Genomic DNA, 87,212 nt, shown 5'->3' with positions numbered 1-87,212 from the left:
CTTCTACAATCCGCGCCGAAGACACTCGGCCTTAGGCTGGAAAAGCCCCGTCGCTTTCGAAAGGAAAGTGGCTTAAACGAGCACTTGGAGCAGCACGAATACGTGACAGGTCCAAATTACCTCTTGCGGTTTGGGCGTCTACACATGTTGCAAACTTAAATGAGATTAGCATAGTCAGTGCTGACGAGCCGATTATCCAGCCAATCTGGCAAACTGTTGAAATGGAGAGAGTCCAGGCGTGAACTGACCTTTGCGGATCATGTTGACCAGTTCGATACCAGCCAAGGCAGATGCTGCTGAAGCGAACGACTTGAATCCCAGCATGGGCCTGATCCGACGTTTGATGAAACGGGAAGTTTTAGCGCAGTTCATACGAAAAAGTTGGCGGCACACCTGGCAAATTCTTTGTAGCCTTATCGCGATTCGATGTGGATTATGTTAAAGTAACTGCGGCTTTCGTGGACGAAGTTATTATGCTAGTACACCTTGTTTTTCTAGGTTTCTTGCGGCTTAGGTCTAGCCTCATCGCTATTGTGATGTTCGGACCTGCTATTGTACTGGCGGACGTATCTGATGTCAGACGTATGGCGCTTGTCATAGGAAATTCGCAGTATGAGTACGTTTCGAATATTCCGAACTCGGCAAATGACGCCCGGGATATAGCAGCAGCGCTTGGTCGGATAAGTTTTAATGTGACCGAATTATACGATCTCGACTATCGCCAAATGCGGCTGGCCCTTCGGGATTTTTCCGACAAGGCTGCGACGGCCGACGTGGTATTGGTCTATTTTGCGGGTCATGGCATCGAAATAGACAACACCAATTACCTGATTCCCACCAACGCGGAACTCAAAAGCGACAAGGATGTGGAATTCGAGGCTATTCGGCTGGACTCGGTACTAAATTCGGTATCGACGGCGAAAGGTCTCAAACTTGTTCTTATTGACGCCTGCCGAAACAATCCGTTCCTTTCTGATATGGAGCGCACAACCGCGACGCGGTCGATCGGGCGCGGATTGAGCAGTATTGACCCCGGAGGTGTTCTGGTCGGCTATTCTGCGCGCGGTGGAACTTTGGCTTTGGATGGAAAAGGTCGCAACAGCCCATATGCCGAAGCCCTGCTTGAACATATTGAGGTTCCCGGGCTGGAACTTGGGAAATTGTTTCGCAAAGTCCGGGATTCAGTCTTTAAACTTACCGATGGGTACCAAGAGCCCTTCACTTATGGCTCATTGCCAGGGCGGGATATATTCCTTGTCCCTGCAGCGGCCAAGGTGCCTTCCATTTTAAAAGAAACGCCTGCGCCTGTTGCCGAGTCCTCGCCTGAAGATGAGCGTGAAAAATCTGCCCAACGCGTTCTGCGCGAAGCGTTAAAGTTGGATGATCAAACGGTCAAGTTGGGCGCTTTGAAGATGATCGCGCAGCTCTATCCAAATACACGCGCTGGTCAATATGCGGCTGACGTAGCCGATGTGCTCAGCCGTTCACAACCGATTAAGAACAACGCCAGCGTGCCTACAGAGTCTGCTGCCGCGTCCCAAAGCCCGATCAACACGACGAACCAGGAGAACGTCGCGGGGCAACAACCAGATCCAGCCCTTGTGGCAGAAAAGGATCTTAATCTCAGCCAAAACGACTATCGCAACATTCAACGTGGTCTGAATTTCCTAGGGTATTCAGCCGGGCCTGTTGATGGGATATTCGGTACGCGCTCTCGTGCGGCACTAAAGCAATTTCAGAGCAAAAGCGGTTCGACCAGAACGGGGTATCTGACAGCGCAAAGCCTTGCTGTGTTAAAGAACGTCGCAAAGCCGCCACCCTCGGCGCACAGCGAGGAACAAACGAGCGGCGAAACGCTTGCTGCCTTGCCGAAGACGACCCAAACCGGCGCAGTAGCGAACAGCTACCATGGGGATTACTCAATCGTGGTCAGAAGACGACCCAATCCAAACTACAATGACCCTGAGCTTGCTAAGGATCGGCCCAAAATAGTGTTGCAGATGGTGTACCGGAAGTCGTCCGCCGGGTTTCAGATGATCAGCGCTCAGGATCTGACGGAAGGTGGTGAAAATCGACCAAAACGATTTCGCGCATCGTTATCAGAAAAGGGGCGGTTGCGTATTTCGGGAAATACAGGGTACCTGTTTGGTAAAGTAAGAATTGTCCCCTTCTCGATTACTCAGAGAATTCCTGCAGACTTTTCCAAGGGGCAAACCCTCCACTCCAACCAAGGCCAGTTCGACAAAGCCTTTTTCATGGATGTGACGATAACAAAACGTTGAAACTCACAACACGAAGTATTCGCAGCTACTCGGGTACGCGCCTGTTGAGTTCAACTACTTGAATTTCTGTCTCGCCATCATCGTGAATGAAACTCGCAGCCACTGGCCATCGTCGTTCAGCGTCCACAGTTTTTGCCGTCGCCATGGTCATATAAATGGGACGAAACCCATCGGCATCCGGTGCTAGGGTCTTGATCCAGCTTTCCAGGCGTGCAGCGACATTTATCGTATCACCGATGACGTTATAATGCATGGATCCGCTGACACCCAGTGTGCCACCGATTGCTTCTCCGCTGTTCAGCGCAATCCGTAGCTTGTATGCACGTTGATTTCGAAAAGTGTTATTAAGTGATGCCACGGCTTCGCGCATGGCGTTGGCACAACGTAGTCCGGCCTGCGCGTCCGATTGCCTTTGCTCGCGTGTTTCGCTTGGAATTGGCGCGCCAAACACAACCAGTATGCCGTCTCCTGTATATTTCTCGACAAACCCACCATGCGCGCGAGCGATTTCACCCAGCCGATCAAGAATTCGCGCGATCCACGTCATAAACTCGTCTGCATCCATCGCATTCCCGGCGAGGGTCGACCCTTCAATATCCGCAAGCAGCGCCGTTACATACAGCTGTCGAGATCGGGGCTTTCCACCCGACATTAGATTTTTGCGCTGCTTCCAGATCTCAGCTGACAACTCTTCGGACAGATGAGATGAAAAAACCTGTGCGATCGCGCGTCTTTGGTTGCGCGAAAAGCCTGAGATGATCCCAAAGCCGAAAAGAAACCCGAAAGTCCAGCCCAGCAGAGAAGGCGCGACAGGCATTAACAACGCGAACTGTTGAAACATGGACAACGTAATCGTTAGCAGGACGCCACCTATCCCGGCCAGCAACACCGCATTGCCGGTGACCCTGACGAAAACAGACACGCAGGCACCTAAGAAGACCGAAGCGAGGATGATGAACGCAGGGAACTGACCGTCCAAAGCGCGCAGCGGAGAGGCTTGGCCGTTGAAGTAGTCAATCAACTGTTGAACGATGGCGGCATGAATTTCGGCACCAAAGGTAAAATCTGACCCGGTTGATCGGTTGAGTGGTGTTGAAAAGTAATCTTTTACGGAATGACTGGTAACGCCGATTATCACGGCATTTCCCTCAAAGCGATCCAGCCCAGTTTGAGTCAGAATCTCTGCGGCGGGAACACTGCGCGTGATCGGCAATGCATTTTTGTAATCAATTACGATTTGATAGCCTGACGTATCCACGTTGCGGAACAGGTTTGCACCCGGGGCCAAGGATTTTACAACTGTATCGCCAAACATCAAATAGCGTGGATTGTCGGGAGCGCTTTTCAATGCGGGTTGCCCGGTATGGGTCGCGGCCAGATGCATAGGCAGTGACAGGGAAATACCATCGTGCGTGTTTACTAACAACAAGGCGCGTCGGGCAACGCCATCAGGGTCAATTGGAATATCAGCGAACCCAGTGTGCGTGCCCGGCGGCGCTGAAATGCCAGCAGTCTCGCTATCCTGCAATTTCGAGATCACGAAAACTCTGGGATCGCTCAGCACCTCAAGTAAGAGGTCCCGACCTTCACCTGCCGGAACGTCCCTATAAATGTCGACGCCCACCGTAGTTGCACCAGAGGCGAGCAAGGTGTTTACAATCTGTGCCAATTGCCGATCGGGGACCGGCCAACCCCATTCGCTCAAATCTCGGTCGGTGATGGCAACCAGATAAACGTCTGCTATAGGTTCATCCGCCGCAAAGGCCGATATTGTCCAATCGTATTGGAGAAGCTCAAGTGACTCGAGCATGCCTTTTTTCCGGAGTTCGACCAGAGGCATGCCGACAATCAGTGTAATGACACAGACCAGAACCCAGCGTTGCCAAACCGGCATGAGCGATGACGTTCTCTGCCATGCATGCTTTTGACGCTTCGATGTCACTGACCTACGCCAGCTGAGTTCAGCAATTGTTCGAGTTCGGCTGGGTTCGTCGCCTGCACACGGCCGCTGAGGCCTATATCCACAAGTTCAGAGAGCGCATCGAACCACAGACCAGCTGCGGCCGGGGTGTCGGATCTAAATTCTTCCGGCAAACGCTCGATCAATCCTGATGTTCGTTCGACCACCGCGTCGGTGTTTGGATCGAGCAACTCGAGTTGCAAAAGATAAACTCGGTCGGTGTCCAGCAGAATATTTGACCTACTGAGGTCCAGACCATAATCGCCGGGTGGGAAAGGGCCACTGATGTGTAACTCTATTGCAGTCATCCCGGATGGGCCCAGTTTGACGATTACATTTCCTCGATGGCCCCGAGTTAGCCGCCAGATCAACGGCGGAAAGGCTTGAGTTGTTAGCCCACCGTCTGCTGGAACCAGTAGCAATAGGTCAGAAGCGGCATCCGAAGGTATATTCCGGGTGCCTGCGCCCATTCGATCCTTTGGCGTACCTATTTTGGGAGGAACAAACACAATTTCTGCGGACGTGTCAGTGTTTTTCTCATCGCCGGAAGCCAGCGCAAAACCGCTGAGAAACAGGCCTGCAGCCAGTACGAAGACAAAAACAGCTATTGATACCCAATTCCACGACACAAGACGCCTCTCGAAGAAAACTGCAAGTGTATCCGCTTTTTGAAGGTTTAGCGTAGGCTTGAAACTACGTTGAGTCCAGTTCCTGCTCTGTCTCGCTTCAGCTGATCCTAAGCTCGGTGGTCAGGCAATTTTATGCTAAAATAAGGATCTGTTCGGTTCAGAGTCGAGTCTGTGCTCATGGTTCCTGAAAGCAAATGGCGAAGCGGCGCCTCGTGTTTGTTGGTGGTTTGTTTGCTCTTGATCTTGCCGCTTGCGGCAGAGGCTAAGGGCAAGCGCGTCGCTCTTGTAATAGGTAACTCCGCCTATCAATACGTCCCGGACCTGCGCAATCCGGCCAATGATGCTGAGGACATATCTAAGGCGTTACAGCGCATTGGGTTTGAGGTTACACAGCATCAAAACCTGAGTTACACCGATATGCGCATTGCATTGCGCGACTTTGCCGAGGCCGCAGCCGATGCGGAAGTGGCGCTTGCGTATTTCGCGGGCCACGGAATCGAAATTGAGAACACAAACTATCTGATACCCGTGAATGCCGCGCTAAAAAGTGATCGGGATGTAGAATTTGAAGCCATTCGTCTGGACGCTATCGTGAATGCCATTGCTGGCTCGTCCGCTTTAAGTATCGTGATTGTTGACGCATGCCGAAACAACCCGTTTTTGGCCCAGATGAAAAAGGCCTCGAGCACTCGTTCAATCGGGCGCGGTCTGGCCGCGGTTGAACCAAGAGGAGTCGTGGTCGGATACGCGGCCCGAGGTGGGACTCTGGCGCAGGACGGCGACGGCCGGAACAGCCCTTACGCGCAGGCGTTTCTGGAACATGTTGAAGAACCGGGAGTGGAACTTGGTAAACTGTTCCGCAAGGTCCGCGACCGCGTGGTCGCACTGACCGACGGGTATCAGGAGCCTTTTGTCTATGGCTCACTACCGGGCGAGGACATATTTTTGGTCCCCAAGGTAGAACAGGCTGCATTACCCGTCCCTGTCCTTCAGGAGTCTGACGAACCAGTCTTGCAGCCGCAGGTAACTCAGAAAAACGCGCTGGCCGCAGCTATGAAGGTGAACACAGTCAGGGGGTGGGATTTGGTCGCCAGATCCTATCGCGCTGCAACGTTATCCGAGCCCGAAATACTGAAGCGGATGGCCCAGATCACACCTGCCTGGACCAGAAAAAGCGGGCGGCTCGATGAGATAGAAGCCGCGCTCTTGCCGGGCTCTGCTCAGAAGAAGGAAGTACAACAAAGTCTTAACAACTCAGGCTTCGACGTCGGTACACCTGACGGAGTTTTCGGACCGCGGACCCGATCAGGCATCAAGGCGCTTCAGGCCAACATCGGGTTAGAACCAACCGGATATGCCGATCTTGCTGTCCTGTCCGGCTTGGGGATCAGACCGCTGGCGGATGATGGCGCGAGTTTTATCAGCAATCCCTTTGCTGTCCGACAGAATATATCCGAGCTGGAAGTGTTAGGTGAATCCGAAGAGGTCACGCAAATTCTTGGCTGTTTGGGCCTGCGTAAAAGCGTCTATGGTACGTTTCGCGGAAACCTATATATTGCGATGGTTTATTCAGGCAGTGTGCAGAGTGCGCGCAGCGAGGCGCAAAAATGTGGCTTGGATTTGGCCGCAATAACATCGGCTGCAGAGAATGCGTTCATCGTCCGGATGATTTCAAGTGACCCGGCTTTCTTTGAATTGGGATACGACAGCAAAACGAAAATCAGCTACAAGGCCGGACCCTATTTCGGGTTCAGAAAGGACCCCAAAGAAGACGGTGCCATCATCGGATGGCGATGGTTCAGCGGAGAACCCGTGAGCTACACCAACTGGTTGCCATCCAAGCCAAACAAAACCCACGGCAAAGGCAGAAAATCACTTGCCCAATTTCAGTACGAAGCGCGAGGACGGCGCGACCTTGACGATGTGACCCCAACAAAATGGTTCGATGGCTCTGGATGGAATGCGCGTTCCGTGGTCTTGGAAGCTTCTCTGAAATAACGCGCTCTGCCCAAAGGGTTTCAGCGAAGCTATGTTTTTTATGAGGATACGCTGGCAATCGGATCGGCATATTCGATTCAATCAGGTTATGTGGTAATGTTCAGGCGTCTCAACTTGTTCCGATCGGGGGCAGTTTGTTTAACAGTTCATTTCAATATCCTTTCAGGACATTCTTATGGCTGATAGGCTTTGCGATTTGGTTCTCGGTTTCGCATGTTGCGCACGCGGACACCAAACGGGTCGCATTGGTGATTGGAAATGCCGAGTATCAACATGTCGCCAATCTTCCAAATGCAGGCAATGATGCCTCGGATCTGGCCAAAGCCTTGCAACGGATCGGTTTCACGGTTTGGCACAATCAGAATCTAGATTACCGTGGTCTCCGCATTGCGTTGCGCGACTTTGGTCGAGCGGCGAAAGATGCGGATATGGCCATCATCTATTTTGCGGGTCACGGGATTGAGATCGAAAACACAAACTACCTTATTCCTGTAAACTCAGAACTGCGCAGCGATCAAGATATCGAATTTGAAGCGATACGGTTGGACTCCGTCGTTAGTTCCTTGTCGGGTGCCGATGGGTTAAAGGTCGTTTTGATCGATGCGTGCCGGAACAACCCATTCCTGAGCACGATGGAAAGAAATGGCGGCACACGCTCCATCGGTCGCGGATTGGGTCGTATTGACCCCAGCGGAGTATTAGTAAGCTACGCAGCCAAGGGTGGAACGTTGGCTCTTGATGGAGAGGGGCGTAACAGCCCGTATGCCACAGCGCTGCTAAAGCACATCGAAGAGCCTGGGCTGGAACTAGGTAAAATGTTCCGCAAGGTCCGCGACACCGTATTTAAGTTGACAGATGGGTTTCAGGAACCTTTCACCTACGGTTCTTTACCAAGCCAAGATATCTACCTAGTTCCGGTGGCAGCGCCCATGCCGCCGGAAGCCAAGCGTGTCGGGTCTGACAACCGTGAAATCTACGCTGACTTTGAGTTGGCTCGTTCACTCGGAACGCTGGATGCAATTGAGTCCTTTCTAAACCGTTATCAGGAACAGAATGATCACTTTGCGGTAACGCTCGCCCTTTCGCTTCGGGATGATCTGCGTGAGAAGGCAAGGCAACAAGCTGCTCCTGACGACAACCCCAGAACGAACGACACGGAAGTCGCCGTTGTGGCTCCGCCGGACAATCCGGCTGAGGAAGCACAGACACGCAGCCTAGTCCGTGACATTCAGAGCGAATTGAACCGCGTCGGATGCAGCGCGGGCGCGGCGGACGGCGTTGCAGGTCCTCGCACTAGAGCGGCATATACCAGATACCGGAACGCCCGAAAAAACCTAGGGCTTCCGGCGGAAGGTCTGAACCAACAACAGACCCTCATTGCGCTTAAGAAAGAACCGGGTCGCGTTTGCAAGGAAGTTGCGGTTGCTGTAGGTTTAGACGGTGATTACGTCATCTCCATTCGGCGTAGATGGGATGATGACTATTGGCAGACTGCAACGCGCGGCGACGAATCCTACTACCCCGGAAAAATCGAACCACTCGCGTCATTGCGGATCAATCGGAAAGGCAGCAAACTGACTCTGGTGTCCGCCCAAGCGTTTACCGGAGGCGGTCCGTGGTTCAAGGATTTCCAGGGGTCATTGGATGACAACGGTCAACTGAAACTCCGTTTCACCCTAAGCTCACATTTTGGTCCACCGGTGACGCCCTACAAGGTTCGAATTGATGTAAAATTGCCTCAAGGACTGCAACCCGACCGACGCCTCGTGTATGAGCCACGACGTATCGACGGTCAGTTTTTCCTGAATTTCCTGGTTAGGCGTGCGAACTAGCTTCCAACGGAATTCCCAAGATGACGGGGGTCGACAAGAGCGGCATGATTACCAAGCTGCGTGCCGTTTGCGCCAAAGTTGCAGAGACCGATTTCCTCTACTTCGAAGTCGGCCATCGGCTTGAGAGCCGTTGAAAATAGGATTTCCACTAAATCAACTGAAGTAGCTGCATGTTGTTGTAGAATTCCGTACCCTGCCATGAGGTCGGTGATATCGGAAGGTGGTGGGCGGGATCACAGCGAACGGCAGCTATGCGGGCTGCACCACCAGCATTCGGCTTCGACGCAAAAGGTCCGGTATGGGCCGCTCACAAACTTCTCGATCTAGATGTGGAATATTGAGATATTCCCTGCCAAATCGACCTGAAGACGTCGAGTCACACAATCAGCATGCCGCCTTACATAGCCTCCAACGTATGGGCGAGGCCATTTCTGATGTGATCTTCCAACAGTTTCTTGGCTGTATCAGCGTCTTTGGCCAGCGCGGCATCGAACATGCGTTTGTGTTCTTGGGCTGCAACCTCACCTCGGTAGGTCAGTACGAGCATCTGATAACGAAGGTACTTGTCATAAATGATTGAGTGAAGGGATAAGAGGTTCTTGGAATTACAGGCTGCAATCATCGCTTGATGAAACTCTGAATCGTACCTCTTCCAGGTTTCCTTTTCAGAGTCATCTCCCTTGAGAAGCCGTTGCTCCATCAAATGCAGCTTATGATGCGCAGCGACCAGGTTGCCTTCCCAGTCCGTGTCGCCATTCGCAATGGACAACTCCAACGCGTGGCATTCCAGCAGAACGCGCAGTTCTGAAATCTCGGTCAGGTCTTCTCGTGAAACTGGCGTGACCAGGAAACCCCGTTGCTCAGGAGCTTCGACAAATCCGTCGCTGGCGAGCCTGTTCAGCGTTTCACGAAGTGTCGAAAGGCTTGCCGAATAGCGTTCCTTCAAGGCGTCCAGCTTCAGTTTGGAGCCGGGCTGCAGCTCCCCGAAGATGATGTCCCGCTTGATGCGCTGATAGGTGCTTGCACCTATCGTAGACGGCTGTTTCGCCATGCGTTTCACCCGATATTTTTAGTTTCCTCGTTCAATTAGCATTTTTTTGAGACATCAGCAATCCAAACTGATGTATGGTATAAATAATAATATCATACATTATTGCGGAATCGCGAAAACCCCAATACGGTCGTGGCCAAATTGGGCAAGGCAGCCTGATCGCAATCAACGGTTTCGGGATTTTCCGGACCCTCCGGAAGGAAGCAAAGTGTCTAAGAACTTTCGCATTGCCATTGTCGGCATTGGTCTTGTTGGACGCCGCCACGCAGACGCTATCCGAGCGTTGCGCCATGTTGATCTCGTTGCGGTAGTCGACCCCAGTGATGAAGGTCGTGCTTACGCCGTTGAGCACGGGGTCGCATGTTACGAGACCCTCGAGAAAATGTTTGCAAATCAGACGCCAGACGGAGCTGTTCTTGCGACCCCGACCACGCTTCATGTTGAACAAGGCCTCACGTGTGTTCGACACGGTTGTCCTGTTCTTGTCGAAAAACCGATCGCCGTAGAAGCCACCGCTGCACTTGAGCTTGTTCAAGCTGCGGAGAAGGCCAATGTGCCACTGATGGTCGGTCATCATCGCAGACACAATCCTCTGATCAGGTCGGCTAAGGAAGCAATTGTCGATGGAAAGATTGGAAATGTGCGCGCTGTCCATGCGAATTGCTGGTTCTATAAGCCAGACGAGTATTTTGATACTGCGCCCTGGAGAAAGAAACCCGGTGCAGGGCCCATCTCGGTCAATCTTGTCCACGATGTGGATCTGCTGAGGTACCTGGCCGGAGAAGTTGTGACCGTACAGGCTCAGTCGGCTGCATCGCAGCGGGGCTACGACAACGAAGATGTTGCTGGTGCGCTGTTGACATTTGAAAGCGGGGCGATAGGGACCATAAGTGTGTCCGACAGCATCGTTGCTCCATGGAGCTGGGAGATGACGTCTCAGGAATATCCAATCTATCCTTCGACCACAGAGAGTAGCTATATGATCGGTGGCTCTCATGGTTCGTTGTCCGTTCCCGATCTTCGCCTGTGGAGTTACCAGAGTGAGCAACGGGACTGGTGGACGCCTATCTCATCGACCGCGCTGAAGAAGGGTGCGTCTGACCCTTTGGTCAATCAGCTCAGGCACTTTATTGAAGTAGCTCGGCACGAAGCAGTGCCGATTGTGTCTGGATGGGAAGGTTTCAGAACGCTTCAAGTTATTGAAGCCATTCAGAATTCTTGCAGAACAGGTGAAACGGTCAGAATCAAAAACTTACAAAAAACACCAATGGTAGATATGACAGCAGTATAAAATATCTGATATTTTGCAAAAAATCTTGCAAAATTTCCAAAATAGGTCAAAACTCTGAATCGCAAAAAAGAAGCATCATGATGTCTCAGGGAGGAGCAAAGTGATTACCAAACTTACCCGCCGGGCTGCTGTATCAGCCCTTGTTGCAACCGGTGTTCTGTTTGGCGCGACAAGCGGTGCGCTGGCGGAAGACAAAGTGCAACTTCGCCTCGCAACATCAGGATCGGAGACCGACCAGCGCTCGGTCGCTATGGCCGAGGTTTTCGCGCCCATGGTCGCTGATTTCGCAAGCTACGAGCCCAGCTATAATGGAACCATCTTTGCCCAAGGCACCGAGTTGGACGCCATCAGCCGGGGTAACCTGGAAATGTCGATCACCTCGGCGCAGGAACTGGCACAGTTCTTCCCCGAGTTTTCGATCTTTACCGCAGGTTATGTCCACCAGGACGCCGCGCATCAGGTGGCTGTCTTCAATGATCCCTTGATGGATGCCTTTAAGCAGAAGGCCGAAGAAGAACTAGGCGTCAAACTGCTGTCGGTCATGTATCTGGGCCGTCGTCAGGTGAACCTGCGCCAACCCAAGGATGAGTTGACAGTCACGACGCCCGCGGACTTGGAAGGCGTGAATCTGCGGATGCCGGGCACCGACGCATGGCAGTTCCTTGGCAAGGCGCTGGGTGCCGCGCCGACACCGATGGCCTTCTCCGAAGTCTATACCGCGCTGTCGACCGGTGCCGTTGATGGGCAGGATAACCCGTTGCCAACCGTCGTCGACGCCAAGTTCTATGAAGTGACCAATCAGATCGTCCTGACATCGCATCTGGTCGACCTGAACTATATCGCCATCGGCAAAGAGGTTTGGGACGGGCTGACACCGGAACAGCAAGCCAAGGTTCAGGAAGCTGCGGACGCAGCAGCTGAATCAGGTCGCCAGAAGCAGCTTCAGAAAGAAGAGGATCTTGTCAGCTTCCTGAAAGAGCAGGGCATGGAGATTTACGAACCCGATCTCGCTGCGTTCCGCGATCAGGTACAGTCTATGTATCTGGACAGCGAATTCGCAGGCTCATGGCCCGAGGGTGTTCTGGATCAGATCAACGCACTGGGCAACTGAGCCCAGTAAGACAGGGGAGGGAGAACCATAATGAAGGCCTTTATGAAGGGGTTCTCCCGACTAACCGAAGCGATTGCCGGCGGGATGCTGGCGGCAATCTTCCTTATCTTCCTTCTCCAAATTCTACTACGGTACTTCTTCACCCCAGCAGGCTGGACGCTGGAATTGATCGGCATTCTTTGGGTCTGGGTGATTTTCTTCAGTTGCGCTTTCATCGTGCGCGAACGGGATCACGTGAAGTTCGACATCATCTATCTTTCGGTGCCGATGCGCGTACGGCAGGTCTTTGCGATGCTGGCGGCCGCAGCGATCGTAGTCGGTATGCTCTACAGCTTCCTTCCGACGTGGGACTACATCGACTGGATGAAAATCCGCAAGACATCGACTGTCCGCAATCCGTTCTCCGGTGAGAAGATACCGCTGCGAACAGTATTCTCGATTTACGCGGTATTCATGCTGGTCGTCGCAGCGCGCTACGCGTGGCTATTCTTCGACGTCATGCGCAATGGCCCACCAAAGACAGAGTTGGAACTGGTCGTTGGGTACAACGTGGTTGACGATCATCCCCGTGTCGACGTCGAAAAGGATGAGGAAGTTAAGAAATGAGTTTTGAACTTCTTTCCTGCCTGCTCGCTCTCTTTCTTCTGGCAGGCATCGGGACACCTATCGGCTATTCCATCCTCCTGGCCTCATTAGTGTACCTGGGTACGGCCGGGCTGGACGTCGCCCTCGCGGGCGAGAAGATCCTGCAAGGTTTTTACAAAAGCACGATCCTGCTTGCCGTGCCTTTGTTCATCGTCGCCGCGAATATCATGAACGCTGGATCGATCACGGACCGTCTTTTGAACTTCTGCGTCGCTGCTGTCGGTCGTTTCAAGGGCGGCCTCGGGCATGTAAACGTTGTGGCGTCGTTGATCTTTTCGGGTATGTCCGGCTCTGCCGTGGCTGACGCTGCGGGGATTGGCAAGATCATCATTGAGATGATGACCAAGGATGGCCGCTACAGCCGGGGGTATGCAGCCGCAATCACAGCGGCGTCGGCAACAATCGGGCCGATCATTCCGCCTTCAATCCCAATGGTTCTTTATGCCTTGGTCTCCAAAGCCTCTATCGGGTCGCTGTTCCTGGCCGGTATTCTGCCGGGTCTGATTATGGGCGTCGTCCTCATGGCGATGAACTATTATCTGGCCGGTAAGCGGAACTTTGCATTGGAGAAACCTGTTCCGCTGCGCGAGTTGCCGGCTAAAACCGCCAACGCGTTCCCGGCACTGCTGATGCCCGCAATTCTGCTGTACGGTATATATGGCGGCGTCACTACTCCGACAGAGGCCGCCGCAGTTGCTGCATTCTACGCCCTGCTGCTGGCAGCGTTGTTCTACCGAGCGCTGACCTTTCGCGGCCTTTATCAGGTGTTCGTCGATAGCGCGCGCTCTTCCGCAGCCGTCGGGGTTGTCATTGGTGGCGCGTTCATTCTGAACTTCATCGTCATTCAGGAGCAAATTCCTCAGTCTATCTCGGCGCTGCTGGAGGGTTCCGATGTTAGCCCGATTGTTTTCCTGATCCTCGTAAACCTGCTGATCCTCGCGCTGGGATGCGTGTTGGACGCAACAACGATCATTCTTGTGATCGTGCCCCTGTTCATTCCAACCTGCGAAGCGCTTGGGATTGATCTGGTGCATTTCGGGGTGCTGGTCGTCGTGAACTCGATGATCGGTCTGATCACGCCGCCCTATGGCATTCTGCTCTTTGTGATCAACGCCGTGACGGACATTCCGCTACGCGAAATCATCTCGGAAATCTGGGCCTTCCTCGCGGTTCTCATCTTCGCCCTGGTGATCATGATACTGATGCCGGATCTGGTCCTGTGGTTGCCGCGTATGTTTGGATATCAGGGATAATGTGCCTCTCGGTTTCGACAACTTCGATCCCCGGTGATCTGGCCGAAAAACTAAGCACTATCGCTGACGCGGGATTCGGGGGTGTCGAATTACACGAACCGGACTTGACCGCTTTTGACGGGCCGCCATCGCAAATTCGGAACATTGCATCAGATCTCGGCCTGAAGATTTGCCTGCTGCAACCTTTCCATAACCTTGAAGGTCAGTCTGGCGGCGGACGGGAGCGCGCCTTTGATCGACTGAAGCGCAAACTCGACCTGATGAGCGAGTTGGGTACGGATCTGCTGCTAATTGGGTCCGCATTCGAGGTCGATGCCGCTGCGACCGAAGAACAGGTAATCGCAGATCTTGGCGAGGCGGCCGAAATAGCAAAGGCAATGGGGTTGCGTCTGGCTTATATGGGCTTGCCATGGTCGGATATTATTCACTCGGATGAACAGGCGTTAGGCGTCGTTGAAGCTATCGACAGCCCTTATTTGGGGTTGGCCTTGAATTCCTTCTTCTCGCTTGCCGGCGGGTCCAAACCAGCCCGCCTTCGGGACATTCCCGGAGAGCGGCTGTTCCATGTGCAACTGTCCGATGCACCCCGGCTTGAGATGGATATACGTCGGCTCAAACGGCACTTTGGGCTTTTGCCGGGGCTTGGGTCGCTGAACCTTGCGGGCTTTGTGCGGGTGTTGTCCCGCGCTGGGTACAAGGGGCCTTGGTCTATTGCGCGTGTCAATGAAGCAGCTCCTCAACCCGGTGGCCTGACACTGGCCCGAGACAGCTACAGGTCGCTGGTGAACCTGTTAGATGAGGTTTCCCGGACCGAACCGGGAACAGATTTCGGCATCCCGGACCTTCCGGAACGCGTCTATGCGTCAGGCTTCGAATTCGTCGAATTTACAGCCGACGAAACAAGCGGCGCGCAGCTGGCAGATATGCTGTCAACAATGTGTTTTCGAATGGAGCGAAAACACGTAACCAAGTCCGTCGAGCTGTGGCGGCAGGGCGCGATAAACATCGTTGTAAATACCGAAAAGGAAGGTTTCGCCCATTCGGCGTTCCTGGGTCACGGCCCCTCCGTGTGTGACATGGGGTTGCGTGTCAAAGATGCGGATCAGACGGTTCAGCGAGCGACCGCGTTGGGCGCGCCGAATTTCTCACAGCCGGTAGGGACTGGGGAACTGGACATCCCGGCCATCCGAGGTGTTGGTGGCAATGTTGTCCATTTCATAGATGAGAAATCCGATCTGCATCGGGTTTGGGACATCGAGTTCGAGCCAGTCGCCAAGACCAAAGCGATCCAGCCTGCCGGTCTGCGCCGCATCGACCATCTGGCGCAGACGATGCGTAACGATGAGATGCAAAGCTGGCTGCTCTATTACATTTCGACTTTTGAGATGGCAAAATCCCCGATCGTGAACGTTGCCGACCCTTCAGGTGTTGTGCAAAGCCAAGCCATCGAAAGCCCCGAGGGCGAAGTGCGTTTAAACCTGAATGGTGCAGTTGGGCGTCGAACACTGGCGGCTTCATTCCTTGAAGACGGTTTTGGCGCCGGTGTTCAGCACATAGCCTTCCAGTCGGACGACATATTTGAAACCTCAGCCCAATTGCGGAAGTCCGGCTTTCCCAACCTGTCCATCCCAGAAAACTACTACGCTGATCTGCAAGCGACATTCGGGTTAAGTGAAGACCTGATCGCCCAAATGCGTAGGGATAACATTCTCTACGACCGCGCAGCGGGTTCCGAGTATTTTCAGATCTACAGCCGACCTATCTTTAACGGCTTCTTCTTTGAAATTGTTGAGCGCCGATCTGGCTACTCCGGCTATGGCGCGCGCAATGCTGCGTTCCGATTGGCGGCCCAAGCGCGACACCACATGGCGGAAGGAACAACCTGAAATGAAGGCGGCACTAATCGGCCAAGGTATTGCTGGCTCCATGACGCCTGAGATGCACGAGGCAGAAGGTCGGGCGCAGGGTATCGATCTGAGCTACGGTAGGATCGACACTGCAAAAGAGCCATTTCGTGGAATGTCGGTCGCTGATTTACTGCATTATTCCGTTGAATTAGGCTGCGCGGCGGTCAACGTGACGCATCCCTACAAAGCATCAGTCATTGATTATCTTGATGAGCTTTCCAAGACTGCTGAGGAGCTTCAAGCTGTCAACGCGGTGGTTTTTTGTGACGACCGAATGGTTGGCCACAACACCGACTACATAGGTTTCCACAGTGCCTTCGGAGATTTTTTGGGATCATCGAAGACTGAAACGGTTCTCATGTTTGGTGCTGGTGGCGCGGGCAGTGCAGTCTCTTTGGCTTTGCTTGATTCAGGTGTTCGAGACCTGGAGATCATTGATCCTGACTTCCGCCGAGCGCAGGCGCTGGTCAGTCGATTAGAGGTCTTGCGCCCTTATGCAAAGATTCAGGGTTCCCCTTCGATTTCGTTGGATCGGATCGAACTTGTGGGCGGAGTGGTCAACGCAACACCACTTGGAATGGACAAGTACCCCGGAACAGTCATTGAACCATCCCTGTTGCAGCCCGATGCATGGGTGGCAGATATCGTGTATTTCCCGCTTGAGACTCACCTACTGAGCAGAGCCCGCGCAACTGGGTTGAAAGTGATGAATGGTGCTGGAATGGCGGTTCATCAGGCTGCAGCGTCTTTTGAAATCTTCACCGGCTGTACCGCCTCAATCAGTCGCCTTCAAAACGTTTTCGATTCACTTCGTCAGCAGCGCATGCGCGAGTTTAGAGGTGCAACGGTATGACAAACGACGAACAAGCAATCCGCCAATGGTGGCGCACATCCATCATTGACATGAAACCTGGCAAGATCGCGTTTCGTGGCAACGCCATAGAGGATCTGATCGGGAACGTATCTTTTCCGCAGATGATCTGGCTGATGGTGCGGGGTGATCTGCCCAGCGACAGACAAGCGCGTCTGTTCGAAGCCGCTTTGGTCGCAGGCGTGGATCACGGCCCACAGGCCCCCTCAATCGCGGCGGCGCGCATGGCTGCCACCTGCGGGGTAGGTCTCAATAATGCGATGGCGACTGCGGTGAACATGCTGGGCGATGTGCATGGCGGAGCAGGCGAACAATGCGCCGAGCTGTACTATGATATCTCGGAACGCGTGAATGCTGGGGCATCGCTGATTAATGCTGTTCAGGACGGTCTGGACAGCTGGCGCGAGACGTACGGCAAGATCGTCTCGGGCTTTGGCCACCGTTTTCACAAGCCCGTCGACCCGCGCGCGCCCCGGCTGATGCAACTTGTTCGTGATGCGGCAGATGAAGGCACTGTTTCGGGTCGCTTTGCTGATATCGGAGAAGAGGTTCAGGCTGAACTCGGCCGTCAACGCGGCGGTCGGCCAATTGCCATGAATATTGACGGCGCGACAGCTGTGATCTTCTGCGAACTTGGCTTTCCCGCGCCCTTGTCGCGGGGGTTGTTCTGCCTATCCCGCTCGGTCGGAATACTCGCCCACGCTTGGGAGCAGATGAACCAGGGTGGCCGCAACAAAGGGCCCATGCCCCCGAATTACTTACCTCTCTACGAAGACAGGAATGATGACACGTGAGACATCGAAATCCTTCCGGGTCGGCCTTATCGGTTGTGGTCGTATCAGCGATATCTATCTAAAAACGCTATCCAAATTCTCAAACGTCGAGGTCGTGGCTTGTGCAAGCCTTGATCCTTCGGAAAGCCGCGCCAAAGCAGATCAATACGGTGTCGCCCAGGCCTGCACACCAGATGAAGTGTTTGACGATCCGACGATTGACTGCGTTCTGAATCTGACAATTCCGGCGGCGCATGCGGAAATCAGTTTGCGCGCGTTGGAGGCCGGCAAGCACGTCTATTCCGAGAAGCCGCTGGTTATGAATCGAACGGACGGAAAGGCGATCCTGCACACTGCCACTGAAAAGGGGCTACTGGTCGGTTGCGCACCCGACACGTTTCTGGGCGGTCGTTGGCAGACCGTTCGGCGCTTGATCGATGAAGGCGCTATCGGGAAACCAACAGGGATTTTTGCCCATGTCGGGACCCACGGGACGGAGCGCCACCATCCCAACCCGGATTTCTACTATAAGGCGGGTGGTGGGCCAATGCTGGACCTTGGGCCGTACTACCTGACCGCCATGATCTACTGCCTTGGACCCGTTGACCGGGTTGCCGGAATGGCTCGGCGCACGTTTGACAAAAGGATGATCGAAAACGGCCCTCGCAACGGCGAATGGATTAATGTCGAGGTGGACACGCACTCCCTAAGCCTGCTGCAGTTCTCTTCCGGAGCAATAGGGTCGATGACCATGAGCTTCGACGTCTGGGACAGCGAAACTCCGCGGTTCGAGATCTATGGTGAAAACGGCACCATCAGTATCCCTGACCCTGACCCGGTTCATGGCGCCAACATGTTTCAGGGGGATGTCTGGCTGAAAACGCGGGAGACCTCACGCTGGTCTCATCAGCCCCGTCCAACCGGTCGTGAAGACTGGCAGGTTGTTGAAAACAGACATGGGTTTAACGAAGATAGCCGCGGGCTCGGTCTTTTGGACCTCGCCCTGGCGGCACAAGAAGGACGCCAACCCCGTGCAAGTGGAGCGCTTGCTTACCACGTTTTCGAGGTCATGGACGCAATTGAGCGGGCACCGAAATTCGGTGCCTATCAGACGATAGAAAGCCGTTGCGCGGCTCCGGAGCCTTTGCCGGTCGATTTTCTGAACGGTGAGAGGAAGGAGTCGGCCCATGCCGATTGAGACACTCGACTTTGCCCAGCCATTCTTTCGCGTCCAGCACATAACTGACGAGCGCAGAATTTCTATCGAGGGTCGCGCCATCCTCCTTAACCTTGGGGGGCGAAATCTCTCTGTCGAGGATCAGACCATTGCACCGCTTTCCTCTGTGATCGTGCAAGACAGCACGCTTAGCGGCGTGGAACGTGCAGTCATTGTCCACGGTTTCGACGCCCATTCCAATGACAACGAGTTGTTCGCATGGGTGAAAGATACATGGCCATCTGCATTCGACGTCCGGCAAGAGGAACGCTTGCGTGGCGTCAGCCACTACATGTCGCCGAAGGTCTTCGTGGGTAACGTTGGACTGACCATGTACCATTCCGGCTCGGTCCCTTTGAATGTCGGATTGCATAAGGATCATCCGTTCTGCCCGGTACCTGGGTTTCGCGAAGTGCATACGCAGATCGTTGGCTTCGGCAAAATGCAGCAATGTCGCGAACGGGATGTCGAGACCCTGTATCTCGAAGAATTCATGGCCCCGGGCACGACCCACAAACCTATGTATGACGCCGAAGGCAATTATCCCTGGCATCAATACGAGACGATCACCCCCGGTATCTTCATGGCGGTGGAAATACTGCCCGAGGGCGTACGGGTCCCGGAAGCGGAGGTTGAGAATGGCTGAGAGACTTTTACCCGAAGACCTGAAGTTCGACGGCCCTTTCCCCCGGTTGTCTCGCCGTTTGCGGCTGGGCGTTGTTGGTGGAGGACGGATCTCGGTCACGCAAGCAACGGCTGCGCGCATGACCGACCGGTGGGAGGTCGTCGCAGGAGCACTCAGTTCTGACACAGCGCGCAGTAAGGCGCGTGGGGCCGAGTGGTTCCTGCCGGCCGACCGGTGCTACGCGTCTTTCGAAGAGATGGCACAGGCCGAGGCGGCACGCACGGATGGCATAGATGCCGTCATGATCACGACCCCGAACCACGTTCATTTTGAAGCGGCCAAAGCGTTTCTGGAAGCGGGCATTGACGTGTTGTGCGACAAGCCCCTGACCAACGAAGTGGCCGAGGCCGAGGGGCTTGAGGAGATTACCGCGCGCACGGGACACATCTTTGCTGTCGGTTATGCGATGTCATGTTTTCCGGTGATACGGCAGGCCAAGCAGATCGTGGCCGACGGGGGCATCGGCAAAATCAACCAGATCCATGTCGAGTTCATGCAAGACTGGATGACGCCCGATGACGTGGCTGACGCGCCCCATGTCAAATGGCGGCTGGACCCCAATATTTCTGGTCCAACCAGCTGTGTCGGCGATATCGGCACCCATGCCGCGCATCTCGCCAGTTTTGTTTCCGGCCTGCCGATGACTGATCTACGGGCAGAGTTCCATGTCTGCGGCGCGCCAAAGCCTTTGGAAGACACGGTGTTCATGTTCACCCGTTACCAAAATGAAGTCCCCGGAACCTTGATGGCAACACGCCTTGCCCCCGGAAACCGGGGTGGGTTGCGCCTGCGCATATTCGGGAACGAAGGAGGCCTCGAGTGGGACCTAGAGAACTCAGAGCGGCTGAAATTCAATCGGTTTGGTGAACCGGATCATATCATCAGCCGAGGTCTCGGGCATGGTATCGGACCCGGCGCAGAACGTTTGATCCGTACCGCGCGCGGCTTCCCTGAAGGGATTATCGAAGCCTGGGCCAACCTCTATACGGAACTTGCGATGGCCGTAGCCGCGCGTCGGGATGGCGTAAGCGTTCCGGCCGATTGGCTTGCTTATCCCAGTGTCGAACAAGGCGCAGACGGTGTTCGATTCATTGACGCCTCTGTGCGCTCTCACCAGTCCGGAGGGGACTGGGTCACTCTTTAAGGGTCTGCCTACACGAATGTAATACACGCCCGGGCCGTTGCCCGGGCGTTTTCATTTCCTGTTCAGTATTAAAGTTGATATTTTAAAAAATATCAGATATTTTTGACTACGTGTGATGAATTTTAGATTCGCAGACACGTGGAGCTGTCGTTCATGGTGAAACCCGAAGAGGCTGGCGCAAGCCCCTCTCTCTATTCCTTGGCGCATCTGACGCTGATTGGCTGTACGCCGCCCGAGTTGGTCTATATCGCCGCACGGGCCGGTTACGATGCCGTCAGCCCCCGATTCATTCCGATGCATGTGCCCGGCGAATTCACTCAATCCCCAATCGACAAGGCACAGGTGCAGGCCACCAAAACGGCTCTCTCTACTACCGGATTGAAGGTCCTTGATGTCGAGCTTGCACGCATCACCGAAGATGTCGATCCACGCAGTTTTGAGCCTTCTCTTGAGATTGGCGGGGAGTTGGGCGCCAAACGCATGATTATGAGCGCGTGGACAAACACCCGCGATGATCGTGACTTTCTGATCGACGTCTATTCCGAAACCTGCGAACTGGCAGCGCCCTACGGATTAACGGTGGACTTGGAGTTCCCGAGCTTCTCCCGCTTGCGCACGCTGGATGAAGCACTGGACATTGTCCGCGCCTCTGATCAGCCCAACGGCGGTATTCTGGTCGATACGCTCTACCTGCACCTCAGCCGCGTAGATCTTGGTGAGCTGTTGCACGTTCCCTCGGACCTGTTTCACTTCCTGCATATCTCTGATTGCCTGCCCGGCATCGCCGATACGCGTGAGGGCATGATCCAACTGGCCCGCGATGCGCGGCTATATCCCGGTGAGGGATGGATCGATTTCACAGGCATCATCGAACGGATGCCACCCGTCGACTATTCCATCGAACTGCCCAACCAAAGCCGCGTGGCCGAGTTGGGATATGAAGAACACGCGCGTCGCTGTCTCAGCCACGCCAAGCGAACATTCGGCGAGGCGCGGTCACAGCGTCGTATGCCCGATGCTGCAATTCCAAAACACCAAGAGGATCATCATGGGCAAAGAGCTCACTGAAAACGACCGCAACATGGCGGCCGATATGCTGGCACGCGCCCGCGCTGCCATGGCCGAGATCGAGGATTGGGATCAGGGCAGATTGGACCGCCTGTCTCAGGCCATTGCATGGTATGCGGGGAACGAGAAAACCTTCACGCGTCTGGCCCAGCAAGGCGTGGACGAAAGCGGTATCGGAGATCGCGAAGGGCGTCCTGCCAAGCGATTTAAGATTCACATGGTGTTGCGTGACGTCTTGCGGACACCATCGACCGGGATCGTCGAAGTAGACGAAGAAAAGGGTCTGGTAAAATATGCCAAGCCTGCCGGTGTGATCGCATCTCTGATTCCGATGACCAATCCAGCGATGACACCACCGGTGACCGGTGTTTCCGCCGCCAACGCCCGGAATGCTGTTATCTTCAGTCCGCATCCGCGAACCGCTCATACCACCTTCGAGATGGTCGAGGTCATGCGAGCGGCCTGCCGTGCCGCTGATGCCCCCGAGGATCTGTTTCAATCCATTCGCAAACCGTCGATCCCATTGACGCAACATTTGATGGAGATCTGTGATCTGACGCTGGCAACGGGCGGCAAGCCCATGGTCAAAGCGGCGTACAGTTCAGGGCGCCCGGCCTTTGGCGTCGGCGCGGGCAATTCATCCATCGTCATCGATGAGACTGCCGACCTGGACATCGCCGCTCAGAACACACGAATTTCCAAGACGTCTGACTTTGGTTCGGGTTGTTCGGCCGACGGTAACATCATCATCCAGCGCTCGGTTTACGACGATATGGTCAAGGCGCTTGAGGCCGAAGGTGGATACCTGTGTTCGACCAAAGAGAAGGCCATGCTCGAAGCTGCCATGTGGGATGAGAAAGGAAACCGTACCTTCCCGACTATCGCCTGTCCGCCTCAGCAAACGGCCAAGGTCGCCGGTTTCTCGATCCCCGAAGATCGCAAGTTCCTGATGGTTGAAAATCAGGGGCAAATCGGGCCGCAGCACAAGTTCTCGAAGGAAAAACTGACCACGCTGATGGCGCTATATCACTTTGACACTTTCGATGACGCGCTGGAAACGGTCAGCCAGATTTACAACACCGGAGGCAAGGGCCATTCCTGCGGCATCTACAGCCACAATGACGATCACATCGACCGGTTGGCGCGCCTGGCTCCGGTCAGCCGCATGATGGTGCGACAGCCTCAGTCCAAGGCCAATGCGGGTGCCTGGACCAATGGCATGCCTATGACCAGCAGCCTAGGTTGCGGCATCTGGGGCGGCAACATTACCAATGAAAATGTCACCATGAAACACATGATGAACTACACCTGGGTCAGCCGTCCCATCCCCGAGGATCGCCCCTCGGAGCCGGACCTGTTCGGTGAGTTCTACGGACAGGAGGTCGCGTGATGGACGGAGCGAAACTGGAAGGCAAAACCGTTGCCGAACACATCGTCGACTTTCTCGAACGTCGCGAGGTCAAGCATGTATTTGGCCTGTGCGGGCACACGAATATCGCGGTTCTGGCCGCGTTGGCGGAAAGCCCCATCGATTTCGTCACCGTACGGCACGAACAAATCGCCAGCCACGCAGCGGACGCATATGCCCGCGTGACGGGCAAGGCCTCGGTGGTGCTGTCCCATCTCTCCCCGGGGCTGACCAATTGTGCAACCGGGGTCGCCAACGCCGCACTGGACTGTATCCCGATGGTCGTGATCGCGGGCGACATTCCAACGCACTACTACGGTAAACATCCACATCAGGAAGTGAACCTCCATGCAGACGCCGCCCAGTGGGAGATCTATCGTCCCTTTGTCAAACGCGCCTGGCGGGTCGATCGGGCAGACCTGATGGCCGAAATTCTGGAAAAGGCGTTTCATCTGGCCGAAAGCGGCCAGCCCGGGCCAGTGCTGGTCAACGTGCCGATGGACATCTTCTCCGAGGTGATCCCCTCGGACAGTTTCGACCGTATCCGCGACAACACGCGCGCGCTCAAAAAACCGTCGATTGACGATGAAACAGCGCGAGAGATTGTCGAAGCGTTGGCGCAGGCTCAAAGTCCGGTCGCTTATGTCGGTGGTGGTATTCTACTGGCACAGGCCAGCGAGGAATTACGCGCCTTTGTGGAGCACATGGGCCTACCAGTCGCGCATTCTTTGATGGGTAAAGGCGCACTGCGCGACGACCATCCGCTTGTGCTGGGAATGACCGGGTTTTGGGGCACCGAGCTGGTCAACCAGTCTTGCCTGAATGCGGATTACATCTTTGCTGTCGGAACCCGGTTCAAAGAGGCCGATTGCTCCAGCTGGTATCCTGGTTACACGTTCAACATTCCTGGCTCAAAGGTCATCCATATCGACATTGAACCGCAAGAGATTGGACGGAATTATCCCACCGAGATCGGAGTCGTTGCTGACGCCAAGGCCGCTTTGCGCGTCGTCAACCGAGTTGCCCGCGAGATGTATCCTGAGGGCTTCAAACGCCCCGCGCTGGAACAGAAGATCACCGACTTCCGAACGAACTTCAAAGCGCGCAACGTGGACATGGCGACCTCGTCGTCCTTTCCGATGATGCCCGAACGTATTTTGGCAGATACCCGCAAGGCACTGCCCGAGGATGCCATTATCACTACGGACGTGGGATGGAACAAGAACGGCGTCGGACAACAATTTGATATCCTGGCACCCGGTTCAATCCTGACCCCGGGTGGATTCGCGACGATGGGCTTTGGCCCTCCGGGAGCGATCGGCGCAAAACTGGCAGCCCCTGACCGTGTGGTGATAAGTCTTGTTGGCGATGGGGGGTTCGGTCAGAACCCGTCGATGCTGGCAACCGCGGTCGAGCTTGATCTGGGCATCATCTGGCTGGTTATGAACAACAACGCCTTCGGCACTATCGCGGGCCTTCAAAAGGCGCATTACGGTCTGACATACGGGACCACGTTCCCTGGATCAGCCGCAGCTCCTGCAAACGGACCGGGTTATGCGGATATTGCAAGAGCTTATGGTGCAGAAGGGCACAGGCTCTGTGCTGCTGATGAATTGTTGCCCGCATTGGAAGCGGCAATCGCCAGCGGCAAACCAACCGTTCTTGATGTCCCAATGATCAACAACCCAACACCAACGACCGGACATTGGAACATCTTGGACATATACTCACCGGACAAAGAGGTATCTCACGTCGCGACTTGACGAAACTGGGCGCGTCTGAACGCGCCCAGTTTCTTGTGTCAATGCTCATCCGTGTTCGAGCAAATATCAACAGCTCCGTCGCGGCGCGGTCATCGTTGTTGTGTGTCTGAACTTTTTTGTTGGTTAGTTATTCTCAACGAAGCACGTGAGATAATGTCAAATTGCAATAACGCTGAAGTATGTGCGTTCTTAGCGTCCAAGTTTTCTCTCTCGCAGCGAATGGCAGATACGACGGGATGCGTCGCAGCATCACCAACAGGCAGCCAACGGCAGCCTAGGGCCGGGCGCGTCGTTTAGGCCAAGGCGCTTATTAGCTACCCGGTACGTGACTGTTTTTTGATGGCGGCGAGCAGTAAATGCCTAAGAAAGAAGGCCCGCAATGACGCGAGCCTTCTTTTGGCGGATGGGTCATCGACTATGCGTCGAGAAACCTTTTCGCGCTCGGCAGGTGGTGCATCAGCACGTAGTAGGTCAGACCCGCCGGGATCAGACTTGCGTACCAGGAGATCCCCGAAAAGATCAGGGCCGCGACAACTCCGACACCCATGGCGATCACGGCAGCCCAGTTCACGCCGTTATAGGGGCCTTCCGGATCATAGAGCTTGTCAAGATCAAGCGTCTGTTTGCGCAGCACGAAGTAATCGACGACAAGGATCGCGAAGATGGGACCTAGGAAAGCCGAGTAGGTCTGAATGAAAATGCTCAGGCCTGCCGCGGACTCATCTTTTACAAGTTCCCACGGGAAAGTGCAGAAGGCGAGCAAGCCGACGATCACTGCAGAGGTTTTGAATTTGATCTTGAAGACATCCATCAGCGCATAGGCGGGAGGGACGACGTTGTTCAGGATGTTCGTTGTGACCTGAGCAAAAGCAATGAACAGGAGCGTTACGACCAGCAGCAGCTTGTTGTCGACAGCGCTCGAAAACACCTTGATTGGATCAACTTCACCGGTAGCACCGGACACCATCAGCCCAATGAGGCCCATAAAAAGTGTCGCCGGCAGGATCGAATTGGCATAGATCGCGACCTGCCTTAGCGGCCCAACGCTCCGACGCAATTCGCGCGAATAGTCCGATACGTTCAGCATCATCGTACTGTAGATCCCAAGGAAGAGCATGGTTGCCCCCCAGAACGGTGCACCCCAGGTGCCCTCGACATTTACCAGATTGGTCGAGATTTCTTCGCCGTATTTGTTGATGACGCTAAAGAACATGTAGATCAGCGACGCGATGATGAAGATCGATCCGATATTCTCGAGCCACTTGATCCCGTGAAACCCAAGCACCGAAAGACCGATCTGAAGGAACTGGAAGCCGATAAAGAACGCCCACATGTTCGAATAACCGAGGAGCGTTTCCGACACGAGGTTGAGTGCGCCCGCGCCGATCCAACTCTGGAACCCGAACCAGACGATAGCGGGAACCGAACGCACCAGCGCCGGAATCCGAGTGCCCGCAAAGCCAAAGGCGGACCGGGCCTGTACCATGAACGGAATGCCATATTTGTGACCGGCCTGACCGTTGATCATTAGCGCGAGCCCGATCACCGTGCAGCCGATGGCGATAGCGACAAAGGTCTGCAGGAGGTTCAGCGTACCGACCAAGCCCGACCCGATAGTAAATGTTCCGATGGAAACACATCCGCCAAGCCACGCGAAAAGATAGGACCACGGGTCCATGATCCGCGTCTCTTGCGGTGCCAGGCTCTCTTCCCCGATCGCCTTGTGTTCGATATGGGTTACGTGATCGTCGTGCGACATAGCGACCGTGTCGGCCGTGTCTGATTTGATTGTCATTTTCTCCTCCGATGACAGGTTATTTTAGTTTTGGCCGGGCGTAGGCATTGATTTTGCTGGTCTTTAGGCCGCAACCGACCAGCGCTTCGATCATGCGGGTTGCCACGCTCACGCCATCGATCACAGGAATGCCGGTCTCTTCGCTGAGCCACGCGGTCAAATCGGCCATCCCCGCACATCCCAGAACAATTGCTTCGCAACGATCTTCCTCAATCGCGCGCAGGATTTCCTCGCGGATCTTTTCGCGCGCGTTCGAGCCGGGCTCTTCCAAGGCCAAAACAGGGATCTCTGCTGACCGAACCCGCCGGCATTGATGCGACAGGCCATAGCCATGGATCATGTGTTCGATGATGGGCACTGACCGCGGCAAAGTGGTGACGACCGAGAACGAGGTGGCAAGCATGCTCGCCGCCTTCACCGCAGCTTCGCAGATTCCGATGACAGGGCCCGTCGCGATCTCGCGGCAAGCGCCGATACCGGGATCATCGAAACAAGCAACGACAATGCCATCGACCTGCTGGTCTTCTGCGGCTTGCACGCAGGACAGAAGGCCGGGAACTGACATCGCTTCGTCGAAATGCCCTTCGATACTCGCCGGTGCGCCTTGCGCGGTAGCGCCTCTGATCACGACACCGGCACTCGCGGCCGCCTGGGCGGACGTGATGATCTTGCGTGTCATCGATTCAGTAGAGTTGGGGTTTACAACTAGAATTTCCATGTGATCTCCCTTGACGATATAAATTGTTAACAAACATTGTTAACGATTCCAAAAAAAATGTTAACTTAAATTGTCAAGGCGTTACCGATGCCTAGATGGCGTCTGTTCCGACTGGGGGCAGAATGACAGGGGTGTTGTCAGGTTAACCCGAGATCGGTTGCTCGTGTCTGGATTTGGACATAGATCGCATCGATGAATTCATCGTCCATCAGCTACAAGCGTCACCGATTTCCTCCTCAGATCATTGCCCAGGCTGTGTGGCTGTATTTCCGCTTCAATTTGAGCCTTCGCGAAGTTGAAGAGATGCTGCTAGCGCGCGGGATCGACGTTTCTTACGAGACTGTCCGGCGTTGGGTGATCAAGTTCGGACCGATGATGGCTCGAAACTTGCGACTAAGTCAGGACCGTCCTGGTGATGTCTGGCATCTCGATGAAGTTGTCGTGAAAATCGCTGGTCGCAGGTATTGGCTTTGGCGCGCGGTCGATCTGCATGGCATCGTGCTGAACGAAATACTCCAACCCAGGCGGGACAAGCGGGCCGCAAAACGGTTGTTGCGCCGCCTGATAAAGCGTCTTGGCTTCCTCCATTGGTCAGCAAAGAAGTGAAATTTCTTTCAGACAGTTACACATATTCGCAATGCATCGAGAATTGCGGCGTGTATATTTCGGCTTGTAACTGCGTCGCCAATTCGGGCCAAATGGAAACGGCCGCTTAGATTGGTGTCAACGAATGGAAATGTCCCACCAATAAGCGCCTTGTGTTCAACCTGCCCGTGGTTCCGCGAGCTTGGTTTGAGATCGTGAAAAAGTCCGTCCATCGGGGACAGGCCATGTTCTACGACTACGTGATCAACAAGACGTTCAGTGACATTCCCCGTTAACACATGACGAAAGCTGGCGCGAACTCGATCGCCTTCGCGGACCAGGGAGGTGAGCTCCTGCAGGCAGGTGAAGGTAACTCCATTGGCGGCCAGATCGCGTAAGGCGACGGCAGAGGTCGTTGGGCCAAGGTCATGCAGAAGTGCCCGGTCCGGGGTTACAAGATTTACACTGCAACCATTGCCCGCCAGCGCGTCGGCAGTTACAGCCGCAGGGTGGTCACCGACTTCATCGAACAACAGCACCTCGCCCGAGACACGTGCCTCTCCCGACAACACGTCCCAACTGGAAATCGCCAGGTCGCCGCCCGGGATAACTGTGGTTTCGGGCCAGCCGCCTGTTGCAACGATCACCAAATCGGGGGCTTCGGATATCACGTCATCGGCTTCGGCATAGGTGTTCAAGCGGATATCGATTCCAAGCAAAGTCACTTCGGAAATCAACCAGTCAGCTACGCCCCAGACCTGTCTGCGCGTTCTCCCTTTAGAGGCCAGAACCAACTGCCCGCCCAGCCGATCCGACGCCTCGAACAGCACGACTTCGTGACCGCGCAGGGTGCAGACCCGTGCGGCCTCCAGTCCGCCGGGCCCGCCGCCGACGACAACAACTTTCTTTCGGGTGTCGCTGTAGGCGATGATATGAGGCAAGGTCTGCTCACGCCCCGTGGCGGCATTGTGTCCGCAAACGGCAGGTTTGCCCTGATTGACCCGGTCCACGCAGTAGCCCAAGCCGACACAGGGGCGGATGCGTTCTTCTTCCCCCCGCGCGAGTTTTTCTACCAGATAGGGATCTGCCATCTGTGCGCGGGTCATGCCCACCAGATCGACATGGCCGCCGGAGACCGCGTGGCGGGCCGTGGCAATATCCGCAATCCCTCCTGCGTGCAGGATAGGCAAATCGACGGCATCACGGATGCGCCCGGCCACGGTGATATGCGGTGCCGCCGGCAGGCCCATGGGGCGCACCCATTCAGCCAAACCCAGATCATCATAGGGCGCGCCGGCGAGGATGTTGAGCAGGTCGACATCGCTGGATTTTTCCAGCATCCTGGCTGCGGCAATGCATTCTTCAGCGCTCAGCCCACCTTCTTTCAGTTCATCGCCGGTGATGCGCATCGACAGGATGAAATCAGCGCCGACTTCGGCGCGCACGGCGTCGAGCACCTGCAAGGTCAGGCGCATGCGGTTCTCCAGCGTTCCACCATAGTCATCGTCGCGCTTGTTTGTCAGCGGGGACAGGAATTGCCCCAGAAGGTGTGAGTGGGACAGGAGCTCGATCCCGTCGAATCCTCCTTGCTGACAGCGACGCGCAGCGGCTGCGAAATCGTCAATCACGCGGTTGATGTCTTCTTGTTCCATGGCCTTGGGAAAGGCACGATGTGCACGTTCGCGGATACTGGACGGAGCTATGACAGGCAGCCAATGGCCATCATCCCATGCAGTGCGGCGCCCCATATGAGTGATCTGACACATGATCGCGGCACCATGTTCGTGAACGCCATCCGTTAGTTTCCGAAACCATGGAATGACGCTGTCATCACCGGCATAAAGCTGGCCGAACACCGATGGGCTATCAGGGGCGATATTGGTCGACCCACCGACCATGGTCAGGGCAACCCCGCCCTTTGCCTTTTCCTCGTGATACAACCTGTAGCGGTCCCGGGGATGGCCATCTTCAACAAAATTCGGCGCATGGGACGTGCTGACGATGCGGTTGCGCAAAGTTAGGTGTTTCAATTGAAACGAATCGAGTAGGTGCGCCACTTTCGTGCCCCTTCGGCCAAATCTGCTGTTTGAAAACTGTCCAGGGTCGGCTCCGCTGGTCAGTTTCAACACCTGATGAGTTTGGTTGTCGAAAGCACTTTACTTGGGAAGCTATGCGTAAGAATTCACTGCTTCCGACATTGCTGTATGAAAAGGCGACCCGACCAGGAAATCCAATGGTGGAACACCCTTTGAGCACAGAAGGGAACCTGGCAGGGGCCGCTCGATCCATCAAGGTCTGCACAAGGTTGCAATCACGTGCAATCTTAGATTGGAGGTGCTGCGCGCGCTGTGATCAACTGTCTGGCAGTAACTCTTTCGCGATGTATCATGTACAGACCTGCACCGATGATGATGGCAATGCCAAGCAGGCTAAGCCTGTTCGGAAAGTCATTGAAGACAAGGTAGCCAAACAAGGTTGCTACCGGCAGCTCAAAATACTGCAAAGGAGCCAATGTGGCAGACGGGGCAAATGACAGCGCATAAGTCATCATCATGTGGCTTACCGTCGCAAAAAAACCGGTCCCAAGAAGCCACAACAGTGCAATGTCTGTCGGCCAAACGGGATCGAAAAGTTCGGAGCCAGAACCTTGCGCAACCAATAAGATTGGAATGCAAAACAGACTGGCAACCAGGCCAGTGTGAAATTGCAGAGCCACCGGGTGCATCCGTCGCGACAAGCCCCGCGTCACAAGAATGTAGAAAGCGAAAGCAACAGCCGTACCGAGAGGAATAATTGCCACCGCGCCGAAAGCCGCGAAGCTGGGTTGGATGACGAACAATACGCCGACAAACCCTACAAGAGCTGCCCCGACGCGACGAGGACCGACATCTTCACCAAGGTAAAACTTGCCGACCAGCAAGACAATGAACGGTGCCACAAACACGATGGCGAGGGCATCAGCAAGCGGCATCACTCGGATAGCCGTAATGAAACAAAAAGTCGCGAACAGCAAAAGTATTGAGCGGAATACAAGTACCATCAATTCACCGCTCGCGACACGCAATGACAGTCCCATTTTCCAGACAAACGGTCCCATCAACGCACATTGCAATACAAAGCGGGCGGCCGTTATCTGCCCAACTGGCACACTGGCCGATGCGAGCTTGGCAGCTACATCCAGCAAGGGAGCAGTCAGGCAAAATCCAAGCATCAGTGCAACGCCCGCAAGGGTGCGATCCGTGGATTGAGGTGTGGAATCAGCTGAGGTCATCCCATCATGAAGAACTGTCGCCAAATGCGTGTCTGTTCTCAATGCGACGCCAGGCAAAAGTCCCGATATTCCCGAGCTCGGAAAGAGTAGGAGTTTGCTCATGCAGCGAACCGCAGGTTCCATGACCCGCACGGCAGCATCAACTGCCTTGTTTCAGGATTCGCTAACGAGATGTACTGGCCTTTTCATTCAACGGTTTACCTGCAAGGCCAGGCACAGAGATCGGCGACCTGCAAATCTCTAGAAACCGGTCAATCAACGCTGTCTGCACTGCTTGGCGAGAGCGGGCAATCACCACCCTGTAGTGTCCGATGCTTTCCTCGAGCGGTCGCGCAACGATGGGGTCGCCTTCAATCGTGCGATCCTGCTTGGGCGGGAAGCCTGCCAGGGTGAAGCCGAACCCCTTGCCGACGTAGGCCTGAACAAGCTCGCGTGATTGGGATTGGAATGGCACTTCGGGGTGAACGCCTGCGGCCTGCAGCAGTTGAAGATAGCTAGGGCCAGGCCCGGCTGGTGATACAGCGATATAGGGCAGTCCGATCAGGTCGGACAGGCTGATCCGGGCTTTTGCTGCCAAAGGGTGTTCGCCTGACAGCAGAACCAGGGGCGGCAGCTCCAGCAGCACTTCTGCCTCATGCCGCTTGAGATCGAACCCCTGGTCAAAAACCACCAGCGCATCCACTTCGCCACCATCCAGTGCGTCCACCAAGGTCGGATAATCCGCTTCCTTCACCTCGACACGAACGTCTGGGTAGCTTTCGCGGAAGGCAAGCACCGCAGGCAGGACGATGCGCTGTGCCAGTGCGTGATGAGTGCCGATGTGGATCCTGCCAGTGCGTCCTGACGCCAGGTTCTCGGCCTGCCTGTCCAGCGCCGCGGCCTGCGCCAGCAGCGCCTCAGCCTGGGCGAAAAACTCCTTTCCCGCAGGCGTCAGCCGCATACCTTGCGCCGGAAAGCGGTCGAACAGGGTCAGGCCGGTGGTCGCCTCCAGTTTGTCCACCGCTGAGGCAATCGCGGCGGGAGAAACATTCAATTGCCGAGCAGCCTGGGCAATACCGCCCCGCCGGGCGGTTTCTGACAGGTAGGCGAGTTGGCGAAGGGTGAAATTAATCATCTAAAAAACTGACTTTTGAGGTGTATTAAATCAGTTTTACCGACCTTTTGACAAGCCCTATGCTGCTTTTGGGACAAACAGGAGACTCACATGGAGATTCTTCCTCTGACGGGGGGGCTGGGTGCCGAAATTCTGGGTGCGGATGTCCGCAGCGATGCAGATTTTGACGCCATTCAGCGCGCATTTGCCAAATACTCGGTGATTGTGCTGAGGGGGCAGGATGTGGGCCCGGAAGATCACCTCGCCTTTGCCCGCCGTTTCGGGCCGGTCAACGTGAACCGGTTCTTCAAGCCGGTCAAAGGGCACCCCGAGATCGCCATGGTGCTGAAAGAGAAGAACCAGAAAGAAGCCGTTGGAGAAGGTTGGCATACCGATCATTCCTACGATCAGGAACCGGCGATGGGCTCGATTTTGCATGCGATCGAAATGCCGCCTTACGGCGGCGATACGCTGTTTGTCTCAATGGGGGCCGCCTACGAGGCGCTTTCGGCCCCGATGCGCCGGTTTCTCGGCGAGCTGACGGCCGTGCATTCCTCGCGGCATGTGTTCGGCGCTGCCGTAATGGATAGCGAGGCAGTAAAGTCAGGACGTCTGGGCAATGCAGAGGCCGCAATCCAGGACGCCCGGCATCCGGTCGTTATCACGCATCCCCTGAGCCGACGGCGTGGCCTTTTTGTGAACCCGGTCTTCACAACCCGTATCGAGGGTTTGGCCCCGGCTGAGTCTGAGGCGCTTCTGGCCATGCTCTATGCCCATTGCCAGCAACCCGAGTTCCAATGCCGTGTGCGCTGGCAGGCCGGTGACATTACCATGTGGGACAACCGCGCCACCTGGCATAAGGCGATCAATGATTATCACGGCTTCCGCCGCCTGATGCATCGTGTCACTGTTGAGGGCGTGCCCCTCGCGCCCGCTGCTGCGGCCTGACCTTAGCGAAAGTATCGCAATGACCCACCTCAACTCACAGGCAGCAACCAGCCGGCCCAATGTCATCCTGATCCTTGCGGACGACATGGGATTTGCCGATCTTGGCTGCACCGGTTCTGAAATCCAGACCCCCAACATCGACGCCCTTGCGCGGGGCGGCGTTATGCTGTCGGCGATGTACAACTGCGCCCGCTGCTGCCCCACCCGTGCTTCGCTTCTGACCGGGCTTTATCCGCATAATGCAGGCGTTGGCCACATGGGCGCCAATCTGGGCACCCCTGCCTATCAGGGCTTCCTGCGCAATGACAGTGCCACGATTGCCGAGCATCTGCGCGCCAGCGGTTATGCCACGCTGATGTCGGGGAAATGGCATGTGGCGGGCGATTTTGAAGCCCGTAAGGTGGACAGTTGGCGGGTTGGCGACGTCGAACACCCAACCCCGCGCCAACGCGGCTTTGACCGGTTTTACGGGATCATGGATGGGGCCACACATTTCTTTTCGCCGCATTACATGCTGGAGGATGACAGTCGGGTCGAAACCTTCCCCGATGACTTCTACTTCACCGACGCCATCACCCAAAAGGCTATTGGTATGATCGAAAGCGCTGTGGCGGAAGAAAAACCCTTCTTCCTTTACCTAGCCCACACAGCGCCGCACTGGCCGTTGCACGCCCACCCTGAGGACATCGCAAAATACGATGGGGTCTATTCAAAAGGCTGGGACCATATTCGCACCGCGCGCCATGAAACCATGAACAGTCAGGGTGTGTTCCAGCGCGGCTGGGACATCTCGCCCCGCGACAGCACTGTACATGGTTGGGAGCAGGAACAGAACCGGGACTGGGAGGCCAGCAAGATGGCCACCTACGCGGCGATGGTTGACCGAATGGATCAGTCGATCGGCACGCTGGTTGCGGCCCTGAAACGGCTCGGTCAGTTCGACAACACGCTGATCCTGTTCCTGTCAGACAACGGCGGCTGCGCCGAATTCATGGCCGAGGACGGCTGGGCTAAGTTCTATCCCGACCGCACCCATGACGGCAAGCAGATCACCATGGGCAATGTGACCGGTCTGCGCCCCGGCGATGCCCAAACCTTCCAGAGCTATGACAAACCGTGGGCCAATGTCTCCAATGCGCCGTTCCGGCTTTACAAGCATTATGTCCACGAGGGCGGTATCTCCACCCCACTGGTGGCCCATTGGCCAAATGGGTTCGAACCGCGCGGCACGGCTCATGCAGCCTGCCATGTGGTCGATATTCTGCCGACCATCCTGGAAGCCACCGGAGGCGCCTATCAGACAGAGGTGGGCGGTCATGATATCCAACCGTTGCAAGGGGAATCTCTGCTAGGTCTTATGAAGGGCAAGGACTGGCAGCGCGAGCAGCCGATCTTCTGGGAGCACGAGGGCAATGCCGCCATCCGGTTGGGCCAGTTCAAGCTGGTTCGACTGCATGATCGCCCCTGGGAGCTTTACGACATCGAGGCCGACCGTACCGAGCTGACCGACCTAGCGGGCCGCAACGCCGCCCTTGAGAAAGACATGATCCACCAATACCTGGCTTGGGCGGAAACCGTCGGCGTGATGGACTGGAACGAAGCGTTGCCGAAACTGCTGGCGGCGTGGGGGATGGAGAACGCGGATGGCTGAAGCTGATCGCTAGGTGGTTGCTGAGGTCCCTTGGTAAAGGACGGGTTTGCTCGCATCCTGCCAGTTCTGGCGAGGTGTAACGAATGGAACCGAAGCCAGCATCAGATCATCCATTTCGATCTTACCTGTGACTTTGGCGGTATCTTGCTCTGGGTAGATTGCTCGCCTCATCTTTTTTCTTGAGACGAATGTTTAATTATAGGAATGTATTTGAAAAAATCGAAAGTAGAACAGAGGAGTAGGCGTCAAATGGCCGGGAAGTTCGAGATATATAAAGACAAGGCTGGTGAATTTCGGTTTCGTCTGAAAGCCGGGAATGGTGAAATCATTCTGGCCAGTGAAGGATATGTTCAAAAGGCGAGTGCCACGAACGGGATCGAGTCAGTCAAGAAGAACGCGCCGGATGACGGTCGGTACGAGCGCAAGGAAACCAAGTCCGGCGGTCATATGTTCAACTTGAAGGCCAGCAACGGTCAGGTGATCGGCACCAGCGAGAGCTATACCAGCACTTCAGGGCGGGATAATGGGATCGATTCCGTCAAACGGAACGCACCTGACGCACGTGTCGACGATCTGACGTGACCTGACACGGTAACTTCTTACCACTTCCATTTGTGTAAACTGCAAAGGCGAGATGCATGGACGCATCTCGCACAAAGGCTAGAACAACCAAGCCGAAAGCACACATCAATCAACCCGTAGGCGCGAACGCATCGTGAAGCGCTTCGTTTCGATTCTGTTTCAAATCCGCGCCTACCGAATAAAACGGCGTTTTAGCGACAGAGGGTCCAGACCCATGCTGGCAATCAAATCCTTCGCTTCAACCGCATTTGCCCTGACGACCATTAAACTGGAAAACATGATCCGCTAAGGGCAGATCTCCCCTGGACTCCGTCCATTTCAGCACTTCGCCCAACTGGCAGGCCAATAGAGTCGCCATCTCCACTGATGCCGCCGCTATTAAGACCGTAGTAGAATTGTCAACTTTGGTTCCGCGCGGGTGGGTTTGTCGCAGGCAAATTGAGTTTGCTCGCGAGGTCCCCAAGGCTAAAAATCCGGGAGTGAGTGTGAGACGGAGGTAAAGCGGTGACCCAACAGAACTGGAGCCAGGCCATTCTCGACCGGCTCAAGTCCGCAGGAAGTAATCTGACTATACCAGACGGATCCCAACTGTTTGCACCGGGCGCTTACGGTGAGATGTTTTTGATCGTCCGTTCGGGCATCGTCCGGGTGGAACAAACAAGCCCGTCGGGACGCACCGTCGTTCTTTATCGGGTTGGCCCGTACGACAGTTGCGTTATGACGACCTCGTGCATGTTGTCGGATATCCCCTATTCAGGGTTCGGTTATGCCGAGGGGCCGGTGACGGCGCTGGCCATTGGGCGGGACAAGTTCAACACGTTGCTGGCTACAGATGCCGAGTTTCGGGGCGCGGTTTTCATGGCGTTTTCACAACGCATTGTTGAGCTGTCCGAGGTTATCGATGATCTTCTACTTAACCGGATGGACCTGAAATTGGCGCAGTGGCTTTTGGATCAGGGCGCACCTTCGGGCGATATCCGCATCACGCACCAGCGCATTGCGGCCGAACTGGGCAGCGCACGCGAAGTCATGTCCCGTATTCTCAAGGATTTTGAACATCGCGGGTGGGTCAGGCTTGAGCGAGGTGTGATTTATCTGCAGGACCGCCCAGCCCTGCACCACCATGCAAGAACGGGGGTTGTGTGACCTCGTCACATAACATGGCTTGGAAAACAGTGAATCTTGGACCAGACAATCAAGGAGATTCGACCATGCAATTCACGTCTAATGTCGGTTCTGTCGACCGGATTCTGCGCCTGATCCTCGGTGGTGTGCTGATCCTTCTGGCACTGACCGGTACTATCGGCCCCTGGGGTTGGCTTGGGGCTGTGTTTGTGGTGACGGCATTCATGAAATTCTGTCCGATCTATGCGCTTCTGGGTCTGTGCACCAACAAGCAAGCCAAGCCGTAACACGACCAACCCTTGCCTCGTACAACGCCGGGATTTGTCTGGATCCCGGCGTTGCGCAGCGGGCGCGGGTCAGGCGCGGCGTTTCTCAGGGCTGACGCTGTTTGAGGCGGCCCGAGCGCCCGTGATCCTGGCAAGGGCGGGGGCCAGCTCGGGGCTATTGAAACGGAACCCGCTGCGTAGCAGTTTTGCCGGAATGACACGCTGGCCACCCAGTATCGTTTCACGTCCCATATCCCCTGCGACGTTTGTGATCAGCCAAGCAGGCAGACGTATCAGGGCAGGGCGGTTCAATACGCTTGCCAAAGCCTGTGTGAACTCTGCGTTGCGCACCGGGTTTGGAGCAGTGGCGTTGAGCGGGCCGTTGATATCCGGATGCGACATGGCGAATGCGATGACGCGGATCAGATCATCCCGTTCGATCCAGGGCATCCACTGTTGTCCATTCCCCAGCTGACACCCGGCACCAAACTCGAAAGGTGTCAGCATTCGGGCCAGCATGCCGCCTTCAACCCCCAGCACCAGACCGATACGCAGTTGCACAACCCGGACGCCCATATCCACGACTGGCGCAGCGGCGCGCTCCCATGTGTCGCACACCTCATGGATGAAGGCGGGGCAGTGCGTGTCGTCTTCGGTGAGGGTCTCGTCTTGCCGCAGCCCATACCAGCCCACGGCGGAGCCGGTGATCAGGCAAGATGGTTTTTGATCCAGCCTGCGGGTCAGTGCGACCAAATCTTTCGTCATCTTGACCCGAGACTCCAGGATGCGCGCGCGTTTCCGAGGCGTCCAATGCGCGTTTGCCACCGGCTCACCCGCCAGATTGACGATGGCGTCAAAACGCTCTGTGTTGTCAATTTGCTTGAGTGAGGCGATCAGGCGTACCGGATGGGTCAAAGCGTCGACCTTTTGCAGATTGCGGGTCAGGACGGTGACGTGGTGGCCGCCAGCAACCAGCGCTTCGACCAGACGTTGCCCGATGAAACCGGTGCCACCCGTGATCAGCAGATGTTGTCGGGGCGCGAGTTGCGCGACCAGAGAGGCCGAGTTGACAGCATTCAACCGCGTGCTGCGTGCGGCCGCCACCAAATCGCGCGCGCTGAACAGCGCCACACCAATCGCGGCAAGGGTCGCCATGATGCTCCAACCGCCGTGATGGACGGGTACCATCGCTGACGGCAGGGCAGACCAGGTCCAAAGGTATGGGGCAGCCAGCGCGAGGATCGCACCATAATTCAGCGCCAGCAAAGTGTGATTGACCCGTTCCGTGGAGGGGAGACGGCGGGTTAGGTCCTCTTCAACGAAATCCCAAAGGGTAATCAGGACCTCAAGGCCCAGGATTATGGTCAGAGCAATGGTAAACGTGCCGTGGGGTTCGAACCATCCAAGGCACAGGAAGATGACGGCGTAGAACGCGTTCCTGACCCCATGCAGGCGCAGTTCGGTCTGTTGCGAAGGGCGCCAGGCCAGCCGCTCGGTGCCTTCATGGTGCACCAGCGTGTCGAATGCACCCATCGAGATCTGAAGGGCAATCAATGTCCAAAGCAGGGGGTCAGTCATGTCGGATCCTTTCTGTCGTGAAAAATGGCGTCCTGGTGGATCAACTCTCCGAACAGGCGGCTATGAAGGCTTAGGGAAAACAGAAACCGCGCGTCGCCAAGATCGGTGTGAGTGATGGTCAGAACGCCAGGGCGAATCCAGCGCGGGAGGCGCAGTTTCCTATCGCCCAATTGAACGAAGTAATGGTCGCTGAGAAAGCGGAGGCCGGTGCGGTCTGCTTGAACGCGTAAAGCGATACCGATACCGGCGCCGATGTATTCTTCGATCCCGGTCGGTCCAGAGAACCGTTTTGAGCTGTGGATAACTTGAGGAAACCCTCCGGCGCGCCCATACTGGCGGATCCAGAACTGTCCGTTAACGGAACTATCCTCGGTCACGGTGACAATCGCGGGCTGATCCACGCTGGATGTATCAAAGGGTAGGGGGCCGCCGATCAGACGGGCCAGATGCGCCAGCAGTTGCCCGGCCAGCGTCAGCCGCATTGCTACAACTTTGCCCTGATAGACCACGCTGGCGCCGTTCGCTAGGCAATGACCGAACCGCGCCCGGACCTGATGGGGCAGGGCGGCCCAAGCTGCGGCGCCAACCAAGTTGCGAAACCTTTGATCGGACATGTCCATAACATGCGGAGAGAAATTGCTCAGTTTCATATCACACCATATGCTGTAGTTGCTGTTACTTCTGTAAAAAGAGAAATACATTCTCAAAATTTTTTACGACTTGCCTTTCTTGCTCCCGATCTTGAGGAGCATGATGATCTTGTCGCCCATCTTCATAAGAGCCGAAAGCTTGGACTTGGGGACCGACAGCATTTGCTCGGACCATTGGTCGGCCGTAGTCAGGAACTGTTGCATATTTTGCATTCTCTCCAATACGACAGGGGACAGATCAGCCTCGTCCGAGGCTTGTTGCACGCAGATGTCCAACGCCCGCATCGCGGGGTCGATCTCGCGCTCTTTGCGGCCTTTTGCAATCAGAAGGGCCATGTTCCAGACATCAGTTTCGGCTGCGAAGTGCTCGCGACGATCACCGGGGACGGGCACGCGGTGGATCAAACGCCATCCGGCCAGCTCTTTCAGCGAGTTTGAAACATTTGACCGGGCGATGCCAAGTTCGTTTGCGATTTCTTCGGCATTCATGGGCGAAGTGCTGAGGTACAAAAGCGCATGTATCTGCGCTACGGATCGGTTCACACCCCACTGGCTGCCCATATCACCCCAATAGAGGATGAATTGTGAACGGGCCGAGGATTCGGATAAATCAGTTGTTTCTGTCATGACAGAAATATGAGATACCGGTAGTCTGATGTCAAACAAATTTACCATGACGTCAGGGTGATCCGCCCGAAACCTGTACCGAGGTCTTGTCGCAACCGGATCGCAATTGATGACCGTGGAATCCTGAGTGACTAACCAATTCCAAAGTCAAATTTAGGGAATTAACCAGCCGAAATACCTGCCGTGCATTTGTAGCTAACAAACTATGCTAAAACCCGCGGTACGTTGGAACTGGTCACCTGACCGTGGCAATCTGGACATTTCCTACACGGAACCGACCATCCGCGGCCAACGGTACCCATTTTTCAGGACCGACACGCCGTCCACCTGTCCAGGTTCCGTTCGTTGAGCCCATATCACGAATAAAAAGATCGCCCGTTTTTTCTACGCGTAAAACACAATGCTGACCCGAAGTTCTTTCGCTGCGAGAAAGCGCAAGATCAGCCCAGTTCTTGTCACGTCCGATTTTGATCTGATGTGTGTTAGACAAGCCTTTAACATTCCGAAATTCGACAAACTTGCCGCGATCCGGGCCGTTCAGAACAACCAGTTGCCAAAAGGCCAAGGCGCGGGGAGCCATCGGGCTGTACCATGTCACATCGGCGGCCCTGTCATACCGGGATGCGACGTTCGGATTTGCTCCGGTTAAGCCAAACGACATGATCTTCTTCAACGCGCGGGTAGAACGCCGCATATGAGATACCGGATTGCCGCGTTTGTCGCGCATATTCAGACGTAAGGCATATCGTCCCAGGCTGTGCCCACCAAGAAAACCTTCGCAGATCAACCAGTAGCTAAGAACCAGGATCAGATAAAGCCCTACCGGTAAGGCCAGACCGGTATTTCCCAACCGTAGTTCCTGACGCAACACAGGTTCCAAAGTGACCAATACAAAACCCAGAAACATAAAATCTAGGACAGCGGCGGCGCTCAGCAGGCGCGCGGCGTTTTTTGAATCCAGAGGTCCACTGAGCTTCATGTCCGCGCCCCCAACAAAGTAAGCACCATAAAAAGGGCCGCGCCGATCGAGAATAGGAACAGCGCGTCGCACCTGATCCGCAGTGCTCGTCTCCCACCTGCACCGGCGCTTTGAAAATGGAATCCAGCGACCCACACGGCAAGACCCGTTCCTGTGACAGTGAATAACAGGACTTCCGGCAAGACCTGTTGGTGGGGCGCAATAGAAAGCCAGTCAGCGGCCCCCACCATAAGGCCGCCCCACAAAAGCGCGACGACATAAGCTGCAAAGCCAAGAGACTCATTTCTTTGCTGACTTAGCTTTCCGACAAGTGCACCCAATCCCCATCCCAATGCCGCAGCGACTAAAACTAATAATGTCAGGCGGACAGGTAAAGACAGTGAAGAAACCTGAACATTGAACACAATACTGGACGTATTGTTCGTCAAATTGGAAGTAATACCGAGAAACGCAAGAAATGCGCCAACTCCGGCACCGAGGTGCCCAAGGAAGGTAAAAATATCATTTGCGAGTGAGAGTTTATCTCTGATATCAAAGGGTAATTTCATTGAAAATCTCGAGTTTGATAAATAAGGAATTCACGTGTTCGGCGACGTGAGACGATATTACCATTCTTCACTTGCACACATGCGAATCGTTGATTGAAAATAAAAAGTATGTGACTTCATAATCAACTACGAAGAAAATTATGAGTACGGAGTTTGTTGATGCGTTCAGTAGCAATTTCTATTTTTGCGGTTTTTTCTCTTCTACTTTCAGCCTGTACAGAAGAAACAATTCAATCTGCGTCATCATCGGCAGTCGCTGGCAAGACGCAGCAGGAAAAGCAACTTGAAAAGCAGGTTCGAAGCCTGGATCAGGTTTCAAAAGATATCATCGTCAACAATACCATTCAGGGTGCCCTGGCTGGTGCAGTCGTTGGTTGTGGGATCGGATTGTTGCTGGGTGGCAGTGGCAGCGATTGTGCCGCTGGTGCAGCAGCAGGTGGCCTGATCGGCGGCGTAGGCGGCAATCAGGTCGGCAAGAAAGCGGCAGCCAAAAATGTTGAAATCGTCAACAGCAAGGCTGTTCTGGCCAATCTGTCCAACGTCAGTAAGCAACTGAATTCGGTCGAAGCAAACCTGCGGTCAGTTCTGGCATCGCAAAACGCGGAACTGAAGTCGCTTCGTCGTCAACTGGATGGCGGCCAGGTTTCTCAATCGGCGTACAACGCACGCGTCAAGGCTATCAAGTCAAACCGCCAGGTTGTTTCGAATGAGCTAAAGCGCAGCGAAAAGAACATGGATGGAACGATTTCCGAGTTGCGTGCTGCCTCAAGCAAAGGCCAGCCTGGTCTGGGTGGAGCCACGAATGCAGCCGTCAGCAACAAAAATCGTCTGGCGCGGACGCGGGCATCCATCAATCTTCTTTAAGTTTCTTTGACCCGCGTTCGTTACCGGACGCGGGTTTTCCAATAGTAAGTGTGTACCATGACCTCTGATCTTTTTCGTTTCTCAAAACCGGTAATGCTGGTCTCATTGATCGCCCTTGCGGGATGTACAGGATCTACGGACCCAACCACCGCGACTCTCTTCGACAATATTGCTAACCTGAATTCCGGGGAATACGATCGCCAGATTGCGCAAAACAAGGCGCAAGCGGATGCCATTCTTGCTCAGAACAAGGCGGCTGAGCAGCGAAACGCTCAGCTGGCGGCGCAGCGCAATGCCAATCAAAGCGAGATAAACGCGTTGCGTCAGCAGATTGCGGAAGTCAAAGCCCAAGGGGCCAAAGCCCGCGCAGCGTCAGCTTCGGACCCGGTGAAACTGCAGCAAGTTCAGGCTTTGGACAATCAACTGGGGGCCGTCGAACGGGACGTATCAAGCGGCGCTGATCCGTCTGTTGTACGGAACGAACTGAACCGGATTAAGTCGGCCTATCGCGCGCTGTCGATCTGATAAGAAACACGCCAGGTCGGCGCTTGTCGACGCATGCGACGACCGGGACAACTTGCCTGAGGGGGGTCTTGGGATCGTGACCTACGGAATATCACGCACATTTATTGCGGTTGCGGCTGCATTGGTTTTTGCAAGCTCAGCCCAAGCGCAGGACGGTAAGACGCGTGCGCCTGCGACCGGGCTTGCAATTCTGGATTGCGCTCCGGCAATACCTGCACCGGAAGACAGTTGTCTGGTGCGGGTACCGTCAGGCAACGAACGCGGCGGTATGAGCTTTCGATCCCTTGGTGATACGCAAGCTGATTTCGAGTTCGTCAAAGATGTCGACGAATTGCCCGGTAACCTGACCCTCTCTGCTACAATGGTTCTGATTGACCTTTCTGTCGGGGATCGCAGTGGCAGGGTGCGCAGCTGGAGCCGCGAGAGGGACCTTATATCGCGCGTGGTGACGAACCTGCCGCCAGATGAGAAAGTTGCAATCTACGGTTTCGGTAACGATATTGTCGAACTCTCACCATTCTCCACCAGCCGCTCGCGCGCGGAAGACGTGGTCAAATCTCTAGAAATCAAAGAACAGAACACGCGCCTTGTTGCAAACTCGACCCGGGCAATCGAATTGCTCAGCGAGCAGGACGATGTGCTGTTGAAAAACCTGATCCTGATCACCGACGGCGACGAGGAAGGGTTGGCCACCGTTGAAGAGATTTCAGCGGCTGCGGAAAAGGCAGGGGTGTCTGTCTCAGCTCTTGGGATGTTCTGGCGGGCACAGGGGAATGCCCGTACCACGCGCGGCATCGATGTTTTGAAACGCCTGACCGATCCTCAACAAGGTCTAATGGAAGAAGTGTTTCTTCAGAACCAACAAACAGCAAACACGGTAGTTTCAAGCTTCATTCGAACTTATGGAAATTCGGTCAAGGGCTCAGGCCTGATCGTCCCCGTAGGCGATGCGGCGCCAGCGCGTATCACGATTGACATGATCGAACCTGTTGTTGGTCAACCTGGTCAGACACAGACCAAGAGCTACTCGGCAGAGTTTCAGCCTGTCAATGTAGCGGCGGCGCAAACGGAAGAACCGGCTGAACCGGAAGTGGATGAAACTCTGATTTTCGGCTTGCCGGCTTTGTATGTCTATGTCGGTGCCGGTGTTCTGGCTTTGCTGGTACTTTTGCTGGCGTTCTTGCTGATGCGCCGCGGGGGCTCTGGTTTTGATGATGATCTGGAAGAGATCGAACTAGGGGATATCCCAAATGCTGAGGAAGTGCCGAACCGCGACGCAGCACCGACGGCTGCGCATGTACCGCCTCCGGTTGCCTTTCTTGTGCGTGTTGACAATGGACACCGGTTTCCGGTGCCCGCCGGGCGTTCGACTTTGGGCCGCAGCAGCACTAACGCCGTGGTCGTTCCCGATAGCGGCGTATCCCGTGTTCATGCGGAACTGAGCGGATCGCTGGATGGCAAGTTCACACTCAGTGATCTGGATAGTCTGAACGGGACGCTGGTCAATGATCGCAAGATCAAAGGCGCGCAAAGAATAAATGTGGGTGACACTGTGGGCCTTGGGCCCGTGCGCCTGAAACTGGTCCGCGGTTAATCCGCCAGATCATCTGAACAGGAAAGGTGATGAAAATGGGTAACGATAACAAGACTAGCTGGTTGTTCGATAAGGATGACGAAGAGTTGAACGATCTGGACATAGAAGGAGATGACGGTTTTACCGAGAGCCTTGCTCCCTCGAACAATGAACCGACACATGCAATCGGCGGATCATCCTACAGCGAAGCCCCGACCGAATATGTAGAATCTGACAAGACGCAGATCTACCACGGAGGTATGTCCAAGAGCTTTTCCGGAAAAGCCGAATTTGATCCAATGATTGATCCCATTACAGGATGGTTGGTCGTGGTGAAGGGCCCCGGACTGGGACAGTCTGTAAACCTGGGTTCAGGTATGAACACGCTGGGACGCGAGGGAGGAGAGCGTGTGTCACTGGATTTTGGTGACAAGTTGATTTCTGGTAAGGATCATCTGCGTATCATTTTTGACGACGCCAATCGGGTATTCTTTGCAGCCCCCGGAACAGGCCGCAATATCAGTCGGATCAACGGGCAGATCGTCGCCACGACAATGCCGCTTGAGAACTATGCTTTGATTGAATTGTCCAAGCAGACTCATGTGCGTTTTGTTGCTTTCTGTAACGAGGATTTTGACTGGTCGGAACTGGCCCAATCCTCTGAAGACTAATTCAGATGACAATTATCAGCGGCAAGCAAAGCCTGGGCCAGCGCGAGAACCAGGAAGATGCGTTTGACATCGTATTCCAGAATGAACGTGACCCCAAATCAGATATCCTCATGCTGGTCGCCGACGGGATGGGGGGGCACGCTGGTGGCGAAGTGGCCGCGAACATGGCGTTGTCAACCTTCAAATCCCATTTCATCGAAGGCTCGAACGCCCCTCGTCCTCGAGACCGGTTGCAGGAGTCATTGACCGCGGCCAATGAAGCTCTGCGTCACAAGATTGGCAGCCAACCGGATCTCAAGGGCATGGGGTGTACACTTGTTGCCGCCCTGAAACTGGGTGACCGTTTGGTCTGGCTGTCTGTCGGAGACAGCAGCTTGTTTCTGCTACGCGACGGACGGCTGAAAAAGCTCAACGCTGATCACTCGCTTTACGGCGAGCTTTTGCAGATGGTTGCGTCTGGTCAAATCACTCAGGACGAGGCTGACAACCATCCGCGTCGCAACGCACTGCGCTCTGCCTTGATGGGAGATCGGATTTCACTGACGGATATCAACGCGATCAACCTGAAACCCGGTGATGTCGTACTGGTATGTTCTGACGGGCTTGATACGTTGTCGCAAGCCGAGATCACCGGTGTGTTGCAAAGCGGTAAAAGTCGCGACATGCGTGGTGTGGCCTCGGATCTGCTGAATGCCGTCGAGGCGAAAGGCAAACCGAAACAGGATAATACGACTGTTGTGGTTTATGCACATGTTCAGGAAGGCATGAGCAGCATGTTGCGGGGCAGCCAGTGGGCGTTCACACCCACTGACAATCGAAAGAAAACACTGAAATACATTGCGATCGGACTTGGGGCTTTAGCCGTTGGGGCCACTATTGGTGCGCTGAGTTTCGGTGACAAGAAGACAGCGGAAACTGATCTGGCACCAAAGCCCGAGCCCGCTCCAGTAGAGCAGGAAGAACGCAGTATCGGAGACAGCTCGGTCGCCGAGCCGGTTTCGCCGGAAACACCTGTTGAAGGTGGTGATAGCCCCGCCCCCGAGGAATCGGAAACTCAGGAACCGGTGGCTGATCCGGAAGCGTCTGGTGAAGAAACCCTTCCGTCAGACGCGCCTGAAGCGTCTGGTGACCAGCCCACTGAGGATGTGACCAATCAGGATGAGAAGCCGTCCATTGATTCAGTAGTTCAGGAGTAGCGCCGCCCGTGTCCGCTCATTTGCCAAGGGGAGAAACCTTTGCCGGCTATGTCCTGGGGGACGTGCTTGGGCAAGGGGGCTTTGGCATCACATATCAATCGCGCAACCGGGAATCAGGCGAAAGATTTGCAATCAAGGAGTACTTCCCGGCGGATTACGCCAGTCGCGGACCCAAGAACGCAGTCGTTCCTACAAGCGAAGGGCGTCAGCTTTTTCACATGGGGCTCGAGGCGTTTTTACAGGAAGCTAACATGTTGCGCGATCTCCCGCAGCAGCAGGGATTGATGCGTGTTCGGGCAGCTTTTCGCAAGCATGGTACAGCCTATTGCGTGATGGAATACATCCACGGCGATCCGTTGGACCGGATGATGACCCGTATGATCGAGGCACGTGGCTCCGTACCTCAGGACCTCGTAAAAAAGTTTCTCCAATCAATGCTTGGTGCATTGGATGCGGTTCACAAGGTTGGGATAGTACATCGCGACATGAAGCCTGCGAATGTCATGATCCGAAAGGATGGGCAGCCGATCCTGATTGACTTCGGAGCAGCGCGACTGATGGGCAAGTCCAGCGGGTTGGCCTCTATGTTCACACGGAAATACGCCGCGATCGAGCAGTTTCCGCCCGAAAAAACCGGGTTGGCAGGCGGAGTTCACGAAGGACCGTGGAGCGATCTGTTCGCATTGTCCGTTATTCTTTACGAAATGGTGTCGCAAAGCCTGCCGCCAAATGCGGAAGAACGCTGGAAAGACAAGCGGGCCACTGGTCGTGATCCTTATGTGCCCGTGCGTCAGAATCTGATCCGCAACCGTGTGCAGGCCCAATATGATGACGTTCTGCTCAATGCGATCGACATGGGGTGTCAGCTGTTGCCCCGAGACCGAATTCAGACTGCGCGAGACTATGCCCGGATTTCAGGTATCGATTTGCGTCACCCTGTCGAGAAACATGAACCACCTGACCCGAAACCAAAGCGACCGCAGGACGGTCGCACGCCTCGACACAAGCGCGGTGGTCGTGCTGGGTATAAGGCATCGCTAATGGTGTTGATGTTTATTCTGGTCGTTGCTGTGGCCGTAATTGCGTATGGAACTTTGATGTGAATGTTGTGATCGCCCTTCGTGCATTGTTTTTCTCAGTTGTGTGGTCAGCTGCTTTCGGCGTGTCAGCTGCATGCGCGCAGATCCAATCCGAAGTCGTTAGGGTGGCTGATGGTGCGGTTGGGCGTGTGGTTGTCCAATACGAAGGTGGATGGGGAACCGGGTCTGGCTTTGTGCTTGCGCCTTTGCCGGGTGGAGGCGGGTATTATTTCCTGACCAATCACCACGTGATCGAAGGTGGTGTCAGCGCGTTTGTTGGTTTCAAGAAAGGCGACCGGATCTACAAATACGGCGTTCAGGTCGCATACGATTCCTTTGAAAAGGACATGGCTATCCTGAAGATCACACCGCAGGAATCCTTTGATCACAAACCCAACGTTCTGGCGGTGCGTGTTGGGACAATCAACAAAGGCGAGCAGGTTGCCGCAGTCGGTTTTCCTGGCACTTCAGACGTATCCAATGACAGCGGAAACGAGCTGGCCTTTTTTGAGACCACATTGACACAAGGGGCTGTCAGCAAAGTTTCACCCGGAAAAACGCAGCGGAATCGTGGTACGCAAGAAATTGTTCAGCACACTGCAGCAATCAACCCGGGAAACTCCGGCGGGCCGATGATCGATTTCTGCGGTTCGGTTTTGGGGATCAACACCGCCGGTGTCATGTTGAATTCGGATGGTGAAACTCCTGCTAACGGCACGTTCTTTGCACCATCCGCCAATTCCATCGCCGGTTTCCTGCAAGACAGCAATGTCCCGTTCACGCGTCACAAGGCAGGTTGTGATCCTGACAATCCAACTGTCGTTTCCGGTGGTACGTCAGACAGCAACCTTCTGATCATCCTTGCTGTATTGTGCGGTGGAGGCGCTGTGGTGATCGGTGGGATGTACTATGTCGTCTCGCACAATCGCGGCAAGGCTGATTTTAAACCCGAGCGGTCGGCTGCGTCTTCCAAGTCCTCTGGGCGGTCCATTCTTGCCGTGGACATGGCGGGTCATTCTGCGCAGTTCAGTGCTCGGCAGCTGCAATCCGGTGTCACCATCGGGCGTGCCAGCGAGAACACACTGACAGTCACTGATCGCAATTTGAGCCGCCGTCATGCAAGCCTCTCTCTGCAAGGGCGTAAAATGATGCTGACAGATCTTGGGTCTTCGAATGGGACCAAGGTTGACGGGCGGCGCCTCAAGCCAAATGAGCCGGTGCAGATCAACACCACGTCGAGGGTTGAACTGGGAGGGATAGCGCTTGTCCTCAAACGACCCTGATACCGTCCTGTCAATCCGGAACCTTGGTATAGAACGAGCGCCGGGTTTCTTTGTTGTGATCGAAGAACTGGACCTGAGGGCAGGTGAGACCATTGTTCTGGATGCTGTCAGCGGGGCGGGTAAAAGTACCGCTCTGGGGTTGATCGCGGGGGCGCTTCCGTTGACTGCATTGCCGGATACGCACCACGAGATAGCTGGCGTTACGGTGACGCCGGATACGCCTCGTGCGGATTTTGCGGGGCCGGACAAGCTGGGATTTGTACTTCAAACAAACACACTGGTTCCATATCTGACATTGCTCGAAAACATCGAACTGCCCGTGCGCGTTGCGGGTCAGGAACCCGATGCAGAATGGCAGGACCATCTAATCCGGTCGATGGGCCTGGGTGACTATGGGGCGCGAAAGCCGGGTCAGTTATCTGTTGGCCAACGACAGCGAGTATCCGTTGCGCGGGCTTTGTTGGGTCGACCGGCCCTGTTGCTGCTGGATGAGCCGGTGTCGGCATTGGATCCCGCGAATGTCGCCGAGGTCGAGGGCTTGATCGTGCATCTTGCGGCAGAGGCCGGGTCTGCTGTCGTGTTGGCCAGCCATCAGGCGCAGACCGGTGAGTTTGCGCAAACGCCTCGGGCTGATCATCGGCTTCTGGATCATCAGGGGCAGTCCTATTCCATCTTTTCCACAGCGGGTCGTGTAGCGGCCAAGGTGGCATGATGTTGAAAATACCAACCAAACTGGCCCTCAGGGAGTTAAAGCACGACTGGCAATCGGCTTTATGTTTTGTCGCTGCCTTGGCTGGTGTTCTTGGACCTCTGCTGATCATACTTGCGCTCAAGAATGGGGTCATCGGCACAATGGTCGGGCGTCTGATCGAAGATCCGTCGAACCGTGAAATCCTGGCCATCGGCGCGGGGCAGCATGATGCTGCCTTTTTTGCAGGTTTGAGTGCGCGGCAAGATGTAGGTTTTGTTGTTCCCGCAACACGCTCAATCAACACATCCGCAAACGCTGTTCGGAATGAGGCGCAGCGGAAACTGGAGCGGGCGGTGCCATTGATCCCGTCATCTGCGGGTGACCCCTTGGTCAAGGGCGAGGCCGTCGGTCCCGGCCGGATCTGGATATCAGACACGCTGGCAAGTGATCTTTCGGTTTCCGCAGGTGATACACTGGACATGATTATCGGGCGCGAGGTCGACGGGCAGCGCGAGAACGCGCGGCGCGACCTGACGGTTATCGGTGTGCTTTCGCCTGAGATCTGGCCGCGGCCCGCAATCTTCCTGTCGGTTCCCGACTTGCTGGCAGTTGAGCGGTTCCGGGATGACCTGTCCGCGACACCTGGTAACTGGACGGACCCGGTTCCGGAACCTGACAGCTTTGCCAGCTATCGCCTGTATGCCAGATCGCTCGAAGATATCGCAACCCTTTCCGCTTATTTGGCGGATATCGGATTGCAATCTCGTCCAAGGGCTGAAAACGCAGCGCTGTTGCTGTCATTTCGCCGGAATTTAAACATCCTTTTCACGGCCGTAGCGGCATTGGCGATGTTCGGGTTTTGGGCTGCAATGTCAGCCAACCTTCGTGGTATGGTCGAGCGTCAACGCGTCATCTTCAGTTTGTTTTCCATGTTGACGATGCCCGATCGTCAGCGGTGCGTCATTCCCGTTGTGCAAAGCCTGACGCTTGTACTGGGTGGTGTGATTGCGACCTTGGTTATCATCCTGCCTTTTCTGCTTGCCATCAATGCCAGCTTCGAAACGGCGCCCGGAGAGGCCATTGCGCGCCTTTACCCCGGTGACATTCTGGCCACTCTGGGTCTGGGCGCTGTGACAGCTGTCACGGCAGCGGCCTGGGCGGTATTTGCCGTTCGCAATGTTGAACCACAGGAGGTTTTGACCCATGCCTAGACTTCCTCTGAGTATGATTGCCACTCTGATCGGCCTTTTCAGCTTGACTTCAACCGCACAGGCGCAGGACATCACTTGGCGCGAGAAATATTTTAATCCGCAACCCGCCGAGGGAGATTTGACTCTGCCAATGCCGTGCGGCGGAGCGATGACGTTTCGAAAGATCGCAACTCCTAATACTGACGGTGTGATTGGCGATGTTTCGGTTGTACTTGGTCAGGAAGGAAGCGAGCAGCCCTATCTGAACGGTCTTCGCCGGGCGTTTGTATCTGGTGCGTTCGCGGATGAAGATGGTGCGGCCAAGGGCTACTTCTACATGGCCAAATACGAGTTGGCACAGGCACAATGGGATGTGGTCATGGCTGGTCAATGTTCCGAAAAGGAACCCCGCCGACGCGAGTTTGTTCCTGCAGTCGCCCAATCAAAGCTCGACTATCAGCGTTTTGCTGAGGCCTATACGCTATGGTTGATGCAGAACGCCCCGGATACGTTACCGCGTGTCGGTGAAACACGTGGGTATCTGCGATTGCCGACTGAAGAAGAGTGGGAATACTCTGCCCGCGGTGGGTTGGCCGTTGATCAAGCTCTGTTCCGGGCGCCCTTGCCCCCGATTCCGGAAGGGACGCCGCAGGACGAATTCATAGCACATGGTGGAACAGCGTCGGCGGGCGGTAAATTACAGGTTATAGGTTCGTTGCGCCCCAACCCTTTGGGTCTGCACGACATGCTGGGCAATGCGGCCGAAATCGTTGGCGATCCTTTTGCTTTGGTCCGTCACGGGCGATTGCACGGACAGGCCGGAGGGTTTGTGAAACGGGGGGGTGATGCACGCACACCCTTGGCGGACATCACTTCTTCGACCCGGTTCGAAGTGCCGCCGTTTGACATTTTGTCCAATACCTCTTCAGCGGACCGGTTTACCGGCACACGTCTTGTGTTGCAGGGCTTGGCCATTACCTCGGCTGATCAGGACCAGGCTCTGAAAGATGGATTGGACCAATTGGCACGCCCGGACGAAGGTCTTGCTGTAGCGGCCAGCGAACAGGAGGCGATGGACCTTCTGGATGAGATATCGGCCGAGACGTTGTCGGATCGGACCAAAACTCAACTGGCGGTGATCAAGGACACCTTGAACAGGGGGCGTGTGGAACGTAACGCGCAACGCGACCAGTCGATCCGCCTGATCCTGACCTCGGGTGTACTTGTCTGCGGGCAGGGCATTCGACGTTATCTAAATGCGCTGATTTCATCACTAACAATTGCGCCTGAGCTGGACGCGCTTGAGGCGGAAGCCCGGGCAAGTGGGGACCAGTCTTTCCTTGACGAAGTGCTTGCTGCCAAAGAGGACGCTGCGGCCAAGCTGGCCGAACTTGAGGCCAAGGCCAAGGCTGATATTGTCGAATATGCCAACCTGATCGAAGGGCTAGTCGATCAGTATTCACCAGTTTTGCTGCGCAAGCAGATCGATTTCATCTATCCGACAGAAGCAGAACGGGGTCGCGAGCGCGCGACTTGCCTTGCTATGGTTCAGGATCATATCGGTGCGCGAAGCGTAGCTGGCTATTCGGATTTGGATCAGATTGCGAACGACTTTCAGGCAGTTGCTTTGTCGTTTGTCGAAGAATGAATTGGAAAGGTTGAACTATGCGGGATGTATTGAACAAATCGCTTGAAGTACTGGTCTGGATAACGACTTGTCTATCCATTGTCTTTTTCTGTTTCACAGCAATTACGATGTTGCGGCTGTCTCCGCTGGGGCCGGATACAACGACCATCATTGCAGCCTTTCTGACTGTGGTGTTCGGGATTACCGCTTCGCTTGTTTTTGCTGGCATCTGTTTTCAAATCATGGATATCCGCACCTTTTCCAAACACAGCGCGATCAGTTTGAAGAGCCGGAGGTAACATAAGCTATGGAACATTCTGTACTTGGGCTTCGACCCGGCAGCGTCCTTCAGGATACCTACGAGATCAAGTCTCTGTTGGGTGAAGGTGGTATGGGTGCCACATTCCGGGGTTTGAACCGGGCCAGCGGTCACGAAGTGGCAATCAAAGTAATGACACCAAGCTTTGCCAAGAACCAAAAAGCGGTTGATCTGTTCCGGCGCGAAGCGAATTTGCTGCGAACTGTCCGTAGCGAGGCGGTGGTTCGGTTCGAAACCTCCATGCTGGATAAGGACGGGCGCTTGTTTCTGGTCATGGAATTTGTACCAGGTCATCCTCTGTCACATTATCTGAAAAAGGGCGCGCGACTTTCGTCCGATGACGTTCTAAAATTGGGGTTGCGACTGGCGCAGGGACTGGAGGCAATCCATAAACTTGGCATCGTTCATCGAGATGTTGCACCCGACAATGTGATGATCTCGCATGAAGACATTAACCAAGCGAAATTCATAGATTTCGGTTTGGCCTCTGACAGCATCGGAACCGACAAATCGATTATCGGCGACAGTTTCGCAGGCAAGCTGCGCTATTGTGCTCCGGAACAGTTGGGTTTGTTTGGCAATAGTGTTTCAGCCGCGACCGATGCCTACGCACTGGGTCTTGTGTTGATGCGTACGACCGGGCTCGAGTTGCCAGGTGAAGGTAAAGGTTTTGCCGCGGTTGAAGACCGAAAGGTGGACATCAAGATAACCGATCCAAAGGTTGCGCCCGGTCTGAAATCTGTTTTGGAACACCTGCTGAAAGCCAACCCCAAAGACCGTCCCAGTGACCTGCCTGGCTTGTTTCGCACAGCAATGAGCGGTGCCAAGGCAGCACCGACTTCGGCGGCTGTACCCCGTCAGCCGACTGCCGCGCCCGACCAGGGTGGGGGCAGCAAACTACCTTTGATTGCGGCGGGTATCGTCGCTCTGATCGCAATTGCTGGAGGTGCATGGTATTTTCTGTCAGGAGCTGGTGGTTCGTCAGCCAAGGTCAATGAGTCTGTCGGGATTGCGCAGGAGGCCGTTGCTGCCGATAACCCACTGACAGCCGCACGAGACCTCTTGGCTGTGGGCGGGGCACAGAATCTGGATGCCGCTTTGGGCGCGCTGATTGCGATCAGCAACGATCAGGAGTTGTCCCAACAGGATCGGGCATCAGCCAATATCCTGATTGCTGAGATGTATGATCCTAAAACGCACAGCACCGTTACATCGCCTTTCCCGCGCCCTGACCCGTCGGCAGCACGGCGTTATTATCAGCGCGCAGCTGATCTTGGGTCGGACCCGGCGCGTCAGGCTTTGGATCGATTGGCTGAGTGAGGAGGTGAAGAAGATGTTGATACGAGTTATTTCCCTAGTTGCCTTGTTGGCCTCTATGGTCGGTCCGGCTACGGCGCAATCAAGATCTCCGCTTCCAATCGAAGGCAAAGAAAGCCTGTATCAAAGGGTTCTGATCCGTGAGCGGATCGACGCGAGGCCCGAGCCAGACAGCGAAAGTTCCGCGGCGTCTCTTTCTCCATTACAGGTGTTTTTTGTCTATGCTCGTGACGGCGACTGGATGCAAATCGGAGCGAGCGATCAAGGCGACGATCTTATGTGGATTCCGGAAGGGGCGGCTATTCCCTGGAATCAGAACATTGTTGCAACGTTGGAAGGCAGTGACAATGTCGGACGCGTTTTGTTTTTTAATGATATCGACCCGATCTATGACATCATCGAAAGCGAAAACCCCGCCGGTCTTGCAAAAAACGCCAGAGATGAAGCGCTGGCAGCTGAGCAGGGCGGCGAACCGTCAGAAAGCGTGATCGCCTTAGGCCCGCGCGAAACGATTGATCAGCGTCAAAACCTTTATGTAATGCCAATCTTGGCAACGGAAGAGGCTGTGTTCGACATCGGACCGTTCGTAAATCTGCTGCAAGTGGCCGTTGCCAGTGCCAACGCCCCGAACCGCCCGGCGCCATCGGGTAGTCAGAATTCGGGCGACTTAAAAACAGCAGTGGTCTTTGTCGTGGACACTACGATATCGATGGAGCCGTATATCCGCGCTACCCGTGCAGCACTGCAAGAGGTTTATCGAGAGGCCGCAGGATCAGCGGCAGCAGACGCGATCAGTTTCGGGCTTGTTGGCTATCGCGACAGCCTCGAGGCAGCTCCGGGCCTTGGGTATGACGTTCGGACATTCGTGGATCTTCAGCAGGGCCTTAACGTTGACAACTTCCTGAGTGGCATCGATCAGATGCAAGAAGCGGAATCCAGCAGTAAGAATTTTCGCGAAGACAGCTATCGCGGTATTGAATACGCATTGGAAGACATGGACTGGAGCGACTTTGGGGGACGGTTTATCGTACTGGTTACAGATGCAGGTCCACGCGAATTCGATGATCAGTATTCTGCCACAGGGTTGAGCGCCGAAAGTCTGAACAGGATTGTCCGTGAGCGCATAGGTGGTGCGATGGCCGTCATGCATCTGCGTACCGCGCGAGGTGCCAAAGACCACCCTTCGGCTGAAGCGGCTTATAAGCAACTGACCGCCTTTCCGAATTCTGCTCCCTTGTATTTCCCGATCGAGAACGGTGACCCAGACGTCTACAAGGAAACCGCACGCACGTTGGGTGGGATTGTGGCAAAGCATACGTCTTCTTATCGTCGCAGCGGCGGCGACGAGATTTTGGACGAAGACGCCATTGCTGACAAAGGTGACAACAGGTTTTCCGGCCTGAGTACAGCAAGCCGGACTATGCAACTGGCCTACCTTGGAAAAACAGAAGGCGCGCGAGCGCCCGACTTGTTTGAAGCTTATGTGGCGGATCGGGATTTTGATCGACCAGGATTGAAACCTTTGTCTATCAGATTGCTCATCTCGAAGGCGGATCTGAGTAACCTGGAAGAAGCGTTGCGGATCATTGTCGACCAGGCCGAGCGGAACGTCGTGAACCCTGATCAGTTCTTTGCACAGGTTCTTGGAGTTGCCGCAGACATGAGCCGCAGACCTGATCAGGTATCACGCCAATCAGACCCCAGCCTTGCCGAAGCTGTGGCGTTGGACGAATACCTGTCTGACCTGCCCTATAAGTCTCAGATCATGACTATTACTGAAGATGATTGGGTGCGCCTTCCGATTTCAGAGCAGCAAACCATCGTCAACGGGCTATATGACAAGATCGAACGGTACCGGCGGTACAACGAGTCGACCGATCAATGGGTTGATTACCTTGGGGCCGGGCCGCAGGCAGGAAACTTGCTGTACCCGATGTTGCTGGATGATCTGCCATAACCTCAAAGGTGTTGTCGCAAATCTTCTGCGCGAGCCAAGCCGTCGAAAGCGGTTTCTAGATCATTTGACCATGCGCCAAGCGGGCGATGTGTTCCATCGGGTCACGTTTCTGGTCCCCGACCAACGTATACTGCCAGGGTCCGTCCTGCCAGAAGACGACAAGATACCCGTCCTCTTGTCGAAACCGAAACGATTGGGTTTGAGTTGTGTCGCCATGCGTGGCCATCAAACTCAACCGATCACCCTCTGCATTCTCATACATAAATAAAGCTGAGGCATGGTCGCCTGCGGGCAGAAGGCGTCCTCCAATCAGGGTAAACCCGGTTTCCCCAAGTTGTGGCGCGATAATGGCAGAGCCCAATCGATTGGAGAGCCAGGTTTGCAAGTGATCTTTTTCCGTAGCGGCGACTTCCACAGGGTGAAGAACTTCAACGGCGAACAAAGAATGCGCCGCTTTTGCGTGTTGCGAGAACAATGCCAGATCGTCGGTTGCTCGGTTCTCCCAAGGTTGCAAATAAGACCCCAAACCAAAACCAACGGCAAAAACCGCGACCGAAGCAACCAGCCTCAAAGAGACTGGCGAGGGCGGCTTGGCCTGTTTCCGCAGACTTCGAAGATGTGCCGCAGAAGGAACAGGGACCGCCTTGTTTATCAGGTCTGATTGACGCTGAAATGCACGGATGCGCGCTGCATCGTCCGGGTGATGTTCAAGGTGACGGTCAAGGCGTTCGCTTTCTTCCGGTGTCAATTCACCGTCTATGCTACGCTGAACCAGGTCTTCGATGGATGGGGTGTGCGTCATTTCACGCTCCTGATCTTCACGGCGGCCGAAGCGTCCATTTCAGATTTGATTTTAGTGCGGGCGCGCGAGATCCGCGACATCAGCGTACCCTTTGGAATGGACAAAGTTGTGGCCGCTTCGTCATAGCTTAATCCACCAATGACAACAGAAAGAAGGGCTTCTCGCTGATCTTGAGGAACAGAATCCAGCGCCTTCCAGACAGCCTTGATTTCCAACCGTTCTTCGGCCGTGCTTGTCGTAGCTGCCAGCGTCGAAATGTTGTCGAGATCGACAGTGTTGAATCTGGACTCTCGACGCCACCTGTCCCGGTAGAGGTTCAACAATATTTTAGTGAGCCATGGTTTCAACGGCCGCCCCGGAAGCCAAAGCAATCGTTTGCGCAGGGCGCGTTCAACACAATCCTGCACCAGATCATCCGCCGCATCCGGATCACGGGTCAGCGACCAGGCATAACGCCAAAGATCGGGGAGGCAGTTTTCAAGCTGGTTTTCAAATGACTGAAGCATGTACGTAAGCCGGGAGAGGAAACCTTCCCCCGGCACCAAGGTTCAGGGGCGTGCGATATGCCAAACACCTTTTACACCGTCCCCTGTCATGTCCCCAGGGTTTTCGTCTTTGAACCATAGATAAAGCGGCTTTCCTTTGTAGGCGATCTGAACGCTGCCATCCTTGCGTTCGATCAGGCTGTAGCCTTTTTTCAGTTCCATGTTGGCATCACCCATCAACGGCGGCCATTTGGTGGCACAGTCATCATAGCAATTCGAAACGCCTGTTTCGTCCTTGTCAAAGGTATAGAGAGTCATCTTGTGCGCATCCATCAGGAAGGTTTCTCCGTTGAGCTTGCCAGTTACGGCTGGCGCACCGGTGTGACCATCCGCAAATGAACCAGTTGCAGTCGCAATCAGCGCGACACCAGAAAAAGTAAGGGACTTTAGGGACATTGGATTCTCCGACTGTTTCAGGTCTGCGGGATGGCAGACAATACAACTACGAAGGCGCCTGGAAAAAATTCCCCAAAGTGAAACATTTTTTCGGCGGCGTGTGGGCATTGTTTTGATGGTAAAGCCAGAGTCCACGCCTATGGGAAAGGTCACGCATATCCAGTTTGGGTACGAAGAACCTGTATCTGTTCGACAAGTGGGACAAGCGCGTTAGGGCCCGAGGGGCAGGGTGCTTCGTCACCTGTCAGTATCTGAAGTAAGGACAATTAAGTGTTGGCACGGCTATCGCAAATCTTGCAAAACGAAAGCACAGGCGAGCTGATTGCATGCGCCCGGAACAATTATCTCTCAGAAACTTCTGTCTCCGAGCTATCCAATTTGAATTGGGACGCCGCCTAGGCTTAGACCTAGAATTTTCCGGGGAAAAGTCCGCATAAAAACCTTCGAACAAGGTTGACAGAGCGGCGGCGTGAAAATCCCTGCATATCGGTTAGGTAGTTCACCCACATCCCCTCCAGCAAGGCCAGCGTTCCGCTGGTTGCGTCATCTACCAGGTTCGGGTCGCCCCTGTTTTCCGAGGCTATCTCTGTGAACGCGGACCGCAAGGTTTCGACAAGTTTGTCATCCTGAGTGCTGCTGTAACGGGCGATACCTGGATGAGAGCTTGCGATACCCCGAAACGCATGCCAGATTTTAGTACTGCGGGGATTGAGCAGTGCTTCTGACAGGTCGGCCTCAATCACTGCCATAACACGGTCTTCGGGTCTTGCGCTCGGGCCCAGATCTGTCCTTCTGTCCATCTCGGCATAATACTCGGTGCTGAAATGCTGGGCGGCTGCGGTCAGTAAATTGTCCTTACCCCCGAAATGCAAATGGATCATTCCGCGTGACAGACCGGAGCGCTCGCAGATTCGGCTGACCGAGGTATCGGTCACCCCAATATCGGCAATCGTGTCCAGAGTCGCGTCGATCAGTAGCTGTTTATTGGCTTCCGGATCCCGCTTTGAACCGCGTTTTTGTTCCTTGACGCTTTGCGCTTTATTCAATGTTACCAACCGTTTGTGAGTGTCTCATAGAGGTAGCTCACAGGAATATTGACACGAAAGGCCATTCTGGCGCAACATTTAATGGACGATCGTCCATTAGTGACTCGTGAATTGTGGGAAGGGAGGTTGGGTGATCTTTCGCAGCGAAGCGTCCCGGGGATATACCCTCAGCGCGCCAGCCACGGCTTACGTGGGCTTTCTGGTCGCGGCGCCATTGGTGATCCTGATTGCCTACTCATTCTGGACCCAAACCTATGTGACTCTCGACAAGACACCGACACTGAAGAATTACAGCGATGCGTTTGCGGATCCGCTGGTCCGGCACCTGATGCTTCGGTCGATCTGGATTGCCGGAGCGGTGACCATAGTCACCGTCGCGCTGGCCTATCCCATCGCGTATTTTATCGCGATGAAGGCCCAGAAAAAGACCATCTGGCTTCTGCTTATCACCATTCCGTTTTGGTCCAGCTATCTGCTGCGCGTATTTGCCTGGAAGCTCATTCTGGGGTTCAACGGCGTGATGAACTCTGCGCTTCTGGCGCTGGGTTTGATCAGCGAACCTCTCGACTTCCTGCTCTACAACGAATTCGCAGTCGTGCTGACGCTCGCGCATGCCTGGGCACCATTTGCGATCCTGCCGATCTATGTCTCACTGCAAAAGATCGATCCGAGCCTTCTTGAGGCTGCAACAGATCTTGGGAACAGCCCCTTTCAACGTTTCATGCGGGTGACCCTGCCACTGACGATCCCAGGTATCATTGCTGCTTGCCTGATCATCTTCATCCCTACCGTCGGTGATTATGTGACCCCGGCTCTGGTTGGTGGTTCAGATGGGAAGATGATCGCCAATCTTATTCAGGTGCAGTTCGGGGCCGCCAACAACTGGCCCCTTGGTGCCACGCTGTCGCTGATCGCAATGCTTTCGGTGGGTTTTGTGGCCATCGTGTTTGTGATGTCCGCGACGCGGCTGGGGAGGCGGATCAGATGAGACGTCCTTCGACCCTGACAGCCTATGCGTTCCTGTATCTGCTGTTTCTGTACCTGCCGGTTCTGTTCCTGCCTCTGTTCTCTTTCAATGGCGGTACAATCGTTGCGTTCCCGATCAAGGGCTGGACACTGGACTGGTATCGTAAGCTAGGCGAGCAGGACACGTTGATCCAGGCGCTTTGGAACTCGCTTGCCGTCGGAACTGTTGTTGCGCTTCTGTCGACCGCCATGGGGCTGTTCGCCGCCCGTGCCTTCGTTCGGTACCGTTTTCGGGGTCAACGCGCGGCAGAAGGTCTGGTGATGCTGCCTTTGGTGATCCCAGGTATTATCGTCGCCTCTTCAATGCTGGTCCTGTTTCTGTTTCTTGGTCTCAAGCCGTCATTGCTGACCGTCATTCTGGGCCACACGTTTCTCGCGCTGCCGTTCTCTGTCTCGATCTTGAAATCAGCCTTTGATGACTTCGACGCATCACTGGAGGAAGCATCTTACGATCTGGGCGTCGGTGTGTTCGAAACCTTCCGCCGCGTGACGCTGCCGGTCGTCGCCCCCGGTATCGTAGCCAGTGTTTTGGTCACATTCACCGTCAGTTTCGATGAGTTCGTCCTTGCCTTTTTCCTGTCCGGCAACCAGCCAACCCTGCCGGTTTACATCTGGAGCCAGATCCGTTTCCCCGCCAAGCTTCCAAATGTGTTGGCGCTGGGGTCGATCCTGCTGCTGACTTCGGTTCTGCTTCTGGTTCTGGCCGAATACTTCCGCCGCCGTTCATCCGCATCAGAGGTCCGATGACACACAGAAACATCATAGAGCTCAGGGACGTCGAAAAGCGCTACGGAACATTTGTGGCCGCGAGCGGAATAAACCTTGACCTCAGAGAGGGTGAGTTCTTTTCGCTCCTCGGTCCTTCAGGGTGTGGCAAGACCACGGTTTTACGCATGATCGCGGGCTTTCAGGAACCCACCAGGGGGAAGGTGCTGATTGACGGTCAGGATATGGAAGGAGTGCCGGCCAACAACCGACCGACGAACATGGTCTTCCAAAGCTACGCAATCTTCCCACACCTCAATGTCGGGAACAACGTAGCCTACGGGTTGCGGGGCAAAGCGCCCAAGGCCGAGATCGACCAGCGCGTCGCCGAAGCTTTGGAAATGGTCGAACTGGGTGGTCTTCAGGATCGCGGCGCAAGCGAGTTGTCGGGCGGGCAGCGTCAAAGGGTGGCGCTTGCCCGCGCGCTGATCATGCGGCCAAAGGTGTTGCTTTTGGATGAACCCTTGTCAGCGCTTGACAAGAAGCTGCGTGAACAGATGCAGTTTGAAATGCGCAATCTGCAACAGTCGCTTGGCATTACCTTTGTGATGGTCACGCATGACCAGTACGAGGCTATGACCATGTCCGACCGTATCGGCGTGATGTTCAACGGACAACTCAAACAAGTTGACACGCCAACGACGCTTTATGCCCGTCCCTGTGATCAACAAGTGGCCAGCTTCATCGGTGAGATGAACATATTGCCGGCCCGGTTACTGAGCGAAAGCGGTGACATGTTGTCAATCGATGCGGCTGCCTTCGGGCGGATGGAAATCGAGAGAAACCCCAATGTGGCGACCAGCGCCAGAAACATGAACATCGGTATTCGACCGGAACAGTTGGAGATTGCTGAGGACCGTCCTGAAGACTACCCATCAACGGTTCAGGGCACTGTCAGCAACGTCGCCTTCTACGGTGAGAATATTCACTACCACATTCAGGTGGCTGGGGCCGAGAAACCAATCTCGGTCTCGGTTCCGAACTATTTCCACACGGTCGACTTTAAACGCGGCGATGTCGTTTGGCTGGGGCTTCAGGCGGCTAGCGTGATCGATCTTGGTACGATCTCGGAATAAAACAGAGGGAGGATAGAATGAAACTTCAGGGAATTGCGGCCTTCGCGTGTGCGACGGCAATAACGACAGGCAGTGCCAGTGCAGGTGGCGCCGATCTGACGGTTTTTGACTGGTCGGGATATGAAGATCCCGGATTCTTTGCCAGCTACATGGAAAAATACGGGGATGAAGCGCCAAGCTATTCCTATTTCGGAAGCCAGGAAGAAGCCTTTACCAAGCTGAGTTCCGGTTTTACCGCTGATCTGGCACATCCTTGTTCTGACGCGGTCAGAAAATGGGTCGCAGCTGATCTGATTCAGCCTTTGGATGAAAGCAAGCTGACCAATTGGGCGGATGTGCTGCCCGAGATCAAAGAGGTCGACGCCATCGTTCTGGACGGCCAGCTTTACATGCTGCCGTTCGAATGGGGGAACACAGGTCTTATCTATCGCACCGACAAGATATCAGGGGATGACATCTCACTGCAATTGATGGCGGACCCGGCCTATGCAGGCAAAATCGCCATCCCGGATGCTGCATCGTCTGCTTATGCCCTGGCTGCGCTGGCCACCGGAAACGCGGATGACTACACCGACCTGAGTGATGAGCAATTCAAGGAAGCATCGGATTTCCTGCGCTCGATCCACCCGAATATGCGTTTTTACTGGTCCGATGCGGGTCAGTTTGACCAGGCCATGACCAGTGGCGAGATCGAAATGGGGTGGGCCTGGAACCAGTCCGAACTGAACCTGATCTGGAATGAAGTGCCCGCGGCCATGATGCGCAACGTGGACAAGGGCATCGCGACCTGGGCGTGTGGCTATGTGCATCTGAAATCGTCCACGACACCGGTCGATCAGGTCTATGACCTTTTGAACGCGCTTACGGACCCTGCCAGTGGTCAGTACATCATCGACAACTGGGGCTACCCGCATTCCAACGCAAAAGCGTTCGAAATCGCCGATCAGGGCAGTATAGAAGCCTATGGTTTTTCCGATCCCAAAAGCTTCTTCGAGGGCAGTTTGTTCTTTGATGCTGTGAACCCCGAGCTTGAGGCGAAGATGCTGGCCGAATTCGAGCGGATCAAAGCCGGCTTCTAACATAACCCATTATCCGGGGCCTTTGGGCTCCGGAACCCAACTACAGGAAAACGCGTGATTATGTCGAACGCGAACCCATATACTCTGCTTTTCGAACCGGTCCAGATCGGGCCCGTCACAGCCAGAAACCGCTTTTATCAGGTGCCGCATTGCACCGGGATGGGGCATCTCAGGCCGCGGGCGGACGCTGCCGTACGGGGCATGAAAGCAGAAGGTGGCTGGGCGGTGGTGTCCAATCAGGAGACCGAGATTCATCCGACCTCGGACTTGTCCCCGTTCCCCGAAGGGCGATTGTGGGACGCACGCGATGTGCCTGCGCTGCGGCTGATGACGGATGCAGTGCATGCACATGGCGCGTTGGCGGCCATACAGCTGGTTCATAACGGCAACCACGCGCAAAACCTGCTAACCCGCGCTCCGGTTCTTGCGCCGTCCGAGATGTCTGTGGATACGACGCAACCAAAGCACGCGCAGGCCATGGACAAGGCCGATATCCGGGAACTCCGCCGCTGGCACCGCGACGCAGCCCTGCGCGCGAAAGAGGCCGGGTTTGACATCGTTTATGTCTATGCCGGGCACAACATGACATTGGCGCAACATTTCATGCTGGCCCATATGAACCAACGCAGCGATGAATATGGGGGGTCGCTTGAAAACCGTGTGCGGCTGACCCGTGAGTTGCTGGAAGACACCCACGATGCCATAGGCGACAGCTGTGCCGTTGCGTTCCGCTTTGCCATTGACGAGATGATGGGCGCCGACGGTATGCAGGCAGCAGAAGAAGGCCGCGCGGTTGTTGAGCTATTGGCCGATCTTCCCGACCTGTGGGACGTGAATGTCGCGGATTGGTCCAATGACAGCGCAACGACCCGTTTCCAGCCCGAAGATGGCTATCAGAACGCGTTTCTGTCCCACGTCAAACAGATCACCCGAAAACCTGTTGTTGGCGTGGGCCGACTGACGTCCCCGGACATGATGCTGTCGATGGTCAAAAAGGGAATTGTCGACCTCATCGGTGCCGCGCGGCCATCCATTGCGGACCCTTTCATTCCAAAAAAGATCGAGGAAGGCAGGATCGACGAAATCCGCGAATGCATCGGCTGCAATATCTGCGTGTCGTCGGACAATCTGGGTATTCCGATCCGTTGCACGCAAAACCCAACGATGGGCGAGGAATGGCGCCGTGGCTGGCACCCCGAGATCATCGCGCCGAAAAAAAGCGAGGCCGAAGTGCTGGTCATCGGCGGCGGACCTGCGGGGTTGGAATGCACGATGCAATTGGCACGGCGCGGGTATCAGGTGACTCTGGCCGAGGCCTCGGCCGAATTTGGTGGACGGGTAGGTATGGAAAGCAGACTTCCCGGCCTCGCCGCCTGGTCGCGCGTGGTTGACTATCGCCTGAACGATCTGAAACAGCGGGCCAATGTTCAGTTATTCACGGACAGCAAGCTCGAAGCCGGACAAGTCGCCGAGCTTGGCATCGAGCATGTCTTTGTTGCAACCGGCAGCCATTGGCGTGCCGATGGAGTGGGTCGCAATACGCAGCGCCGCCTGCCTAGGGTCACGCCGGATGCCAAGGTGTTGACGCCTGATGACATCATGAAAGGCGTTCTGCCCCCGGACGGCCCGGTGATGATCTATGATGATGATCACATCTATCTGGCTGGGGTGATTGCCGAGAAATTGGCGACTGCCGGATATCAGGTCATTTTTGCCACGCCTGAGAGTTTGGTTTCGGCCTACGCCGTTCACACATTGGAACAGTCCCGCATCCAGGCCCGCATGATCAAACTGGCGGTCGATATCCGCTGCAATCAGGTGCTTACGGCGGTTCAGAGCGACGCGGTGCGGATAGGCTGTGCCTTTACCGACCGCGAAACTGAAATCCCGTGCGCCTCAACGGTTCTGGTGACCGAGCGCCAGCGTGAAACCGCCCTTTTCGACAGCCTGAAGGGAGCCGGTTTGAAAACCCTTGACCTCATTGGTGATGCCGCGTCGCCGGGGCTGATCGCAGACGCAGTTTTTGCAGGTCATCGCGCCGCCCGCGATTTCGAACGCCCAAAGGCCGATGCAGACAAAGACTGGTTTCGCCGTGAGATTATTGATTTGGCAGAGGATGCAACATGAACAGCACCAATGAAGCACCCCGTTCACGTCGTCGCGGGGGCGGGGGGCGCGCAGCGCGTCTGAAGGTACAACAGACGACCACGGGTAACGAAGCCGTACGCGGGGGTCTGAGCGGCGGACGCTATAGACCGCTGACTCAGACCGATATTGAGAACATCCATCATGCAGCCTTGACCGTCCTGGAACAAACCGGAATTACCGACCATTTCCCGGAGTTGCTTGAGCTGGTGCTTCCCAAAGGTGCAGTGCTGAGTGACCTCAACCGGCTGTGCTTCCCACGCTCCCTGATGGAGGACATTCTGGCAGGTGCCGCCAAGGAGTTTTACGTCTATGCCCGAGGGGAGCGCGAAGGTAAGGACGACATGCATTGCACGGCAGAAAGCGTCTATTTTGCCAATTCCGGCACCGCCGTGACAACATTCGATTCCAAATCCAAAACCTATCGTCCGTCGGTTCTGCGTGATGTTTATGATTTCACCCGCCTGGTCGACCGTTTGGAAAACATCCACATGCTGGGCGACACGGTTCTGGCGACGGATGTGACCGATGACTTCACCCATGACATGAACACCATTTATGCCATGCTTGCGGGCAGCCAAAAACCCGCCTGCCTGACGTTCCGCGACCGCAGCCACATTCCACATGCCATTCGCATGTTTGATCTGGCTCAAGGGGGCGAGGGGGCTTTCCTGAAAAAGCCAAGCGTCATATTCGGCGGCTGCCCCATTGTTTCCCCCTTACGGATCGGCAAGGAAAATATGGAGATCCTGATTGATACCGCCAAACTTGGCCTGACTGTCGATCTGGCCGTGCCACCTCAAGCCGGGGCCACGGCACCTGCGACGCTTGCGGGAACGCTGGTTCAGACCGTCGCCGAAACACTTGCCTGCGTTGCCATCGTCAACCTGATCACGCCGGGTTGCCCCATCTGCTTTGCGGCCTGGCCCTTCATTACGGACTTGCGCAGCGGGTCTTTTACTGGCGGCAGCGGCGAACAGGCGCTGATCGGTGCCGCAGCAATTCAGATGGGCAACTTTTACGGCCTTCCTACCTCGGTGGGTGCAGGTATGACCGATGCAAAAATACCTGATGCGCAATACGGGTTGGAAAAGGCGCTGACCTTTACCCTTGCGGCGCATGCTGGCGCCAATCGCCTGTGCGAGTTTGGTGGCATGATCGGTAGCCTGATGGGATGCAGCTTTGAAAGCATGGTCATCGATGACGAAGCGGGCGGCATGATCCTGCGATCGTTGCGTGGGATAGAGGTTACTGATGAAACCATGGCTGTGGATGTGATTCACCAATGCGCCATAGATCCGGGTCATTTCCTCGGCAATCCGCACACGCTGAGCTATATGAACAGCGAATTTGTCTACCCACAGCTGATGGACCGCGAGCGTACGGACACTTGGGAGAATGAGGGGAAAACGGATCTGTTGGACCGCGCCCGCAACAAGGCGAATTCCATCCTCGACAGCCATTTTCCTAATTATTTTGGTGCTTTGGACGCTCGGGTGCGCGAAGAATTCCCTATTGTACTAAGCGCGGAAAGCATGGCCCGCCATGGATAACTCCAACGCCAAGCAATGGGACAACGACCACTTCCTGCACCCGTGGGAAGGGATGGAGGCTTTGGGTGAAAACGACCGCACCTTTATCGAAGGTGCCAGCGGCATCCATCTGATAAACGAAAAGGGCGCTCGCCTGATCGACGGACCGGGGGGAATGTGGTGCACCCAGATTGGGTATGGGCGCACGGAAATGGCCGAAGCAATGGCCGAGCAAGCCCGGAATCTTGCCTATTTCTCACCCTTCAACAACACCAACTCGACTGCGGCACAGTTCGCCCGCGAAATCGCCAAACGTGCGCCCGGCGATCTGAATAATGTCTTCTTTACAACCGGCGGTTCCACCGCGGTTGATACAGCCATCCGGTTTGTCCATTTCCGCAACAACCTTATGGGTCGGCCAGAGAAAAAGAAAATCATTTCAAGGCAAAAAGCCTATCACGGAAGCACTTATCTGGCAGCCAGCGTCAGTGGAAAAGAACGTGACAGGCTTTGGCTCGACAAGGCCGACGACCTGGCGCATTTCCTGCCGGACGTGAACCCGCTTTACCGCGCGCCCGGTCAAAGCGATGAGAGCTTTCTGAACGAGAAAGCTGCCGATCTCGAAAACGCCATTGTGGCACTTGGCCCGGAAAATGTTGCCGCTTTTATCGCTGAACCAGTTTTGGCCTCGGGCGGTGTCATCGTGCCACCAATCGGATATCACGCACGCTGCCTGAACATCTGCAGGAAGTATGATGTCCTGTATATATCAGACGAGGTTGTCACGGCTTTCGGCCGATTGGGTCATTGGTTCGCCTCCGAGGCTGTCTTTGGCATTCAGCCCGACATAATCACCTGCGCCAAGGGGATGACATCCGGGTATGCGCCGATGGGGGCCGCGATTATCTCAGATCGGTTGATTGCGGATGTTGCGGGAAAAGATGCCACCTTTTCGAATGGATATACCTATTCGGGCCATCCGGTCAGCGCGGCAGCCGGGTTGAAAAACATCGAGATTATCGAGCGGGAAAAGATACTCGAACACGTTCGAGAAGTCGGTCCGGTTTTTCAGGATCAACTTCAGCAGTTGCGCCAGATTGACATTGTGGCCGATGCGCGTGGGATGGGATTGATGGGGTGTGTTCAGTGCTCAGTCGATGGCGATCCCCAGAGCGAGCTTGGGCGCGACTATGAGATTGGCGGTCGTATCGATATGGAATGCCAGAAACGCGGTCTGCTTGTACGACCCGTGATCAACATGTGTGTTCTTTCACCGCCCCTCATCATTACAAAAAGCGAAATCGAGCATATGTTTGCTATTCTGCGACAAGGGCTAGAAGCGACATCCGAGTGGCTCGGCAGGATCAGTGGCCGGTGACTGTTGCAGGCTGTCGCTGCGAAAATCTGGAGATCGGATACCGTAGCGGCATTTCGAACTTAGGCTTTGCCAAATTCGTTTCCGTCAAGGAGTTGGCGTATTTGCACTGCCCGAGCGACTATGGCATCCACACGTCGGCTCCAGTGATGGAGTGTTTCGGATCATCAGTGTAGTCGTTTGCTTCTGTCGTGCTCGGCCATTACAGGACCGGCTATTTACGTCCAGAGAGATCCCAAACAAGGCCAGTAAACGAAGGACGAGTTCGTAGCGCGTCAAGACAGTGACTACCGTTTCAACTTCGGGACAGCGTAATCAAAAGGATTCCCAATGCGATCAGGCTTGCCCAGCCGATACGGTGCAGAAAACGGGATTCCTTCAAGATGATCGCCGCGAGGGTCACTGAAACCGGGATCGATGCTTGCCGTACCGCGCTGACTGTGGCGGCTTCGGCCCCAAGCTGGAATGCGGTCAGGATGAACAGGTAAGACAGATAGGACGCAATCCCGGCAAATGCGATCCGCACCGGTGCCTGCGCCCAGCCACGCACGACCCCCAGAAACGGGGCTGACAAGTGGCGATCTTCCCAGGCTCTGATGCCAGCAAGCAGCGGTGTCACCAGAATATAGGTGAAAAACAGGAAAGGTGCCGGATTGGTCAGCTTCATCGCTTGGGCATCGCTTAGCGAATAAGCGGCAGATCCCAGCATCGCCATACTTGCCAGCGCGAATGCTTTGTGATCATGCAGCAGTCCGCCAGGCGACTTCTGAATCATCAGGCTGCCTAGCAGGACCAATGCGATCCCCAGCAGGGTGAACCACGAGTAATGCTGATCAAGGGCCAGCCAGCTGAAGGCGACAATGGCAATCGGCGACGAACGGATAATCGGATAATAAACCGACAGGTTCCCACGTCTCAGGGCCGACAATGTGCCGTAGTAGTAGAAGGTCAACCCAAGGGCTGAGATTGCGACAAAGGGCCAGGTCTCAAGTGGCAGGCTCAATTCCTGACCCATAACCAGCGTATGAACCGCCGCCAGGATCACCCAGGTCAGAGACACTCCGACATAGCACGACACCGGATGCGCAACCCCTTTCAGCGTAAGGTCGCGCAATGGGTGGGTTGCCGCCGAAACCAGAACCAATGCGATCCAATAGGCTTCCATACCTCAGGTCTGATGCAATGGGTTACGTTGCAGGAAAGTGTTGAAATGCACCGTCAGCTGATCCTCGGCGATCTGTACGACACCGTAAGCCGGAGGTTCGTCGCAGAACTCGCCATCGACACTGGCCGCATTCAACGGAATCTGATGGTTGAGACTGGGCAGGCTGGTAAATGGAATGCCACGCCAGTTCACATAGGTCATGCGGTGCACATGGCCGTAAAACACATGCCGAATGTTGCGCCCGTGTTTGAGGGCGTCAGCAAAGGCGTCCGCCTCGACCAGCCTGATCTCGTCCACAAGGGGAATGCCAAGGTCAAAGGGCGGGTGGTGCAGGAACACATAGGTTGGCTTGTCCTCGGCTTGGGTCAGTTGCTGCCTGAGCCAGTCCAGCCGGGCAGGGCAAAGCTGCCCTTCATGCACATCGCGCCCGTCTTTGGTTGAATCGAGAAACAAGAAAACACCCTCATCCGTTTCGAACCGATGCTGGACAAACCCGTTGGCATCCTTTGGATGATCGGGGAAGACCGATTGGAAAACAGTTCGGTCGTCGTGATTTCCAATCAGCAGAAAAGAGCGGAGCGGAAATGCGGCCAGTTTCGCCTTGAGCGCCCGATAGGCCTCATCCTCAGCAAATTCAGCCAAATCGCCAGAGATGACACAGAACGCCGCATCGGAATGCCACCGAAGGATATCGTCCAAACAGGCGTCCAGCCGCTGGGATGGAAAGCCGCCGTTTAGCGGGCCGGAGTCGCGGACGAGGTGTATGTCAGTGATGTGAATGAATTTCATCAACCATTTTCCCCGAGTATTGCAAGAAACAAGGTATCGACGAAGTTTGCCGATCACACGGATTTAGTAAGAATTTCACTGGGTTCACTCGCTCATACGCGACAAGGTTTGCAGTCGAACACGACAGAGTTCGCGAAACTTCCCCCAAATGATGTGAAGCCGTAGTCCAGATAATCCGGCCGTATTGCTGCCGCGGGTACGCAAGTCTGAAACGGGCGCGGTACCGTGCCTAAACGAACATGTGGAACCTGGGCTGTCTTGCTTAGCTTAGAAAATGGAGAACCAATGTCGCGCACGCCGAGGAGGTAGATACGCTTAGGTTTGCCCTCTGTATGCCGCCGTTTCACACAACGCAGCCAGTGTCATCACACCGCCTGGCCTGGCTGGGTTGCCGACTTGCGCCCACAGCGGCAGCCTCGCTGGCAAGTAGGCTTCCAATCTCTGCACCCAGCTGCAGCTTAGAGACCTGGCCAAAGTGATGTGCCGCAATCCGGCCTGACTGATCCAATAGAACAAGGCTGGGCGTGCCGCGCATTCCGTATGCCGCCATAGTTTCCGGCAAAGGCCCGGTGCCCTGTTTGTCGACCGCCACTGGAAACCTGATACGGTATTCGTGAAGAAAGGCTTTCAGTGATACCGGCGTCATTGCGTCGTGATGTTCGAAAACGGTGTGCAACCCGATTACGGCGACGTGTTCGTTGGAAAAATGCTCCCGCACAGCTTGTGCCAGAGGGATGCCATGGATGACGCAGCCTGGGCATAGCATCTGGAAAGCCTCAATGACGACAACCTTACCCTGGAAATCCGAAAGCATTAAGTTCTTGTCAGTGTTGAACCATTCACTGACCTGCAGTTCAGGCGCTTGCATATTGATCTCTCCTGTTCAGAGGTCGGCCGCCTGCCTGAGACGACCGGCTGACATCGTTATTGAAGCTTGCCCGGTAGGCTCAGGTCGCCCGAGGCAATGTCGAAAACATCCGTGACGCACAAAAGCGGAGCGTGAATGTTGGCGTTTACCCGCAGAGCAGAGGTTACGCCATCATAAGCGATGCCTTCCAACTGAACGTCGTTGGAAAATCCGGCTTTGACTTGAATTTCCGGACCATCGAACAGCGGTGTGAACCCTGGGCTGTCCAGGAAGATTGGGAATCCAGGCCAGGTTGCAGGAAGCTTTGGCGTCGTCCCTTCAGGGATATCGCGCACTGCAAGGGCGCCCGGGCCGCAAGTTTCGGTCGGGGCGAGAACAACCCAGTGGCTGTGCCATTCGATACCGTCGTTGGCTGGGTCGCCATCGCCGTTTTCATCAAACAGCGGGGTGTCGTCAAAATCCGGGTGGCTGGTTGCAGCCATTGCCAAGATGCCGGCGCCGCCTTCGAAACCTACTGCAGACGTATCCAGGGATGTAGGCCACACATAGGACCAGACGTCTGACCCTCCTACTGCCCCGGTTCCTGCCGGCACCGATGCCCCGGCAGTACCATTGGTGGTCATGTGGAACGTAATGGTATTGCCGTTGCGATGCGCATGCGCTGCAAGGATGTCAAAGTCGGCCACCTTGGCGACATCAGCGGGAGAGACAACAGCCCCCTCCTGATGTATCGCGTGATCGCCTTCTGCGACGGCGGACGAAGCTCCGATCACAACTGCAGCAAGTGATTTCCAGGTGAGTGTCATTTCTTATCTCCGGTAAAGTGATATCGACTCGCTACCAAAGGGAGAAACATATTGCAACTTTAATTTCGACTCGCTACTTGTTAGACATGAGAACCGCCCACAGTATTCGTATCCTTATCAACCGTCTTGCCCGGATAGATTCCGCTGCGGGCTGGACGGGCGACCTGAACCCGACGCAAAGGGCGGCGCTGGAGTACCTTTCCGACGCAAATCAGTTTTCCCGTTCACCGTCACATGTCGCTGAGTACCTTGGGACAACCCGCGGAACGATGTCCCAGACACTGAAAGCGCTTGTGCGCAAGGGATACGCTGCCGAGCACCGACAAAAATCTGACCAGCGGTCGATCTCGTACGAACTGTCCAAGGCGGGCGCCTCTGTTTTGACAGAGGCCAATCCGATTGCTGACGCCATCGGCAATCTGCCCTCCAGCGTTCAGGTGTCTCTCAAGGATGGTCTGCTTCAGAGCTTGATGTTGGCATTGGCAGCGAACGGTGGTCACTCGTTCGGGAAATGCATGACCTGCGCCTATCATAAGAAAGGTCAGAAAAATGGCTTCTGCAGCTTGCTGGAAGTGAGCCTCGAGCGTGGCGAAGAAGAAAAGATATGTATTGAACACAAAGAGGCCTGAATGACCCTTCCTGAACTATCGACAGTAATAGGTGGCATTTTCCTGGGTTGTGTCACGAACCGCTGGGAGGCAAAGCCGCCCTCTGCCATTCAGAAGGATCGGGTGTCTGGCCGTCAGGTCATTTCGCTTACTGGATTTTCAGATGATGTACAGGCGGACCTGACCGTGCATGGCGGTGCAGAAAAAGCCATTCACCATTATGCGCAGGATCACTATGCGGATTGGCAGAGAGAAGGGCAGCTGCCCCCCGGCGCAGAGCCCGCAGCATTTGGTGAAAACATCTCAACAACCGGTTTGACCGAGGAAAATCTGTGCATTGGCGACATCCTGAGGCTGGGCACGGCAATCGTTCAAATCAGCCAGGGCCGTCAGCCCTGCTGGAAACTGGGACTGCACACCGGAAATGAAAGGATGCCCTACCTGTTTCAGAAAACGGGTCGCACTGGGTGGTACTACCGTGTTCTGGAAACCGGCGAGGTCGAAGCAGGAGATCGAATAACGTTGATTGAAAGGCGCAATCCGGACTGGAGCGTGCAGCACGTGACCCGCGCCCGACTGACACGACGAGTTTCCCGCAAGGATGCCGAAGCCCTCGCAAATCTGACGGACCTCGCCCCTGGCTGGCGGCAAGCCTTTGCGCGCATGGCGATGGGCGACGTAAAAGAAGATACGCGCGCGAGATTGGGGAGCATGTCGAACACATCGCCTTAAGGCCCCACTGCGAGACTTCAGCATGTTTGTTGGAAGACATGGGCAGGTCGCCAGCGCGGTGCACATCGGCACGTCAAGGGGCTATATGAATTTCTGGCGGTTGATCAGCCAGGAAGTTTCCAGTGAACGTTCCGCTTTCGCAGTTAGGATATCGGTTCCGGTTGTCGGAAGGAGGGTCCGCATGCGGCGGACCACGTCTTTTGCGCGCCATCTCAGAGATGGCAATCAAAGTTCCTTTGCCCTTCATCGGGCGGTCGTTATCTCCGAGATGAGCGCGCGGAGCCATTGGTGGCGAGGTGACGCTGCCTGGCGCATGTGCCAGATCTGCGCAATTCTATCGGGTGGCAGGTCGACGGGTGGGCTGCAATGAGCAAAGCCGGCAAAGATATTGTCCTTTAACCGCGCAGGCATAGTCGCAATAGTATTGGTCCCGCGAATAAGAGAGGCGATTGCCGAGAAACCAGGCAGCGTCACTGAGACGCGGCGGTGCCTTTCCAGGTGGCTGAGCGCCAAATCGATAGCGGTAAGTTCGTGTTGCCCGGGCATCATGACCGCGTGGGGCAACGCGCAATAAGCCGCGATTGTATCAGGAGCAGTCACGTGGTCAGGGTCGAAATAGCAAAGATCATTGTCGGTCAGGATCAGTTTCTGCATCAAGTCGGCTTCGGTTCCGGTAAGCTCGGGCGCCAGCACCAGATCGACCTGCCCGTTGCGTAGTAGTTCGGCCCAGTCTTGTTGCGACTGCGCGCGCCAAATGCGCAGTTGTACCTTCGGTGCGCGGTGTCGCAACGCGTGAAATAAGGGTTTCAGCACGATTTCGGTCTCATAATCATTGGCGGCGATCACAAACTGGCCGCTGTCATCACGAGGCTCGTATTGCGCGGGTTCTGTAAATGCGTCCACTGCCTCCAGAATATGTTGCGCTTGTGCAAACAACTGGGCTGCGCGCGGCGTAGGAGAGATACCGCGCCCCATAGGGACAAACAGCTCATCTTTCACAATTCCGCGTAGCCGGTTCAATCCATGGCTGACAGTGGATTGTGTGACCTCCAGACGTCTGGCCGCCGCCGTGATCGAACCTGTGTCATAGACCGCGGCAAACATGCGTATCAAACGGACGCCGAGTTCTTTATTATCGTTTTTCTTCATGAGTTATATGGTTATCCTTTCGTTATTTTCATCAATGAAAATCTCTATCTGGTCGCCACATGCAACCGAAAAGGTAAACCCATGCCGTTTAGAAAATCCGTCCTCTTTGCTGCAACCGCTGTGGTTATGGCGCTTTCCACTCCGCTCCATGCTGATAAGCTAAGCATTGACGCACAAACCCAGGCCTCGATCAAACTGGCCGAAGGGTTCTATCGGGATGTTTTGGTTTACCGGAACCTCAACAATTTCGGGAAGTACATCGGCGATACCTATGTTCAGCATGCCACCGCATATGGCGACGGGCCGGTTGAGTTGATCAAAGCCGTTGCCGGTGAACTGACTGCCGATCCTGATGTGCAGGTGGATCTCTACCGTGTGCTTGCCGAGGGTTCCTATGTTGCAATCCATTCTGTCTGGACCGGCAGTAACGGGGACCAGTACGTCTATGTTGATGTCTGGCGCGCCGAGGACGGAAAACTGGTCGAACACTGGGACCACTACCAGCAGGTCCCCGAAAGCGCGGCGAATGAAAACACCATGTTTCAGGGACCAAACGCAGATGTTTATTCCGATCAGAATATCGAGCAGAACCGTGAACGTGCTATCGCCGTTCTGAAAAGCTTTGAAAACCCAAGTGATCTATCAGCGGTCGAAGCGTATATCTCCTCCGAGAACTATATACAGCACAACCCGAGCGTGCCGGATGGGCGCGATGCTCTGGCAGAATACTTGACCGGACTAGCTGCTGATAACGTGTGCCTAAAAACAGAAATTGCCAAGACTATTGCGATGGGCGACATGGTGCTGGTTCATTCGAAGCAGACCAACCTCGACATTGAGGGCGATCTGGGCATCGGATTTTTCGATATCTTCCGCTTTGATGACAATGGTTTCATCGTAGAGCATTGGGACATCGAAGAAGCGCAGACCGGAGAATCCGCAAACACCAACGGCGTGTTCGAGTATTGAGGATCAGGAGAAACCCCATGACCATCAAACCCGGCAATGTGCACAGGCGAGGATTTCTAAACAGGATGGCCGGAGGTTTGACTGCCGCCGCCGGTACAGCGATGATCGCTGATATGCTGGCAACGCGGGCCTACGCCAGCGCGGTTGATGGGAAGGGGGTTTCGAAACTCAGAAAAGGAGCCTATGGCATGAGAAGCAGCGAAGCCCCCGTGTCAATCGGCCGTGTGGCACTGATTGTGAACAATCTGGACACTGTTGGGACCTTTTACCAACAAGTGCTTGGCCTTGAGGAATTGGCGCGGGATGGCGAAACACTGAAACTGGGCGCAGGAAACAACGTTCTGCTCGAGTTGCGCCAAGACCGTGCTGCGCGGCGCTATCCGCATGCGGCGGGTCTTTTCCATACAGCTTTTCTGATGCCGGACCGCGATTACCTGGGACGCTGGCTGATCTATGCTGCACAAAACCGCATCCCTTTGACCGGGGCGGCGGATCACGACGTCAGCGAGGCGCTGTATCTAAACGATCCAGAAGGCAATGGGATCGAAATCTACGCCGACCGGCCTGTTGAAACATGGCAGATGGATGGAGAGTATATCCGCATGGGCTCGCATCATCTGGACCTGGAGGCCATTGCAGGTGCGGCCCGTCAAGACTGGTCCGGGGCTCCGGAAAATATGGTGGTCGGACATGTCCACCTACAGGTCGGGGATATCAATGCGGTCGACGAATTCATGACACGACATCTAGCGCAGGATCGCATGCTGCACGAAGGTTCAGCAGGGTTCTACAGTTCGGGTGGGTACCACCATCACTTTGCAGGCAACGTCTGGAACAGCAATGGTGCAAAAGCTCGTCCAACTGACAGCAGCGGCTTGGATGAGATCGTGCTGTTGACGGATGGGACTGTATTGCAACCGCAAGAGCTGACAGACCCTTGGGGAACGCGGTTCACTGTCGAAAGGAAGTGAACCTGCATGATTGGCCAAGAACAAAGGCGTATCTTGCAGGCCGGACAGCGGTAAACTCCTGCGGCGTGGCCGGAAGGTGGAAGCCGGGCGCGGCTTCCACCAAGGGGGAATACCACGCCGGGTCATTTCCGCAAGTCAGTTGCTATCATTCATGATCCGGTCGAAAACATGCGGATCTGTGACGCCCTCTGACCCGATCAACATCACTCGGGATCGCGGCGTAATTTGAAATTGTTTTCGCAAGTCGGTGCGCATCGACGCGCAGATCAAGCCAATCAGACCGGCCACGGCGCTTTCTCCGGCTTCGATTGGCTCATCTCCGAAAGCGCCGTTTGCCAATAGGCGGACGGCCGGTGCCACAAGCTGGTCAGGGATTTTCATGAAACCGCTGGCGGCCTCTTCCAAAACGTTCCATGCCAATTCGGACGGCGCGCCGCAGGATAGCCCAGCCATTATGGTTTCTTCGCCTACTTCGACGGCTGTAGGCCGATTTGCCTGGGCGCTTGCAAAAAGGCAGGGGGCCAATTCAGGTTCGACCACGATGACGCGCGGCGCATTCCGCTCCCATTCCTGGAGGAATACCGCGGTGACGGCAGCCGCTAAGCCTCCAACGCCGCCTTGAAGGAAGACATGAGTGGGTGGCAAAGCCAAATCCTGCACGATCTCGCGCGCCATGACCCCGTAACCAGCCATGACATCAAGAGGTGCCTGAGTGTAACCGGGCCAGGAAGTATCTGAAACAATCAACCAACCGTGTGCCGCTGCATCGGTCCGGGTCTGTGCCACGGAAGCGTCGTAATCTCCATCAACCCTGATCACTTCGGCCCCCAGCTGGCGCATTGCGTCGGCGCGGAATGCGCTTACTTCTTTGTGAATGTAAATTCGGCATGGCGCGCCGAAGCGCTGGGCACCCCAAGCCACTGAACGACCGTGATTGCCATCTGTCGCCGAAATGACGGTTATGTCTGCAATTCCGGCAGTATGGGTGCCGTTTCGGATCTCATCGGCAGTGACTTCACGGCCTGTCTTTTTGGTTAATTCGCGCTGTAATACTCGCAGAACCGCATAAGCGCCGCCAAGTGCTTTGAAACTGCCCAAGCCAAATCTTAACCCTTCATGCTTGTAATAGACTGCGCCCAGATCCAGTGCTTCGGCTAGACCTTGAAGAGACGGCATTGGCGCTCTTTCGTACCCACTCCAGCTTTGAATTTCCCTCTGTGCGAGGTCAAATCCCTCGCGGGGTAAGGTGGCTGTGGCGGCATGGCCAAAGCCTGGCTTGGCTGTATGGCTTTCAATTCCGACTGTCTCAAAGTTTGCGAGCATTTGTGGTCCTTCCATTGTTGGTGCAAATATAATTCAATGTCAGTGATGTTTTCGCTCTGAATTGCTGGTAATTTTGAAGCAAACTTGCATGAGGTCGCCGTGAAACAAAAATATTTATCAGGAAGTCTGGATAGCTTCGATCTCGCGATTCTTAGGGTGTTGCAGCAGGACAATACGGTGCCGCACCGTCAAATCGGTGAAAGCGTGAATCTGTCTGCGCCCAGCGTGCAGCGGAGGATCAAACGCATGGAGGCGGAGGGCGTCATTGCCGCGCAGTCAGCGCATATTGATCCGGCAGCCGTGGGATTGCCGCTGACCATTTTCGTCGAAGTCGAACTAAAAACCGAGACTGGCGGAAAAATCGATGAAATCAAGAAAAGCTTCTATGCTGCCCCTGAGGTTCAGCAATGCTACTATGTTACTGGTGAAGTGGATTTTGTTCTGATCGTTATCGTTCGAGATATGTCCGAATATGAAAAGCTTACCCAACGGTTGTTCTTTTCGAACAAGAACATCCGAAAGTTCAGAACATTCGTTGCAATGGACCGAACAAAGTCATCCATGCAGTTGAACATCTGACTTGTGCCTCTCCAGAGCATGTAGTCTGGCGGGGTATTTGACTTTTGCGCGGCGCGAACTGGAAACAAAGTGCTTGTGCACTCCAAATCTGCCAGAAACCTGGTGATCTGGGCGGTAAATCCTGCCGAGACACCTCTCGGTTTACCTGGAAAATAACCACGTTTCCCGAGGTATTGAGGTTGGGACACATTTGCCCCAACCTCATCAAGGTAACAGGAGTTTATCTTACGATTTGATACGGTCCATTTTGGGATCGTAAAGCGGTTGAAGTGTCACGTCGCAGGAGACACGTTGGGTCGCAACCTCCAACTCATACGTGCCGGACGTAACAAAATCTGCATCGACGCCGCCCTGATTTCGGACATAGCCGTAACCGATGGATTTGCCGGTTGTATAGCCATAGCCTCCCGACGTTAGCCAACCCACCCGTTCTCCATCCCGGTATATTGTTTCGCGGCCCAACAGCACCACATCGGGGTCGACGGTGAAGCAGGCCAGCATCTTTTTGACGCCCTCGGCCTTTTGCTTCTCGCTTGCCGCGCGACCCTTGAAGTTTATGTTTTTGCGCAGTTTCACAGCCCATCCCAGACCGCTTTCAAACGGCGTGTGATCAGGCCCGATATCAGACCCCCAGGCGCGGTAACCCTTTTCTAACCGAAGAGATTCAATTGCGCGGTAGCCCGCATTAACCAGCCCTTGCGGTTGCCCTGCTTCAATCAGCGCAGAATAGACTGTTTGCGCGTATTCGACAGGCAAGTGCAGTTCCCAGCCAAGCTCGCCCACATATGTCACCCGCAGCGCCTTGACCGGGCAACCCGCGATGCCGATTGTCCGGATTGTGCCAAACCTGAACCCGTCATTCGAGACATCATCACGGGTAACTGCCGCCAGAATATCTCGTGCTTTTGGCCCCATCAGCGACAACACTGCGTTCGAGGAGGTGATATCGAACAGCTGGCAGTTCAGCCCGTCCGGAATATTTCGGCTGATCCAGTCAAAATCGTGGGTGGCATAGCCCGTACCAGTGACAATGTAGAATTCATCATGCGCTACACGGCCCACGGTCAGGTCGCATTCAATTCCGCCCTTGTCATTGAGCATCTGGGTATAGACCAGCGCTCCCACCGGTTTGTCCACATCATTGGCACAAATCCAGTTCATCGCCGCCAAGGCGTCCGGGCCTTTCAGCGCGAATTTGGCAAATGATGTTTGATCGAACAGCACTGCCGCTTCTCGGGCCGCTTTGTGTTCACGACCAACGGCAGCGAACCAGTTCTGGCGACCAAAGCTGTATTCGTCCTTGGGCGTTTCACCCAGCGATGCGTCGGCAAACCAGTTTGGACGCTCCCAACCCAGTTTTTCTCCAAAGCAAGCGCCCTGATCCATAAGCGTATCGTACAGCGGTGACTTGCGGCAGGGGCGGCCGGACTCGTGTTCTTCATGAGGCCAAGCCATAGTGTAGTGTTTGCCATATGCTTCGACTGTTCGGGTGCGAACCCAATCGGTGTCGAAATGCGGGCGGCCAAAACGGCGAATGTCGGCGGACCACAGGTCAAAGGGCGGCTCGCCCTTGGCGGCCCATTCTGCCAGCACCATTCCGGCGCCACCGCCAGAAGCAATGCCAAAGGCGTTGAAACCAGCACCAACAAAGAAATTCTTCAGCTCTGGTGCTTCACCTACAATGAAGTTGCCATCCGGAGTGAAGCTTTCGGGACCATTGGTCAGGGTCTTGATCCCCGCGGTCTCCAACGCTGGCACCCGGCCCAGCGACAGCTCCATGATCTGTTCGAAATGGTCGAAGTTACTGTCGAGCAAGGTGTAGTGGAAATCTTTAGGTATGCCATTCACCGCCCACGGGATCGGGTTCGGCTCATAACCGCCCATGACGAGCCCACCAACTTCTTCCTTGTAATAGGTCAGCCGATCGGGATCCCGCAGGGTAGGCAGATCACCGGGTACACCAAATGGTTCTGTGACCATGTACTGATGTTCCATTGGCACCAGCGGCACATTCACACCGAACTTGGCGGCAAAATCGCGCGTCCACTGACCGGCACACACGATCACCTTTTCACATTCGATACGGCCATGTTCAGTGATTACGGCGCGGATCTTGCCGTTCTCGATTTCAAGATCGGTGGCCTTGGTATCCTCGAATATCTTCGCGCCTGCCATGCGCGCTCCCTTGGCCAGCGCCTGGGTAATGTCCGAGGGGTTTGCTTGCCCATCGGTGGGCAGGAACGCCGCGCCGATGACGTCACCGATATCCATCAGCGGCCAAAGATCCTGCGCTTCCTTCGGGGTTAGCAGCTGCATGTCCAGACCAAAGGAATGGGCTGTGGTGGCCTGCCGTTTGACCTCGGTCCAGCGTTCCTCGTTGCAGGCAAGGCGCAAACCACCATTCATTTTCCAACCCGTTCCCAGACCGGTTTCTTCTTCAATCTTGTTGTACAGATCGACTGAATATCCCAGCAGCTGAGTGATATTGGCGTTCGAACGCAGCTGCCCCACCAGACCCGCAGCATGGAATGTGGTGCCCGAAGTCAGCTTTTTGCGCTCCAGTAGCACCGTGTCGGTCCAACCGAGCTTGGCAAGGTGATAGGCGGTCGAGCAGCCGATGATGCCGCCGCCGATGATGACGGCTTTGGCTGTATTTGGAAGGTCGGTCATATCTGTCCTCAGGTGTTTTTGTAATCGGTCAGGGCCGTGCGAAACCGTGCGAGATTTTCGCTTGTGTAGGCTGCGTAGTCGAAGTCGATATCCGAGGTGATCTCGGACACCATGCTCCACATGGTTTCACGAAGCAGCGAGGCGCATTTCATCGCCGTATAGCGATGACGCAATTGGTTGGTGACGGGTGCCTGAAAGTAGGTTTCCAGAACCCAGTCCTCTTGTTCATTGGAAAGAGAGTTGTTCGAGGCCAGCCCACCCAAATCAAACAATGGCGAGTTGAAGCCCGCGTAGTCGAAATCGATCAGCCACAGGCGGGTGCCATCGTCCAGAAAGTTGCCGCAAAGCAGGTCGTTATGGCCAAACACGATGTCGTACGGCCCGGCCTCGGCTTCCAGATCATTTCCAATTTGCACAAGTTCAGGGATCAGGCCTTTATGCGAACTTCCACGATCGGTGAGGGTGGCGGCATAGTCGCGGATGACATGAAAGACCCAGAACACCAGTGAGGGGCCGCGCAGGTGCTTGGGCACCTCAAGGTGGCAAGCTTTCACGAGCTCCAGCACTCGAGGCAGCATACTGGGGTCGCGTACGTGTTCTTCGGTCAGAGTGCGGCTTTCGACGAATTCCAGGACTGTTAATTCGTTGGACGAAAACACTACAGCGGGTGACAGACCTGCAGCATGGGCGGCCTTACTGGCAGCCAGTTCGTTGAAGCGCATCACCTGGTGCAAAGGGATGTCGTCACCGACACGCACTACATAGGATCCACTGCTGTCAGTGACCTTGTAGTTCACATTTGTAATCCCACCCGTCAACGGGGTGGCTTTGATCTCGCCCTGCCAGATCGGTAGCTTGCGAATGCGGGTCATCAGGTCGGATTGGGTCATATCAACTCTCCATTCCAAAGCGGATGCGTGCCTGACGAGCGCTTGCGTTGATCAGCCTATCAGCGATGATGGCAATGAATGCGATGGACAGCCCTGCCACCAGACCTCGACCAGTGTCAGCCTTTGTCAGGGCAATGTAGACTTCCTGCCCCAGGTCGCGGGTGCCAACGAGGGCGGTGATAACCAGCATGGACAGCGCCAGCATGATGGTCTGGTTAATACCCAAAAGGATTTCGGGCAGGGCCATGGGCAAGCGAATATGGCGCAGAAGTTGCGTGCGTGTGCACCCAGAGACCAATCCGGCCTCGATCAATTCCTCACTGACCGAGCGCACGCCATGGGCCGCATAACGTACGGCCGGGGCCAGCGCGTAAAGGACTATGGCAATCAGCGCAGTGAAATCGCCGACGCGAAACAGCATCACAACCGGGATCAGATAAACAAAGCTGGGCAAAGTCTGCAACGTATCAATCAACAGGTTGATCACCGTCCCGGCGCGTTTGTTCAGTGCAGCCACAACACCCAGTGGAACACCGATCAGGGTAGCAAGAAACACAGAGGCACCGCAGAGATAAACTGTCACCATTGCCTTGGCCCACAGTCCTGACACGAGGATCAGCGACGCCAGTCCTCCGCACAGCAGCGCCAGCCGCCAGCCCCCTGCGTGCCAACCCAGCAAGGTCAGCATGGCAATGGCCCAAGGCCATGGGATTCCCAGCAAAACCGTTTTGATCGGGATCATGAACCACGTCAGGAAGAAGATCTTGATCGCCTCGAACGTGTCAAAATAATTGATGTTCAGGTATTTGACCGTGTCATCCCAGAACCCGCCAGTGGTGATCGTCTGGCTTTCAGGATATTCCAGCAACAGGGGTGAAAACTGTCCCAGAACCCAGGTCAAAATCAGCAGGATCATTACCAGAACTGTCCGGCGATGGCGGGTGATCCACGAGCCGGGGAGCTCGTGATGTACCTGCCCCATACGCTCGGCAAAAGCCTGACTTAGGCGATCGACAGCAATGGCCAGAACTACAATGGCAATACCGGCCTCGAACCCAGCGCCGATGTCCAGCCGGCGCAGCGCGGCAAGGACGTCAAACCCTAATCCTCCGGCCCCGATCATCGAGGCAATGATGACCATGTTCAGCGTCAGCATGATCACCTGATTGACGCCTACCATCAGACTGTGGCTGGCGGAAGGAACCAAAACGCGCCACATCAACTGCTTTTGCGTCGTGCCTGCCATGCGCCCGAAGTCCAAAATCTCAGGGTCGACGGCTCTCAAGGCAAGCGTGGTGATCCGCACCATGGGTGGTGTCGCATAGATGATAGTTGCAACAAGCGCCGAAATCGGTCCAAAGCCGAACATGAACAGAATTGGTACCAGATAGGCAAAGATCGGGATTGTCTGCATCAGGTCCAGAATGGGCGAGATGATGCGATCGAAAGTCAGGTGGCGATAGGCCAATATCCCCAACAACAGCCCGCCGCCCGCGCCAATCGGCACCGCAATCAGGACCGAGGCAAGTGTTACCATCGCGCTGTCCCACTGGCCAAAAACGGCCAGATAGGTAAAGCAGCCGCCGACCAACGCGGCCAACCCCCAGTCCCGGCAATACTGTCCCAAAGCTATTACGGCGGTGATAACCACAATCCAGCTGATCGCAGGTAGGATGACTTGCGCATCGTTGCCTTGCCCGGTGACAAAACCCTCGGCCAGCAGGGACAAGACAAGGTCATAGGGCTGTTCTATCAACCAAGCAGCAGCGCGGGTAACGTCGGTGAACGAAACTGGGCCGATTGCAGCATCCTCGATCAGCCAGGACATTGCAGATGAGATATAAGTTTTGAACGGGACGACCCAAGCCGACGGGAATTTGGTGATCCAGCGCGCATCGAGCGCTTTTCCCAGGTTGCTGCCGAAATACCCCAGCAGGATCGTGAGTCCGACAAGCAGCAGAATGATGAGCTGACTGCGGGACAGGCGGCTCATACCGCGTCCCCTTCACCGAATAGCACATGGGCCACAGCCTTGCGATCAATGGCGCCAATAACCAGACCATTGCTGTCTGTCACGGGAATTGGTGCATCTGCGGCGATGATCCGTTCCGCCACGGTCGAGACGCGGGTCGATTGCACAATGGGCTCACCTTCACCTGCAGCGCCGACGGTCATTACACCACCAACCGTCAAAACCTTGGAGCGCGGAATATGGCGCGTGAATTCAGCCACATATTCTGTCGCTGGATTCATCACCAGTTCTTCCGGGGTGGCGATCTGGATGACTTCACCATCTTTCATAATGGCGATGCGGTCGGCCAAGCGAACGGCTTCTTCAAAGTCGTGTGTGATAAAGACAATAGTCTTATGCAACCGTTCCTGGAGTCGCAGAAATTCATCCTGCATTTCGCGCCGGATCAGCGGATCGAGGGCCGAAAAAGGCTCGTCCAGAAACCAAAGATCGGGCTCTGTCACCAACGATCGAGCAATGCCCACACGCTGTTGCTGACCACCCGAGAGCTCTCGTGGATAGTAGTCCTCGCGCCCTTTCAGGCCGACCAGTTCCACCACGTCTCTCGCCTTTGCGTCGGCTTCGTGTTTGGGCGTAGCCTGAATAGTCAGGGGGAACATCACATTCTGCAATACGGTCAGGTGCGGTAGCAGGGCAAAATGCTGAAACACCATGCCCATCTTGTGCCGACGGATTTCAATCATTTCTTTCTCGCTGGCGCGCAGCAGGTCGGCGTCGTCGAACAGAACCTCTCCGCTCGTGGGTTCGATCAACCTGGATAGACAACGAACCAGGGTTGATTTGCCTGAACCGGACAGGCCCATAATGATGAAGATTTCACCTTCAACGATTTCAATATTGGCGTTGCGTACCGCTCCGATCACACCCGCATTTCGAATGTCATCTGCCGATGGGTTCGGATTTTGCGCCAGAAGGGTCTCGGCGTTTGGACCGTAAAGCTTCCAAACGTTTCGGCAGGACAGTTTTGTTGTGGGGGTCATCAGTGGTGTCCGGGACTAAGACGGAAAAAGACCGAAGCGGTAGAGGAGAGCGGGGTAACCGCTTCGGCCAAGCAGATTATTTAGAGATCCAGCCAGACCAACGGTCCTTGTTCGTCTCCATCCAATCCGCGACAACTGCATCAATATCCACACCGTCCAGATCGGCTTTGCCGACCATGGCGCTCATCTCGTCGTTATTGATGTTATAGGCTTCGATGATGTCATACGCGCCCGGCCACTTTTCTTGCAGGCCAGACCAAGCAGCCTTCCAGATCGGACCGCGCGGTTTTCCGCAATCATAGGCCAAGGCCGGGTTCACACCGACGGACGGGTCGCTGTAGCACTCGGCCGAGTATGGCGGAAACTCCACGAATTCACCGTCATATTTGGCCGGGGCCCAGTGCGGAACATAGACCCACAGCATGATCGGATCTTCGCGCTGATATGCGGATTCCAGCTCTGCAAAAAGCGCAGCATCCGTGCCTGCGTGGACAACTTCAAATTCCAGCTCTAACGCTTCGACGCGTTCTTCGTCGAAACCGCCCCAGGTCACGGGTCCGCCGACATAGCGCCCATTTGGCGAGGTTTCAGCCGTGGCAAATTCCCCTGCGCAGTCTTTCAGAGCTTCCCAGTTTGGCAAGCCGGGGCAGCGGTCTTTCATGTAAGTCGGGTACCACCATTCTTCGATCGCCATCAGACCGGTTTCACCAACGTTCACCACATTGCCAGAGGCGGTGGCTTCGTCCAGCGCTTCACGCCCGGTGGTTTCCCAGATTTCCATTGCCAGATGTAGATCACCTGTCTTCAGGCCCGCAAACTGAGCGATATAGTCTGCCTGTACATACTCAACGTTGTATCCGGCCTCTTGCAGGATTGATCCCATTATCTTGGTGTTGATCAGCTGCCCTGACCAATCATGCAACGTCAGTTTGATTGGGTCCGTCGATTCGGCGGCCCAAGAAGCCGAAGCAGTTACGCCAGCGACTAATGCCATTGCGTGTAGTGCATTGAATTTCCTGATCATGTTGTGCTCCCTGAATGTGGCTTTTTGAGTGTTTTTCGTTTATTACACTTCCATGCTGCGCCAATCTGACAACTACGTCAATAAAAACCACACTTCGCCACGAATATTCGTTATAATTCACACAAAAAGCCCCGAACGGCACTGTATTGGACGTAATATTGTTTTATTGGGATGACTGCCGTATCCCCCTTTCAGGAGGTCGCATGTTAAAGCCACGAAAAACCACAAATCAGCGCGAAGAAGAAATCCTTCGCGAGCTGCAACATGCGGGCGGGTCGTGCAGGGTCAGCCTCCTGGCTCAAAAACTGAATGTTTCCAATGAAACGATCCGGCGCAACGTCAAGGCGCTGGAAGAGCGCAAGATCGTGCGGAAGGTGCATGGCGGCGTACATCTTAGTGAAGACGCCATAGAGCCACCCTTTGAAAACCGTTTGGGAACGCAAGCACATGCGAAAGAAGCAATAGCCCGGGCAGTCGCAAATACAATTAGCGACGGGGATTCCCTATTTCTGGATATCGGTTCGACGACCGCCTACGTCGCGCTTGCGCTACGGAAACACAAAGACCTGTTTGTAGTTACAAATTCGGTTTTCGTCGCTTACACGTTGTCAAAGCACAACAACAACCGGGTGTTTCTGGCGGGTGGAGAACTGCGCGCCCATGATGGGGGCGCTTTCGGTGCAGAGGCATTAGATCTTGTGAAGCGTTTCAACGTACAGCTGGCAGTGTTCTCGGTTGGAGCCGTGAATGGCGATTTGGGCTTCATGCTTCATGATCTTGAAGAGGCCAATATCGCGCGTGCTGCGGCTGAAAATGCGCAGGTGCGCATCGTCGTAGCCGACAGCGGAAAATTCAACAAGCGGGCCCCGATATCTCTCCATAACATGGCCGGAATTGATGTTTTGTATACGGACCGCGTTCCTCCTGCCAACATCCTGGCCATGCTCGACAAAAATGAAATCGAAGTTGTTATCGCAGGGTCGGACTAGTGTCAGAACTGATAGATGTACCCAGCGTACAAAACTGCATCTTTGAGGAGATGGCAGCCTTTTAATGAGATCATGTTGAAATCTGTTAACGAACTATTCGACAGGAAAAACGTCAAATCGCGCATGTTCGTCAACCGGGCCTCATAGTTTGCGACACCCCCGTTCAGAATGTGCAAACAAGTTGGCAATGCCGACTATTATACTGACACTGGACCTGTTGTTCCTCTAACAACACACTCCAGCTCGCAGCAAATTTTAAAATGTTCCGACTCATCTGACGTAATGTAATCGGTGAACTTGTCACCTGCGAGTTTACCGATGGCTTCGGCGGGGATTCGAATGGTGGTGAGCCCCGGCTCAACATCAGCTGATCCCTTGAAATCTCCGATGCCCATTATTGAAAGATCGCCGGGAACGTTCAACCCCAGTTTCTGGGCCGCAAACAAAGCGCCCTGCGCTATGACGTCATTTCCACATAACAAAGCCGTAAGTCGAGATGTTTCCGCCAAAAGGTTCAGCGCAGCCTGCTTGGCCTGCGAAACGCTGTAAGGAGCTTCAGATTCGTGCTCGCCCGGAACGGAGACACCCATATTTTGTAGCGCTTCGTGCACAGCGGAAAGTCGATGTTGCGCGCGGTCATTACCATTGGTCTTTGGAAAGATCAGCCCAATGTCACGATGCCCTAGGGCCAGCAGGTGCTCTGTTGCGAGACGGCCGGCCAACTGGTTGTCGGCCCCGACACAAGGAAGATCCGAATCCTTTGAGTAGTTCCAAATCGCAAGTGCAGGTATTTTCTGCTGCGTGATCAAGCGATTGGTGGCATCGGAATGCTCCAAGCCAACCAATGCCACGCCGTCCACGCGATGTTCAAGAAACTTGCGCACCATCGCGTATTCCCGATCTAGATCATACCCGTGCGACGCCAGTAGAAGGCTGAATCCTGCCTTGTCGATAGAGTCGGAAAAAGCCTGAATGACCTCGGCGAAGATGGCATGGTTGATAGTTGGTACGACCAGGCCAATCGTTCCTGACCGCTTGCCATGCATTGTTTGAGCGGCACGATTGCGGATATACCCGAGCCGCTGCACTGCCCTGTTGATCTTTTTGCGAGTTGCAGGGCTGACCAGATCAGGGTGATTGAAGGTACGAGAAACCGTAGACGGCGAAACCTTCGCGGCCTTTGCGACTGCCACGATATCGACTTTACCATGCTGAAAATTAGACATAATTTCGTCCTGTCCGGTCGATTTTATGAAAACATTTGCAATACTATTTTCATCCCCTAA

General features: G+C 55.1%; 76 protein-coding genes and 2 pseudogenes. 47 read left to right on the top strand and 31 right to left on the bottom strand.

The features are described 5' to 3' along the window. Positions 1 to 192 precede the first annotated feature (192 nt). A pseudogene (locus ACR0BZ_RS11270) lies at positions 193 to 351 on the bottom strand (IS6 family transposase); the annotation flags it as partial. 77 nt (positions 352 to 428) lie between these two features. Between ACR0BZ_RS11270 and ACR0BZ_RS11265 the strand changes: the two are divergent. Beyond that, positions 429 to 2,282: a caspase family protein gene (locus tag ACR0BZ_RS11265; RefSeq protein WP_480558980.1), complete on the top strand. Its 1,854-nt coding sequence runs from the start codon at positions 429 to 431 to the stop codon at positions 2,280 to 2,282. Positions 2,283 to 2,307: 25 nt separating this feature from the next. Here ACR0BZ_RS11265 and ACR0BZ_RS11260 read toward each other — a convergent pair whose 3' ends face one another. Both ACR0BZ_RS11260 and ACR0BZ_RS11255 read right to left on the bottom strand, forming a co-directional pair. Further along, positions 2,308 to 4,224, bottom strand: coding sequence for a CHASE2 domain-containing protein (locus ACR0BZ_RS11260; protein WP_480920215.1), 1,917 nt, complete (start codon positions 4,222 to 4,224; stop codon positions 2,308 to 2,310). After that, complete coding sequence (locus ACR0BZ_RS11255; protein WP_480920214.1) at positions 4,221 to 4,550, bottom strand: hypothetical protein; 330 nt, start codon at positions 4,548 to 4,550, stop codon at positions 4,221 to 4,223. Before ACR0BZ_RS11255 ends, ACR0BZ_RS11260 begins: the two co-directional genes overlap by 4 nt. A 543-nt stretch (positions 4,551 to 5,093) precedes the next feature. Between ACR0BZ_RS11255 and ACR0BZ_RS11250 the strand changes: the two genes are divergently transcribed. Further along, positions 5,094 to 6,869, top strand: a complete 1,776-nt coding sequence (locus ACR0BZ_RS11250; RefSeq protein ID WP_480920217.1) for a caspase family protein — start codon at positions 5,094 to 5,096, stop codon at positions 6,867 to 6,869. A 134-nt stretch (positions 6,870 to 7,003) separates the two neighbouring features. After that, positions 7,004 to 8,701 carry a caspase family protein gene (locus ACR0BZ_RS11245; protein ID WP_480920213.1) on the top strand — a complete coding sequence of 566 codons (1,698 nt, stop codon included), beginning with the start codon at positions 7,004 to 7,006 and terminating at the stop codon, positions 8,699 to 8,701. A 397-nt stretch (positions 8,702 to 9,098) separates the two neighbouring features. Here the strand turns inward: ACR0BZ_RS11245 and ACR0BZ_RS11240 are convergent, their stop codons facing one another. Further along, positions 9,099 to 9,752 carry a GntR family transcriptional regulator gene (locus tag ACR0BZ_RS11240; RefSeq protein WP_209506749.1) on the bottom strand — a complete coding sequence of 218 codons (654 nt, stop codon included), beginning with the start codon at positions 9,750 to 9,752 and terminating at the stop codon, positions 9,099 to 9,101. A 208-nt stretch (positions 9,753 to 9,960) separates the two neighbouring features. Here ACR0BZ_RS11240 and ACR0BZ_RS11235 point away from each other — a divergent pair, with 208 nt between their 5' ends. The 13 genes from ACR0BZ_RS11235 (at position 9,961) to ACR0BZ_RS11175 (ending at position 24,887) form a co-directional block, all read left to right on the top strand. Next, complete coding sequence (locus ACR0BZ_RS11235) at positions 9,961 to 11,043, top strand: Gfo/Idh/MocA family protein (protein ID WP_480920212.1); 1,083 nt, start codon at positions 9,961 to 9,963, stop codon at positions 11,041 to 11,043. 100 nt (positions 11,044 to 11,143) lie between these two features. Next, complete coding sequence (locus ACR0BZ_RS11230) at positions 11,144 to 12,154, top strand: sialic acid TRAP transporter substrate-binding protein SiaP (protein ID WP_480483577.1); 1,011 nt, start codon at positions 11,144 to 11,146, stop codon at positions 12,152 to 12,154. A 30-nt stretch (positions 12,155 to 12,184) separates the two neighbouring features. Then, positions 12,185 to 12,760, top strand: coding sequence for a TRAP transporter small permease (locus ACR0BZ_RS11225; protein WP_480483576.1), 576 nt, complete (start codon positions 12,185 to 12,187; stop codon positions 12,758 to 12,760). Beyond that, on the top strand, positions 12,757 to 14,052 hold the full coding sequence (locus ACR0BZ_RS11220; RefSeq protein WP_480899780.1) for a TRAP transporter large permease: 1,296 nt from the start codon (positions 12,757 to 12,759) through the stop codon (positions 14,050 to 14,052). The genes ACR0BZ_RS11225 and ACR0BZ_RS11220 overlap by 4 nt, the downstream gene beginning before the upstream one ends. Then, positions 14,052 to 15,938 carry a bifunctional sugar phosphate isomerase/epimerase/4-hydroxyphenylpyruvate dioxygenase family protein gene (locus ACR0BZ_RS11215; protein WP_480920211.1) on the top strand — a complete coding sequence of 629 codons (1,887 nt, stop codon included), beginning with the start codon at positions 14,052 to 14,054 and terminating at the stop codon, positions 15,936 to 15,938. Before ACR0BZ_RS11220 ends, ACR0BZ_RS11215 begins: the two co-directional genes overlap by 1 nt. Further along, complete coding sequence (locus tag ACR0BZ_RS11210; protein WP_480920210.1) at positions 15,868 to 16,812, top strand: shikimate dehydrogenase; 945 nt, start codon at positions 15,868 to 15,870, stop codon at positions 16,810 to 16,812. Before ACR0BZ_RS11215 ends, ACR0BZ_RS11210 begins: the two co-directional genes overlap by 71 nt. After that, positions 16,809 to 17,624: a citryl-CoA lyase gene (locus ACR0BZ_RS11205; RefSeq protein WP_480920209.1), complete on the top strand. Its 816-nt coding sequence runs from the start codon at positions 16,809 to 16,811 to the stop codon at positions 17,622 to 17,624. Before ACR0BZ_RS11210 ends, ACR0BZ_RS11205 begins: the two co-directional genes overlap by 4 nt. After that, positions 17,614 to 18,801, top strand: a complete 1,188-nt coding sequence (locus ACR0BZ_RS11200) for a Gfo/Idh/MocA family protein (protein WP_480920208.1) — start codon at positions 17,614 to 17,616, stop codon at positions 18,799 to 18,801. Before ACR0BZ_RS11205 ends, ACR0BZ_RS11200 begins: the two co-directional genes overlap by 11 nt. Then, positions 18,791 to 19,465, top strand: coding sequence for a hypothetical protein (locus tag ACR0BZ_RS11195; protein ID WP_480920207.1), 675 nt, complete (start codon positions 18,791 to 18,793; stop codon positions 19,463 to 19,465). The genes ACR0BZ_RS11200 and ACR0BZ_RS11195 overlap by 11 nt, the downstream gene beginning before the upstream one ends. Then, positions 19,458 to 20,648 carry a Gfo/Idh/MocA family protein gene (locus ACR0BZ_RS11190; protein ID WP_480920206.1) on the top strand — a complete coding sequence of 397 codons (1,191 nt, stop codon included), beginning with the start codon at positions 19,458 to 19,460 and terminating at the stop codon, positions 20,646 to 20,648. The genes ACR0BZ_RS11195 and ACR0BZ_RS11190 overlap by 8 nt, the downstream gene beginning before the upstream one ends. 138 nt (positions 20,649 to 20,786) lie before the next feature. After that, entirely contained in the window at positions 20,787 to 21,716 is a 930-nt protein-coding gene (locus ACR0BZ_RS11185; protein ID WP_480492851.1) for a sugar phosphate isomerase/epimerase family protein, read from the top strand. Next, positions 21,697 to 23,106 carry an aldehyde dehydrogenase family protein gene (locus ACR0BZ_RS11180; RefSeq protein ID WP_480483569.1) on the top strand — a complete coding sequence of 470 codons (1,410 nt, stop codon included), beginning with the start codon at positions 21,697 to 21,699 and terminating at the stop codon, positions 23,104 to 23,106. Before ACR0BZ_RS11185 ends, ACR0BZ_RS11180 begins: the two co-directional genes overlap by 20 nt. After that, positions 23,106 to 24,887, top strand: a complete 1,782-nt coding sequence (locus ACR0BZ_RS11175; RefSeq protein ID WP_480911356.1) for a thiamine pyrophosphate-binding protein — start codon at positions 23,106 to 23,108, stop codon at positions 24,885 to 24,887. The genes ACR0BZ_RS11180 and ACR0BZ_RS11175 overlap by 1 nt, the downstream gene beginning before the upstream one ends. A 415-nt stretch (positions 24,888 to 25,302) precedes the next feature. Here the strand turns inward: ACR0BZ_RS11175 and ACR0BZ_RS11170 are convergent, their stop codons facing one another. After that, positions 25,303 to 26,682, bottom strand: a complete 1,380-nt coding sequence (locus ACR0BZ_RS11170) for an NCS1 family transporter (protein ID WP_480483567.1) — start codon at positions 26,680 to 26,682, stop codon at positions 25,303 to 25,305. A gap of 19 nt (positions 26,683 to 26,701) precedes the next feature. Beyond that, entirely contained in the window at positions 26,702 to 27,400 is a 699-nt protein-coding gene (locus ACR0BZ_RS11165) for an aspartate/glutamate racemase family protein (RefSeq protein WP_480483566.1), read from the bottom strand. Between the two features lie 192 nt (positions 27,401 to 27,592). Here ACR0BZ_RS11165 and ACR0BZ_RS11160 point away from each other — a divergent pair. Next, positions 27,593 to 27,979 (top strand): annotated as a pseudogene (locus tag ACR0BZ_RS11160) (IS6 family transposase); the annotation flags it as partial. Positions 27,980 to 28,014: 35 nt separating this feature from the next. On the opposite strand, the gene ACR0BZ_RS11155 reads toward ACR0BZ_RS11160, so the two are convergent. From ACR0BZ_RS11155 to ACR0BZ_RS11145, 3 genes are all read right to left on the bottom strand, one after another. Further along, positions 28,015 to 30,042: an oxidoreductase gene (locus ACR0BZ_RS11155; protein WP_480920205.1), complete on the bottom strand. Its 2,028-nt coding sequence runs from the start codon at positions 30,040 to 30,042 to the stop codon at positions 28,015 to 28,017. Between the two features lie 266 nt (positions 30,043 to 30,308). Beyond that, on the bottom strand, positions 30,309 to 31,256 hold the full coding sequence (locus ACR0BZ_RS11150) for a DMT family transporter (protein WP_480920216.1): 948 nt from the start codon (positions 31,254 to 31,256) through the stop codon (positions 30,309 to 30,311). A 163-nt stretch (positions 31,257 to 31,419) separates the two neighbouring features. Further along, positions 31,420 to 32,370 (bottom strand): LysR family transcriptional regulator, encoded by a 951-nt coding sequence (locus ACR0BZ_RS11145; RefSeq protein WP_480920204.1) that lies wholly within the window; start codon positions 32,368 to 32,370, stop codon positions 31,420 to 31,422. 90 nt (positions 32,371 to 32,460) lie between these two features. On the opposite strand from ACR0BZ_RS11145, the gene ACR0BZ_RS11140 reads away from it, so the two are divergent. Next, complete coding sequence (locus tag ACR0BZ_RS11140; RefSeq protein ID WP_480483563.1) at positions 32,461 to 33,297, top strand: TauD/TfdA dioxygenase family protein; 837 nt, start codon at positions 32,461 to 32,463, stop codon at positions 33,295 to 33,297. A gap of 19 nt (positions 33,298 to 33,316) precedes the next feature. Beyond that, positions 33,317 to 34,948, top strand: coding sequence for an arylsulfatase (locus ACR0BZ_RS11135; protein ID WP_480920203.1), 1,632 nt, complete (start codon positions 33,317 to 33,319; stop codon positions 34,946 to 34,948). 9 nt (positions 34,949 to 34,957) lie between these two features. Here ACR0BZ_RS11135 and ACR0BZ_RS11130 read toward each other — a convergent pair whose 3' ends face one another. Then, a complete protein-coding gene (locus ACR0BZ_RS11130; protein ID WP_480920202.1) occupies positions 34,958 to 35,119 on the bottom strand; it encodes a hypothetical protein in 162 nt (53 codons plus the stop codon). A 78-nt stretch (positions 35,120 to 35,197) separates the two neighbouring features. Between ACR0BZ_RS11130 and ACR0BZ_RS11125 the strand changes: the two genes are divergently transcribed. From ACR0BZ_RS11125 to ACR0BZ_RS11115, 3 genes are all read left to right on the top strand, one after another. Beyond that, positions 35,198 to 35,530 carry a YegP family protein gene (locus ACR0BZ_RS11125; RefSeq protein WP_480483560.1) on the top strand — a complete coding sequence of 111 codons (333 nt, stop codon included), beginning with the start codon at positions 35,198 to 35,200 and terminating at the stop codon, positions 35,528 to 35,530. Between the two features lie 504 nt (positions 35,531 to 36,034). Continuing rightward, positions 36,035 to 36,676: a Crp/Fnr family transcriptional regulator gene (locus ACR0BZ_RS11120; RefSeq protein ID WP_480871234.1), complete on the top strand. Its 642-nt coding sequence runs from the start codon at positions 36,035 to 36,037 to the stop codon at positions 36,674 to 36,676. A 65-nt stretch (positions 36,677 to 36,741) separates the two neighbouring features. Continuing rightward, a complete protein-coding gene (locus ACR0BZ_RS11115) occupies positions 36,742 to 36,942 on the top strand; it encodes a YgaP family membrane protein (RefSeq protein WP_480483558.1) in 201 nt (66 codons plus the stop codon). Positions 36,943 to 37,011: 69 nt separating this feature from the next. Here the strand turns inward: ACR0BZ_RS11115 and ACR0BZ_RS11110 are convergent, their stop codons facing one another. The 5 genes from ACR0BZ_RS11110 to ACR0BZ_RS11090 all read right to left on the bottom strand — a co-directional run bounded on the left by ACR0BZ_RS11110 (position 37,012) and on the right by ACR0BZ_RS11090 (position 41,303). Then, positions 37,012 to 38,499, bottom strand: coding sequence for a TIGR01777 family oxidoreductase (locus ACR0BZ_RS11110; RefSeq protein WP_480920201.1), 1,488 nt, complete (start codon positions 38,497 to 38,499; stop codon positions 37,012 to 37,014). Then, a complete protein-coding gene (locus ACR0BZ_RS11105) occupies positions 38,496 to 39,149 on the bottom strand; it encodes a DUF4166 domain-containing protein (protein ID WP_480920200.1) in 654 nt (217 codons plus the stop codon). Before ACR0BZ_RS11105 ends, ACR0BZ_RS11110 begins: the two co-directional genes overlap by 4 nt. A 63-nt stretch (positions 39,150 to 39,212) precedes the next feature. Beyond that, positions 39,213 to 39,776, bottom strand: coding sequence for a GbsR/MarR family transcriptional regulator (locus tag ACR0BZ_RS11100; protein WP_480483554.1), 564 nt, complete (start codon positions 39,774 to 39,776; stop codon positions 39,213 to 39,215). 235 nt (positions 39,777 to 40,011) lie between these two features. Beyond that, a complete protein-coding gene (locus ACR0BZ_RS11095) occupies positions 40,012 to 40,755 on the bottom strand; it encodes an FHA domain-containing protein (protein WP_480483552.1) in 744 nt (247 codons plus the stop codon). Then, entirely contained in the window at positions 40,752 to 41,303 is a 552-nt protein-coding gene (locus ACR0BZ_RS11090) for a hypothetical protein (RefSeq protein ID WP_480483550.1), read from the bottom strand. The genes ACR0BZ_RS11095 and ACR0BZ_RS11090 overlap by 4 nt, the downstream gene beginning before the upstream one ends. A 159-nt stretch (positions 41,304 to 41,462) precedes the next feature. Between ACR0BZ_RS11090 and ACR0BZ_RS11085 the strand changes: the two genes are divergently transcribed. The 12 genes from ACR0BZ_RS11085 (at position 41,463) to ACR0BZ_RS11030 (ending at position 55,595) form a co-directional block, all read left to right on the top strand. Continuing rightward, a complete protein-coding gene (locus ACR0BZ_RS11085; protein ID WP_480483548.1) occupies positions 41,463 to 42,167 on the top strand; it encodes a hypothetical protein in 705 nt (234 codons plus the stop codon). 57 nt (positions 42,168 to 42,224) lie between these two features. Continuing rightward, positions 42,225 to 42,692 carry a hypothetical protein gene (locus ACR0BZ_RS11080; protein ID WP_480483546.1) on the top strand — a complete coding sequence of 156 codons (468 nt, stop codon included), beginning with the start codon at positions 42,225 to 42,227 and terminating at the stop codon, positions 42,690 to 42,692. Between the two features lie 52 nt (positions 42,693 to 42,744). Beyond that, a complete protein-coding gene (locus tag ACR0BZ_RS11075) occupies positions 42,745 to 44,286 on the top strand; it encodes an FHA domain-containing protein (protein ID WP_480920199.1) in 1,542 nt (513 codons plus the stop codon). A 35-nt stretch (positions 44,287 to 44,321) separates the two neighbouring features. Next, complete coding sequence (locus ACR0BZ_RS11070; RefSeq protein WP_480483542.1) at positions 44,322 to 44,936, top strand: FHA domain-containing protein; 615 nt, start codon at positions 44,322 to 44,324, stop codon at positions 44,934 to 44,936. A gap of 5 nt (positions 44,937 to 44,941) precedes the next feature. Further along, positions 44,942 to 46,132: a PP2C family protein-serine/threonine phosphatase gene (locus ACR0BZ_RS11065; RefSeq protein WP_480920198.1), complete on the top strand. Its 1,191-nt coding sequence runs from the start codon at positions 44,942 to 44,944 to the stop codon at positions 46,130 to 46,132. A gap of 8 nt (positions 46,133 to 46,140) precedes the next feature. Further along, on the top strand, positions 46,141 to 47,235 hold the full coding sequence (locus ACR0BZ_RS11060) for a serine/threonine protein kinase (protein ID WP_480920197.1): 1,095 nt from the start codon (positions 46,141 to 46,143) through the stop codon (positions 47,233 to 47,235). Between the two features lie 59 nt (positions 47,236 to 47,294). Next, complete coding sequence (locus ACR0BZ_RS11055; protein ID WP_480920196.1) at positions 47,295 to 48,494, top strand: trypsin-like peptidase domain-containing protein; 1,200 nt, start codon at positions 47,295 to 47,297, stop codon at positions 48,492 to 48,494. Further along, positions 48,475 to 49,206 (top strand): ATP-binding cassette domain-containing protein, encoded by a 732-nt coding sequence (locus ACR0BZ_RS11050; protein WP_480509028.1) that lies wholly within the window; start codon positions 48,475 to 48,477, stop codon positions 49,204 to 49,206. The genes ACR0BZ_RS11055 and ACR0BZ_RS11050 overlap by 20 nt, the downstream gene beginning before the upstream one ends. Further along, positions 49,206 to 50,396 (top strand): ABC transporter permease family protein, encoded by a 1,191-nt coding sequence (locus tag ACR0BZ_RS11045; RefSeq protein ID WP_480487982.1) that lies wholly within the window; start codon positions 49,206 to 49,208, stop codon positions 50,394 to 50,396. The genes ACR0BZ_RS11050 and ACR0BZ_RS11045 overlap by 1 nt, the downstream gene beginning before the upstream one ends. Continuing rightward, positions 50,389 to 52,023, top strand: a complete 1,635-nt coding sequence (locus ACR0BZ_RS11040) for a formylglycine-generating enzyme family protein (protein ID WP_480483530.1) — start codon at positions 50,389 to 50,391, stop codon at positions 52,021 to 52,023. The genes ACR0BZ_RS11045 and ACR0BZ_RS11040 overlap by 8 nt, the downstream gene beginning before the upstream one ends. A 286-nt stretch (positions 52,024 to 52,309) precedes the next feature. Continuing rightward, entirely contained in the window at positions 52,310 to 53,641 is a 1,332-nt protein-coding gene (locus ACR0BZ_RS11035) for a serine/threonine-protein kinase (protein ID WP_480483528.1), read from the top strand. Positions 53,642 to 53,654: 13 nt separating this feature from the next. Continuing rightward, entirely contained in the window at positions 53,655 to 55,595 is a 1,941-nt protein-coding gene (locus tag ACR0BZ_RS11030) for a vWA domain-containing protein (RefSeq protein WP_480832997.1), read from the top strand. Positions 55,596 to 55,650: 55 nt separating this feature from the next. Here the strand turns inward: ACR0BZ_RS11030 and ACR0BZ_RS11025 are convergent, their stop codons facing one another. The 4 genes from ACR0BZ_RS11025 to ACR0BZ_RS11010 form a co-directional block, all read right to left on the bottom strand. After that, positions 55,651 to 56,397 carry an anti-sigma factor family protein gene (locus tag ACR0BZ_RS11025; RefSeq protein WP_480832996.1) on the bottom strand — a complete coding sequence of 249 codons (747 nt, stop codon included), beginning with the start codon at positions 56,395 to 56,397 and terminating at the stop codon, positions 55,651 to 55,653. Further along, positions 56,394 to 56,939 (bottom strand): RNA polymerase sigma factor, encoded by a 546-nt coding sequence (locus ACR0BZ_RS11020; protein ID WP_480833017.1) that lies wholly within the window; start codon positions 56,937 to 56,939, stop codon positions 56,394 to 56,396. The genes ACR0BZ_RS11025 and ACR0BZ_RS11020 overlap by 4 nt, the downstream gene beginning before the upstream one ends. A gap of 6 nt (positions 56,940 to 56,945) precedes the next feature. Next, positions 56,946 to 57,338 (bottom strand): COG4315 family predicted lipoprotein, encoded by a 393-nt coding sequence (locus tag ACR0BZ_RS11015; protein WP_480920195.1) that lies wholly within the window; start codon positions 57,336 to 57,338, stop codon positions 56,946 to 56,948. Between the two features lie 407 nt (positions 57,339 to 57,745). Continuing rightward, positions 57,746 to 58,384 (bottom strand): TetR family transcriptional regulator C-terminal domain-containing protein, encoded by a 639-nt coding sequence (locus ACR0BZ_RS11010; protein ID WP_480483517.1) that lies wholly within the window; start codon positions 58,382 to 58,384, stop codon positions 57,746 to 57,748. Between the two features lie 130 nt (positions 58,385 to 58,514). Here ACR0BZ_RS11010 and ACR0BZ_RS11005 point away from each other — a divergent pair, with 130 nt between their 5' ends. Genes ACR0BZ_RS11005 through ACR0BZ_RS10975 form a run of 7 tightly spaced genes read left to right on the top strand, consistent with a single transcriptional unit; the run spans position 58,515 to position 67,385 of the window. Further along, a complete protein-coding gene (locus ACR0BZ_RS11005; protein ID WP_267366088.1) occupies positions 58,515 to 59,372 on the top strand; it encodes an ABC transporter permease in 858 nt (285 codons plus the stop codon). Beyond that, complete coding sequence (locus ACR0BZ_RS11000; protein ID WP_480920194.1) at positions 59,369 to 60,157, top strand: ABC transporter permease; 789 nt, start codon at positions 59,369 to 59,371, stop codon at positions 60,155 to 60,157. Before ACR0BZ_RS11005 ends, ACR0BZ_RS11000 begins: the two co-directional genes overlap by 4 nt. Further along, positions 60,154 to 61,251, top strand: coding sequence for an ABC transporter ATP-binding protein (locus ACR0BZ_RS10995; RefSeq protein WP_480483511.1), 1,098 nt, complete (start codon positions 60,154 to 60,156; stop codon positions 61,249 to 61,251). The genes ACR0BZ_RS11000 and ACR0BZ_RS10995 overlap by 4 nt, the downstream gene beginning before the upstream one ends. A 17-nt stretch (positions 61,252 to 61,268) precedes the next feature. Beyond that, a complete protein-coding gene (locus ACR0BZ_RS10990) occupies positions 61,269 to 62,330 on the top strand; it encodes an ABC transporter substrate-binding protein (RefSeq protein WP_480920193.1) in 1,062 nt (353 codons plus the stop codon). A 60-nt stretch (positions 62,331 to 62,390) separates the two neighbouring features. Further along, complete coding sequence (locus tag ACR0BZ_RS10985) at positions 62,391 to 64,457, top strand: FAD-dependent oxidoreductase (protein WP_480920192.1); 2,067 nt, start codon at positions 62,391 to 62,393, stop codon at positions 64,455 to 64,457. Next, positions 64,454 to 66,028, top strand: coding sequence for a trimethylamine methyltransferase family protein (locus ACR0BZ_RS10980; RefSeq protein ID WP_480920191.1), 1,575 nt, complete (start codon positions 64,454 to 64,456; stop codon positions 66,026 to 66,028). Before ACR0BZ_RS10985 ends, ACR0BZ_RS10980 begins: the two co-directional genes overlap by 4 nt. Next, positions 66,021 to 67,385 carry an aminotransferase gene (locus ACR0BZ_RS10975; protein WP_480920190.1) on the top strand — a complete coding sequence of 455 codons (1,365 nt, stop codon included), beginning with the start codon at positions 66,021 to 66,023 and terminating at the stop codon, positions 67,383 to 67,385. The genes ACR0BZ_RS10980 and ACR0BZ_RS10975 overlap by 8 nt, the downstream gene beginning before the upstream one ends. Before the next feature lie 292 nt (positions 67,386 to 67,677). On the opposite strand, the gene ACR0BZ_RS10970 is transcribed toward ACR0BZ_RS10975, so the two are convergent. From ACR0BZ_RS10970 to ACR0BZ_RS10955, 4 genes are all read right to left on the bottom strand, one after another. Continuing rightward, positions 67,678 to 68,547 (bottom strand): EamA family transporter, encoded by an 870-nt coding sequence (locus ACR0BZ_RS10970; protein WP_480911381.1) that lies wholly within the window; start codon positions 68,545 to 68,547, stop codon positions 67,678 to 67,680. A gap of 3 nt (positions 68,548 to 68,550) precedes the next feature. Further along, positions 68,551 to 69,336, bottom strand: coding sequence for a phosphodiesterase (locus ACR0BZ_RS10965; RefSeq protein WP_480546016.1), 786 nt, complete (start codon positions 69,334 to 69,336; stop codon positions 68,551 to 68,553). A 343-nt stretch (positions 69,337 to 69,679) separates the two neighbouring features. Continuing rightward, a complete protein-coding gene (locus tag ACR0BZ_RS10960) occupies positions 69,680 to 70,204 on the bottom strand; it encodes a redoxin domain-containing protein (RefSeq protein ID WP_480920189.1) in 525 nt (174 codons plus the stop codon). A 56-nt stretch (positions 70,205 to 70,260) separates the two neighbouring features. Continuing rightward, a complete protein-coding gene (locus tag ACR0BZ_RS10955; RefSeq protein WP_480483495.1) occupies positions 70,261 to 71,010 on the bottom strand; it encodes a hypothetical protein in 750 nt (249 codons plus the stop codon). An 86-nt stretch (positions 71,011 to 71,096) separates the two neighbouring features. Here ACR0BZ_RS10955 and ACR0BZ_RS10950 point away from each other — a divergent pair, with 86 nt between their 5' ends. Beyond that, entirely contained in the window at positions 71,097 to 71,639 is a 543-nt protein-coding gene (locus ACR0BZ_RS10950) for a MarR family winged helix-turn-helix transcriptional regulator (RefSeq protein WP_480920188.1), read from the top strand. Further along, positions 71,640 to 72,350 (top strand): MOSC domain-containing protein, encoded by a 711-nt coding sequence (locus ACR0BZ_RS10945; RefSeq protein WP_480920187.1) that lies wholly within the window; start codon positions 71,640 to 71,642, stop codon positions 72,348 to 72,350. Between the two features lie 243 nt (positions 72,351 to 72,593). Here the strand turns inward: ACR0BZ_RS10945 and ACR0BZ_RS10940 are convergent, their stop codons facing one another. Beyond that, on the bottom strand, positions 72,594 to 73,454 hold the full coding sequence (locus ACR0BZ_RS10940) for a LysR family transcriptional regulator (protein ID WP_480920186.1): 861 nt from the start codon (positions 73,452 to 73,454) through the stop codon (positions 72,594 to 72,596). On the opposite strand from ACR0BZ_RS10940, the gene ACR0BZ_RS10935 reads away from it, so the two are divergent. Continuing rightward, a complete protein-coding gene (locus ACR0BZ_RS10935; RefSeq protein WP_480920185.1) occupies positions 73,374 to 74,468 on the top strand; it encodes a nuclear transport factor 2 family protein in 1,095 nt (364 codons plus the stop codon). The genes ACR0BZ_RS10940 and ACR0BZ_RS10935 overlap by 81 nt on opposite strands. A gap of 17 nt (positions 74,469 to 74,485) precedes the next feature. After that, the gene (locus tag ACR0BZ_RS10930) at positions 74,486 to 75,439 is read left to right on the top strand and encodes a VOC family protein (RefSeq protein WP_480920184.1); all 954 of its coding nucleotides are present in this window, start codon (positions 74,486 to 74,488) and stop codon (positions 75,437 to 75,439) included. A gap of 135 nt (positions 75,440 to 75,574) precedes the next feature. Here ACR0BZ_RS10930 and ACR0BZ_RS10925 read toward each other — a convergent pair whose 3' ends face one another. Continuing rightward, on the bottom strand, positions 75,575 to 76,762 hold the full coding sequence (locus ACR0BZ_RS10925; protein ID WP_480833016.1) for a diaminopropionate ammonia-lyase: 1,188 nt from the start codon (positions 76,760 to 76,762) through the stop codon (positions 75,575 to 75,577). 84 nt (positions 76,763 to 76,846) lie between these two features. Here ACR0BZ_RS10925 and ACR0BZ_RS10920 point away from each other — a divergent pair, with 84 nt between their 5' ends. After that, positions 76,847 to 77,341, top strand: a complete 495-nt coding sequence (locus ACR0BZ_RS10920; protein ID WP_480488002.1) for an Lrp/AsnC family transcriptional regulator — start codon at positions 76,847 to 76,849, stop codon at positions 77,339 to 77,341. A gap of 225 nt (positions 77,342 to 77,566) precedes the next feature. On the opposite strand, the gene ACR0BZ_RS10915 is transcribed toward ACR0BZ_RS10920, so the two are convergent. The 5 genes from ACR0BZ_RS10915 to ACR0BZ_RS10895 form a co-directional block, all read right to left on the bottom strand. Next, the gene (locus ACR0BZ_RS10915; protein WP_480488003.1) at positions 77,567 to 80,011 is read right to left on the bottom strand and encodes a GcvT family protein; all 2,445 of its coding nucleotides are present in this window, start codon (positions 80,009 to 80,011) and stop codon (positions 77,567 to 77,569) included. Between the two features lie 8 nt (positions 80,012 to 80,019). Then, positions 80,020 to 80,901 (bottom strand): phosphotransferase, encoded by an 882-nt coding sequence (locus ACR0BZ_RS10910; protein WP_480477735.1) that lies wholly within the window; start codon positions 80,899 to 80,901, stop codon positions 80,020 to 80,022. Position 80,902: 1 nt separating this feature from the next. Next, a complete protein-coding gene (locus ACR0BZ_RS10905) occupies positions 80,903 to 82,894 on the bottom strand; it encodes an ABC transporter permease (RefSeq protein ID WP_480773824.1) in 1,992 nt (663 codons plus the stop codon). Next, positions 82,891 to 83,913 carry a quaternary amine ABC transporter ATP-binding protein gene (locus tag ACR0BZ_RS10900; protein ID WP_480546022.1) on the bottom strand — a complete coding sequence of 341 codons (1,023 nt, stop codon included), beginning with the start codon at positions 83,911 to 83,913 and terminating at the stop codon, positions 82,891 to 82,893. Before ACR0BZ_RS10900 ends, ACR0BZ_RS10905 begins: the two co-directional genes overlap by 4 nt. A gap of 76 nt (positions 83,914 to 83,989) precedes the next feature. Beyond that, the gene (locus tag ACR0BZ_RS10895) at positions 83,990 to 84,937 is read right to left on the bottom strand and encodes an ABC transporter substrate-binding protein (protein WP_480488010.1); all 948 of its coding nucleotides are present in this window, start codon (positions 84,935 to 84,937) and stop codon (positions 83,990 to 83,992) included. Positions 84,938 to 85,140: 203 nt separating this feature from the next. Between ACR0BZ_RS10895 and ACR0BZ_RS10890 the strand changes: the two genes are divergently transcribed. Continuing rightward, complete coding sequence (locus ACR0BZ_RS10890; protein WP_480483469.1) at positions 85,141 to 85,926, top strand: DeoR/GlpR family DNA-binding transcription regulator; 786 nt, start codon at positions 85,141 to 85,143, stop codon at positions 85,924 to 85,926. Between the two features lie 197 nt (positions 85,927 to 86,123). Here ACR0BZ_RS10890 and ACR0BZ_RS10885 read toward each other — a convergent pair whose 3' ends face one another. Next, a complete protein-coding gene (locus ACR0BZ_RS10885; RefSeq protein ID WP_480559048.1) occupies positions 86,124 to 87,152 on the bottom strand; it encodes a LacI family DNA-binding transcriptional regulator in 1,029 nt (342 codons plus the stop codon). Between the last annotated feature and the right edge of the window lie 60 nt (positions 87,153 to 87,212).

The sequence above is a fragment of the Ruegeria sp. P8 genome, assembly GCF_056534665.1.
This window is presented reverse-complemented; position numbering and strand designations above follow the sequence as displayed.

Coding starts and splice junctions, on each gene's coding strand:
- ACR0BZ_RS11255 (WP_480920214.1), bottom strand. CDS start 4,550: ATGACTGCAATAGAGTTACACATCAGTGGCCCTTTCCCACCCGGCGAT.
- ACR0BZ_RS11240 (WP_209506749.1), bottom strand. CDS start 9,752: ATGGCGAAACAGCCGTCTACGATAGGTGCAAGCACCTATCAGCGCATC.
- ACR0BZ_RS11225 (WP_480483576.1), top strand. CDS start 12,185: ATGAAGGCCTTTATGAAGGGGTTCTCCCGACTAACCGAAGCGATTGCC.
- ACR0BZ_RS11220 (WP_480899780.1), top strand. CDS start 12,757: ATGAGTTTTGAACTTCTTTCCTGCCTGCTCGCTCTCTTTCTTCTGGCA.
- ACR0BZ_RS11215 (WP_480920211.1), top strand. CDS start 14,052: ATGTGCCTCTCGGTTTCGACAACTTCGATCCCCGGTGATCTGGCCGAA.
- ACR0BZ_RS11210 (WP_480920210.1), top strand. CDS start 15,868: ATGGCGCGCGCAATGCTGCGTTCCGATTGGCGGCCCAAGCGCGACACC.
- ACR0BZ_RS11205 (WP_480920209.1), top strand. CDS start 16,809: ATGACAAACGACGAACAAGCAATCCGCCAATGGTGGCGCACATCCATC.
- ACR0BZ_RS11200 (WP_480920208.1), top strand. CDS start 17,614: ATGACACGTGAGACATCGAAATCCTTCCGGGTCGGCCTTATCGGTTGT.
- ACR0BZ_RS11195 (WP_480920207.1), top strand. CDS start 18,791: ATGCCGATTGAGACACTCGACTTTGCCCAGCCATTCTTTCGCGTCCAG.
- ACR0BZ_RS11190 (WP_480920206.1), top strand. CDS start 19,458: ATGGCTGAGAGACTTTTACCCGAAGACCTGAAGTTCGACGGCCCTTTC.
- ACR0BZ_RS11180 (WP_480483569.1), top strand. CDS start 21,697: ATGGGCAAAGAGCTCACTGAAAACGACCGCAACATGGCGGCCGATATG.
- ACR0BZ_RS11175 (WP_480911356.1), top strand. CDS start 23,106: ATGGACGGAGCGAAACTGGAAGGCAAAACCGTTGCCGAACACATCGTC.
- ACR0BZ_RS11170 (WP_480483567.1), bottom strand. CDS start 26,682: ATGACAATCAAATCAGACACGGCCGACACGGTCGCTATGTCGCACGAC.
- ACR0BZ_RS11165 (WP_480483566.1), bottom strand. CDS start 27,400: ATGGAAATTCTAGTTGTAAACCCCAACTCTACTGAATCGATGACACGC.
- ACR0BZ_RS11150 (WP_480920216.1), bottom strand. CDS start 31,256: ATGACCTCAGCTGATTCCACACCTCAATCCACGGATCGCACCCTTGCG.
- ACR0BZ_RS11145 (WP_480920204.1), bottom strand. CDS start 32,370: ATGATTAATTTCACCCTTCGCCAACTCGCCTACCTGTCAGAAACCGCC.
- ACR0BZ_RS11140 (WP_480483563.1), top strand. CDS start 32,461: ATGGAGATTCTTCCTCTGACGGGGGGGCTGGGTGCCGAAATTCTGGGT.
- ACR0BZ_RS11135 (WP_480920203.1), top strand. CDS start 33,317: ATGACCCACCTCAACTCACAGGCAGCAACCAGCCGGCCCAATGTCATC.
- ACR0BZ_RS11130 (WP_480920202.1), bottom strand. CDS start 35,119: ATGAGGCGAGCAATCTACCCAGAGCAAGATACCGCCAAAGTCACAGGT.
- ACR0BZ_RS11125 (WP_480483560.1), top strand. CDS start 35,198: ATGGCCGGGAAGTTCGAGATATATAAAGACAAGGCTGGTGAATTTCGG.
- ACR0BZ_RS11115 (WP_480483558.1), top strand. CDS start 36,742: ATGCAATTCACGTCTAATGTCGGTTCTGTCGACCGGATTCTGCGCCTG.
- ACR0BZ_RS11110 (WP_480920201.1), bottom strand. CDS start 38,499: ATGACTGACCCCCTGCTTTGGACATTGATTGCCCTTCAGATCTCGATG.
- ACR0BZ_RS11105 (WP_480920200.1), bottom strand. CDS start 39,149: ATGAAACTGAGCAATTTCTCTCCGCATGTTATGGACATGTCCGATCAA.
- ACR0BZ_RS11100 (WP_480483554.1), bottom strand. CDS start 39,776: ATGACAGAAACAACTGATTTATCCGAATCCTCGGCCCGTTCACAATTC.
- ACR0BZ_RS11095 (WP_480483552.1), bottom strand. CDS start 40,755: ATGAAGCTCAGTGGACCTCTGGATTCAAAAAACGCCGCGCGCCTGCTG.
- ACR0BZ_RS11090 (WP_480483550.1), bottom strand. CDS start 41,303: ATGAAATTACCCTTTGATATCAGAGATAAACTCTCACTCGCAAATGAT.
- ACR0BZ_RS11085 (WP_480483548.1), top strand. CDS start 41,463: ATGCGTTCAGTAGCAATTTCTATTTTTGCGGTTTTTTCTCTTCTACTT.
- ACR0BZ_RS11080 (WP_480483546.1), top strand. CDS start 42,225: ATGACCTCTGATCTTTTTCGTTTCTCAAAACCGGTAATGCTGGTCTCA.
- ACR0BZ_RS11070 (WP_480483542.1), top strand. CDS start 44,322: ATGGGTAACGATAACAAGACTAGCTGGTTGTTCGATAAGGATGACGAA.
- ACR0BZ_RS11065 (WP_480920198.1), top strand. CDS start 44,942: ATGACAATTATCAGCGGCAAGCAAAGCCTGGGCCAGCGCGAGAACCAG.
- ACR0BZ_RS11045 (WP_480487982.1), top strand. CDS start 49,206: ATGTTGAAAATACCAACCAAACTGGCCCTCAGGGAGTTAAAGCACGAC.
- ACR0BZ_RS11040 (WP_480483530.1), top strand. CDS start 50,389: ATGCCTAGACTTCCTCTGAGTATGATTGCCACTCTGATCGGCCTTTTC.
- ACR0BZ_RS11035 (WP_480483528.1), top strand. CDS start 52,310: ATGGAACATTCTGTACTTGGGCTTCGACCCGGCAGCGTCCTTCAGGAT.
- ACR0BZ_RS11030 (WP_480832997.1), top strand. CDS start 53,655: ATGTTGATACGAGTTATTTCCCTAGTTGCCTTGTTGGCCTCTATGGTC.
- ACR0BZ_RS11025 (WP_480832996.1), bottom strand. CDS start 56,397: ATGACGCACACCCCATCCATCGAAGACCTGGTTCAGCGTAGCATAGAC.
- ACR0BZ_RS11015 (WP_480920195.1), bottom strand. CDS start 57,338: ATGTCCCTAAAGTCCCTTACTTTTTCTGGTGTCGCGCTGATTGCGACT.
- ACR0BZ_RS11000 (WP_480920194.1), top strand. CDS start 59,369: ATGAGACGTCCTTCGACCCTGACAGCCTATGCGTTCCTGTATCTGCTG.
- ACR0BZ_RS10995 (WP_480483511.1), top strand. CDS start 60,154: ATGACACACAGAAACATCATAGAGCTCAGGGACGTCGAAAAGCGCTAC.
- ACR0BZ_RS10990 (WP_480920193.1), top strand. CDS start 61,269: ATGAAACTTCAGGGAATTGCGGCCTTCGCGTGTGCGACGGCAATAACG.
- ACR0BZ_RS10985 (WP_480920192.1), top strand. CDS start 62,391: ATGTCGAACGCGAACCCATATACTCTGCTTTTCGAACCGGTCCAGATC.
- ACR0BZ_RS10980 (WP_480920191.1), top strand. CDS start 64,454: ATGAACAGCACCAATGAAGCACCCCGTTCACGTCGTCGCGGGGGCGGG.
- ACR0BZ_RS10975 (WP_480920190.1), top strand. CDS start 66,021: ATGGATAACTCCAACGCCAAGCAATGGGACAACGACCACTTCCTGCAC.
- ACR0BZ_RS10970 (WP_480911381.1), bottom strand. CDS start 68,547: ATGGAAGCCTATTGGATCGCATTGGTTCTGGTTTCGGCGGCAACCCAC.
- ACR0BZ_RS10965 (WP_480546016.1), bottom strand. CDS start 69,336: ATGAAATTCATTCACATCACTGACATACACCTCGTCCGCGACTCCGGC.
- ACR0BZ_RS10960 (WP_480920189.1), bottom strand. CDS start 70,204: ATGCAAGCGCCTGAACTGCAGGTCAGTGAATGGTTCAACACTGACAAG.
- ACR0BZ_RS10955 (WP_480483495.1), bottom strand. CDS start 71,010: ATGACACTCACCTGGAAATCACTTGCTGCAGTTGTGATCGGAGCTTCG.
- ACR0BZ_RS10950 (WP_480920188.1), top strand. CDS start 71,097: ATGAGAACCGCCCACAGTATTCGTATCCTTATCAACCGTCTTGCCCGG.
- ACR0BZ_RS10945 (WP_480920187.1), top strand. CDS start 71,640: ATGACCCTTCCTGAACTATCGACAGTAATAGGTGGCATTTTCCTGGGT.
- ACR0BZ_RS10935 (WP_480920185.1), top strand. CDS start 73,374: ATGGCTGACAGTGGATTGTGTGACCTCCAGACGTCTGGCCGCCGCCGT.
- ACR0BZ_RS10940 (WP_480920186.1), bottom strand. CDS start 73,454: ATGTTTGCCGCGGTCTATGACACAGGTTCGATCACGGCGGCGGCCAGA.
- ACR0BZ_RS10930 (WP_480920184.1), top strand. CDS start 74,486: ATGACCATCAAACCCGGCAATGTGCACAGGCGAGGATTTCTAAACAGG.
- ACR0BZ_RS10925 (WP_480833016.1), bottom strand. CDS start 76,762: ATGCTCGCAAACTTTGAGACAGTCGGAATTGAAAGCCATACAGCCAAG.
- ACR0BZ_RS10915 (WP_480488003.1), bottom strand. CDS start 80,011: ATGACCGACCTTCCAAATACAGCCAAAGCCGTCATCATCGGCGGCGGC.
- ACR0BZ_RS10910 (WP_480477735.1), bottom strand. CDS start 80,901: ATGACCCAATCCGACCTGATGACCCGCATTCGCAAGCTACCGATCTGG.
- ACR0BZ_RS10905 (WP_480773824.1), bottom strand. CDS start 82,894: ATGAGCCGCCTGTCCCGCAGTCAGCTCATCATTCTGCTGCTTGTCGGA.
- ACR0BZ_RS10900 (WP_480546022.1), bottom strand. CDS start 83,913: ATGACCCCCACAACAAAACTGTCCTGCCGAAACGTTTGGAAGCTTTAC.
- ACR0BZ_RS10895 (WP_480488010.1), bottom strand. CDS start 84,937: ATGATCAGGAAATTCAATGCACTACACGCAATGGCATTAGTCGCTGGC.
- ACR0BZ_RS10890 (WP_480483469.1), top strand. CDS start 85,141: ATGTTAAAGCCACGAAAAACCACAAATCAGCGCGAAGAAGAAATCCTT.
- ACR0BZ_RS10885 (WP_480559048.1), bottom strand. CDS start 87,152: ATGTCTAATTTTCAGCATGGTAAAGTCGATATCGTGGCAGTCGCAAAG.